Here is a 110,543-nt window from a genome sequence, read left to right on the forward strand (position 1 = left end):
GCGGTAGGGACGGCCGATGAACGTGCGGTTCCTGGGCGGCGCCCGCGAGGTCGGTCGGAGCGCGATACTGATCGACGACCGCCTCCTGCTGGACTACGGGCTGTTGACCGGCAATCCGCCGCGGTTCCCGGTCGACTCGGTCGACCCGGAGGCGGTCGTGGTCAGCCACGGCCACCTCGACCACGTCGGCGCCGTCCCGTCGCTGTGTTCGGGCGACCGCCGGCCGCCGATCCACTGGACGCCGCCGACGCGGGAACTCGCGCTGACGCTCGCCCGCGACACGCTCAAACTGCACGGCGGGACCTACGACTGCCCGTTCACCGAGACGGAGGTCCGCAGAGTCACCCAGGTCTCCGAGACCCACGGCTACCGGGAGCCCTTCGAGGCCGCCGGCTACGAGGTCACCTTCTACGAGGCCGGCCACATCCCCGGTAGCGCCCACGTCGTCGTCGACGACGGTGAGACGCGACTGCTGTACACCTCCGACTTCCACACCGGCGACCAGCGCCTGGTCGCGGGCACCACCGCCCGCCCGGACGCCGACGTGGTCCTCTGCGAGTCGACCTACTCCGACGTGACACACGAGGACCGCGGGGCCGTCGAGGAGCGGTTCGCCGAGAGCCTCCGCACCACGGTCTGGGAGGGCGGCACCGTCGTCGTCCCCGCGTTCGCCATCGGGCGCACCCAGGAGGTCCTCCTCATCTGCGAGGCCCACGACATCGACTGCTACGTCGACGGGATGGGCAAGCGCGTGACGGAGATGCTCCGGCGCCACCCCGAGTTCGTCCGCGACGCCGACGCGCTCCGGCGAGCGAAGTCAGCGGCCCGCTTCGTCGACGGCCGCGACGGGCAACGCCGGCGCATCGCCGACGACAACACCGTCATCGTCACCACCAGCGGGATGCTCTCGGGCGGGCCGGCGATGACCTACATCCCCGCGATCCGCGGCTCGCCGACGAACAAGATCGCGATGACGGGCTACCAGGTCGAGGGGACGCCCGGCCGGGAGCTGCTGGAGACCGGGAGCGCCGAGATCGACGGGCGGCGGATGCCCGTCGCCGCGGGGGTCGAGGCCTACGACTTCTCCGCCCACGCCGACCGCGAGGGGCTGCTCGCCTTCCTCGAGGAGTACCGCGACGCCGAGGTGCTGGTCAACCACGGCGACCGCTGCGAGGCCTTCGCCGCGGAGCTCCGCGAGGACGGCTTCTCGGCCACAGCGCCCGCGGTCGGCGACGCGGTCGAGGTGTAACCGATCGCAGTCGCTGGTCAGCCCAGCACGCCCAGCTCGGCGAGCAGCACGAGCCCGGTGACCACGGGGAGGCTCCCGAGGATCGTGAGGAAGACGACGGTGCCGACGTAGTCGGCGGTCGAGACGGCCGCCGGCGCGCCCTCCGTCGGCCCGGCCCCGTCCTCGCCCGGGTCGCTCGCGCCGTCGCCGAACTCGATGGAGAGCACGAGCGGGATGACCGCCGAGGGGCCGGCCGCGAGGACGACGAACGCGGCGGTCACGGCCGGGTCGCCGATGTCGACGAGCAGCGCGACCGCGACGGCGACGAGGGGCGCGACGAGCAGTTTCAGCCCGACGGTCGGCAGCGTCTCCCGGACGGTGGCGGCGAGATCCATGGATTCGACCTGCAGGCCGAGCACGACGAGGAAGACGGGGATCGAGGCGTCGCCGACCAGCCGGAGGGTGTCCATCGCCGTGCCGCCCTCGGGCGGGACGACGCCGAGCGTGACCGCCGCGCCCGCCGCCAGGAGCGCGTAGACCACGGGCTGGCGGGCGACGCGGCCGAGCGCGGCCCGGTCGCTGCCCTCGCCGCCCCGGGTGAGGAGGTAGACGCCGACGGTGTACAGGAGCAGGTTCTGGACGAGGACAAAGAGGACGGCCGTCGACCGACCGGCGGCGCCGAACGCGAACGTGGCGACGGGGATGCCGAAGTTGCCGGTGTTGGGGAAGGCGGCGGCCATCGCGGCGCCGACGACGGTCCCCTCCCGCCCGCGCGCCCGGCTGACCGCCCACGAGAGCGCGCCCATGACGGCCGTGAACCCGACCATCGCGCCGACCGCGGCGGTGACGGTCCCGACGCCGACTTCGAGGGTGACGAGCGTCTCGAAGACCAGCGCCGGCAGGAGGACGTAGACGGTGACCGTGCTCAGCGGCTCGGTGTCGACCTCGCGGACGCGTCCGAGGAGATAGCCCGCGAGAGCGATGGCGAGCGGCGGCGCGACCGACGAGAGGAAGACCGAGGGGATCGACCCGAGCGCGTCGAGTACCTGCACGGGTTGGCCGCCCGGTCGGTATCGCCGCCGATAACGCTGTCGACTCGTCGCCGGACCGCGGCGGTCTCGGCGGGCCGCTCCCGTTTCTAAACCGTTTTCACCGTCGAGTCGAAACCCGGGTCGTGGTGTCCTGGTCCCGGTACAACCCCGTCCGCGCGCTCCTCCTCACCGTCGGGTCCGTCGTCGCCCGCGCCGGCGTCATCGACCGCGAGCGCGTCGAGCGGACGACGGACCTGGCGTGGCCCCGCATCGTCACCGGCCTCGCGCGGATGTCCCGCTCGACGGCCGACGTGGCGATGGTCGGCATCGCGCTCGGGTCCAACGCCATCGCCGGCGTCGGCTACGCCAGCCCCTTCTGGGGGCTGGCCTTCGCGCTGGGCGGCGGCGTCGCCGGCGGGACCATCGGCCTCGTCTCCCAGCGGTTCGGCGCCGACGCCCACGGGGAACTCGCGCTCTCGGTGAAGGTCAGCGTCCTGCTCACCGTCGCGATCACCCTTCCGCTCGTGGCCGTCTACTGGACGCTCGCGGAGCCGCTGGTCGCGCTCATCGGCTCCGGCGACGCGGCCGTCGGCTTCGGCGCCGACTACCTCGCGGTCGTCGGCTTCGGCGTCCCGTTCGCGGCGCTGAACCTCATCGGCAGCCGCACGCTCGTCGGCGCCGACGACGCCTGGACTCCGATGGTCCTCCGCGGGGGCGGCGCCGCCCTCAACATCCTCGTCAACGCCGTGCTCATCTTCGGCCTCGGCTGGGGCGTCGTCGGCGCCGCCGTCGGGACCGCCCTCTCCAACGCCGTCGTCACGGTCGCGTTCGCGGTCGGCCTCGCCCGCGGCGGACTGCCCGGTATCGGCGAGTTCCCGGTGCAGATCCCGTTGTCGGGACCGCATCTCGACCGCTCGCTGCTGGGCGACCTCGTCGAGATGGCGACGCCGCTGATCGGGACCAACCTCGCCCGCAGCGGCGGCCAGTTCCCCAAGCTGTTCATCGTCGGGCTGTTCGGGTCGAACGTCGTCGCCGCCTACGTCGTCGCGATGCGGGTCCGCGCGCTGATGGACACGCCCAACTGGGGGTTCAGCATGGCCTCCTCCAGCCTGGTCGGCCAGGCGCTCGGCCAGGACGACGAGGACGACGCCGGCGCGTGGGCCCACGACATCATCCGCTTCTCGCTGGCCTGCTACGCCGTCATCGCCGTCGGCGTGTTCGTCTTCGCCCGCCCCATCGGCCGCGTGTTCGTCGACGACCCCGCGATCCTCCCGACGGTCGTCACGTTCATCCGCGTCGCCTGCTTCGGCGTCCTCTTCAGCGGCGTCTACGGCGGCTCGACCGGCCCCCTCAGGGCGAGCGGCGACACCCGCTGGCCGTTCTACGCCCAGCTCGCGGGACTGTACCTGTTCGCGCTCCCGATCGCCTACCTCGGCGTCGCCGTCCCGGCGGTCGGTCAGACCGCGCTGTACGCCGCCATCTTCGCCGAGATGGCCGTCCCGGCCTGCATCACCTACTACCGCTACCGCTCGGGCACCTGGAAGGTGGTCAGCCGCGACTACCGCCCCGACGCCGCCGCGGGCGACTGAGCGGGACCTGGCGTCTGCTCCCGCCCCGCACGCCCGTCGGTCAGACGCGAGAGTCCCGGAACGCCGGGCCGCGAGGGCCAGCCTTTTGCGTAGCTACTCCCGAGATCCAGGTATGGAGTACACCACACTCGGCTCGACCGGGATGGAGGTCTCGAAGGTCTGTCTCGGCTGTATGAGCTTCGGCAGCGAGGAGCCCTGGATGCTGGACGAGGACGACGGCCGGGAGGTCATCGAACGCGCCATCGATCTGGGCGTCAACTTCTTCGACACCGCCAACGCCTACTCCGACGGCGAGAGCGAGGAGATCCTCGGCGACGCCATCTCCGGCTACGACACCGACGAACTCGTCGTCGCCACCAAGGTCCGGTTCCCCGTCGGCGAGGATTCGCCCAACGCCTCCGGCCTGTCCCGCAAGACTATCGAGCAGGAACTCGACGCCTCGCTCGACCGCCTCGGCCTCGACACGATCGACCTGTACCAGACCCACCGCGTCGACCCGTCGACGCCCCCGGAGACGACGCTCCGGGCGCTGACCGACGCCCGCCGCCGCGGGAAGATCCGCCACGCCGGCACCTCCTCGATGTGGACCCACCAGCTCGTCGACCAGCTCCGGACGAGCGAGCGCGAGGACCTCATCGGCTACGAGACGATGCAGAACCACTACCACGTCGCCTACCGCGAGGAGGAACGGGACATGCTCCCCCTGTGCGACAAGGAGGACATCGGCGTCGTCCCGTGGGGCCCGCTCGGCCAGGGCTTCCTCGCGCGGCCGTTCGACGAACTGGAGCGGACCAACCGGGGCGACCCCGAGAACTTCCACAACCCGACGCCGGAGTACGAACGGGGCGGCGGCAAGGAGATCAACGAGCGGGTCCAGGAACTGGCGGCCGACCACGGCGTGACGATGGCCCAGATAGCTCTGGCCTGGCAGTTCCAGAACGACTACGTCGACGCCCCCATCGTCGGGACGACCAGCGTCGAACACCTCGAACAGGCCGTCGAAGCGCTGGAGATCGACCTCTCGGCCTCCGACGTGGCGTACCTCGAAGAGCCCTACGAGCCCCAGCCGGTCATCGGCCACGAGTAGGCGGAGCCGAGTTCGGTTCGCCGACCGGCCCGGTCGACCTGTCGGCTGTCCGGTACTACTTTCTGTCACCTTGGCGATGTGGCGGTCATGGATCGACGCGCGTTTCTGGTGGGTTCGGGGACGACGGCGCTGGGGGCGCTCTCGGGGCTGGGTCGGGCGGACGGCGCTGGCGGCGAGGGTCGCCGGGACGCCACCAGCGTGGGGGACGCGGCCCGAACCGCTCCGGACTGGGCGGTCAACTGGCGCTCGCGGTGGCCATACTACGGCGGAGTGACATCGGAAGTCCAGGCCGTCGTCGGTGGCGGCCGACTGTTCCTCACGCCCCGGGTCGCCGGGTTACCCGAACGGACGGACGAGTTCGAGGGCGAGGACCTCCTCGCGGTCGGACTGGACACGACCGACGGGTCCTACAAGTCCGGGAACACGGTCGAGATGAGCGTCCGTTCGTCGCGGCCAGCGGGCGCGGTGCGGGCGGACGGACAGTTCGTCGTGACCGTGCTGGCCGACGAGGGCGAGCAGACCTTCGCGGCGGTCGTCTCGGCGGGCGAGGACCGGGACGGCTGGGCGACGAGGGTCGACGGCGTCCCGGCGGGGCCGCCGGCCGCGGCCGAGGACACAGTGCTGGTCCCGGCGGGGGCGTCGGTCGCCGCGCTCACCACGACCGACGGGCGCGTCGCGTGGACGGCCCCGTTCGACTCGCCGGTGAGCGGCGTCACCGCGGCCGACGGGACGGTCTACGCGACGACCGAAGAGGGAGTGCTGTCGGCACTCGACGCCGCGACGGGCGACCCCCGGTGGACGGCCAGCCCGCTCGCGACCCTCGGGCTCGGGGGGCCGGCGGTCGTTGGCGACCGCGTCCTCTCCGTCGACGGGTGGGGCGGCGTCCACGCCGTCGGGACGGACGGGTCGGAGGCCTGGTCGACGGTCCCGGAGGGCGTCGTGACCGCCCCGGACGACGGGCGCGGCGCGACCGGGCCACCGGGGACGGTCGGCCGGGTCGCTGCCGACGGCGAGCGCTGTTACGTCGCCGCCGTCTTCGGGACCGAGGAGCGCGAGCGGACGGCCGTGACGGCGCTCTCGCTGGCCGACGGGAGCGAGGCGTGGACCCACGAGTTCGCGAGCGCGCCCCACGACGACGTTCACAGCGTCCGGAACGGACCGACGTTCCAGCCGCGGGTCGTCGAGGGGAGCGTCTGGGCGGCCGGCAACCGGACCGCGGTGGCGCTGGACGCGGCGAGCGGCGACCTGCGGCGGCGCTGGGGGTTCGGCCACCCGCTCAGGGCGACCCCGCTCCCGACGCCGTCGGCCGTCTACTTCCTCGACGGGTTCGGCGTCTATCGCCTCGACCGCTCCGGGAGCGACTGCGGCCCCTACGAGGTCTCCACGGCGGGCGTGAGCTACGAACGCGGGATGGACGGCGAGGAGTTGAGCGTCGACGGAGGGGTGACCGCCGACGGCTGTCCGGTCGTCGGGACCGTGGACCTGCTGGTCGACGGCGAGTACCTGGCCTCGGCCGGCGGCTACGTCGCCGCCGACGAGGGGACGACGCCGTATCTCGACTACGGCTGGGAGGACCTCCCGGGATCGCTCGACCGCGCGACCCTGCGGTTCAGGGGGACTGACGGCACCGTCGTCGACACCCGGCGCGTGGCCATCGACGACTACCGCGAGGAACCCCCCGATTTCAGTATCCGCTGTCCGTCGATGGCGACCACCAACCTCGGGGTCGGCACGGGCGTGACCGTGACCGCCGAGGTGTCCAACTCCGGGTCCGACCCCGGCTACGTGGCGACGCTCGAAGCCGACGGCTCGGTCGTCGCCCGGCGGACCGGCGAGATCCCCCGGGAGTTCCACGACGACCTCGAGCCCTGCGACGGGACGCCGCTCGCTCTCTCGACGCTGTTGACCGGGTTCGAGGGCCGCGAGATCACGGTGCGGGTCGAACCGACCGCCGACGAGGGCAGCGGCGACGCCGAGCGGTTCGGGACGGTCCGGTCGGGCGACCCCTACGCGCTGGGCGGCGGGCTCGCCGGGCTAACGTTGCTCGGAACCTACGTCCGCAGAAGACTCCGCGGCGACGGGTCGGACTAAACCGCCGACCGGTACTTCGAGACCGCGGGACCGACCTTCTTCGCGACGCGCTTGCTCGCGATTCCCGAGACGACCGAGCAGGCGATGTACCAGACCGTCCAGACCTGCAGCGGGCCGACCAGCCTGGCCGTCCAGACGACCCGGCCGGCGATCGGTAACACCTGTGCGGCCGGCGTGATCGCGGCGGCGGGGTTGACGGTCAGCCACGAGATCCACAGGAACACGGGGATCGTGACCAGCATCGCGTAGACCATCGGCCGGACCATCTGCTTCATCGCACCGACCTGCTCCAGCATGAGTTCCTGCTGGCGCGACTGGAGTCGCTCGACGGCCTCGTCATCGCCGCGCTCGCGGGCCGCGTCGAGGCGCTCTTTGACCGTCTCCAGCCGCTCTTTCGCGACTTCCTGGGGGTTCCCGTCGGTCAGTCGGCGCCGCAGCGCCGTCGAGACGAGCGTCGTCGCGACCGCCAGTAGCGCGACGGTCACGCCGAAGGGCAGGGCGGCCTCGACCGGCCCGAGCAGGAGGTGGGCGGTGCTGCCGACCGTATCCCGGGCCACCGGCACCTGGTAGCTGGCCATCAGCCCGACGGCGGCGACGCCGGCGAGTTTGTCGGCCGCCGACCAGCCGCCAGTGTCGGCGTCGTCGCCGTCGGCGGGTCGGTCGCCCTCAGCGGGCCTGGCGTCGGCGTCGCCGCCGGCGTCGGACGCTTCGACGACCGCCCGGACGGCGTCGGGGTCGTCGACGACGAACCCGGCGTCGGTCCCGACCAGGACCTCGGATTCGAGCAGCCGACCCCACTGTTCGGCGGGGACCGCGTCGCTCACGTCCGCCCAGGCGACGGTGCCGTCGCCCGATTCCGCGCGGTCGAGGACGACGGCCGCGGCGTCGGCGAGCGCCTCGTCGCCGTCGAGCCGCTCGCGGAGGGTTTCGTTCATACGTGAACCCCTCAGCGCGCCTTTGTCAATCTTGCTCTCCGCTGTCACGAGGTGTCGGGGGTGGCCCGCTCGCGCTCGCTCCCCTCCGGGACGGCTCTGACGGCGAACGCGTGGGCGCCGACGAGCACGCAGACGGCGACGGTGATCAGCAGCCCCTCGCGGAGCGTCGGCAACAGCCCGAGCGCGACGATGAGCGTCGTCGCGCAGGCCGGCGGGTGGATGGCCCCCGTCGCGACCATCCCCGCGCTGGCCAGCGCGAGCGCGAGGACGCCGCTGGCGACGACGGCCGCGAGCGCCGGCGACCGCGGCGCCAGGTCCGCGGTGACGACGACGCCGTCGGCGAGTAGCCGGTAGGCGACCAGGCCGGCGCCCACGCCGACGACGTGGGCCGCGACGACCCGGGTGAGCCCCGAACGGTCGGCGGTCCGGCGGGTCGCGAGGACGTACGCCGTCGGCCCGAGACTCGGGAAGACGAACGGGGTCCCCGTGAGCCAGGCGACGACGCCCGTCACCGCGAGCAGGGCACCGGCGTGGAGCGCGGTCCGGACGGCGAGACGGGACACGTCCGCCCGTCCTCGTCGCCGCAAAAGAGGGTGACGTTTCGTGGACGTTCGATCAGTTATCGGGAACCACGCGGTCGGTGCAGCCGCTGGTCCCCCTCCCCCATCGCTCCGGTAACGCCAGCGACTATGGCCCCGGGGAGCGAACCGTCGGGCATGTCCGAGTTCACCATCCGCTACACGGTCGACGGCGAGTTCGACGACGTGGTCGACGCGACCGTCGACGCGCTAGGCGAGGAGGGGTTCGGCGTCCTCTGTGACATCGACGTGCAGGCGACGCTGAAGGAGAAACTCGACGCGGACTTCCGACAGTACCGCATCCTCGGGGCCTGCAACCCGCCGCTGGCCCACGAGGCGCTGCGCGAGGAACTGGAACTGGGAGCACTGCTCCCCTGCAACGTCGTCGTCTACGAGCGCGACGACGGGTCCGTGGGGGTGAGCGCCGTCGACCCGGGCGTGATGCTGTCCGTCGTCGACAACCCCCAGCTGGACCCGGTCGCCGACGAGGTGGCCGACCGGCTCTCGGCGGCCGTCGAACGGCTGCCCGGCGCGACCCGCGCCCCGGCCAGCGGGGACGACTGACGCGAGCGGCGACGGGAACGGCGCTCCCCCGTTCGCTCGCGTCGCCGTCGTCCGTTCACTCCGCACCCTCGTCGCCGCGCAACTCGCGTATCGCGACGAGCGCGAGCGCCCCGACGACGAACGCGAGCGTCCCCATCGCGAGCGCGGAGACGGCCGTCAGCAGGACCGACGACCCCTCGGCGAGCGTGATCGCGTCCGGGCCGAGCACGACGGCGACGACGGCGGCGGCCGCGAGCAGTCCCGCGGTCTCCTCGCGGGACAGCGGCTCGCGGAAGGCCGATAGTTCCATGTCCGGGTGTTCGGCGACAGGGCTGAAAACGGTTGGGACCGGGCGGACGGGCGGTCCACGAGCGGACGGGACAGCGGCTCGCGACACGCGGGACCAGCGGCTACCGGCTGCGGCGTCGAAAAAATCGGATCGTGAGCGACCTTACTCGCCCTTCTCGATGGGGGCGCCGACGAGGTTGCCCCACTCCGTCCAGGAGCCGTCGTAGTTGATGGCGTCGTCGTAGCCGGCCAGTTCGTGCAGCGCGAACCACGCCACGGAGGAACGCTCGCCGATGCGGCAGTAGGCGACGGTCGTCTCGTCGCCGTCGATGCCCTCCTCGGCGTAGAGCTCCTCGATCTCCTCGCGGCTCTTGAAGGTGCCGTCGTCGTTGGTGACGGCGGCCCACGAGATGTTGCTCGCGCCCGGGATGTGGCCGCCGCGCTGGGCGGTCTCCTGGAGTCCCGGCGGCGCCAGGACCTCGCCGGAGAACTCCTCGGGCGAGCGTACGTCGACCAGCGGCAGGCCGCGCTCGATGGCGTTCTCGACGTCCTCGCGGTAGGCGCGGATGGACTCGCGCGGACCCGACGCCTCGTAGTCGACCTCGGGGAACTCGGGGACCTCGTCCGTGAGCGGGTAGTCGTTCTCGACCCAGTAGTCGCGGCCGCCGTCGAGCAGCTTCACGTCGTCGTGGCCGTAGTACTTGAACTGCCAGTAGGTGTAGGCCGCGAACCAGTTGGCGTTGTCGCCGTAGAGGACGACCGTCGTGTCCTCGCTGATGCCGTGACTGCCCAGCAGGGCCTCGAAGTCCTCCTTGTCGAGGATGTCGCGCTCGACCTGGTCCTGGAGGTCGGTCTCCCAGTTCCAGCCGATCGCACCCGGCGCGTGGCTCTCGTCGTACAGCTCCGTGTCGACGTCGACCTCGACCAGCCGATAGTCGTCGTCGTCGCTCTCGAAGTCGTCGAGGTGGTCTTCGACCCAGTCCGCCGAGACGAGCACGTCTTTCGCGTATTCGCTCATGGTCATCGAACCATTGGTCTACCGACTATATACAGCTAGGACCTTCGGCATGTCCCGCCCCTTGACGACTATGTCGGAAACTGTTGCCGGTTCTGGCCGTGTCTATAGTTCTCACGGCCTCTGTCTCGCTCTCTCGCCGGCCGGTCCGGACCGGGGGACGGGTGCGACCGCCGGACGAGCCCGCGGGCCGACCCCCCCTTTATGCCGCGGGGCGGCCGCCGCCGTCCCGGTCAAAATTGCCACTACCTCCGACCGGGCCGGAAGGACATCTTCAAGCGTCCGCTCTCCCGACCCGGGGACATGAGCGAGATCGTCGTCCCGGCCGACTGGGTGGCCGACCGCCTCGACGGACTCCGTGTCGTCGACGTGCGCGACGCCTGGGAGTTCGACGGCATCGGCCACGTCCCCGGGGCGGTCAATATCCCGTTCGACTCGTTCCGCGCGGACGACCACGCCGCCGAGGGGGACTCCGCCGGGGACAGTTCGGGCGACGGCCAGGGGATGCTCCCCGGCGCCGACGCCTTCGCCGACCTGCTGTCCGAGGCGGGGATCGCCAACGGCGACCGGATCGTCGCCTACGACGACACCCACGGCGTCTTCGCCGCGCGCTTTCTCGTGACCGCCGAGCTGTACGGCCACGACCCCGACCGGCTCCACCTGCTCGACGGCGATTTCTCCGCCTGGCGGCTCGACCACGAGACGACGAGCGAGGCCGCCGCCTTCGAACGCTCGGAGTACGTCGTCGATCCGCCCGCGGAGACGCCGCTCGTGGACATCGACGAGGTCGCGGCGGCCACCGACGACCCCGACACCGTCGTCGTCGACACCCGCGAAGACTGGGAGTTCGAGGAGGGCCACATCCCCGGTGCGGTCCGGCTGGACTGGCGGGAACTCGTCGACGACGAGACGCGCGGGCTCAAGCCCCGCGGGGAGATCGAGTCGATCCTCGACGAGCGGGGGATCGACCCCGACAGGCGGGTCCTGCTGTACTGTAACACCGCCCGGCGGATCAGTCACACCTACACCGTCCTCCGTCACCTGGGCTACCCCGACCTGGCGTTCTACGAGGGGAGCCTCACCGAGTGGGAGGCCGCCGGGCGCGAACTGGAGACCGGCGCGTAGGCCGCCACGACGGTACCCGCCCCGGTCAGTCGTCGGCGCCGTCGGCCGTCGGGTCGTCGCCGACGGCGCCGTCGCCGGGCGAGTCCTCACCCACGGCGCCGTCGGTCGCCGGCTCGTCCGCGGCGTCCGCCGCGGAGTTACCGTCCGCCAGGGACCCGGTCAGTCGCCCCGACCGGTCGCGGTCCGGGTCGGCGTCGGGGTCGAGCGCGGCCCCGTCGAAGGTCTGCTGGACGCTCGTGCGCTCGTCCGTGATGAGCTCGACCACCTCGACGAGCAGCGCGACGACCAGCGGGCCGGCGATGACGCCGACGACGCCCAGGCTGAGGGTGCCGCCGGTGAACCCGACGAAGTAGAGGCTCGCGGGCATCCCGGTCGTCAGCGAGGCCAGCCGCGGGCGGATGAGCGCGTCCGGCAGGAACCCGATCAGGACAAGCCCCGTGCTCGCAACCAGGAGGGCGGCGGTGATCTCGCCGGCCAGCACCTCCGTCAGGGCGAGCGCGACGATCAGCAGGCTCGGACCGATGACCGGGATGAACTGCAGGAGCCCGGAGAAGAGCGCGAGCGAGAACACCGCGTCGTAGCCCAGGATCGTGAAGACGACGTAGGCGACGGCGAACGTGCCCAGCGCCGTCGCGGCCTGGAGCACGTACAGCGCGTACAGCGTGTCCCGGACACAGCGGTGTAGCGACAGTACCACGTCGTGGTACTCGCCGGGGACCAGCCGCAGCGTCGCCCGGTGGACGCTCCCCGGGCGGAGGAGCAGCCCGTAGACCAGGAAGGCGAACAGGAAGCCCTTGAGCGCGATGACCGGGGTCGTGCTCGCGAAGTCGATCGCGATGTCGCTCACGACCGCCCGCGCCTGCGCGAACAGGTCGCTGACGTCAACCACGAACTCCATCCCGAAGACCGGGACGGTGAGTTCGCTCGGGATCTCCCGCAGGAACCCCAGCAGCAGCTGCTGGCGGTTGTAGAGCGCGTAGACGATGGGCGTGAGGACCGCCAGGACGAACAGGAACCCGACCGCCGTCGCCGCCGCCGCGGCGATGCGCCGGTGGACGCCACGGGCGACGAGCTCGCGCCGGACGGGATAGAGCACGTACGCGACCGTGATGGCGAAGAAGACCGTCCCGAGCACCCGCGAGAGGATCGCCAGCGTCAGCGCCGCCGTCCCGGCGAACAGCACGCCGAGCACCTGCTGTCGCCGTGTCAGCGCCATACAGCCCCGTGCACGTCAAGCCTACAAAACGTTTGGCACCGCCCGGGTGACACCGCGTAGCGGCGAATTCCACGACAGCGCCCGTCGAGCCGGGTGAGACGGGGCGGCTACGGAACCACGCCGACGGTCAGCAGCGTACCGTGCTCGCGGTAGCGCTCGACCATCGCCTCTCGCCGCTCGAAGTCCTCGGTCGGGAACGCCTCGGCCGGGGGGATCTCCGTCTCGGTGTCGGGGATGCGGTCCTGTGCGGCGACGTGCAGTCCCGCCTCGCGGAAGTGTTCGCGGTACTCGGCCTCCGTCCAGCGGACCATCGGCACGTCCACCAGGTCGTCCCACCTGTGCGTGTGGACGCTCTCCTCCCAGTAGTTGACCGCGCAGTAGAACGTGCCGCCGGGCCGCAGGACCCGCCGCAGTTCAGCCAGCACGGCGTCGGGGTCGCGGGCGTAGAAGAATGCCTCCATCGACCAGCAGTGGTCGATACTGTCGTCCGCGAACGGGAGGTGTTCGAAGTCGCCGTTCAGGAAGCCCGACCGGCGGTCGTCGGTGTACGCGCGAGCGTTGCGGGCCATCTCGGGCGAGGCGTCGACGCCGTAGGTGCGCGCCGCGCCCTTGGTCTCCCGGAGCGCGCGCCCGGCGTAGCCGCTGCCCGAGCCCAGGTCCAGCACGGTGTCGCCGTCCTCGACCGGCATCCGCGCCAGGGCGTGTTTGGCGGTGTGCCAGTGGCGCTCCTCCATGCCCTCGTCGCGGCCGTCGCGGGCCCAGTCGTCGAACTCCTCGCTGACGCTCATGGGCGAGGGGTGGGCGCCCGCGAGGAAAACGGTTCTGTGTCGCTGTCGCCTCACCGGGTCGGGACAGCGATCCGACAAGACCTATGTCGGCGTGGGGCTACCACCGAACGTGCAACTCCCCGCTCTCCCGCCGTTTCTGTTCGAACAGCCGTACCTCACGGTGGCGTTCGGGCTGACGGTGGCCCTTCTGGTCGGGAACGTAGTCGCGATGGCCTGCTGGGCGCGCCTGGAGGCAGCGCGCCGCGAGGTGTCGACGCTTCGCGTGTTCGTCTACCTCGTCACGTTCTACGGCCTGATACACTACCTCTACGCGCGTCTCGTGCGGGATTCGGACGCGGAACGGACGTTCCCGACCACGCCGCGCGAGCGCCTCGTCGCGATGTACGCGGCGGCGGTCTCCGTCGGCGTCCCCGTCGCCGTCTTCCTCGCACCGCCGGACCCGCTCACACAGGTCGCCTACGTTCCGCCGTCGGTCGCGACCGTGTTCGTGGCGACGTACCTGTGGCTCACCTGGCGTCGGTCCGGTGGGTCCCGGGTCGAAGCCTGACTCGACCCGGTGTCCGCCAGCGTTTTCTCGGTGCCCGGAATACCCCGGTGCATGGCTCGGACCCCGAAGTACAGGCTCGCCGACACCGCCCAGCAGGTCGTCGGCGGGTTCCTGCTCGCGGGGCCGTTCGTCGTCACCGAGGAGGTGTGGACGCTCGCGGTGAACATGACCTGGGGCCACACCGCCGTCACGGTCGCTATCGTCTTCGCCATCGGCTACGGCGCCCTCTACGAGGCCGACGACGACCGCGACCCCGACCGCGAGGCCGAGGTGGCCGGCGTCCCCGTCCGGTTCGTCTCCCTGATGCTCGTCTCCTTCGGCTCGGTCGCCGTCCTCGCGCTGACGCTGACCGCACCGAGCACCTTCCTCGACGGCTCGACGGCCGAACGCGCCGCGGTCACCGCCCGCGCCGTCAGCGTCGGCGCCATCTTCAGCGTCGTCGGCGCCGCCACCGCCGACAGCGTGTTCTGACGACCGGTTCGGTCTGTTCGCTGAGTGGGCGTTTCTGTTGGGTTTGTCGTGGAAGGAAGTTGTTCGAGAGCGACCGCAGGAGACAGCAGGCGATGAAAGCCCTCGGCGCGCTCGCTAGCAGTCGACTCGACCGCAGGTGACAGCGAGCGCTGAAAGCCCTCGGCGCGCTCGCTAGCAGTCGACTCGACCGCAGGTGACAGCGAGCGCTGAAAGCCCTCGGCGCGCTCGCGGTCGCTGTCTCCGAAAATCGGAGATTTCCGAGATCGGGCGAGAGCACAGCTCTCGCAGACCTCGCGAATCTTCGATTCGCTCAGTGACGAGAGAGCTTCGCTCTCTCGAACCAAGCGGGATATCCGCGCTCTCCGCACCGCCCGCGCGGATAGTGGCCCGCTCAGGCGACTATCGGCGCGAGCGCGCCTCGCCCTTTCAGTCCGCCAGGAACAGCAGCGCCACTGCACCGCCCCGCACAGCACCGCAGACGGCCACAGACCTCCCCAGCCGATTGCGCTGTCTGCGGGCGACCCGAGCGTCGCCCGCATGGCCCGAGGGACCTCCGGTCCCTCGCTGCTCGCAGGCTGCGATGCTCATCCACCGTCAGAGACAAGCTCTGACGAGCCTTCTCTCACGAGTTCGAGAAGACCTCGCGCGGCTATTTCGAGCGGCCCGCCAGGAGGCGGGCACGCTCGACAGCGCACGCCGACCGCACCGCGACCGCTCACTGCAGCAGCTACTCCCTGTACTGAGCGTCCGTGCGTCGAAAAAGTCGGTCCGCGAGAATGGTCCGAAACCGGTCGGCGTTACATGTAGCCGAGGTCGCGCAGGCGCTCCATCAGGTCTTCCTTGTCCTGGGCGCGGCCGGCGCGCTCGGTCGTCGAGTCCAGATCCTGCTGCCAGGCGGGCTCCTCGGCGGCCTTGTCGGTACTGACCTCGCTACCGAGCGAGCGGAAGCCGGCGAAGTACTTCGGCGAGACGGGGATGTCCTCCTGGGAGACGCCCTCGGGGAGGTCGTCGTCGGTCTCGGGGACGTAACCCTCGTCCGGGAACTCGTCGACGGTGTCGGGGACCACGAAGTTCCAGAACGCCTCCCAGACGGCGGCCTCGTCGAACTGGAGGATGGTCTGGACCCGGTCGTGGGGCGGATAGATGTCCGGGTCGTGGCGCGGCGAGAAGAACGTCTCGTCGGCGCGGGACTCCTGCTCGTCCCAGCGGATGCCCGAGATGATGCCGTCCACGTCGTGTTCCTCGATGGCGTCGTTGAGCGCGACGGTCTTGAGGAGGTGGTTGCCGACGTAGGTGTCCAGCAGGAACGGGAACGTGTCTTCCTCGTACTCCAGAATCTCCCGGACGTGGTGCTGGTTGTGCTCGGAGAGCTCGTCGATGGGGATGTCGTCGCCGGGTTCGAGGCCGTGCTCGTCGACGTACTCGCCCACGTCCTCGTTGCGGGCCCAGATCACGTCGAGGTCCCACTCGTCGGCCCAGTGCTCGACGAAGTCGATCAGCTCGTCGAAGTGCTGGTAGTGGTCGATGAACACGACCGGCGGGACTTCGAGGTCGAACTGGTCGGCCACCTCCTTGACGAAGTAGAGGGTGAGCGTCGAGTCCTTGCCGCCCGTCCACATCACGACCGGGTTCTCGTACTCCTCGAGGCCCTGCCGCGTGACCTCGATGGCCTTCTCGATCTTGTCGTTGACGTGCGGGTAGTCGGCCGGGTCCTCGCCCTCGCCCGCGCTGTAGTCGACGTCCAGGTAATCGGGGAACTCGTCTGACATCGGTAATGAGATGTAATTAGTCCGGCGGTTAAGTTCTTTTTGGAGGACCAGTCGTTCGCCGTATGTGATCGTGTGGCAGGGTCGCCGGCGGGCGCGACGGGCGGCCAGCTGTCGTGTCGGCCGGAGGACAGAAGAGGGCGGGGGTCGAACGGCGTGGTAATGAGCGGAGACAGCGGCCGCCGGGACACGGAGGGGAGCGCGGACCGGAACGGGGATCCGGACCCGGCCCCGGATCCGGACCCGACCCGGGGCCCGGACGGGGGACCCGAATCGAACGACGGGACGAGCGGGGGGTCGATCCGGGCGCTGCACCGGGAGGCGCGGTTCACGCGGTGGTTCCGGTGGCACCTGGTCGCGGCGCTTTTCGTCTTCTTCGGGAGCGCGTTCGCGGCCTACGCCCTGGTCGGGTCGATCCCCATCGCCCAGCTGGAGGCGCTGATCGAACAGCTCCAGGCGGAGGCGCCGGCCGACAGCCCCCTCCCCGAGCTGGCGTTCGTGCCGCTGCTGGTCAACAACCTCCGGGCGCTCCTGCTGATCGCCCTCGGGGCGATCACCGGCGGGCTGCTCTCGCTGTTCGGGCTGGTCGTCAACGGAGTCATCGTCGGTGCGGTGGTCTCGGTCGTCGTCCGCCAGACCTCCTGGGCGGTGATCCTCGCCCTGCTGCTCCCCCACGGGGTGATCGAACTCTCCGCCTTCTTCGTCGCGGCGGCGGTCGGGCTGCGAGTCCCCCACCGGGTCGTCCGGTACCTGCTCGGCTGGGACGAGACGCCGCTGAGTCGGGTCGAGCTGTACGAACTCGCGGTCATCGCCGTCGTTCTCGTCGTCATGATCGTCGTCGCCGCATGGATCGAGGTGTATCTGACCCGCGACGTGGCCGAGTGGCTCCTCGGGCCCGGCGCCCTCCCGGAGTGACCGCCCTCCGACGGCCTTCAAGTTCGTCGAACGTCGAATGAACCTTCGGTGGAGTTTTACGTGGGACTGGAGAACCCGCGCTCAATGAGTACGACCGCACCAGGTCACGGCGACGACCACCAGGAGCCGAGCGAGACAGTCGTCTCGTCGGTCGCCGCCCACAAGGGCGTCGACGAGGTGGCGCTACCGCCGCTGTACGAGGCGCTCGACCCGGACGCGCTCGACGCGCTGTTCACGACCGCGGGCGGGCGGGTCCGGTTCGACTACGCGGGCTGTACGGTCGAGTACGCCAGCGACGGCGGCGTCGACGTTCGCGACGCGTAGGTCCGACAGTTCCGCGGCTGGCGAGCACGGCCGCGGAAAAAGGTGGGAGAGCGGGGACGGCGCGGAGACGGCAGGGGACGGTCAGCCGGAGATGAACTCGTTGTCGCGCCAGTTGACGCCTTCGGAGTCCTCGTCCTCGCGGGGGTCCTCGACGACGTTGATCGAGGCCGGACGGTCCTCGCCGTCGACGATGCGAACCGCCTCGAGGTCGTCGTCGGGGCAGGTGATCGCGGTGAGCGTCCCCTTCTCGGCCTGGCGGGCGATCTCACAGAGGACGAGGAACATCTCGTACTGGAGGGTGCTGTTCTGCAGGACCGTCTCGCGGTCGCCCTTGAAGCAGGCGTACTCGACGAGTTCGGAGGGCGGTTCCTCCTCTTCCTCCTCGAGGGCGCCCCACTGCGGGCCGCCCGCGGTGTCGGTCGTGTGGACGGGGGAGCTGTCGTCGTCCTCGTCCTCCTCGATCTCCTCGTAGACGCGGTTCTCCGTGACGCTTGCCTTCAGCTGGGCCGTGGGCGTGTACTTGCTGATGCTCTCGTCGGCGGAGACAGCGCTGATAATGAGCGTGTTGTTCCGGCGTGTGATGTCGACGTCCTCGATGTCCTCGGGCAGGTCCGGGTCATCGAAGAAGTCGTACACGTCCTCCAGGGGCAGTTCCAGTGTCGAGTGGAGTCTGTATACGCGGGACATAGTTGGGTGAATCGCCGGCCGTCCGCTGACGACGGTGCTACACCCTCGTAGGACGCCCACCCATATAGGGCCTACCCTTCCGATCCGACGGTGACTCGTCCGTCGCCGGCGAACATCCACCGGATTCCATCCCGCGAATCCACCGCGGACGCAACCACCGCGTGGGTTTTTCACCGTCGAGACCGGACTGGCGACCGTGCAAGAGTACGAGCGCAAACAGCTCCTGGAACGCATCGGCCGGGAGGGAGCCACCGTGGGCGCGACGATCCCCGAGCGCATCGAGATCCAGGGGGAGACGATCGACCTGCGGGAGTTCGTCTTCGAGATCAAGCGCCGCGACACCGTCCCCGCGGGCGAGCGCGAGCGCGTCGAGCAGGCGAAGACGAACCTCCGCCGCGAGCGCAAGGAGCGCAAGGAGCGCATCGAGGACGGCGACATCTCGCGCGAGGAGGGCGAGCGGCTGGCCGAGGCGATCGTCGGCATCGACCGCGCGCTCAACGCCCTGGAGAACCTCGGCCCGACGAACCTCGAAGCGGAGATCGAGGCCCAGGAGACAGCCGACAAGAAGCGCTGGATGAACTTCCTCAAGAAGGCGCTGGGCAACGACCAGGACAGCCAGGGGAGCCACCGGTCGGGGTCGCCATGAGCCGCAACGACGAGATCGCCGACCGCCTCGAGGAGTTCGCCGACCGCCTCGAGGCGAAGGGCGTCGAGTACAAGCCCCGCGCCTACCGACGCGCCGCCGAGAACGTCCGGGCGTTCCCCGGCGACGTGGCCGGCCTCGCCGAGGACGACGGGGAGGCCGCCGTCGGCGAGATCGAGGGCGTCGGCGACGCCATCTCCGCGAAGGTCGTCGAGTACGTCGAAACCGGCGAGATCGAGGAGCTGGAGGAACTGCGGGCGGAGATGCCGGTCGACGTCGAGGCGCTCACCCGCGTCGAGGGCGTCGGCCCGAAGACCGTCGGGAGCCTCTACGAGGCGCTGGGCGTCGAGACGCTCGACGACCTGGAGGCCGCCGCCGAGGCCGGCGAGATCCGCGATGTCAGCGGGTTCGGCGCGAAGACGGAGGAGAACATCCTGGAGAACGTCCAGTTCGCCCGCGAGGCGACCGAGCGCGAGTCGCTGGGCGAGGCGCGCCCCCGCGGCGAGAGCGTCGTCTCGTACCTCGACGGGCAGCCGGGCGTCGAGCGGGTCGACCTCGCGGGGTCGCTGCGCCGCTGGAAGGAGACCATCGGCGACGTGGACGTGCTCGTGGGGAGCGCCGAGCCAGAGCGGGTCGTCGAGGCGTTCACCGACTGGCCCGAGGCCGACACCGTCATCGAGGCGGGCGACCAGAAGGCCAGCGTCCGCTCGGACGAGCTTCGCGTCGACCTCCGGGTGGTCGACCCCGGCGAGTTCGGGAGCGCCCTGCAGTACTTCACCGGGAGCAAGGACCACAACGTCAAGCTCCGGAACGTCGCCATCGAGGCCGACCTGAAGATGAACGAGTACGGCGTCTTCGACGTGAGTGGCGTCGAGGACCCCGACGCCGACCAGCGGGCGGGCGAACGCGTCGCCGGGGAGACCGAGGAGGGGATGTACGAGGCGCTGGATCTACCGTGGATGCCTCCCGAACTCCGCGAGAACTGGGGGGAGATCGAGGCCGCACGGGAGGGCGACCTGCCGGATCTGGTCACCGTCGAGGACGTGTGCGGGGACCTGCACACCCACACGGGCTGGTCGGACGGCGACCACACGGTCGGGGAGATGGCCGCGGGCGCCGCCGAGTTCGGCCACGACTACGTCGCGATCACCGACCACGCCACCGGACCCGGGATGGTCGGCGGCGTCGGCGTCCCCGACGACGAACTCCGCGAGCAACTCGACGAGGTGCGAGCGGTCGCCGACGAGGCCGACATCGCGGTGTTCTCCGGCGTCGAGGCCAACATCGGGGCGGACGGGTCGGTCTCGGTGGCCGACGACCTGCTCGCGGACCTGGACGTGGTCGTCGCCTCCCCCCACTCCGGGCTGGACGGCGACGGCACCGACCGGCTGATCGCGGCGGCCGAACATCCCGAGGTCGACATCATCGGCCACCCGACCGGCCGGTACATCAACCAGCGGTCGGGGCTGGACCTGGACGTCGAGCGGCTGGCGTCGGCCGCGGCCGAGCACGACACCGCGCTGGAGGTCAACGCGAACCCGGCGCGGCTGGACCTGGGCGGCGGCGCGGTGAAAGCCGCCGTCGAGGCGGGGGCGACTATCGCGGTCGACACCGACGCACACCGGCCGGAGAGCTACGGACTCGTCCGCTACGGCGTCCACACGGCCCGCCGGGGCTGGGCCGAACAGACCGACGTACTCAATACGCGAGGCGTCGAAGGCCTGCGCGAGTTCCTCGAATGACCGGCGACGACTCCGACACCGACCGCGGGGCCGAGGGCACAACGGGCGCCGTCGTTGCGGGCGACGGCGGGACCGACGAGGCGACCGACGGCGGCGGAATCGACGGCGCGGCCGACGATGAGACGATCCCGCCGGAGCCGGCGGTGGAGACGGCGCTGTTGCTCGACACCATGCTCGGCAAGCTGGCGACGTACCTGCGGATGTGCGGGTACGACGCCGCCTACGCGGGCGAGCGCGGCATCGAGGCCGACGACGACGTGCTGGCGCTGGCCCACACCGAGGGCCGGGTGCTGGTCACCCGCGACCGCGAGCTAGCGGCCCGCGCCGAGCGGTCGCAACTGCTCTCCACGCGGGAGGTCACCGAGCAGTTGCGCGAGCTCCGGCGCTCGGGGTTCGACCTCGAACTGTCCGACGAGCCCGCGCGCTGTTCGGCGTGCAACGGCCCGCTCGAACGCGTCGACCGGACCGAGCCGACGCCCGACTACGCGCCCGAGACCCACGAGGAGACCGTCTGGCGCTGTCGAAACTGCGGCCAGCACTTCTGGAAGGGCAGCCACTGGGACGACGTGGCCGGCACGCTCGACGACCTCTGAGCGGTCGGGGTCGGGCCGCGTCCGGCAAGCAACACGGATTAATAACCCGGTGAACTACCCTCGGGCGAATGACGCTATCGGACGAGGCCCGCGAGCGACTCGCGGACGTGGTGGCGCTCCAGCCGACGAAAAACGCCGAGCTGCAGGCCCAGTGGGACATGGACAGCGGGAGCGACGTCCACCAGTACCTCGAATCCGAGCTGAAAGACTACTACTACCGCAACGAGGACAGCCTCATCTGCGCGACGCCCGAGGCCAACCGCCTCGTCGGCGACGACGTGGAGGGCGAGATCGACGAACAGGTCGTCACGGTCCCCGCGCTGCAGGCGGCGACCATCGACGTACTCCCCGACCACGACGACGAGCCCCAGAGCGTCGTCGCGACGCTGCACGACCTCCGGGCGGCCGGCCGCGACCCCGAGGTCGACGAGGTGCGCTCGGCGCTGCGGTCGCTCGCCGAGAAGGGCGTCGTCGAGCGCGTCCAGAAGACCGTCCCGACCTACCGGCTGGCCGTCGAGCGCGACGCGCTGGAGGTCCAGCGGCTCGACGACGACTGACTGACTCTAGAACCAGCTTTCGCCGACCGTCAGGAAGCCGCGGAGATCGCCCTCCGCGTAGTAGGAGGCGATCTCGTCGAGGGCGCCGGCGATCCGCTTCGCCGAGTGAGTCTGGTCCGGCAGGTACAACACCGCATGGTAGTCGTCGTCCGCGAAGTCGTCCCGGAAGTCGTCGTCGTAGGTGACGACCACGAACTCGCGTTCGCGCGAGAACGCCGCGAGGTCGCTGTCGGGATCCCCCTTGCTCAGTTCGCCGCTCAGGTCGACGTGTACCACCTCGTGGTCGCGGTTCCGGAGCCGATGGACCACCTCGTGTTCGAGGTTCTCGTCGAGGAGGTATCTCGTTCCGGCTTTTCGAGGGTCTCGGACTCCGCGGCGACCGTCTCCCTGTGGTCCTCGACCGCCTGCATCTCCTCGGGGTTCCGGTGGTAGTACGCGAGCGCCTCGTACACGTCCGCGAGGTCGAGATTCAACCGCTCCGCGACGGTCTCGGGGCGGAGTCCGCGCCCCTCGACCCGCTCGTGAACGTGGAGGACCGTCACCCGGCTCCCCTCGATGTGGGGTTCGTCGTGGATCTCCGAGTCGTCGCCGGAGACGATCCGATGCTTCGTCACTGCCATACCAACCCTTGGAGCAGCGACCGCAAAAAACCCGCGCCGGCCGGGCCAGGTACCCCCTCGAATCGACCGCTCACCGGCGCAAACCTCGGGATCACCGTTCGATAGGTCATGGCCTCTCGTCAAGCTCGGGCCGCTGTCGCCGCCGCTGGCGGTCCAATAGCCGCTTGATCCCCTTGCCGGGACCGCCGGAGACGGGCCAGCCCTTCGAGCGCCACGCCGGCGGTTCCGGTTCGAACTCCGGACAGGAGCCCGAGCACTCGCCGGCCGTCGGGTGACACTCCTTCGCGCCACAGCGGGGCAGAAAGCCCGCATCGGTGTCGGTCAGCCGGAAGTGTCGGCAGTCGGGGCGCATCGTGTCGGCGTAGGCCCGCCACCCGCGGCCGTAGGCCCGCTCGGCGAGTTCGAGCCGCTTGTCGGCCTTCCACTCGGAGTCGGCGTACTCGAAGCGGGCGGCGGAGGCGTCGCGGTCGCCGCCCGACGGCCGTTCGAGAATTCTGGTCCCGGGCTCGTCGACCGCCAGCGTCCGGGGATGCCACGAGACTTCGGCGTCGCCCGTCGCGTCGACCGTGAGGACGCCGGCCTCGACGGGCACGTCCTCGACCAGCGCCGGCTCGACGGTTTCGCCCGTCTCGGTCGTCGCCACCCACACCTCGTCGGCCAGGGCGAGCGCCACGTCGCGTTCGAGCTGCGGCCCGAGTTCGCGGGCGGCGCTGGCGTCGAGATCCGGCTTGTTCTCGACGGCGACGACCTGTTCGACCCAGTCGGGGTAGGCCCACCTGCGGCGGATCTCGACGCGGTTGTTCGACCGGCGGCGACGCTCGATCACCCCCCGGTCGGCCGCCCGGTGGACCGCCTCGCGGACGTACCGCCAGGGGTACCCGGGATCCGGCAGCGCGTCGCGGTACCAGGCCCACTCGGCGGGGGCGTTACGCACGACGTGCAACAGGTCCGAGTCGAGTTCCCCGAGCCCGAAGTTCGCCCGCCGGGCCAGTCCCTCCGGGTCGCACTCGACGACGACGGTGTCCCAGCGGCGTCGCTTGGTCCCGATCTGTCGGGCGACGATCGTCGGCCGGTCGTTCCCGTTCCCGGCCCCGGTTCCGGTCGCACTCCCCGCGGGCGGCCACTCCCGTTCGGCCCACTGACAGACCGCCAGCTCGAAGACGAACTCGGACTGGCCGGGCACGCCGTCGTCGACCCCACTCACAGTTGCCACAGACGGATCGGACGTATAAATGCCCCGTGAACGGGTGCAGCACTCTCGGACGCCGAGGAAGACGTATCGTCCCAAAGTAATTTATACTCTGTCATTCTGTAAGGGCCTGTATGTCGACACAGATCGTAGACAGGTCCGCATTCAATACGGGATCGCTCGGCAAACAGGTGGCGCTTGCGGTCGTCACGCTGGGGCTGTACATGGTCTACTGGATGTACAGCACGGCCAAACAGCTGGACCAGGGGACGGACGCGAGTTTCTCGCCCATCCTCGCGATCGTTCCCTTCTACGGCCAGTGGAAGGTCGCCGACGCGGCCGAGGCGGTGACCGACCAGAGCGGCGGCCTGCTGTTCGTCCTGTTCCTGTTTCTCGGTCCGGCGGCCTGGTACCTGATCCAGACCGGTATCAACGACGTCGCATCCGGTGCCTGAACGGTCGCGCCGCTTGACGGCGACCGAGCGACGGGCGGACACCGCCCGATGCGACTGTCGGCCTGTCGGCAGGCCCGCGACCGGGCCACGCGGTCGCCGGTCGCTACTCCTCGTCGTCGTCCTCCTCTAACTTCTCGTCGAGGAACTCGTGGGCCTCCTCGAGGATCTCGCGGGGGCCGTCCTGGGTGACGGTGTTGATGGCCTGTTCGTAGTCGCGCCACTGGAGGTCACGGTGCTCGTGGGAGAGCTCCGCCGACGCCTCGAACGACCGGGCGATGAACAGGTGTACGGTCTTGTGGATGGTGTTGCCGTTGGCTTCGAACACGTAGTCGTAGTCCTCTCGGAAGCCGTCCAAGAGCCGGAAGTCGCCGATCCCGGCCTCCTCTTTCACTTCGCGGATGGCGGTCTGCTGGAGCTCCTCGTCGCCCTCGACGCCCCCTTTCGGGAACTCCCAGTCGCCCGGGCGACTCTTCAGGAGGAGGTACTCCCGCCGGCCACGCGTGTCGCGAAAGAGGATGGCTCCCGCGCTCGTGGCCTCTATCATTGCCAGTAGGTACTCTATCACTCCTTAAGTGAATATCGGAGCATCGCCGCGGTGACCACTCGCCGACTCGACACGACGCGGCGGCAAGCGCATGGCTTATCCCGACTCCCGGCGACCGAGTGGGTATGCCCTTCGTCACGAAGCTCACGTTCACGAGCGGGGACCGCCGGCTCCTCGACGACGTCGTCGACGGGGTCAAGGCCGCCGCCGAGCGCAAGGGCGTCGAGCTGAAAGGGCCCCATCCCCAGCCGCCGACCGACCACCGCGTGCCCCAGAGCAAGCGGCTGGCCGCCGACGGCGGCGAGTTCGAGCCCTGGCAGTACACCGCCTACACCCGGACCGTCGAGATCCATGGCCACGACGAGTTCGCCCGCTCGGTCGCCGGCGACGACTACCCCGACCGCATCCACGTCGAAGCCGAGATCGAACAGGTCCGCTGAGTTCGAGATGGTCGGATCGATTCTCCGAGAGTCGCGATTACAGTGACTCTCACCGCCGCGGGGGTCACCATCGACCGTACTGGCGTCACAAGCAGCGTGAAAGCCCCGGCCGTCTGCACTCCCACGGCTCGCTGCGCGCTTCCCTCGCTCCGCTCGGTCCAGTGCTTGCGTCGCCGGGGTTCGTGCAGACGGCCGCCCCTTTCATTCCCACCCGCACAGACCGTCGAACCGGCCGAAACGGGTTGGGACTTCCACGCTGTTCGCGGCGGCGGACCGAGTCGAGCCGGTACTGATCTCGATTTTCACGCCTGATCGCCGAAACCCACACCTTCCCGGGGCGCCCACAGTCGCCCATGAGTCAGCCGAGTCGCGAGCGCCTGGTCGAGCTACGCCGGGAGTTCCACCGCAAACCCGAACCCGCCTGGCGGGAGTTCTGGACGACCGCGCGGATCGTCGACGAACTCGAATCGCTGGACACCGACGAGATACTAGTCGGTCCCGAGGTGCTCGCGGACGGTGAACGCATTGCCGTCCCCGACGACGAAGAGCTCCAGCGGTGGTACCGGCAGGCCGAAGAAGCGGGCGCGAACCCCGAGACGCTGGAGCGACTGCGCGGCGGCTACACGGGCGCCGCGGCGACACTCGAACGCGGGGACGGCCCGACGGTCGCCCTGCGGGTTGACATCGACGGGCTGCCCCGGGAAGAGTCGACCGACGACGAGCACCTCCCCGCCCGCGAGGGATTCCGCTCGGAACACGAGGGCGCGATGCACGCCTGTGGCCACGACGCCCACGCGACCATCGGGCTCGGCGTCCTGGAGGCGGTCGCCGAGAGTGACTTCGAGGGGACGTTGAAGGTCCTCTTCCAGCCCGCCGAGGAGTCCATCGGCGGCGGGAAGCCGATGGCCGAGAGCGGCCTGCTCGACGACGTCGACTACCTGCTCGCCGTCCACATCGGGCTCGACCACCCGACCGGCGAGGTGGTCGCGGGCATCGGAGGGTTCCTGGCGGTCCACCAGTTCCGTGCCGACTTCGCGGGCGAGTCGGCCCACGCCGGTGGAGAGCCGGGCGCGGGGCGCAACGCCGTCCAGGCGATGGCCGCCGCGGTCGGGAATCTCTACGCGATCCCGCGCCACGGGGACGGCGTCACCCGGGTCAACGCCGGGAAGGTCGGCGGCGGGACCGCGACGAACGTGATCCCCGAGGAAGCCCACATCGAGGGCGAAGTCCGCGGCGAGACGACGGAACTCATGGAGTACATGCGCGAGCGCGCCCGCTCGGTCCTCGAGGGTGCGGCGACGATGCACGACTGCGAGGTCGACGTGACCCGGGAAGGCGAGGCACCGGGCGCCGAGAGCGACCCCGCCGTCGTCGACGTGGTCGAGACGGTCGCGGGCCGGACCGACGGCGTCGACTCGGTGGTGCGGAACGACGACCTCGGCGGGAGCGAGGACGCGACCGTCCTGATGAACCGCGTCCAGGAGCGGGGCGGGCGGGCCGCGTACGTCGGCGTCGGCACCGACCACCCCGGCGGCCACCACACCGCCACCTTCGACGTGGACGAGGACTCGCTGGTCGTCGGCGTCGACGTGCTGTCCGAGACGATCCGGGCGCTGGCGCGCGACCGTCCCTGAGCGGCTACCGTCTCCACGGGAAGCCCTCTCGGACGGACCGTCCCCCCGATCGGAGGCTCACGTGAGTACCTGGCTGGCTGTCGCCGGCGCGACCGACAGCGACCGGTCAGGCCGCGGGTCCGCGCCAGCGGTAGAGGACGGTACCGCTCCCGCTTCCGGACTCGACCCACGAGACGGTCACCGCTGTCCGCGAGAGGTCGAGCTGGCTCGCGGCCGGCGGGCAGACTGTCCCGACGGTGACCTGCGCCTGCGAGCCGGCGGCGACCGTCGACCCGGAGACGCCCAGCTCCGACAGGCCGTAGCGGTCGGTGACCGAGCCGGCGCCCCGACAGCCCGCGCTCGCGACGTGGACTTTCACGTTCTCCCGGGCCAGCACGTCGCCGCCGGTGAACTCGACGGTGAGTTCGTGACCGCCGCTGTCGACGGCGAACTCCCCCTCTATCGCGACGGTCGGCGTCCCCGACAGCGACCCCTCGAACCCCATGAAGAACGTCGCCGCCGTCGCCGCCAGCAACACGGTGATCGCGACCATCAGGATGACCCCGATGACCGGCGAAACAGCTCTCGACGAGTCGAAGCCTGTCATGGTTTCCTTCCCCACGCGCGCCTGAACGCTACCCGGACGCCCCTTCGGGACGGCGCCCCAGCCGCCGCCCACTCTCCGTCCGGACCGGTCCCCACCGCGCGTACCGACCAATATATCGGCGAATACATATAAATATTTGTCAAGATCTGTCCGGTACTCACCGACTCCCCTCGGGTCGCGCGGCTCGCCGGTCGACAGTTCCGTCGGCAGCGTACGGGGAAGCGGATGAGGCGAACGGGGGCGAGGATACGACGGTGCGAATTTGCGGGCGGAGGTGCGATGGTGCGAACGCGGCGGCGCGGCCGCTCAGTACTTGGGGTCGGCGCCGGTCGTCTCGTACACGTCGTCGAGGATCTCGTCGCGGCGGATCTGCCAGTCGGCGAAGCCCTCGCGGCTGTCGGGGTAGTCCTCGTAGTGGTCGAGGACCCGCTCGGCCAGCTGTTTCGTCTCGTAGAGGTCGTAGATGGTGCCCCAGTGGCCGACCGACTTGACCGCGGTCTTGAGCTTGAGCCAGAGGCCGATGTCGGTCTCGCCGGCGTAGAGCCCCTCGGCGATCTTCTCGGCGGGCAGGGCCGCCAGCATCCCCATCAGGTCGTCGATGTCGTATGCGGTCACGAAGATGTTGTACACGTCCAGCGTGGCGAAGCGGGCGCCGAAGTGGTCCATCACCCGCTTGTTGTACTCCCAGAGGCTGTCCTCGCCCACGTCGCCGTCCTCGATGGCGGCGACCGCCTGCTCGCCGGCGTACTGCCCGGAGTAGGCGGCGCCGCCGATGCCGCCGCCGGTCGTCGGGTTCACGAGCCCGGCGGCGTCACCGGCCGCAATAAAGCCCGGCGCGACCGCCGAGTCGTAGGGCCGTCGCGTCGGCAGGGCGGCGCCGAGCTTGTCCTCGACGGTGGCGCCGTCGAACTCCTCGCGGTTCCGCAGGTCCCGTTTGAGGTCCTCGACGAGGTGCATCGGCTCCTCGTTCATCTGGAAGCCCAGCCCGGCGTTGATCTCGGTGTCGGTCCGCGGGAAGTACCACAGGTACCCCGCCGCGCGCTCGGTCGGCTTGAAGACGAGGGCGTCGTCCCACTCGACGGGCTCGTCGACCGTCACGACCTCGCGGTACGCCGAGCAGAACTGGCTGTAGCTGACGTTCGTATCGAAGGTCGTCCCGTCGAAGTCGACGTTGTCCTGGAGGATCGACAGCGCGCCCGCGCCGTCGATGACCATCTCGGCCTCGTAGTCGACGGGGTCGCCCTCCCGCATCGCGCGGACGCCCGTGACCGTCCCGTCGTCGGCCTGGGTCACGTCCTTGACGAGCGTGTCGAAGTGGATCTCGGCGCCGGCGTCGCGCGCGCCCTCGATGACCGCCTTGCCGTACTCCCAGCGGTCGATGACGGCGAGCTCCCCGGGGACGGGAATCTCCAGCACGGTGTCCTCCTGTGGGATCTCGAAGCGGCCGTGGTCGACGCCGGTGTTTGTCATCGCGGGTTCGATCTGCGATTTCGGGATCGCGTCGGGGAAGGAGCTGGCCCCCTTGAGAGCGTCGCCACAGGCGATGTGCCCCCCCTCCTCCTCCGGTTTGCGCTCGAGGAGCGCGACGTCGTAGCCCTCACGGGCGACGGTCGCCGCGGCGTAACAGCCGGCGGTCCCCGCCCCGACGACGACGACATCGTACTCGCGTGTAGTCATGGTCCATCTTTCGCGGGGCGGGGGAGAAAACTCTTTACCAACCGTCTTTTTGCCACCGGGGTCCCTCGGTGGCTGCGCCCCCTGCAGAAACCCGGGTGGCAACGACGTGGACGAAACCACCCTCAGAGTGATCGCTGACGGCCCCTCGGTCGCGGACCGTCGTCGCGGAATCGCTAGCGGGCGTCGGGGAACCGGAGCGAGACGGTGCTGCCGTCCTCGTCGACGTCGAACAACAGGTCGGCCCCGCAGCGGTCGGCGACCCAGGAGACGATCCACAGGCCGATGCCGCTGCTGTGGGACAGCGGGGTCTCCTCCCGGCGACGGATCACCGACCGCTCGTGCTCTGAGATGCCGGGGCCGTCGTCGCTGACGCGGATCTCCGCGCCGTCGGCGCCACGGGCGACGGTCACGCGGACGGAGGGTTCAGCGGCGTCGTTGTGTTCGACGGCGTTCTCGACGAGGCACTCGACGGCCGACTCGACGCCCGACCCCGTCTCGACGGTGCAGGCCTCGGCGCCGTCGACGGTGTAGGTCGCGTCGGGGTAGCGGTCGCGGACCCGCTCGACGACCCGCTCGGCGACGACACGCAGGTCGTAGGTGGCTGTCTCGTCCGTCCGGTCGACCAGATCCTCGATGGTCCGGGCCTTCTCGCTGAGTCCGATCAGTTCGTCGCTGGCCTCGACGATGCGGTCGACGCGGGCGGCGTCGTCGCCCGTCGCCGACTCGGCGATCAGGTCGGCGTTGCCGCGGATCGTCGTCAGCTTGTTGCGGATGTTGTGCCGCAGCACCCGTGAGAGGATCTGCCGGAGCAGGTCAAGCTCGGCCTCCCGCTCCTCCAGCTCGCGCTCGCGGCGCTTGATCGGCGTGATGTCCCTGAGGACGACCACTCGGGCGACGGTGCGGCCGCCCTCGACGACCGGCGACACCGTCACCGAAAACGAGTGGGTCTCGCCGTCGACCGCCTCGCTGACGACCGCCGACCCCGACGACCGGGCGGCGGTCGCGGCCCCGTCGCCGGCAGTCGTCGATAGCCCGTCACCGGTCGGTGGGCCGTCGGTGTCCGGTTGGCCGTCGCCAGCCGGTGGGCCGTCGTCGGCCACCGGTCCGGCGCTGTCGGCCGCGGTCGTCCCGCCGTCGGGCGCGGACACCCCGGCCAGCGACGGGAGGTACCGGTCGACGGGGTCGCCGGCGTACGAGCGGGGGATGTCGAACTGCGTGCGGGCGGCCCGGTTGCAGTCGACGACGCGGTCCTCGTCGTCGAGCGTCACGACGGCGTCCTGCATCTCGGCCATCGCGACCTGGCGGGCGACGGGGACGATGTCGAGAAACTCCGCGCGGTACAGCGCCCACGACAGCAGGAGGCCGCTGCCGACGAGGCCGAACGGCGTCAGGTCGTGGACCGTCGGGACCGGGCCGAACAGCGTGGCGAGGTTCGCGACCACGGGCGGGAGCACCGCGACCGAGAGCACGGCGGTCTGGCGGCGCCGGAGCCCGCTCGACCGCGACCACTCGACGACGAGCAACCCGGTCCCGACGACGATCAGCCCGTAGTTGACGGCGGTCTGGACCCAGAACCACGGCCCGTACGCGACGACCGGGACCGTCCCCCGGACGGTCGTCGCCGGCCCGAAGACGAGGCCGTGGGTGCCGTTGGTCACCACCAGCAGGAGTTCGATCAGCACGTACGCGACGGCGGTGGCCGCGACGGTCCGCGACAGCGACAGCCGGCCGGTCACCTCCGCGGCGACGAGGAACCAGCCGACCGAGATGATCGACGCCGCCGAGAGCCTGAGCGTCCACAGCCCCATCGACGGGGCGAACCCGGTCACGAAGTAGTTGACCCCCTGGCTCAGCGGCCACAGCGAGATTCCCAGGACGGCCAGCGCGAACCCCGTGCTCCCCGGCTTGTCCGGGCGTCGGATCGGCTCGCGCAACAGGACGAGTAGCCCGACCCCCGTCAGGAGGTACGCGACTCCCACGACGGCCGTCACCGACACCATTCCCCGACCGTTGTACGGGCGGCTACAAAACTCGTCCGGTCAGTTCAACGGCTACGGGGCGTCTGGCCGCGGATCGCGGGACCGCCTGACTGCGGCGGGACCGCTCGCCCGTTCACCAGTCGACCGAGAGAGTGCCGTCGCCGTTCGGGTCGGGCGCGATCTCCTCGTCGGTACGGCGGTCGACGACGTGGATGACCCCGCGGTCCTTCTTCGCGGGGCAGGCCTCCGCCGCGCGGACGTTCTCGTCGAGGTCGTCCTCGCCGATGAAGTACGCCCGCGGTTTGGCGATCCCCGTCGATATGTCCAGCTTCCAGTTGTCCGAGACCTCCGCGCACTTCCCGGCGCCGAAGCACTTGTTCGCCTCGAAGATGATCTTGTACGGCTTCTCCTCGACGGGGGGCGCGTCGCGCTCGCCGATCGTGGCCGGGTCGACGGGACCGTCCTCTGCCATACGGTCCGATCGGCGGCGACGGACCTTTCGTCTGTCGCTTCGGGCGAGTCTTCGACCGGCCGCCGGACGCCGGCTGCCGGGCGGCGCCCGGATACGGAGCCGACTCCCGGGACGGGTCCCCCACCGGCTATAAGACGCGGGCGGACCCACCACGAGACATGACGTACCTGGTGCCCTTCGACGGGTCGGCGCTGGCCGAGGCGGCCCTGGGGCGGGCGGCGGAGTTCGCCGAACTCACCGACGAGGAGGTCGTCGCGCTGATCGTGATCCCGCTCGACGAACGGGAGTTCGCCGTCGAGCGCGGCTGGATCGACGAGAGCGAGCGCTACGACCCCGACGAGATCGAGTCGGCGCTGGAGGCGAAGATCCGCGCCGTCGCCCCCGACGCGACCGTCCGCTGCGAGCGCCCCGAGGACGTGAGTTCGGTCGCCTCGGTCACGACCGACGTGGTCCGGACGATCCGCTCGGTCGCGCAGGAGGTCGACGCCGAGATCGTCTTCATCGGCAGCGAGAACGCCGGCCGCGTCTCGACGCCCGTCTCCAGCGTCGGCGCGCCGGTCTCCGAGGACCCCCGCTACGACGTGCACATCGTCCGCCACGTCGACGACGCCGACACGGACTGACCGACAGCGCGGCCCGGCCCGTTACGGCCGCCTCAGCGCACGACGGTCACGGGGACGGGCGAGCGCCGGACGACCGCCTCGGCGACGCTGCCCAGGAGGATGCGGGTGACGCCCGAGCGGCCGTGGCTCCCCATGACGATCTGGTCGACCGCCTCGTCCTCGGCGAACTCGACGATGACGCGGATCGGCTTGCCGACCTCGATCTCCCGTTCGATCGAGAGGTCGGTCCCGTCGGCGAGGTCGGCGATCTCGTCGAACAGCTCCTCGGCGGCAGCCCGCTCGCTCTCGTACCACTCCTCGGAGAAACTCGGGATGGAGGCCTGGGCGCTGTAGCCGGCCTCCGCGGGGTTGACGACGTGCAACAGCACCACCTCCGCGCCGCCGAACTCCTCGGCGACGAACTCGAACGCCCTGTGTGCCTGCTCGGACCCGTCGACCGGGACCAGAATGCGCTTGCCCATGCCCCACGTACGACCCGGCCGGGGCTTCAATCTTCGGCGGTCGGCGGCCTCGGGAGGGCGGACCTCCGCCCGGTCCGCCCGGGCTACCCGGTCCACCCCGCGAGTCCGACGCGGCGACCGCACGACCGGCCCGGACCGACAACGCTTAGGGTCGCTCCCGGTCTATGCGGCGACATGTTCGACACGCTCGCCGCGGTCGCGCCGCTGCAGTCGACCGGAGCGGTGGTCGCGGCGGCGTTCCCCGCGCTGACCTGGGTCACGCTGGTCGCCTGGGTCTACCTGGACGCCGTCGCCCGCGAGGCCGACCACCCGGTCGGCTCGACGCTCGCGGTCGCCGCGTTCCCGCCCGCGCTGGTCGGGTACGTCGCCTACCGGCCCGAGCGGACCGCGCCGCAGTCCGACCGCGAGCGGCTGGCGCTGACCGTCCTGCTGGCGCTGCTGGCGGCGATGATGGCCGGCACCGTCTTCTCGCCGCCGGACGTGTTCGCCCAGCCGCGCAACACCTTCGGCGCCCTGCTGGCGCTGCTGCCGCTGTTCTACCTGATCGTCTACCGGGAGGGGCCGGACGCCGCGGACGCCGACCCGTCCTCCTGAGCGCCGGCTGCCGCGAAAACCGGTCAGTCGTCGCCGTTGACTTCCTCGCGCAGGGTCGCCACCTCGGCGACCCGCTCGGCGTGGGCGTTGTGCTGGTGGATGGACTCGTCGTTGGACTGCTCCATGCGGACGACGGCGTCGTCGTCGAGCTCGGGGAACTCGTCGATCACGCCCTCGGCCATCGCGCGGACGCAGTCCTCGACGAACTTCGCGTCGAGGTGGGACTGGTAGGTCATGTGGTCCTCGTCGGGCCGTTTCGCGAGGTTGTAGATGCGCGCGCTCATCGAGTCGCGGGCCACCTCGATCAGTTCGACCAGGTCCACGTCCGGGCCGCTCTCGCTCTCGACGGTCAGGGTGGCGTGGCCGCGCTGGGAGTGGCCCGGCTGGGGGACCTCCTCGAGGAACTCCTCGATGGTGCGGTCGTCGACGCCCTGCTCGCGGAGTTTCTCGCGGGCGCGGGCGGCGGACATTCCCTGCGAGCAGGGACAGACCGTCATGCCGGTGACCTCGGCGCCGATCTCCTCGCGGATGTCGCCGTCCTCGGTGGCCGTCGCCGAGGCGATCACGTCGGCGGTCGACTGAGTGGGCAGGTCGCTGGCGGGCGTCCGCTCGCGCGTGACGAACTCCGCCTCCATGCGGACTTCCGCCTGCTCGGTGTAGTCGTGCTTGTCGAGCAGGCGCTCGGCGGCGTGGCCGCAGATGTCCTCGATGCGCAGGTCGCCCTGGCTGACCGCCTCCTCCAGGGTCTCGTCGACGACCTCCATGTTGCGGCTCATGTCGGCGCCCTTCCGCCAGGACGGCAGGTCGACGAACACCTCGAACTCGGCCATCAGGACGTAGGGGCGTTTCTCCTCGCGGCTGATCTCGACTAACTTCTCGACGCCGGTGACGCCGACGCGGTTGAGGCCGACGGTCACGTCCGGGCTCGACGCCTGGACGTCCGGCAGTTGCGGAGTCATTGCGCCCGGCTTAGGACTTTCCCCGAATAGTGTTTTCGAAAGGGTCGGTATCCGCCTGACTCGGTGACGACGCGTCGCTATCGCGGGGGTGCGCCGACCCGGGCGACCGCCTCGACGGCGGCCGTCCGCGTCGACCGCGGTCGCTCGCGCCGTCGCCGTCACCGCGGGGCGTCGGCCCTCACCGCTCCGATCACTCGTCCAGGTCGCGGAACAGCGCCTCGAAGTCGTCGTCGGCGAGCCGCTCGGCGGCGTCCGACAGCGAGTCGCGCAGCTCCGCCCGGCGTTCCTCCAGTCGACTGAACTCGTCGCTGTCTGCCAGTTCCCCGGCGCCTTTCGCCGACTGGAGCGCGACCTGGGTGCGGGTGACCCGGTAGTACTCACGCAGCGCCCGCTCGTAGTCGGCACAGCGCAGGAGCCGGTCGACGGTGTCGAGCAGCTCATCGCCGCTGACCGGTTTGACGACGTAGTCGTCGAACTCCATGTCGACGATGTCGAAGTCGGCGTCGACGGCCGTGACCATCGCCACCCGGCAGTCCAGCCCCCGGTCGCGGACCGTCTCCAGGACCTCGTCGCCGACCATGTCCGGCATCCGCCGGTCCAGCAACACCACGTCCACGTCCTCGTCGAGTTTCGCGAGCGCCTCCTCTCCCCCGTAGGCCGTCCGCACCTCGTGTGCGTCGCGGACGTGTGCTGCGTAGGCGTCGGCGACTTCCTGCTCGTCGTCGACGATCAGCACGACCCCCCGCTTCGGACCCGTCATACGAACGTGGGTGTATGGACCGAGCGTGCGCAAAAAGCTTCCGTCGGTTCACGGAGGCTGGGGATTCCGCTTCCCGAACTCGACAGTCTCGGCGGTTATCGACAGTCTCGGCGGTTATCGACAGTCTCGGCGGTTATCGACAGTCTCGGCGGTTACCGGCAGTCTCGGCGGTCACCGGCAGTCTCGGCGGTTATCGACAGTCTCGGCGGTTACCGGCAGTCTCGGCGGTCACCGGCAGTCTCGGCGGTCACTCGTCGGCGTGTTCGTCGACGAGGTCCTCGTAGCGGGCGCCCGTCTGTTTCAGCGTCTCCGTCGAGTAGAGCCGCTCGTGGGTGACGGGCAGGTACTCGGCGGCCAGCTCGTCGATCTTCGCGTCGACGGCGTCCTGCTCGCGCCCGTGGATCATCGTGAAGAGGTTGTAGGGCCACTCCTGGTCCGGCCGGCGCGGCCGGTGGTAACACAGCGTCACGTACGGGAGTTTGCCCACCTCGACGCCCCGCTCGTCGAGCTCGTCGTCGGGTACGTCCCAGACAACCATGCAGTTGGCGTCGAACCCCGTCACGAGGTGGTTGACGACGCAGCCGATCCGCTTGATACAGCCGTCGGCGAGCAGCTTCTCGACGCTCGCGAGCACGTCCGCGACCGGCGCGTCGACCGCCGCGGCCACGTCCCGATAGGGGGTCGCCGACAGCGGGAACCCGCCCTGCACTTCGAGCAGGACGCGCCGGTCCAGCGCCGACAGGTCCGCGGCCGCCCGCTCGCTGATGGTCGTCGCCGACACGTCGGTCTCCGACAGACTCTCCCGGGCGAAGCGGTCGCCGTTGACCACCGGGAACTCCAGGTCGATGTAGAAGTCCGTCAGCATCGGGAGGACGAGGACCTCGCAGCCGGTCCGTTCCTCGATCTCGGCGAGGATGGCGTCGCGGCGCTCCTTCGAGGCGGCGGTCACGACGAACCACATGTTCCACTCGTGGTCCCGTGCGTAGTTGTGGTTGACCTGCTCGTAGCCGTTGATCACGGCGGCGACCTCGTCGAAGCGGTCGGCCGGCGCCCGCACCGCCGCCAGCGTCGAACTGCCGATCACCGGCGGGTTCAACACGGGCCCGAACCGCCGGAAGATCCCCTCGTCGTAGAGCCGCCGGACCCGGTCGAGCGCCTCGCTCTCCGCGACGCCCACGTCCGCCGCGACGGCCTCGAAGGGCCGCTCCCGGACCGGGAACCCGCTCTGCCACCCGTCGACGAGGGCCGCGTCGACGGCGTCCACCTGCGCCCGCCAGTCGGCCGTCCCCTGACTCATTCGACGGGACTAGGGAACAGAAGCGTATCAAACCATCTCTTTCGACGGGCGACGACGACCGTCCGAGCGAACGGCGAGTACGAGCGAACGGCGAAGTCGACGTGGACACGGCCCTCCACTGACTCGCCCGGACCACGCTTAAGTTCACACGGCCCCCACAGGCGAGGAATGCCAACCAGACGGTCGGTGATCGCCGCTCTGCTGGGCGGTGGCGTCGGCGCCGCGACGCTCACGGACGCCCGGGGCTACCTCGACCGGTTCGCGCCGCTGTCGGGGGCGGCCTGGGGCGCCGCGACCGCGGGCTCCCGCGAGCGGGTCGCCACGCCGTACGGCCGCGCGACCGTCCGCTACGACGACGCCGGCGTGCCGACGGTCCGGGGGGACGACGAGCCGTCGCTGTACTTCGCGGTCGGGTACGTCCACGCGGCCGACCGGCTGTTCGAGATGGACCTGATCCGCCGGCGGATGCGGGGCCGGCTCTCGGCGGCGGTCGGCGAGCGCACCGTCGAGTCCGACCGCTTTCACACGAAGATGGACTTCGCGGCCGCCGCCGAGGCGAGCTGGCGAGCCGTCCGCGACACGCCGACCGGCGACGCGATGCGGGCCTACGCCGCCGGCGTCGAGGCCCAGCGGACGAGCGAGCCGCTCCCGCTCGAATTCCGCCTGCTCGACTACGAACCCGCCGCGTGGACGCCCGTCGACTCGATGCTCGTCGAGAAGCAGATCAGCTGGGGTCTGACCGGGAGCTTCCGGTCGCTCCGCCGGTCGGTCGCCGCCGACGCGCTGGGGGCATCGGCCGCGGCGACGCTGTACCCCGATCGTCTGGACCACGACGTTCCGATTCTGCGGGACGGTGGGGCCGGCGAGGGTGGGAAGGCGGCCGACTCGTCCACCGCCACGGCCGCCGACGCGCCGAACGGGGACGACCTCGCGTCGCTGTCGGCGTGGCTGGCCGACTTCGAGTCCGAGCCCGGGGTCGGCTCCAACAGCTGGCTCGTCTCGGGCGAGCACACCGCGAGCGGCCAGCCGCTGGTCGCCAACGACCCGCACCTGACCCTGATGGCGCCGCCGGTGTGGTACCAGATGCACCAGCGCCGGCCGGGGATGCGGGTCCGGGGCGTCACCTTCCCGGGCGTCCCGTTCGTCGTCATCGGCGAGAACGACGCTGGCGCCTGGGGGTTCACCAACGCCGGCGCCGACGTGCTCGACACCTACACCTACGAGACCCGCGGCGGCGAGTACCGCGACGGCGACGAGTGGCGCGCGTTCGAGACCGAGGAGCGAACTATCGAGGTCGCCGGCGGCGACGACCGTTCCGTCACGGTCCGCAAGTCGGTCCACGGCCCGGTGCTCGAACGCCAGGGCCGGCGCGTCGGCGTCGCCTGGACCGGCCTCCAGGCCTCCCGGACCGCGGTCGCGGTCCACGAACTCGACCGCAGCGACGGCCGCGAGGCGGCGCTCGCGGCGCTCCGGAAGTTCGACACGCCCACGCAGAACGCCGTCTACGCCGACCGCGACGGCAACACCGCCTACTGGATGACGGGGCTGGTCCCGGTCCGCGAGTCCGGCGGGGGTGACACCGGCAACGGCGGACCCGGCGACGACGGGGACGCTGTCCGCGGCGACCGCGTCTTCGACGGCTCCGCCCGGGAGGGCGAGTGGCCGGGGTACGAGCCGTACGGCCAGCCCGACCTCGACACGGGGTGGATCCCCTTCGCGGAGAAGCCGGGCGTCCGGGACCCCGACTACCTCGCGACGGCGAACCAGCGGATCGCCGACGACCCCGACTACTATCTCGGCGAGGGGTACGCCGCGCCGTTCCGCGCCCGCAGGATCTACGACCTGCTCGATCGGCGGGCCGCGAGCGACGGTCCCTTCGACTTCGCGTACATGCGGCGCGTCCAGCGCGACGTGGTCGACGAGCGGGCCCGGCTGTTCGTCCCCACCATACTCGAGGCTCGCGACGCGATGGGCGAACCGGCCCGGGCGGCCGCCGACCGCCTCGACGGCTGGGACTACCGCATGGACCGCGACTCGCGCGCCGCGCTCGCCTTCGAACTGTTCGTCGGCCACTACCGCGAGCGGGTCTTCGACCCCGTCCTCGACACCGCCAGCCTCGGCGAGGAGCACTACCCCAACGACTTGGTGCTGTTCGCGCTCGACCCCGAGAGTCGGTGGTTCGCCGACCCCCCGGCGGAGGGGGTCGACCCGCGCACCCGCCGCGACGTGATCGCTGCCGCGATGGCCGACGCGGCCGCCGAGATCGACGACGAGGGCTACGAGACCTACGGCGACTACAACCGGACTGCGATCGACCACCCCTTCGACTTGGGCTTCCTGAACTACCCGCGGCTCCCGACCGACGGCTCGCCCGCCACCGTCCGCAACTTCCGCAAGGAGTCGGCCGTCGGGAGCAGTTTCCGCCTGCTCGCGCGGTTCGACGGCGAGCCCTCCCTCGGCATGATCCCCGGGGGCAACGACGGCGAGTACTTCTCCGACCACTACAGCGACCTCCTCGAACCGTGGGCCGACGCCGAGTACCGCCCGCTGGTCGAGACGACCGACGGCGACCCGGAGGTGCGGTTCGACCCCGGGAACGCCGACGCGGCGGGAGGTGTCGGCGATGAGTGAGTCGCTGGCGGACGTGTTCGGGACTGACGACGACTCCCCGGAGGGGCTCCGCGCCCGGCTGTACGACGCGCAGACGAGCCCGCGCGAGCGGTGGGCGTTGACGGTCACGGCGACTGCGCTGGGGCTCGCGCTGGCGACTGTCCACTGGGCCGGCCTGCTGGTCGGCGGCGCGCTGGTCGGGTTCGCCCAGCCGACGCTCCGCCGGGCGCTCGTCGCCGGGTTCGCGTTCGGAGGGGTCGTCCTGCTCGCCGCCGGAGTTCAGTTCGCGCTCGCCGGGACGCTCGACGCGTCCCTCGCGATGGGGCAGCTGCTGGCGGTGGGCGTCGCTATCCCGTTCGTCGCGGGGCCGCTCGGTGCGACAGCGCGCGGGCTCGTCCCGGACGCGTCGCTATCGGACGATTCGTGACCGCGCGGAACTGACCGGCGCTCCGCACTCGCGGACTCACTCCAGATCCTCGATCAGCGCTTCGAGCGTCCCGATATGTTCCTCGAACTTCTCGCGACCCAGGTCGGTGAGTTCGTAGGTTGTCTGCGGTTTGCGGTCGACGAACTGCTTCTCGACGGCGACGCAGTCGGCCTCCTCCATCTTCCCGATGTGGCTGGCGAGGTTGCCCTCGGTCACGTCCAGCGCCTCCTTGAGGTCGGGGAAACTCGTCTCGCCGTGCTGGTAGAGGTAGGCGAAGATCTGGAGCCGCGTCGGCTGGTGGACGAGTTTGTCGAAGTCCATGGGTCAGGCCCGCGTCAGGTACACGTAGGCGGCTATCGCGTACACGATGAAGAGGATGCCGAAGAGGCCGACGCCGACCCACCGGAGGACCTGGACGTAGGGGAGCCACGAGGCGTAGACGAGGACCCACGCGCCGCCGGCGTAGAACACCAGCCGGTCGCGCCGGCGGACCCGGTAGGCCGACAGCACGGCGCCGGTCAGCAGGAGTCCGAGCCCGACCGCAGCGATGACGAGCCCGAAATACAGCAGCGCGCGGTCGAGGCCGGGGATCTGACCGGCCGCGTCGCCGGTGACGCCGGTCGCGGCGACGACGAAGGCCCCGAGCGACCCGTAGATGGCTCGCCAGCTCGGCCCCCCCTCGGGAGCCTCGCTGCTCGGGAGTCGCACGGAGACGAGCCACAGCGTCGCGACCGCGACGACGCTGAATCCGCCCCAGATCGCGACGTAGGCGGCCGCGTCGAGCGTCTCGTAGAAGAAGAACGTCGCCTGGACCAGCAGCGCGGCGACGCCGATGAGCAGGCCCGCGACCAGCCACAGCCGGGCGCGGCCGGGGTACTGCTCGGCCAGCCCCATTGCCCCCTTGATGTCCGACAGCTGGCGCTGCAACTCCTCGGGGTCGACGCTCTCGGAGGCGTCGCTCACGGCGACCACCTCGCGGTCGCCGCGGCGGGGGGCTGTGCGTCCGTCGGTCGAGCGCCGGTGTCGTGGGTTCGCGTCATGCGTTCGTGGGGCGGTCGTTGCCGCCGTGTTGTCGGAGAGGCGGTAAGTCGATTCCGGAAGCGTCGGCGGGGACCACCGCCGAAGGGTGGCTACCCCAGCTCCGCCGAGCGGAACCGGAGGTAGCCGACGAGCGGCGCGCCGACCGTCCAGACCGCGAGGACGGCGGCGTTGAACCACACTTCGTACCCCAGGAAGTCGGGGAGGTCGGCGAACTGCTGGAGGGCGGCGTACTCGCCGGGCGCGTCGGCCCAGACGAGTTCGGGGAGGAGGTTGAAGTACGCGCCGGCGGGCGAGAGAGCGCCGACCAGCGCCCGCGTCGACTCGGGGATCGCGACGCCCGTGAGGGCGGCGACGGCGTCGAGCGCGGTGTCGAGGTTCAGGGCGGGGAGGGGACCGATCCAGAACGCCGACAGGAGGAAGTACGCGCCGACCACGCCGACCATCGCGCGCGACCGCGAGGCGGCCGACGCCGAGACGGCGACGAACACGCCCACCATCGCGAGGGCGAACGCCGTCGAGAGGACGCCGAGCGCGAGGAAACGACCGGGGTCGGGGGCGTGCTCGTAGGTCGCGAGGGCGACGGCGAAGGCGACGGCGACGCCCAGCAGCGTCGTCCCGGCGGCGACGGCCGCCCGCGTGACGTACTTCCCGCGGAAGTACGCCGCCCGCGAGTTCGGCAGGCCGAGGTAGTAGGTTATCGTCCCGCGTGCGCGGTCGCCCGCGACGGCGAGGTAGGCGAGCGGCGCGAGGAGGAGCGGGAGCGCCCACGCCACCAGCGCGGCGAGGCCGAACGTCGTCCGCACGGGGTGGGGATGGACCTCGCTCGACCCGAGGAAGGCCAGCCCGACCAGCGCCGCGAACGTCGCGACGACACCGACCACGACGTACGAGCGTCTGACGCTGCGGAAGTCCACGCCGGCGACGGTCCGCGTGCTCACGCCCGCTCACCTCCCGCGGTCGCCGCCGGGGTATCGCCGCCGCCCGCCGTGTCCGCTCCGTCGACGGCCACTACGTCGCCGGCATCGCCGTCGGCCTCCGGCCGGTCGGTCGTGTAGGCCTCGAAGAGGTCCTCCAGCGACGACTCCTCGATGGTCACGTCCTCGACCGTCGCGCGGTCGTCGAGCCGGCGGAGCGACGCCATCTTCGCCCGGGGCGCCGCGCAGGACACCTGGACCGTCGAGCCGTCGACGGACACGTCGGTGACGCCGTCCACAGCGGCGACGGGATCGAGGTCCGGCACCGCGTCGACGGTCGCCGAGACGACGCTTCCCATCCCCAGGTCCGCGCGGAGGTTCTCGACGGAGTTGACGGCCGTCAGCTCGCCGTCCTGGAGGATCCCCACGCGGTCGGAGACGCGCTCGACCTCGTCGAGGATGTGGCTGGAGAAGAACACGGCGGCGCCGCGGTCGGCCTCCTCGCGGACGATCTCGCGGACCAGCCGGACGCCGTTGGGGTCCAGTCCCGCGGACGGCTCGTCGAGCACCAGCAGGTCGGGCTCGCCGACGAGCGCGACCGCCAGCGCCATCCGCTGGAACATGCCGGTCGAGTAGTCGTCGGCTGGCCGGCGGGCGTCCTCGGGGTCCAGTCCCACGCGGTCGAGGAGGGCGTCCGGGTCGTCGTCGGCTCCCTTGGTCTCGACCGCCGCCGCGACGTGCTCGCGGCCGGTGAGGTTCGGGACCGGCTCGAACGCCTCCGGGAGCAGTCCCACCCGGGACTTCACCGACTGCGGGTCCGTCGTCACGTCGGTGCCCAGCACGGACACGCCACCCGCGGTCGGGTCGAGAAAGCCCAGGAGGACGTTGATCGTCGTCGACTTCCCCGCGCCGTTGGGACCGAGGAAGCCGAACACCTCGCCGCGGTCGACCGACAGCGACAGCTCCGACACCGCGGTCACGTCGCCGAACCGCTTCGTGAGGCCGTCTATCTCGACCGCGCTCATCCCACCCGCACCTCCGGTGGGTGAGCGGCGGTGGGCGGGCTGTACTCCTCGGCCGGAACGGGGACCATCTCCGTCATGCCTCGATCCGAAAACTAGTTTCCGGGTCAATAAAGTTTGCGTAGCAAATTGACTTTGTGATTCAAAGTAGAGTTTGCGACGGAATGTAGAGCCCGGTGGGGTAGTTCCGGCGGCGCTCGCCGGGTCGACCATCCACCCGGCGATGGGGAGTCATCGGCCAGTACCGAACCGACGGGAGACTTTTGAGCCCGGGCGACGGAGTGTGTGGTATGACAACTTGGACCGATGACCCGTTCATGCGGCGGAGCGTGCTCATCACGCTCCTGTGGCTGCTCGCGATGCTCGTCGGGGGGGTCGTGCTGATACGGTTCGGCGACGTGATCCGGAGCGTCTTCGCGTAGGGTCGTCGGGGTAGCGAGCCGCAACGAGCGGGGAGGGGAGTGACGACTTCCGGGGGAGCAAGTGGCAGCGACCGGGTCGGAGAAAAACACATACGGGACGAGAGCGAGGGGACGAACGATGGTAGACATCGCGACCGACGTCAACCGGCCGTACGTGCCCGCCGACGGGGCGACGCTGACGGCGACGGTCGACGTCGAACCGGGGACGGGGAGCGGGTCCCACGAGCGACACATCCTCCTCTGTCTGGACACGAGCGGCTCGATGGACGGGGCGAAACTCGACCAGGCGCGGGAGGGCGCCTCGTGGGTGTTCGGCCTCCTCGAACCCGACGACTACGTCGGCATCGTCGCCTTCGACTCCGACGCGGAGGTCGTCATGCGCCCCCAGCGGTGGGGCGACACCAGCCGCGAGGAGGCGATGCACCGCGTCGACCAGTTGGGCGCGGGCGGCGGCACCGACATGTACGACGGACTCGACTCGGCCCGGACCGCGCTGGACTCGCTTTCCTACCGCCCGGAGACCGACGACGCCGTCCGTCGGGTCCTGCTGCTGTCGGACGGCAAGGACAACTCCCACGAGCCCGCGGAGTTCCGCGACCTCGCGAAGGACATCGACGGCTCGGGCATCCGGATCCTCTCGGCGGGGATCGGCACCGACTACGACGAGGAGACGATCCGCACGCTCGGGACGACCGCCCGCGGCGAGTGGACTCACCTCGAGTCGCCCGGCGACATCGAGTCCTTTTTCGGCGACGCCGTCGAGCAGGCCCAGTCGGTCGTCGCGACGGAGGCCAGCCTCGAACTCGACGCCGCCGCGGGCGTCGAGGTGGGCGAGGTCTACCGCGCCCTCCCACAGGCCCAGGAGGTCGACGTGAACTGGTCGGGGAACACGGCGACGGTTCCGCTGCCGGACCTGGCCGAGCGCGAGGACCAGCGCGTGGTCCTGAAGGTTCACGCGCCCGCGAGCGACGACCTCGGCGAGCAGTCGCTGGTCGACGTGACGCTGACGGCGTCGGGCCGGCGGGCGGGCGACCGGGTCGCCGTCGAGTACACCGACGACAACGCGAAACTCGCCGAGCACAACGAGGACGTGTCGCTCGACCACCGCCAGACGGTCGTGCGCACGGAACTCGGGAAGGGCAACGTCGAGGCCGCCGAGACGGAGGTCGAGAAGATGACCCGGATCCACGGCGAGGACACGGCCGTCGTCGAGGAGGCGAAGCGACAGACCCGTCTCGTCGATGAGGGCGGACGCAACGAACGCGAGAACGCGACGAGGATCGTCGACGACTCCCGGCTAGAATGACTGCCGCGCCGGCAGAGGGCGACCTGGTCGTCGGCCGCTACGAGCTCGGCGAGGTGGTCGGCGAGGGCGGGTTCGCGAAGGTGTACGACGCCGTCGACACCGAGACCGGCGAGGCCGTCGCGCTCAAGTACCCCAACTACGAGGGGAGCCAGAACGACCGCGACATCGTCCGGACCTACTTCGAGAAGGAGGCCGAGACGCTGGCGGCGATCCGCGCGGCGGGCGGCCACCCCAACATCATGTCGCTGCGCGAGGTCGCCGAGGACGACGACGGCACGTCGGTCCTCGTCGTGGAACTCGTCGACGGCTACGAGCTCGACGACGCCATCCGGCGAACGGGGCCGCTCGACGACATCGACGAGGTCCGCCAGATCGGGATCGACCTGTGCGACGCGATGAGCTTCCTCCACGAGAACGAGATCGTCTACCGCGACCTGAAGCCGGACAACGTGATGATCACCCACCGCGGGGGGACGGTGACGCCGGTGCTCATCGACTTCAACACGGCGACGGGCTTCGACTCGGGGGCCGAGGCGGCCGACCAGACGACCATCGTCGGCCCGTACAAGCCCCGGGAGGTCGCCGAGGCCGACGCGACCGAGACCCGCCAGGGGCCGTGGTCGGACGTCTACTCCGTCGGGAAGATCCTGCTGTACCTGCTCAAGGGGACGGTCCCGCGCAAGGACGGCGTCGACCCGCGCGACTTCGGCGCCGAGTGCGAGCCGTACCTCGCCGAGATCGTCGAGAAGGCGACCGCGGCCGACTACGAGGACCGCTACCGCAACGCGACGGCGATGAAGCGGGTCCTCGAGGCGCGCGACCCGAGCCCGCCGCCGTCGGCGACGGTCCGCTACATCCAGGAGGGGGAGAGCTACACCGTCTACCCCGGCGACACCATCGGCCGCCGCTATGCCGACGGGCCGCGCTCGTCGGTCGTGATCGAGGACGAGGAGGAGTACATCTCGACGGTGCAGGTGCAGTTCGACACCGACGACGACGGGGAGTGGTTCATCCGCGACCGGAGCCTCAACGGGACCTACGTCCAGACGGGCGGGGGCTGGCAGCGCGTGCTCAGCGAGGCCGGCCGCGAGCGGCTGGAGCAGTCGGGGGAGGACGCGACCGACGCGGACGGGAACGTGCCGCCGGAGCTGTACGGGCTGCGCGAGGGCGACCTGATCGCGCTCGTCCACCCGAGCTACGGCGTCACCTTCGAGTTCAGCACAGCATGACCATGGACTACGCCACACACTACGACGTGGGGGACCGCAAGCGCGACGGGGGGATCAACGAGGACAGCGTCGCGGTCTCCGTGTTCGAACAGGGCCACCGCGAGGGGTTCCGCGGCTACGACCGCGAGGACGCCGACGGTGCGGAATCGAACGACGATCAGGCCGGGGCGGGTTCGACCGGCGAGGATCCCACCGGCGAAGACTCGACCGGAGACCGTCCGGGCGACGCCGACGACGGGGGCGACGACGACCCGTCCGGGTCGGACCGCGACCCCGACAACCGGAGCGCGGCGGTGTTCGCGCTGGCCGACGGGGCCGGCGGCCACGACGCCGGCGACGCCGCCTCCTACATCGCGACGACGGCCGTCTGCGAGCACCTCGCGGGCACCGCCGTGGAGGCCGCCCGCAGCGACCCGGCGGGGTTCGGCGTGGCCGTCGACGAGCCGCTGGCGCCCCCCCCGCGGGACGAGGACCTGGAGTCGGCTGTCGCCGAGGCGGTCGTCGCGGCCCACCGGGAGGTGCTCGAGTACGCCGCCGAAGCGGGCGAGCAGGCCCACGCGACCGTCGTCGCTGGCGTCGTCGTCGGCGGCTACTGTCACTACGGATGGGTCGGCGACAGCCGCGCGTACGTCGTCAACGCCGCCCGCGAGGAGATCCTGCCGCTCACGACCGACCACGCCGTCGTCCAGCGGCTCCGCGAGGCCGGCGAGATCGACGACGTGGAGGCGCTGGTCCACCCGCGGGGCAACGAGATCACCCGCGCACTCGGCGGGAGCGGCCGCGCGGACCCCGGGACCGCCACCGTCGACGTGGAGACGGCGACGGTCCCGCTGTACCGCGAGGACGTGCTGCTGGTGACCAGCGACGGCCTGCTGGACGCCCAGACCGAAGCCGCGAAGCTCTACGAGTGGTACGTCGACGCCGACCGCGACGAGGAGATGGCCGCCGTGGTCCGCGACCGGGCGGTCACCGACGACGAGGTCCGCGAGGCGGTGCTGTCGGCGCCGTCACTCGCCGACGCGGCCGAGCGGCTGGTCGACCTCGCCAACGACCGCGGCGGCAAGGACAACCTCTCGACGATCCTGCTGCACGACGGGACGCTCCCGGCGACGCCGGCGGACCCGCCCGCGCGGGCCGCGGGCGCCCGCCGGGCGGTCGAGGACCGCGAGACGCTCGTCGAACAGGACTGACGCGGCGGCGCGGTCGGCGGCGCCGGCGGAGTCGGCGCGCGATCGCCCGGTTCCCGACCGTCCGCCGCGTCGACAGGACGGGACAACTGTTTTGATGACCCGCCCGCATATCCCGACAGCTATGTCGCACAGCACGAGCGGGACGGTCGAGTGCCCCCTCTGCGGGGAGGAGTTCGACCCGACCGCCGCGGGGGGCTGGTGTACGAACTCCGAGTGCGGGGAATGGCAACACGAGGCGGCCGCGCCCGACGGGACGGGCGAGGACGCCGAAGCGACTGACGACCGAGCGGACGCCGCGGCGCCCGACGGTGCGGGGGACGCCGTGGAACCCGATAGTTCGGCGGACGCCGACCAGGCGGAAGCGGACGACCCGCTGGCCGACCCGGGCGCCGGGGCCGACGAACCGGTCCCGGACGCCGAGGCCGACGAACAGAACGCCGGGGCCGCCGACCCGGTCCCGGACGCCAAGTCCGACGAACAGAACGCCGGGGCCGCCGACCCGGTCCCGGACGCCAAGTCCGACGAACAGCACGCCGGGGCCGCCGACCCGGTCCCGGACGCCAAGGCCGACACGAGCGACCGGAAGACCGACGCGCCCGCGGCTACGGACGACGAAACCGACGCGAGCGCTGGACCGGGCGGCGACCGCGGGACCGACCCGGCGGACGCGACGGCCGACACGGACGCGACGGCCGACACGGACGCGACGGCCGACACGGACGCGACGGCCGACACGGACTCGGCAGTGGCAGACACGACATCGGGTCCGGCCGCCGATCCGGCGGATACGGCCGACAGCGTCGCGGCCGCCGAAGCAGGCGCCGGCGTCGACGCGTCGGACACCGGGGGAGCGGAACCGGCCGACGCCGCGGCAGTGGACGACGGATCCGGTGGAGGGGACCACGAGCCGGCCGACGCGGGGGACGACGCGCCCGCCGAAGTGGCGGACGACGAGTCCGAAGGCGCGACCGAGGAGGGGACCGACCTCGCCTGTCCGAACTGCGGCGAGGCGGTGGGCGCCGAGGACAACTTCTGCGCCAACTGCGGCGAGGACGTGTCGGCGCTGGAGCCGGGGCCGCTGACGGAGTGCCCGGCCTGCGAGGCCGAGGTCGACCCGGAGGACAACTTCTGTGCCACCTGCGGCGAGGACCTCGACGCCCACCGCTCGGGCGGCACGACCGGAGCCGAGTCGGCCGGCGACGGCGCCACGACCGCCGACTCCGCGGCCGGTACGGCCCGGAGCGACACCGGTGACGACCGGCCAGTCGAGCGAGCCGACGATGCGGGGGCGGACGCGGCGGCGCCGGCCGGAACGGACGAGGCGTCGGCGGGAGCGAACGGGGCGTCGACCCGGGCCGACGAGGGGCCCGCGGGAGCCGGCGACGCGGCGGCCGAAGCGCCGGAATCGCTGGTGCTGGTCGTGCGCAACCGCGAGATTCAAGTGTGGGACGGGGATACCGTCGGGCGAACCATCCGCAGCATCGTGGTGAACACGGGCGGCGACGAGGAGGAGGCGCGGCAGATCCACCGCGAACACGTCAGGTTCGTCCGCGAGGACGGACGGTTCCACGTCGTCGCGCTCGGGCGGAACCCGACGGTCGTCGACGGGGAGTCGCTCGACGAGGGCGAGCGCGCCCCCGTCTCGCCGGGCGACCGGATCGAGCTCTCCGGCGTCGCGACGCTGCGCGTCCAGTCCCCCTGACCCCGCGGCACGGTCCGACGAGCGAGCATGGATACCAGAGACACGCGCCGTGAACTCGGCAGGTCGGTCCGCCTCCTCGCGGACGAGGAGCGGTGGCTGTTCGTCGGCCTCGTCGCCGGCGCCGCCGGCTACCTCATCTGGCTGGCCGGCACCGGCGTCGCCGTCTCGCAGGTCGCCGAGCTGGCCGTCGGCGCCTACAGCGTCGACCCCTGGTCGACCGAGGCGGCCGGCCTCCTCGTCGCCCTGGCCGTCCTCTGGGTGCTCGTCCCGTCGGCAGTCGCCGTCCGCTACGTCGTCGGCAGGCTCACGAACCTGCGGGGCAACGTCGAGCAGTGTTACCGCTTCGACCGGCCGCTGGTCGCGCTGGCCCCGCCGCTGGTCCTGCTGGCCGTCGCCGTCGGCGCCGGCGCCGCCCGCGGGAGCGCGACGGTGCCCGTCCTGGGCCTGCTGGCGGTCGCGAACACGCTGTTGCTCGTCAGGACCGTCGCCTACGGCTACCGGGTCTACTCCTTCTCGGCGCCGCGGCTGCTGCAGGCGCTCGTCTTTCTCTCGGCGGTCGTCGCGACGACGGCGGCGGCCACGCGGGCCGCCTCGCTGGGCGGCCAGACCGCGCTGGTCGAGGCGGCCGCCGCCCGCTACGGGGTCGCCGACCTGGTCTTCGGCGCGGTGAGCCGCGCCGGCCTCACCGCGCCGCTGCTGCCGCTAGTCGCTGTCGCCACCCCCGCCGCGCTCGCGCTCGCGTACGTCTGGATCCAGCTGTTCGCCAGCCTGCTCGTCCGGATCCGCCGGCCGGACGTGCCCCGCTCGGCGATCCGCGCCGGCCAGCGCTACCCGCAGGTCGTCCAGCCCGGCACGACCGACCGCCTGGCGATGGGCACCGCGCCCGACGACGGCGCTGACGAAGGCTCGGCCGACGGGGCGTCGGAGTCGAACGACGCCGTCGACAGCTCCGGCGGCGGTGGTCCGGCCGCGGACGGTTCGACCGCCGACGCCGGGGCGGACGACGGCGGGGAGAGCGACGAGTCCGGGTCGGCCGATCCGGGCGAGGACGCCGTCGAACCCCCCGGACAGACGCGCGTGTTCACGCCGCCGGAAGACGCCGACGAGGTGAGCCCCGAGGCCGTCTCGGAGGGGACGAGCGAGCGATCGGTGAAAAACGAGTTCTGTCCCATCTGCGGGGAGACCTACGCCGCCGAACCCGACCGGACGAACTGCCCGAACTGCAACGCCGTCCTCGACCGGGACTGAGCCGCGGCCGCCGGGGGTCGACCGGCTGTCGTTTTACTCGGCGGGTCGCCGGTCGCGGGCGGTCATCGCGCGTCCGCGACCTCGTCGAGCGCCCCGGGGTTCTCGATGGAGGACATGTCGCCGAGGTTCTCGCCGGTGTAGGTCCCCTCGATGGCCCGGCGGATGATCTTCCCGCTCTGGGTCTTGGGGAACTCGTCGACGAACAGCACCTCCCGCGGGCGGAACGGCTTGCCGAGTTCCTCGCCGACCAGCTCGCGGATCTCCGCCCGCAGCTCGTCGGACTCCGCGACCCCGTCCTCGACGACGACGTAGAGGACGACCGCCGTGCCGGTGGTGTCGTCGGGGACGCCGACGGCGGCCGCCTGGTTGACCGCCTCGTGTTCGATGGCGGCGCCCTCGACCTCGGCGGGGCCGACCTTCCGGCCGGCGACGTTCAGTGCGTCGTCGGCCCGCCCGTGGAGGAACCAGAAGCCCTCGGCGTCCTTCTGTGCCCAGTCGCCGTGGTCCCACAGGTTCTCCCAGGTCGACCAGTACTCCCGGAGGTACCGCTCGTCGCCCGACCACAGCGACTTTGTCATCGACGGACAGGAGTCGCGGGCGACCAGATACCCCCGCTCGCCCGTGTCGGCGATGCTCTCGCCGTGCTCGTCGACGATGTCGATGTCCATGCCGAGACCCGGGCCGCCGAGCGTGCAGGGCTTCAGCTCCTGAATGGGCATCGGCATGAGGAAACAGCCGCAGATCTCCGTGCCCCCTGAGATGTTGATGATCGGTGTCACCCCGTTGCCCACGTGCTCGTAGAACCACAGCCACGACTCGGGGTCCCAGGGCTCGCCCGTCGAGCCGAGGATCCGGAGGCTGGACAGGTCGTGGCCCTCCAGCCACTCGTCGCCGTGTTTGCGCAAGGCTCGAATGGCCGTCGGCGAGATGCCGAACTGCGTGATCCCGTGGCGGTCGATCATCGCCCAGTAGCGGTCGGGGTCGGGGTAGTCCGGCGCCCCTTCGTACATGAAGACGGTGTTGCCGAAGTGGTGGTTGCCGATCAGGGTCCACGGGCCCATCATCCAGCCGATGTCGGACACCCAGAAGAACCGGTCGGCAGGCTTCAGGTCGAACCCGAAGTACAGCTCCTTGGCGCACTGGACGTTCACGCCGGCGTGGGTGTGGACGATCCCCTTCGGCTCCCCGGTGGTCCCCGACGAATAGAGGAGCATCGACTCCTGGTCGGCGTCGAGTTCGCGCGTCTCGAAGGCGTCGTCCCGTGTCTCGACCGCGTCGGTCCACCAGCGGTCCCGGCTCCCGGTCCAGGGAATGTCGTGGTCGCCCGGGTCCGCGTCGGCCGCAGCTTCGCAGTCCGCGGATCCGGTCCCCGCGTCGCCGCCGCGGGTTCCGAGCCGGTCGTAGACGACGACCTCCTCGACGTGGCCGGCCTCCGCGATAGCGTCGTCTGCGGTTCCTTTCAGGCGGACCTCGTCCCCGCGGCGATAGAAGCCGTCGCCGGTGAACAGGACGGACGGTTCGGCGTCGTCGATGCGGGTGGCGGTGGCGTCGACGCCGAACCCCGAGAAGATCGGGACGGCGATCGCTCCGACCTTGAAACAGCCGTAGAGGATCGAGACGACCTCGGGGACCATCGGCATGTAGAGTCCGACGGTGTCGCCGACGCCGACGCCCCGCGAGTCGAGGTAGTTCGCCACCCTGTCGGACTGGCGGCGGAGTTCGTGGAAGGTCACCTCCCGTATCTCGGCGGCTTCGCCGTCCGGACCGACGGGTTCGCCCTCCCAGATGCAGGCCACCTTGTTCCGCGTCTCGGCGTCGGGGTCGGCGTGGCGGTCCAGCACGTTGTGGGCGATGTTCGTCGTCCCGCCGGGGTACCAGTCGGTGAACTGCGGGCCGTCGCTGTCGTCCCGGACGCGGTCGTACGGCTCGAAAAAGTCCACGTCGAGGTACTCGGTCATCGTGTCCCAGAACCAGTCGACGCCCGAGGCCGGTTCGCCGAGGTCGGCCTCCGTCGTCCGGGCGATCAGTTCGTCGTAGTCGTCGATGTCGTAGGTCCGCATGAACTCCCGGACGTTCGTCGACTCGACGAACTCCCGGTCCGGTCGGTGGACCACCTCGTCGATGTCTCCGAGTGAGTCGGACGCCATACCGGACGTTGGCCCGGCGCTCCCAAAGTATTTGCCCGGTCGATCGTGAACGACGGCTCCGTCGAGCGGTGGCTCGCTCGTCCGTCGCGTCGAGCCGCGCGTCTCCCGCAGGTCGACGCGGCGGGTGCCCGCAAGTTCTTTTCGCGTGGCCGTCCGAGGGTCGGGTATGTACGTTCGGGACGCCAAGAACCGCGACGAGGCCTGGTTGCTGGACCACATCGAGGCGATGGGGTTAGACGAGACAGCGTTCCGTTCGCGCGACTACGTGATCGCCGTCGACGAGGTCGACAACGTCAGGGCGGGGTTCGGCCGCTACCGCGTCCACAAGACCGACGACGGCGAGCACTGCGAGCTCACGAGCATCGGCGTCCTCGACGGCTGGCGCGGCCAGGGCGTCGGCGCCCACGTCGTCGAGCGGCTCGTCCGCACGGCCGCCGACGAGGGGTTCGAGACCGTCTACTCGCTGACCGACGAACCGGACTACCTCGCGCAGTTCGGCTTCGACCCCATCGAGGAGTCGGCCCTGCCCGACCGGCTCCGCGAGCGCCTCTCGGAGAAGCGCGACGGGGTCGCGCCCGAGGCGGTCCCGATGCGCGTCGACCCCGAGCGGTTCCGCGTGCCCGACCGCCTCCGCGAGGCGTTCAAGGGCGCGGCCGCCGCGGAGGCCGACGACGAGCCCGAGGAGGGTCCCGAGGACTTCGGGATCGACCCCGACGAGGCGACCTACAAGTACGACACAGGCAGCTGACCCCGCCGTCGCTGCCGGCAGTCCCGTCGCGTCGGGACCGCGCTCCCCGGACCCCGCGGCGCCGGGGCGGCGCGCAGGGAGCGGCGCCCGCCGCGGGAACGGAAGTTTAAAGATTGTATCACGGCCAGTTTCGGGACAAGAATGCTCCCGATCCCGCTCCAGCTGATCGACGGGTTCCTGCTGAAGGTCAACTTCGGCGACGCGCTCATCGTCGGGTTCGTCCTGGGACTGTTCGCCGTGGCGACCCAGCGCTCGCGGAAGCTGCTGACGCTGCATCTCATCGCGTTCGGCGCTCTGTTTCTCCTCGCGCCCGGCAGCATGTACGAGCCCGCGGAGCTGAGCCTCCTCAGCGGCATCCTGCAGTACAAGATGATCGGTCTCGTCCTGCTGGTCGTCTCGCCCGTCCTCTACACGACCGCCCAGAAGTAACCCCGTCCCCGTTCTCGTCGAGTCCTCGCCCGCGACGCGCCGACGTCGAGCGGCGGGTCACTCGATCTTGCCGAGTGCGGTGAAGAAATCGAGCGGCGGGCCGGCGATCCGGACCGGACGGGCCGCGCGTTCGAGCGTCACCTCCGCGGGCGCGTCGAGCTCCCGGCGGGCGCGGCCGTCGCTGACGACGAACCCGCCGTCGGCGTCGTCGACCCGGACCGTGACCGTGCTGTCGATGTCGACCGCCAGCGGCGGCATCGACTCCGCGCCGCACATCTCCGTGAGCACGAGCGTCGACACGCCCGGGTGGACCAGCGGGCCGCCCTCGCTGAGATTGTACGCGGTCGAGCCGGTCGGCGTCGCCAGCAGGATCCCGTCGGCGTGGCCGCTGGTGTACAGCGAGCCGTCGACGCGCACCTCCAGGGCGGCGCCGCCGCCGTGGCCCCTGCGCGGTCCCTGGACGACGACCTCGTTGAGCGCCGGCGGCAGCGACCACCCGTCGCCGCTCGCCTCGACCCGCGGCATATCCCGCGTCTCGATTGCGCCCCGGTCCTGGTACTGCTCGACTTCCGCCGTGACGGCGTCGACGGCCTCCTCCGGCGGGACGGCGTTGAGAAAGCCCACCTCGCCGAGGTTGACGCCCATGATCGGCGTCGCCCCGGCGGCGCGGGCGGCGAACAGGAAGGTGCCGTCGCCGCCGATGCTCACCACCAGGTCGCAGTCGGCCAGTTCGTCGACGGGGACGCCCAGCTGCGCCGGGTCCGGGTGGTCGCTCGGCCACGCCGCGGGGTCCTCGGCGGACTCCTCGTCGACCGCGACGGCCACGCCCATGTCGACCAGCCGCTCGTACAGGTCGGCCACGATGCCCGCGGCGCGGCGGTTGCCCCGCTGGCCGACGATTCCGACTCGCATTGGCGTCCGGTTCGCGTTCCTCCCCAATAAACGACCCCGTCGGCGTCCGGCGACCGCCGGGACCGGCGACCGCTCTCGTCTCTGTCCCCATACCCGTCCCCGTTCCGCGTCCCGGCCCCCTCGAATCAACTCCGATAGCCGGCGGGCAAGTTTAATGGCGGGGGAGACGCACCTTCGCCCATGAGTACCCCGGAATCCGGGGAGGCGAACGGATGAGCGACGACGCGGACGACGACTGGTTCGAGGACGCGCTCCGCGACGAGGAGACCGAGGAGACGACTGACTCCGCCGCGGAATCCGAGGGCGAGGGCGACGACGACGCCTTCGACGACTGGAGCGAGGGCGACGGGCCGGACGACGGCGAACCCTTCGACGGGTCGGGAAATGACACGGGGTTCGACGACTCGACCGACGCCGAGGAGTTCGGGGCCACCAGCGGAACCGACGCCGACGCCGACGAGGAGTCTGGCGGTGAGAGCGCGTTCGGCGACACCGGGAGCGGCGACGACAGCCCGTTCGGTGACACTGGGAACAGCAGTGGAAGCGCGTTCGGTGACGTGGGGACCGGCGACGACAGCCCGTTCGGCGACGCCGGAGACGGCGACGGCGGCGGGTTCGGTGACGGCGACGGTGGGGAACTCTTCGACGACGACTTCTCCGACGCCATGGGTGGAATGGGCGGCGACACCGACTTCGAGGACGACGACTTCGAGTCGGACATCCCCCGCCTCGACCTGGGTATCGAGGGACTCGACAACATGGTCCAGGGCGGGATCCCGCTGCGCCACCTCATCGTCATCGTCGGCGGCGCCGGCACCGGCAAGACGACCTTCGGCCTCCAGTTCCTCCAGCACGGCCTGGAGAAGGAGGACACCGACTGCGGCGTCTTCATCACCCTCGAACAGACCCACGAGGACATCATGGCCACCGCCCGCGAACGTGGCTGGGAGTTCGAGCGCCACGAGGCCGAGGGGAACCTCGCGGTCGTCGACCTCGACCCCGTCGAGATGGCCAACAGCCTCGACAACATCCGCGGCGAACTCCCCGAGCTCATCGAGGACTTCGGCGCCGACCGGTTCGTCCTCGATTCGGTCTCGCTGCTGGAGATGATGTACGACGACGTCTCCCGCCGGCGCACCGAGGTGTTCGACTTCACCCAGAGCCTGAAGGACGCCGGCGTCACCACCGTCCTCACCAGCGAGGCCAACGAGGACAACCCCTACGCCTCCCGCCACGGCATCATCGAGTACCTCACCGACGCCGTCTTCCTGCTGCGGTACGTCCGCTCTGAGACCCAGGAGACCCGCCTCGCCGTCGAGATCCAGAAGATACGCAACGCCAACCACTCCCGGGAGACCAAACCCTACGAGATCACCATGGACGGTATCTCGGTGTACGAGCAGGCCAATATCTTCTGACCATCTTTTTGACGGAGGGGCGGGCAAACCGCGCCCACCCCTCCGCGAAAAATTCGGGAAAAGGCCGAACTCGCCCAGAGCGCGAGTTCGGTGAACCGGCGTCTGCGGCGCCGGATGCTACCTGCAGGTGGCGGTTGTTGCGATGAGCGGGCCCGGTGCAGTTGGCGCGCGCTGGAGCGCGCGTTCATGCGCGCGACGGAAATCGCGCGAGGTCTTCGCGAGCCTGCGAGCGAAGGCTCGTCAGAGCTTGCTCTGACGGTGGATGAGCGACGCCAGGAGCGAATCGGCTGGGGAGGTTTGTGGCCGTCTGCGGTGCTGTGCGGGGCGGTGCTGTCCTGGCGGACTGAAAGGGCGAGGCGCGCTCGCGCCGATAGTCGCCTGAGCGACCCCTACCCGAGTGACCGGAGGGAACGAGGGTATGTCGCTCAGCGACCGCGAGCGCGCCGGGGGCTTTCATCGCCCGTTGCGCAGTGCGGTGGTGACGACTGCTAGCGAGCGCGCCGGGGGCTTTCATCGCCCGGTGTGCAGTGCGGTGGTGACGACTGCTAGCGAGCGCGTCGAGGACTTTCAATCTCTGCTGTCTCCTGCGATCGCAATGACTGCTAGCGAGCGCGCCGAGGGCGTTCAGTGCTCACCGGCGAGTGCGGTCTCCCCGACACGACTTCGTTTCACGACACCACAAACAGAAACAACCGATACACTCGCCACTCGAACCGAACACGACCCGGAGTCCGAACCGGTAGTACGGTCCGTTCGCCGACCAGCCAGCCCGAGAACCCGACGGAATTTCCATATCTCCACCGCCCCCGCGGAAACGCGCCCGATCGGACAAAAAACGCGGCGGCGACTCCCGGCGGAGTGGAAGAAACGGGGCGTTTTAGAGTCGCCAGTCCGAACCGGTTCGTATGGCTCAAGCGACACAGGAGTTCGGCGACTGGCCGCTCAGGCGGCTGATGACCGAGGTCGTCGGCTCGGGACACAAGTCCGCGGACGACATGACCCGCGACCAGGCCCGCGAGGCGTTCCAGCGGATACTCGCCGGCGAACCGGACCACACCACCCTCGGCGCCTTCTGGCTCGCCAACCGCTGGAAGCGCAACAACGCCGAGGAGCTTGGCGCCTACGTCGACGTGATGCGCGAGGAGTCGGTCGTCACCGCGGAACCGGACGCCGACCCGGTCGACTGCGGGGCCAACTACGACGGCAAGGGCCGCTCGGCCATCCTCGGCGTCGCGGCGGGCGTCGTCGCCGCCGCGGCCGGAACCCCCATCGTCGTCCACAGCGGCGACCGCGTGCCGACGCAGAAGCAGGACAGCTACAAGCACGTGCTCGACGAACTCGGCGTCCGGACCGAGATCGGACCGGGCGAGAGCGCCGACATGGTCGACGAGGTCGGCTTCGGCTACTACTACCAGCCCGAATTCAACCCCGGGATCCACGCGCTGTGGGACCGCCGTGACAACATGGGCGTCCGGACGTTCGTCAACACCGTCGAGACGCTCGCCAACCCCGCGAACGCCGACGTGCACCTCGGATCCTTCTACCACCTGCCGTTCGCGGTGAAGATGACCGACACGCTCCAGGCCGCCGAGAGCCAGGACGTGTCCCGCACCCTGTTCTTCCAGGGCATGGAGGGGTACGACGACGTGCGCCCCGGGACGACGGTCGTCGGCGAGTGGTCGGAGGGCGACGAGGAACTCGCCGACTTCGAGATCAAGACAGCGAACTACGGCATGGACTTCGAGAGCGAGGACCTGGAAGTCGAGGACGTGGCCGCCGACTCCGCGGCGATCACCGAGGAAGTGCTGGCCGGCGACCGCGACGACCAGTTCGCCGACGCCGTGGCGCTGAACGCCGCGCTGCGGATCTACGCCCGCGAGGACGCCGACTCGATCGACGAGGGGCTGGAGACGGCCCGCGACGTGCTGGCGAGCGGCGAGGCCGAGGCGGTGCTGGACGACCTGCAGGACTTCTGAGCGGCGGCTACTCGCCGCGCTCGATGGCATACACCGACTGGTCGTTGCTGCCGACGTAGATGGTGTCGTCGGTGACGAACGGTTTCGACTGCACGGCGTTGCCGGTCTTGTATCGCCAGCGGTACTCGCCGGTTTCGGCGTCCAGCGAGAACAGGTACCCCCAGCGGTCGCCGAAGTAGAGGGTGCCGTCGCTGAGGGTCAGGTCGCTCTGGACGTTGCCGGTGGGTGATTCGTTCCGCCACCGTTCGCTCCCGTCCTCGGTGGCCAGCGCGTAGACGCTGTCGCTCCAGTTACCCACGTACAGCGTTGCGTCTCCGAGGACCGGGGTCGCGCTTATCGGTCCGACCGTGTCGTGCGTCCAGACAGCGTCGCCGGTCTCCGGATCGAGGGCGTGGACGATCCCTTCCTGATCTGCGGCGAAGACCACGCCGTCGCCCACGACCGGTCCGGCCCAGATTTGGTCTTCGGCTTCGTACGACCACTGCATCTCCCCTGTCTCGCTGTCGAGAGCGTACAGCCTCTGTTCTCTGCATCCAGCGTACACTACTCCTTCAGACACAGTCGGATCGCCGGTGACTTCTCCTTCGGCGCGGAACGCCCACCGCTCGTCGCCCGATCGTCCATCTACGGCGCGAACTCGTTTGTCCGCGCCTCCCATGTAGACGGTATCGGAAGCCGAGTCGTATGCACCGCCGTTGACAATCTCGCCGGTCTCTAAACGCCACTGTTCGCGCCCTTGCTCGTCGACCGCGACAAGCGATCCGCCGCTGGTCCCGGCGTAGATCCGCGTGTCAGCTACGTACGGTCCACTCCAGACCTTTTCGCCGACCGTTCGGTTCCAGTCGGACGACCCCGTCGCGGTATCGAGTGCTCTCAGCGACCCGTCCATACTTCCGACGTAAAGCGTCCCATCACGAACTACCGGAGATGAGGTCACCCGGCCGCCGGTCTCGTGGCTCCAGCGCACGCGCTCGGATCCGATCTCTCTGGGCGTCGGCGTCTCGGCCGGGTCTCCGGAGCAGCCGGCGCTCGCCGCGAGGGCTGCGGGGAGTGCGCGAAGGAGCGTCCGGCGGTTCACATGCTGATCGGCGTGTAGTGTCACAAAAACGTTCGCTCATCCGAACGCTCGGCGGGAACGGACGCCTGGTGTCCCCCGAGCGCGAAGGATTCTTGCCGAGGGCCGCGGAGTAACTGGCATGGACACCTTCGAGGGATACCGGAGACCGGACGGCCGGATCGGCGTCCGGAACCACGTCGCCGTGTTGCCCACGTCGGTCGCGGCCAGCCCGGTGGCCGACCGGATCGCCGACGACGCCGGTCGGTGGGCGCGCGCGACGCCCCACCAGATGGGAACGAGCCAGCCCGACGAGGGCCGCGAACGCACCCGGTCGGTCCTCGCGGGGATCGGGCGGAACCCGAACGTCGGCGCGGCGCTCGTCGTCGAACTCGGGACCGAAGACATCGGCGCCGACGAGGTCGCCGACGACATCGCCCGGTCGGGCAAGCCCGTCGAGACGCTGACGATCCGGGAAGCGGGCGGGACCGCGGGCGCGCTCGACGCCGGCGCCGAGACCCTCGCCGACCTGTGGACGGAAGTCGGCGACCGGCGCCGGGAGGAGGCCGACGCGAGCGAACTCGTCTTCGCGGTGGAGTGTGGCGGCAGCGACGCGACCAGCGGGATCGCGGCCAACCCGGCGCTGGGCGACGCATCCGACCGGCTGGTCGATGCCGGCGGCGCGGTCTGCATCTCCGAGACGCCGGAGTTCATCGGCGCCGAGCACGTCGCCGCCGAGCGCTGCGTCGACGAGGAAACCCGCGAGAAACTGCTGGACCGCGTCGACCGCCGCGAACGGCTGGCGGACCTGATGGGCGTGGACATGCGCGGCGCCCAGCCCTCGCCGGGCAACCAGGAGGGCGGGCTGACCACCATCGAGGAGAAGAGCCTCGGCGCGCTCGCCAAGTGCGGCACGCGGCCGATTCGTCACGTCGTCGACTACGGCGAAGAAATCCCCGTGGGCGGCGGGGTGACGGTGATGGACTCGCCGGGCTACGACGTGGAGAGCGTCGTCGGCAAGGTCGCGGGCGGCGCGCAGGTCGTCGCGTTCACCACCGGGCGCGGGTCGACCACCGGCAATCCCATCGCGCCGGTGATCAAGGTGACCGGCAACCCGCGGACCGCGGAGCGGCTGGCGTCGAACATGGACGTTGACGCCAGTACGGTCATCGACGGCGAACCGCTCGGCGAGGCCGGCGAGCGGATCTACCGGACGCTACTCTCTGTGGCGGACGGCGCGGAGACGGCCGCCGAAGCCCGCCGGCTGGAGGAGTTCGCGATCAACGAGCGCCAGCCGCGGGAACTCGCGGCGGAGGGATCATGAAGGGCGAAGTGCTTGACGGGACGGCGCTGGTGATGGCCGACGACGACACCGTCGCGACCGCGCTGGAGGACCTCGACGAGGGCGACCGGTTAGCCGACGCCGACCCGCCGGTGACCGTCGCCGAGGAAGTCCCGTTCGGCCACAAGGTCGCGCTCGCGGACATCGCGGCCGGCGAGCCGGTCCGGAAGTACGGCGAGGTGGTCGGCGAGGCCTCGGAGCCGATAGCGCGCGGCGAGTGGGTCCACACCCACAACTGCGAGAGCACGCGCGGGCGGGGCGACCGGGCGGCCGCTGCCGATATCACTGGGTCTCCGGGGGAGGACCGATGAGTCTGCGACAGGGCTTCGAGGCGGTCGACCGGGGCGACCGCGGCGTCGGCGTCCGCGAGAAGGTCCTCGTGCTCCCGTCGGTCATCTGCTCGCGGGAGGTCGCCGACCGGATCGCCGACCGGGTCCCGGGAGCGGTCAGCGCGCCCCACGACCACGGCTGTGCGCAGATCGGCGACGACAAGGCACAGACCCTGCGGGCCTTCCTCGGCGTCGGCTCGAACCCCAACGTCGCCGGGACGGTCGTCGTCGGCCTCGGTTGCGAGTCGATCCAGAGCGACGACGTGGCCGCCGACCTCGCCGATCTGTGCGTGCCCGTCCGCGAGGTCGCGATCCAGGACGCCGGCGGCACCGACGCGACGGTCGAGGCCGGGGTCGAAGCCGTCGAGGAACTCCGCGGGCAGTCTACCGGCGACGGCCGGGGGACATCGGACGACGACGGGGAGTCCACCGCGGCGGACCTCTCGGATCTCACGGTCGGCGTCGTCTCGGGCGACCTCGCCGAGTCGACCCGCGAGACGGCGGACCCGCTGGTCGGCGCGGTGGTCGACGAACTGGTCGACGCGGGCGCGCGGGTGGTCGCCGCTGGCAGCGAGCGCGTCGTCGCCCACCCCGGGGCTGCGGCCGCGCGGGCGGACGACGAGGCGGCGGCCGCGGGCCTCCGCGACCTGGCCGAGCGCCACCGCGGCCAGCCCGCGCGGGCCTCGCGGGTCGGGCGCGAGGCGGGGGACCACGGGTTCGAGGCGGTGACGCGAGCGTGGGGCGACCGGCCGGTCCGGGCGACCCTGGAGTACGGCGAGCGGGCGACCCACGAGGAAGGGCTGGCGGTCGTCGACGCGCCCTCGCGGTTCGCCGAGGCGGCCACCGGCCTCGTCGCGGCCGGGGCGCAGGTCGTCGTCCACGTCACCGGCGAGGGCGTGGCGACCGGCCACCCGGTCGCGCCGGTGCTGAAGGTCTCGGGCGACCCGGAGACGCTGGCGGCCGTGGGCGACGACATCGACGTGGACGCGACGGCGACCGACCCCGCGGACCTGCTCGGGCGCCTGCGGGCGGTCGCGGGCGGCGAGCGCGTGCGCGCGGAGGAACACCAGCTCGTCTCCTCGGCGATCACGCGGGTCGGTCCGTCTATGTGAGCGGGGCCGGACGCGGGGACTGGGCAGTCCGTCAGGGACCGTCGCCGTCGGTCGAGACCCGTCCGCGCGGACGGTACCACCAGCGTTTTCTCCGCGGCGGGCTTCCGACCGGGTATGAGTGACGACCTGACAGCGACGCTCCACACCTCCGAGGGCGACATCGAGGTGCGACTGTTCGAGGACAGGGTTCCCAACACCGTCGAGGCGTTTGTCGACCACGCGACCGAGTCCGACTACGAGTCGGCCGACGTGGGGCCGGGCGAGGGCGCCTGGGAGGACCCCGAGAGCGGCGAGAAACGGGTCGACCCGCTGTACGACGACATCGAGTTCCACCGCGTCATCGAGGACTTCATGATCCAGACCGGTGACCCGACCGGTACCGGCCGGGGCGGCCCGGGCTACACCTTCGACGACGAGTTCCACGAGGATCTACGCCACGACGAACCGGGCAAGCTCTCGATGGCCAACCGCGGCCCCGACACCAACGGCTCGCAGTTTTTCATCACGCTGGACGCCCAGCCCCACCTCGACGACAAACACGCCGTCTTCGGCGAGGTCGTCGACGGGATGACCGTGGTCGAGACCATCGGCTCGGTCGACACCGACCCGAGCGATCGCCCGATCGACACGGTCGTGCTCGAATCGGTCGAAATTCACCGGTAATACCGGACGTTCATCGCAGTGTTTGCCCGGTACGCTTTTATTTCCTTAAGCCGTTAGTCAGTCCCGGACATTCACCGGTGGTCCTGTAATTCCCCGTTATAATACAAGGGGGTAGAATATAATTTAAGATAATTTTCGACCGCCGGTGTACTGCGATTCTGGCAACAACTAACGGCAAGTTCCACCGCAATTTAAGTAGCAAGGTCGGTAATGGGGACGTATGCCTCGCGACACTGACGGCTCGGACACCAGCCGACGACGATTTCTGAAAGCGACCGGTGCGGCCGCGCTCACCTCGGCAGTTGCGGGCTGTGGGAGCGACGGCGGCGACACTGCCACGCCGGGCGACGGCGGTGACGGTGGCGGCGACGGCGGTGACGGCGGTGACGGTGGGGACGGCGGGATGGGCACCGAAACGACGACCGACACGAGCCCGATCACGATCGACGGGTATCCGTACGGCGTAGGTGAGACGAAGATCGGCGAAGCCAAACGGGTGATGGAAGAAGCCGGGTACGGCCCGGACAACCGGTTCGAACTCGACTGGCTCCAGTACTCCAGCCCGACCTGGTCGGAGATGGCCTCGACCATCGCGTCGCGACTCGAGGCGGCCTACATCGACATGAACCAGAGCTCGGCGGCGTTCTCGCCGCTGCTGGAGGCCACCCGGAACGGTAACCACGAGGCGTACACCCTCGGGTGGATCGCCGACTACCCCGGCGCGCAGAACTTCGTCCAGCTGATCGACCCGCCGAACACGATGTACGCGGACAACCAGGCGGCAAACGGCGCCCGGATCTTCTGGTCCGAAGACGCCAACGCGGACCCCGCGGTCCGGGAGTACATGATCGAGCAGTTCGACCGGATCGAGTCGAATCCGCAGGACACCGAGGAGGCCGCCCAGATCCGCGGCGACGCCGCGGTGAAGATGGAGGAGGGCATGTGGCAGGAAGCGGCCCTGCTCCCCATCTTCCAGTCGGTCACCGAGGGCATGTGGTACGACTACGTCGACTACAACCCGCCCGGTCCGATGGGTCCCTCGCGAGCGAAAGCGAGTAACTCCGTCTCGAGCATCGAGGGCAAGGACCGTCTCAGTGGGATCTCCTCGACGTTCAGCAGCCTCGACCCGATCGCCTCCGGGAACACGGCCTCCGGGGGCAAGATCATGGACATGTTCGACGCGCTGACGAACTACCAGAACGGGACCACGGAGGTCGAGAACCTGCTGGCGACCGACTACGAGATCAGCGAGGACTTCCGCACCTACACGTTCACGCTGAAGGAGGGCGCCACCTTCCACAACGGCGAGGAGGTCACCGCGCAGGACTTCGAGTACTCCATCAAGCGGCTGATGGTCTCGAACAACTCCACGAACGCGCGGTTCCCGGTCAGCGTCATGGGGATCGAACACGAGACCGAGGAGGTCACGGTGACCGACGACGAGGGCGACACCGTCACGGACACCGCCTCCGGCGAGCCCGAGACGACCACCCGGATCGTCCCCGACTCGATCGGCGTCAACGCCGTCGACGACTACACGCTGGAGATCACGACCAGCGAGCCGTTCGCGTTCTCGCTGTCCGTGCTGGCCTACTCCGCGTTCTCGGCGGTGCCCGAGGGCATCGTCGGCGACCTCGAGGGCTACGAGGGCGAGATGGAGTGGTCGGAGTTCTCCCAGAACCCCGTCGGCGCGGGTCCCTTCGAGTTCGTCAACTGGGAGTCCGGCAACGGCGGCGAGTTCGTCATGGACGCCTACGACGACTACCACGGCGAGGGCGCTTCCTTCGACGGTATCGACCAGGCGATCCTCACCGAAACGCAGGCCAGGTACAACTACTTCCTCAACGGGAACGCCGACATCGGCGGCGTCCCGACCTCGCAGTACACGGCCGACAGCGTGAACATCGAGTCCACTAACGACCTCGGGCAGGACCTGGGCACCTACGACCTCGAGAACGGCGAGACGGTCAACTACGCGAGAACGCCGGAGATCGGGACCTTCTACGTCGGCTTCAACATGGAAGCAGTCCCCAAGGCCGTCCGCCAGGCGATGGCCTACGTCATCAACCGGCCGGAGTTCATGGCGAACGTGTTCAAGGACCGCTTCGAGCCGGCCTACCACCTGACGCCGCCGCAGATCTTCCCCGGCGGGATCGAGGCCTACGACGAGCACGTCGGCGGCTCCGAGTAAGCGAGCGGGTCCCCGGCCGCTCCCGATGAACTCCCCGCTCAGACGACGAACGTATTACGTTGCGGCCCACAGAGAGAGACAACTACACGCATAACGGAGACACGCCATGAACAAACTCCTGTATATCGCGAAACGGCTCGTCCTCGGGGTGCCGGTGGTCCTGTTCGGGCTCACGATGACGTTCGTCATCCTCTACCTGTCGCCGTTCGACCCGATGACCGCGATCCTGGGTCGCGACGCGGACCCCCAGACCGCCCGACAGCTCGCCATCTCGCTCGGCCTCCGGTACCCGAACGGCGAGCCGGTTCCCCTGTGGATACAGTACAGGGACTTCCTGATCGAGACGATAACGTTCAACTTCGGCCAGTCGTGGGTCGTCACGCGCGGCCAGTCGGCCGCCCAGCTCATCTGGGAACGGATGCCCGCGACCATCTGGCTGGGCGCCTGGTCGGTCGTCATCGCGCTGGCGCTGGGGATCCCGCTGGGGCTGTACGCCGGCCTCCGGGCCAACACCTGGGGCGACTACACCGCCTCGTTCGGCGGGATCGTCTGGCGCGCCATGCCGAACTTCTGGCTGGCCGTGATGCTCGCCGGCCTGCTGTCGGCCGGCGGCCTGCTGTCCTTTTACCGGGGGTTCCTGATACCGACCGACGTGATCGGCACCCCGGACGCGCTGGGCCACCTGTTCGGGAGCTACTCGCTGGGGCCGGTCGGGATCCCGGTCCCCAACCCCTACAACTGGGCGGTCGCGTTCAAGTGGATCCTGCCGGCCGCGCTCGTGCTCGGCTCCTCCTCGATGGGCAACGAGGTCCGCATCGGGCGGACCGCGGTGCTGGAGAGCCTCAACGCCCCCTACATCGACACGGCCAAGGCCAAGGGCGTCTCCGAGCGGGTGATCGTCGGGAAACACGTCGCGCGCAACGCGATGATCCCGCTGCTGCCGGTGATCATGGGCGAGTTCTACCTGCTCATCGGCGGGTCCGTGCTCGTGGAGCTCATCTTCGGGATCCGCGGGCTCGGGAACCTCTTCCTCTCGGCGGTCCTCGCGTCGGACGTACCGATCATCGGCGCGCTCACCTACGTGTTCATCCTCATACTCGTGTTCTTCAACATCGCACAGGACGTGGCGTACACCATCATCGACCCGCGGATCGGCCTGGAGGGCCGGGAGGACTGAGACGATGTGTGCAACGATGACCGACTCGGCGCGCGACCGGGACCGCCTCGACGAGACGCGGCTTCGCGACCGGGTGCTGGCCAACCCCGAACCGGCGCTGCGGTGGGGGGCGGTCGCCTTCGTGCTGGTCGCCGTCGAGTTCGGCGCGCTCGCCGGCGGGCTCCTGTTGTTGCTCGACGCGACGGTCATCGGGGTCACGGCGCTGGTCGAGGTGATACTCGGCGCCTTCTCCCCGAGCGCTGGCGAGGCGGTCTACGCCGCCCAGCAGGCGGCCAGCGGCTTCCTCGATGGGCTGCGGTCCGCCGCCGGGAACGTCCCGACGCTGCTGTCCCGGGAGACGATCCCCAACGAGGGGTACAAGACGGGGCCGAACGGGCCCTGGGAGGGCACGTTCCTCGGGCTCCAGCCGGCGGCCGCATGGGCGATCCGGCTGGTGCTCGTCTACCTGTACGCCGCGGTCGTGTTCTACTGGCTCTACCGCGGCTGGCTCGTCTTCCGCGACCACTACCGCCAGGTCGACTGGACGCCTCGCGACGACGTGGTCGACCGCCTGCGCGACCACCGCTGGGGTCAGTTCGGTATCGTCGTCGTCCTCGTGTTCGTGACGATGGCGCTGTTCGCCCCGGCGCTCGGACCGACCACCGTCGAGCAGAACATCCAGTCGCCGTACAGCCACGAGATCCAGTACTACGACGCCGAGAGCGGGAGCGTCGAGACGGTGTACGTCGGCGACGCCAACTTCAACTCGAAGTCGAAGGGGCAGGGCGACCAGAACGTCGGGCCGATGACCTACGACGACTACGGCCGGTTCCACCCGTTCGGGACCCTGACCAACGGCCGCGACCTGTTCACGTTCTCGGTGGCCGGCGCCCGGATCTCGATGATGATCGGGGGGCTGTCCATCGTGCTGGCGTCGCTGCTCGCGGTCATCGCGTCGATGACCTCGGCGTACTACAAGGGACTGGTCGACCTGGTGACGATCCTCCTCGCGGACGGGATCACCTCCATACCGGGGCTGCTCCTGCTGTTGATGGTCGGGATGGCGTTCCAGGGCCACTGGCTCACGGGGGTGCTCCACGGCGGGTTCCTCTACGCGGTGACCTTCGGGATCATCCTCTTCCCGGGCCTGTGGCGGTCGGTGCGCGGCCCCGCCTTGCAGGTCTCCGAAGAGGAGTGGATCGACGCCGCCAAGAGCTTCGGCCAGCGCCCGCGGACGACCATGCGCAAACACATGCTCCCGTACGTGCTGCCGTACCTGCTCGTCTACGGCTCGATGACCGTCGGCGGCGTCATCATCTCGATGGCGGCGCTGTCGTTCATCGGGAGCGGGCTCGGCATCAACCCGCCGACTCCCGCCTGGGGACGCGCCATCGACATGGGGCGCAACTACGTCTCCACCCAGTCGTGGCACATCGCCCTGATCCCGGGGATACTGATCGTCGTGCTCGTGACCGGGCTCAACGCCTTCGGTGACGGCATCCGCGACGCCATCGACCCCGAGAGCGAGGGCGGCGGTGAAGAGGAGGCGGCCGCAGGGGGTGCCGCCGGATGAGCGCCCCCTACTCGGACGACGCCGTGGAGTCGGCCCGCGACCGGGACGGCGAGGAACCGGTCCTCTCGGTGCGTGACCTCCGGACGGTCTTCAGGACCGACCGCGAGACCATCCACGCCGTCGACGGCATCGACCTGGATCTGTACGAGGGCGAGACGGTCGGGCTCGTCGGCGAGTCCGGCTCGGGCAAGTCCGTCACCGCCCGGTCGATCATGGGGCTGGTCGAGGAGCCCGGGGAGGTCCTCCCCGAGTCGTCGATCAGGTTCAATGGCGAGGAGATCACCGGCTACGACACCGCCCAGTACCAGGAGCTGCGCGGCAGCGGCATCGGGATGATCTTCCAGGACCCGCTGTCGTCGCTCAACCCCGTGTTCACTGTCGGCAACCAGATCAGGGAGGCGCTGAAGGTCAACCGCGGGATCACCGGCGAGGCGGCCCGCGAGGAAGCGATCGAGCTGCTCGAGGCGGTCCAGATCCCCGACGCGGCACGCCGGCTGGGGGAGTACCCCCACGAGTTCTCCGGCGGGATGCGCCAGCGGGCGGTCATCGCGATGATGCTCGCCTGCGAACCCGAGGTGTTGATCTGCGACGAACCGACGACCGCGCTGGACGTGACCATCCAGGCGCAGATCCTGGAGCTCCTCCGGGACCTGCAGGAGGAACGCGGCCTGTCGATCCTGTTCATCACCCACGACATGGGCGTCATCGCCGACGTCACCGACCGCGTGAACGTGATGTACGCCGGCGAGATCGTCGAGAAGGCCCCGACCGAGGAGCTGTTCGCGAACCCGCGCCACCCATACACGGAGGGGCTGCTCGAGGCGATCCCCGGCCAGCACGCCGACGAGGACCGCCTGCGGACCATCGAGGGCGAGGTGCCGACGCCCAACGAGGCGGCGACACAGTGCCGGTTCGCGCCGCGGTGCCCGAAGGCCTTCGAGGAGTGCGAGGCGGTCCATCCCGAGCTCGTCGAGGTCGACGAGAGTACGGCCGACCACACCGCGGCCTGCCTGCTCTACCCCGAACACATGACGACGCCGGAGGCCGTCGCCCACCACGAGCGACTGGGCGGGACCGACGACGAGGAGCTGGGCGGGGACGACGGGGCGGGCCCGGCGGAGACCGGCGACGACGTCGCGGCCGACGGAGGTGACCGACGATGAGCGAGATGACCCAGCAACGCGGCCGAACCGAACCGAGGGGAACCGGCGAGACGCTCGTCGAGGTCGAGGGGCTCAAGAAGTACTACGGCGGCGACGGCGTCTTCGCCGACCCGCCGGTCAAGGCCGTCGACGGCGTGAGCTTCCAGATCCAGCGCGGCGAGACGCTCGGGCTGGTCGGCGAGTCCGGCTGCGGGAAGACGACGCTCGGTCGCACGCTCGTGCAGCTGGAGACGGCCACCGAGGGCACCGTCGAGTTCGACGGCACCGACGTGACCGAGCTGACCGGCAAGCGGCTCAAGCAGTGGCGGCGCAACGCCCAGATCGTCTTCCAGGACCCCGAGTCCAGCCTCAACGACCGGATGACCATCGGCGAGATCGTCCGCGAGCCGCTGGACGTCCACGAGGAGGGCACGCCCGCCGAGCGCCGCGAGAAGGTCAAGGACCTGCTGGCCCAGGTCGGGCTCCAGCCCGAGCACTACTACCGCTACCCCCACCAGTTCTCCGGCGGCCAGCGCCAGCGGATCGGGATCGCCCGCGCGCTGGCGCTGGAACCGGAGTTCGTCGTCCTCGACGAGCCCGTCAGCGCCCTGGACACCTCCGTCCAGGCGAAGATCCTCAACCTGCTGGAGGACCTGCAGGACGAGTTCGACCTGACCTACCTGTTTATCGCCCACGACCTCTCCGTGGTGCGACACATCTGCGACCGCGTCGCGGTGATGTACCTCGGGAAGATCATGGAGATGGGGGCGACCGAGGAGCTGTACACCGACCCGGCCAACCCCTACACCCACTCGCTGCTGTCGGCGATCCCCGAACCCGACCCGACCGCCCAGAAGGAGCGGATCACGCTCCCGGGGACGCCGCCGAGCCCGCGGGACCCGCCGACGGGGTGTCAGCTGACGACCCGCTGTCCCGCGAAGATCCACCCCGAGGAGTACGACCACGTCGACGCCGAGACGTGGAACAACATCGAGCGGTTCCGCGAGGTGATCCGCGAGCGCACCCGGATCGACCTGACGGTCCGCGACCGGATCCGCCGGTCGCTCGGCGCTTTCCATCGGTTCGACGACATCGACGAGACGGTCGCCGACATGTTCGGCGACGAGGTCCCCGACGAGGTCTACGAGCACGTCGAGCAGGCCGCCGAGCACGTCAAGGAGGGGTACCCCGACCGGGCGCGCGAGTACATGAGCAAGCAGTTCGACGGCGTCTGCGACACCGAGCGGCCGGAGCTGTACCCGGTGGGCGAGACCGACCGGCTGAGCTACTGCCACCGCCACTCCGGGGAGTACGAGAGCGTCGAGTCGGTGCTCGGTCGCGGGTCCGATGGCGAGTAAGCGACTCCTGTTCGCGGAGTTCGCCGTCTGGGTGCTCGCCGTCGGCGGGCTCGTCGCCGGGGGCGCCGTCCTCGTCGGGTACCTCGTCGGCGGGACGCTCGTGGCCGCCAAGTACGCCGTGTTCGTCGTCGGCGTCCTCCTGTTCGGCGTCGGGAGCCTCGGCATCCAGCCGACCCCCTCCTACAAGGACGAGAAGCGGGTGACCCTGGAGTCGAAGCGCCAGACCGGCTTCGAGGCCCGGCTGCAGGAACTCCCGCCGCTGCGGGGCGAACGGCTCCCGTTCGACCAGCGGGTCAGCCGCGACAAGAAGATCTTCGCCGCCAGCCTGGTCGTCCTCGGCGTCTCGCTCGTCATGGAGTTCGGCTTCGGGGTCCACCCCTGACCGCCCACCGGCCTCGGCGGCCGGACGCGTGACGGCGCCCCACCCCGTGCTCGGCGGTCGGACGCGGAACAGCGCCCCGGCCCGCCCGGCGACCGACCGCACAGTGCACCACCCTTTACTGTGTGAACGGCGTTGACTGGAGTATGCCCCACCACGCCGACGGCCCGGACGACGTCGACCGGAAGGAGGTCGTCGCCGACCACAGCGAGGAGCTCAAGACCAACTGGCAGCGGGCGCTCGAGGACATGCAGGCGATGGCCGACGACCGCGAGGACCAGGGCTACGAGACGCTCGCCGTCCCCGCGGGGGACACGACGACGCTCTCGCCGTCGATGGGCGACGACGACACGTGGGGGCTCTCCCACGTCGTCCCGGACAACTTCGCCGAGGACGTCGAGGCGTACGTCGAGCGGTCGACGTTCGAGGAGACGGGCGTCTACCAGCTGGAGAGCGGCGGGTTCGTCTTCGTCGTGACCGAGTGCATCGACCACGACGAGGAACGCGTCCTGTTCGTCGCCGGCTCCTACGACATGCGGTTCTCGGCCGGCCTCGTCCGCACCGCCGTCGAGCGCGACGAGATGTACACCCACCTCAGGACCCTCGACGGGACGGAACTGGGCACCGTCCACCACGACGACCCCGCCGACTTCTTCCCCGAACCCGAGCAGTTCTACGCCTACGACATCACCGAAACCACCGAACACGCCCGGGACTGATACGGTTTATTGGGAGCGTTTACCGGGTCGACCGCACGCAGTCGTGCGGTCGATCCCGGAATATATAATCCGTATGACAGGTCGTTCGGCCGGTCGACCCGACGGCGGTCGCGTCCCCCGGGCGATCCACCCGACAGCTCCTGTGACCGCCCGGACGCGCTGTGGACCGACCGTGTCAACCCCTCTCGTGAAACTGAGTTCAGTAGCCTCGCCTACAGAAATGTATTTCAGATTACCATTAAGGGGACGGCCGGCGTAGCATCGGACGCGATGAGACGAACTGGTCCCCTGGTCGCTTCGGCCGGCCTGCCGACGCAGTACAGTCTGGCGCGCACCCTCCTGGTCTCGCTGGCGATGTCGCTCGCGGTCGCCGTCGGCGCGCTCGTGGTCATGTACCCAGGCGTCGCGGCGCTGGCGGCCGCGCTCGCGGCGGTCTCGTGGGCGCTGACGGCCGTGATCGTCCGGGTCCGCCTGCGCCGCCGCCCGGTGACCCGCGTCCTGATGGTCCGGGTCCCGTTCACCGACATCCACGTCGAGGTCTGAGACCCCGCTGGCGCGCCCTCCGAACAGTTCTCTTCCGCTCGACGGCCGCAATTCGCAAGCGGCGCGACCGGACCGTAACCGCTATTCCGCCGGAGGGGCGACGGACGAACGCGCGAGGGTGGCTGAGCTAGGCCAAAGGCGGCGGGCTTAAGACCCGCTCCCGAAGGGGTCCGTGGGTTCGAATCCCACCCCTCGCATGAACCGGCCCGAGCGGACGCGAGGGCCGTGTGAATCCGCGTGGGATTCGAAGCCTATCAGTCGCGCGCAGCGAACGGCGTGAGCGAGCACGTCTGATTTCGGTTCGAATCCCACCCCTCGCACTCTGTCGCTCGCAAACCGCGAGCGGCGAGTGCATCGTGGATTCGAACCCTGCGAGTCGCAGCCCGCGCAGCGACGCGAGCAGGAACGTCTCGCTCCGGTTCGAATCCCACCCCTTGCACTCTCTTCCCGGCGTACTCGAGTGGTTTTCCTGGCCGAGACACCCATGAATCAGGGTCGACCACAGCCCGCTCGCATTCGATTGGATCGAGAAACTGCACGGCGTGTACCGGTTCCAGCTATCTACGCGTCCGCCCTCATCGAGCGGTCTCGCTCCTTTCGGATGCCTCGTCGAGCAGCCAGCGCCTTCACTCGATGATCTCGACGGGGCCGGATTCTTCGACTGTCACTCCAGATCGACTCCAACGGTCCGAGCTAGCGACCGCGCAGCTTCGTCGACAATATCCGGGGTCAGCGCACCGACCGTCTGGGCGGTGTTCCGTTCGGAAATAACTGTCGGGTATCTGGGAAGGATATAGCTCTCCTTGCTGAGACTCCCGACTTGCCAGTCGTTCTCGCCGATCGGTATACTGTCCGTGGCGTCGTTCGTAGAGATCCCGACCGCGATGTGTTGGTCCGGATACTCGGGATTCGGCGTTTCGCTCACGATCACGTAGGGGCGGTTGTACGGTTCGAAGATCGCCGGGTGAGTGACGACTTCGCGCCGAAGGTGCGTGCTACTCATCGGAGCGCTGTGACGCTCTCCAGGATTCGATCTCGGATTCGTCGACCGCTTCCTCTTCCCAGTCGACGTCGCCCCACTCGTCGTCTACGTCAGCGATCGCTTCGAGACTCCGCTGCGTCGCCTCGAAGCCCCCGATGCGGTCGTCGCGAGCGATGGCCCAGTACGGTCCCTTATGTCGAACGAGCTCGCGCTCTTCGAGACGCTGGAGCGTCGGCCCGATGCTCCCCATCGGGATATCGACGTGTTCGTGGATCTCGGTCGGAGTGAACCCCTGTTTCGGATGCTCCGCTAGAAACGAGAGGATCTCGTAGCTGTTCGACCCTGGCTCGATCGAACCCGCGTAGCCATCGGATTCGGAGTACTCGTCGAACTCGACCGGCATTGTATATGCGTGTATATTGGATATCTGCTTGTATAAGTGTTCGCTGTGCCTCGCGGACACGGGCGACGCGACACAACGGTCTTTTGTCGGCGAGCGCCCAACCCTGGGTGATGACCGACGACACGCCGGCCGAGGCGCGCGAGGCCTTCGAGGCCCACGACGCGTTCGCGGCCGCCAACGGGGGCTACCGCGTGACGACGACCGTCTTCGACACCGAGGTGACGGCGAGCGGGCGCGACGACTACGCGACCGACTTCCGGGTGCGCGTCGACGTGCCGACGCTCCGGGCCGCCACCGAGGACGGCGAGGTGGGCGAGGCCGTCCAGTCGGGGTGGCTCGACACGCTCGAACGCCGACTCGAAGACGCACCGATGGCCACGCGCGCCTCCGTCGAACTCGACGGGTTCGACGTGGCGACCGCCGACGGGACCGTCACCGTCACCTACGAGTTCGGCTACGGCGACGCCGCCCGCGGGGTCAAGATCGCGAAGACGTTCGTCGAGTACGTCGAGGGGACCTACGTCGAGGGCGTCGTCCCCGGCTACGAGTACGGCGAACCCGTCGCCGACCTCCTGGGCGCCGCGGCGACCGGCGACGACGGCGAGCGCGGCGGGACGCCGCTGTAGTCCGGTTCTGACCGCAGTCTGCGCCGCGCCGCCCGCGACGCCCCGCCGCGCCCGCGCGGTGTCGCTACTGGTCGCCGATCACGTCGCTGGCGATGTTGCGCCCGCGGGCCTTCAGGCGCACGTCGCGGCGGACGCGTTTCTCGCGGAGGATGCCCTCCTCGACGAGCCGGTCGAAGACGGCCTCGACCTCCTCGACCTCCATGCCGACGAACTCCGGGATCTCGAACGGCGAGACGCCCGAGTAGAGGGCCATCAGGACCTCCATCTCCGTCTGGTCGAGGTCGGCGTCCGTCGCGTTCTGGAGCTCCCCCTGGCGGACGAGCGATTCGAGGATGGCGACGTGGCGGGTCGTCCCGGAGACGTACGTCTGGACGCTGGTGTCCGCCTCGTCGGTGTGTTCGACTTCCAGGACGCGGCGCTCGTCGCCGCGGACCGTCCCGTCCCTGACGGTGACCCCGCCCACGTCGACGAGTTCGACCTCGACGAACTGGCCGCTGGCGACGCCCAGCCCCACCGTGTCGGACTCGACGTTGATCCGTCCTTTCTCCCACTCCGTGTCCTGCACGACGCCGCCCTCGACCGCCGGGTGTTTGACGAGGACGACCTCGCCGTCCAGCAGCGCCGTGTAGAGGTGCTCCTCGAAGGTGTCGGCGTCCGCCGGCGCGACCAGGAACACGTCCGCGCCGGTCTGGATCGAGAAGTAGCCCGAGACGGCGGCCATCGCCCCCTCGGCGTTCTTGCGGTTCTTGACCGTGCTGACCTTCCCCAGGGCGATCTGCCGTTTGCCCTCGTTGCTGGCGAGGACGAGCCGCCGGTTCGAGAGGAGGATGCGCCCGCTCAGCCACTCCAGGTCGTTGACCTTCCGCCCGTCCCTGACGACTTGCACGAACCGACCCTGGGTGTCCGCCAGCGGGCGCTCGTCGCTCACGGGGGGACACCTCCCGCGGCGGACGCGTCAGAGCCGGACCGGACGGCGGGCGGGGCGCGTCGACGGGTGCCGTTCATCCGCGACCACCCAGCTTCGAGATGGCCGAGAAGGCCCGCTTGCGGATCTCCTCGGACTCCGTCTCGTCGAGCAACGCGTCGATGCGCTGGCGCGCGCGCTCGCCGCCGACCTTGCCGAGGGTGAACACGGCCTGGGCGCGCGCCTCCTCCGGGGCGTCGCTGTCGTCGACCAGATCGAGCAGGCGGTCCTCGACGGCTTCGCCGCCGAGTTCGGCGAGGCTGGTGGCCGCGAACTGGCCCGTCATCCGGTCGTCGGCGGCCAGCGCCTCGACCAGCGCGTCGACGACCCGCTCGCGCTCCTCGGCCTCGGTGACCCGGCCCAGCAGCCACGCCGTGTTGCGCTGCTGGGCGGCCTGCTGGCTCTCCTCCAGTATCTCGACGAGCGGGACGACGACGTTGCGGTCGTCGGTCTCGCTCAGCTGCTCGACGACGGTCTCGCGGATCTCGTGGCTCTGATCCGTGGGCACGTTGGCGAGCAACTCGACCAGCGAGTAGACGGCGGTGCGTCGCACCGCGGGGGCGTCGTCGGTCAGCGAGGCGACGAGGTACTCGACGGGCTGGGCGTTCGGGAAGTTGCCGAACGCGCCGACGGCCACCCGGCGGACCCGCTCGTCGCCGTCCTCGTACAGCGGGAGCAGCGCCGAGAGCGCCTGTCGGTTGCCGACGTTGCCGAGCGCCTCGGCGGCCTCCCGGCGGACCTTCGAGTTCGAGTCCGTCAGCAGCCCCTCCAGCCCGTCGGTCGCACGGGAGTCGGCGATCTGTCCACAGGCGCGGGCGGCCCGCGCCCGGACCCGCGGGTCGGGGTCGTCGAACCGCTCGACGAGCTTCGGGACGGCGTCGGCCTGTTCGAGCGCGCCCAGCCCGTTGGCGGCGGCCATCCGCAGCTCCGGGACGGCGGCGTCCAGCGCCTTCGCGAACGCCTGGGCCTTCATCCAGTCGGCCCCCTCGCCCATGTCGATCCCGGCCATCTCCGCGATCAGCCGCTCGATGGCGTCGCCGCCCAGCTGGTCGAGCGAGTCGACCGCGGCGGCGGTCACCGCGGCGCTGTCGTCGGCCTCGGCGACGCTCACCAGGGCGTTGACCACGTCCGCGCGGTCGTCGTGGTCGTCGAAGTTGCCCAGCAGCTCGGCGGCGCGGGCGCGCAGCTCCGGGTTGTCGCTGCGGCGCATCACGCCGATGAGCTCCTGCACGTCGCCGTTCCGTTCGAGCTGGTAGAGTGACATCAGGCGCGTCTGTAGATGCGGTGTTTCTTCTCGACCGGGTCGTAGCGGTCGCGGAACTCCGCGGGCAGGGTCTCGGTCATCCCGATCATCAGGTAGCCCGCCTCGGAGAGCGACCCGGTGATCGTCTCGAAGATGGGGACCTTGTAGTCGGCATCGATGTAGATGAGCAGGTTCCGGCAGCAGACGAGGTCGAACTCGCCTTTCTCAGGGCCGCGGATGAGGTCGTGGCGCTCGAACTCCACGAGGTCGGCCACGCGGTCGGTGACGGTGAACACGTCGCCCTCTCGGTCGACGTACGGCTCGTAGGCCGAGAGCGGTTCGAGTTCCGCCTCGATGTCCGTCGTCTGGGAGGTCTCGTAGCGGCCCCGGCGGGCGGTCCGGAGGATCTCGCGGTTGATGTCCGTGCCGAGGATCTCGACCCGGCGGGCGTCGATCTCGTCGTCGTCGAGCGCGAGCATCGCGATCGAGTACGGCTCGCGGCCGTCCGCGCAGGGGGCGCTCCAGACCGAGACGCGGCGCTGTTCGGCGGTGAGGTCGCGCAGCACCGCCCGCAGCGACTCCCAGGCCTCGGGGTTGCGGAAGAAGCCGGTGACGTTGATCGACAGCGAGTCGAGCAACTGCTCGCGCTCGCCGTCGTCGTCCTCCAGTAGCCGCTGGTAGGCGCGATAGTCGTCGGCGTCGGTGCGGCGCATCCGTGCGTTGATCCGCCGGTCGAGGTAGGCGTCGTTGTAGAAGCCCGACTCGAAGTCGAGTTCGCGCTCGATGTAGCTCAGCAGCTCGTCGAACGCCTGGTCGCGCTCCTGTCTCATGGTCGCCCCCCGCCGGTCAGCGTCGTCCGCCGGTCGGTTGTCGCCGTCCGTCGGTCGGTCGGCGTTCGCCGTCGGCTTCGCATCGTCGGTCCGGCGTCCCCCGTGCGTTCGGTCATGTCGGTTCCTGCGTGTCCCAGTAGCATCAAAGCGTCACCACGTCGAGGATGTGGACGATGTTCCCGTCGCCCAGCACCGCGGTCCCGCTGAGGCCGGGCGTCCCGCTGAGGATCCCTTCCAGCGGCTTGACGACGACCTCCTCCTGGCTATTCACGGCGTCGCAGCGCAGCGCGACCTGGCGCTCGGACTCCCGAATGCGGACGAGCATCCCCTCGTCCCCGCCCGTGCCGACGGCCCCCGCCATCGCGTCGCTGCCGGCACCCGCGGCCGCCGCGGCGGCTCCGTCGCCGGGTGCCGTCGACTCCTCGCTCCCGCCGGACGCGTGGGCGCCCCCATCGGCTTCTTCGGTCGGCTCGCCGCCGTCGGTGGCGGCCGTCTCGGTCCCGTCGGTCTCGGCGGTCGCGTGCGTCCCGGGCACGTCGAAGCGCTCGGCGAGGTCGATCACGGGGTAGATGTCGTCGTTGTGTTTGATGACGTCGTTGCCGTTGATCTGTTTGACCTCTGTCGTTCGGGTGATCTCGTCGACGTTCTTCAGCGGGACGCCGTACTCCTCGTCGCCGACCTCGACGAACAGCACCTTGACGATGGCCATCGTCACCGGCAGGCGCAGGGAGACGGTCGTCCCCTCGCCCGGTTCGGAGTCGACGCTGACCGAGCCGTCCAGTTGCGTGACCGTGTCGTGGACCACGTCCATGCCGACGCCGCGGCCGCTGGTGTCGGTCACCTCGTCGGCCGTCGAGAAGCCGGGGTGGAAGATCAGGTCGTACACCGCCGAGTCGCTCATCGCCTCGATCTCGTCGGAGGAGCGCACGCCCTTCTCGATGGCCTTGCGCTTGATGCCCTCCACGTCGAGGCCGGCGCCGTCGTCCTCGACCTCGATGATGACGTGGTCGCGTTCCCGGGAGGCGCGCAGCTCGACCTGGCCCGTCCGGGGCTTGCCCTTCCGCTCGCGCTCCTCGGGCGGTTCGATCCCGTGGTCCAGCGAGTTGCGGATGATGTGCATCAGGGGGTCGGAGATCTCGGTGAGGATCGTCCGGTCGAGCTCGATGTCCTCGCCCTCGATGGTAAACTCCACGTCCTTGTCGAGCTCCCGGGAGAGGTCCCGGACCATCCGCGGGAACTTGCCGACGACCTTCTTCAGCGGGATGAGCCGCATGTCCATCACCGTGTTCTGGAGGTTCGCGGTGATCTTGTCGAGCTCGTTGAGGTTCTCGGAGGCGCCCGCCAGGTCGTCGGTCTCGACGGCCCGCCGGAGCTTGATGCGGCTGGTGACCAGCTGCTCGACCAGCCCGTGCAGGTCGTCCAGCTGGTCCACGTCGACCCGGACGGACTTGATCTCGTCGACGGAGGCTCCCTCGTCGCCACCCGAGGCCGCCTGCGGCGCGTCACCGGCGGGTCCGGCCTCGCCGGCCTCGGCGTCCCCCGCGGTTCCGGAACCGGCGGCGCCCGCGTCGGAGCCGGCGTCGCTCAGGGCGTCGGTCACGTCGGTCACGTCGGCGTCGTCGACGGCACCGATGGCGTCCAGTTCGGCCGCGGCGGCGTCGGCGTCGGGCGCGTCGAGCGCGAGCGCGAAGGTCTCCTCGAACTCGCCGTCCTCGATGGCCTCGCAGTCGGGGTCGGCGTCGAGCAGGTCGAACGCGTCGGTGATCCGGTCGACGGCGAGCATCGCGTCGACGCCGAGCATGTCGCCCTCGCCGACCGACACGTCCGCGCGGACGACACGCCCCTCGGCGTCGTCGGCCGACACGTCGAAGTTCTCGACGGCGGCCCCGTCGGCCCCCTCGGTGGCTGTCCCGTCGTCGCCCGCGGCAGTCCCGGCGGCACCGCCTGCGGCGCCACCGGCCGCAGCGTCGGGCGCCTCGCCGGACTCGGCGTCGAAGTCGCTCTCCTCGAGGACGGCCCGGAGTTGCGCGACCATCTCCGTCGTGTCTGTCGTCGACTCGCCCTCGGCCTCGATCTCGCGCACGATGGCCTCGATCATGTCCACGCCGGCGAAGATGAGGTCCATCCGCTCGGGGGTGACCGCCATCTCGTCCTGGCGCATCGCGTCGAGCAGGTCCTCGATGGCGTGGGCCAGGTCGCTGGCGTCCTCGAAGCCCATGGCGCCGAAGTTGCCCTTCAGCGTGTGGGCCGTCCGGAAGATCTGGTCCATCGCGGCCTGGTCGTCCGGGTCGGACTCCAGGTCGAGCAACGAGTTGTTCAGGTCGGTGATCGCTTCCTCACTCTCGCGGATAAACGCGTCAAGATACTGGTCGTCCATTTAGGTCACCTCGAATGCGTCGAGTACCGCCGCCGCAACGTCGTTGACCGGCGCCACGCCGTCCACGCAGCCGGTCTCGATCGCCCGCTTGGGCATCCCGAAGACGGCCGACGTGGCCTCGTCCTGGGCGACGGTGTAACCGCCCGCCTCGTGGATGGCGCGGATGCCGGCCGCGCCGTCCTCGCCCATCCCGGTCAGGATGACGCCGGCGAGGGGGTCCGTGATCCGCTCGGCCGCCGTCTCCATGGTCACGTCGACCGCCGGCCTGACGTTGTTGACCGGCGGGTCCTGCGTGAGCCCGACCCGGACGCGACCGCGCCGGTAACCGGTCACTTCCATGTGGTAGTCGCCGGCGGCGATGAGCGCCTCGCCGCCGCCGATCCGGGCGCCGTCCGCCGCCTCCTGCACGTCGTACTCGCTGCGGGCGTCCAGGCGCTCGGCGAACCGGCCGGTGAACCCGCTCGGCATGTGCTGGACCACCAGCACGCGCAGGTCCGCCGCCAGTGGCAGGTCCGAGAGGACCTGCTCGACGACGGTCGGCCCGCCGGTCGAGGAGCCGACGACGACGGTCGGGTTGTCGACGTACTCCGTCGTCGCGGTCCCCGTATCGGGGCCGGTCGTCCCCGTCCCGGCCGCTCCGTCGGGGTCGACGCCGCCGGTATCCACCCCCGACCCGGCGGTCCGGGCCGAGGCCACGTCCGAGGAGTCGGTCGGGTCGACGGCCGCGACGGACTCGACGACCTCGACAAGCTGGTCCTGCAGGCGGGACATCTCCATCGACACCTCGCCGCCGGGTTTGCGGAAGAAGTCGACGGCGCCCTTCTCCAGGGCCTCGAAGGTCACGTCGGCGTTCTCGTCGGTGTGAGCCGAGAGCATCAGGATCGGGGTCGGCCTGGTCGACATGATGCGCTCGGTCGCCTCGATGCCGTTCATCTCGGGCATCTCCACGTCCATCGTCACCACGTCGGGGTCGGTTTCGACGACCGCCTCGACGGCCTCCCGGCCGTGTTTCGCCTGAGCCACCACGTCGATGCCGCCCTCCTCAAGGATGTCGGAGATGACGCTCCGCATGAAATGCGAGTCGTCGGCGACTACCGCGCGTGGCGAACCTACCATGTCGAGCCCCCGGTGACGGCTCGGGCGCGGCCCGAACGGCGTCGCCGGAACCCAGCCGGAGCCGGCACCATACCTACTCACGTGTGGCGGTAGCGCCGGGATAAAGACTCCGCCCGCCGTATCAGCGATGATAACCCGGGAGACACCCTTAAGTCGCCGTCGCGGGCTCTTTCGGGCAACGGGTACACATGGCATCAGGCACTCAGGGCGCGGCCCCGGCGGCGACGGACGGACAGGTGCTGGAGTTCTCGCTGGGCGCGGAGACCTACTGCGTGAGCATCGACTACGTCACCGAGATCGTCGACGCCGGCGAGGTGACGACGGTCCCGAACTCGCCGCCGCACGTCCGCGGCGTGATGGACCTGCGCGGGCGCACGACGTCGATCGTCGACCCGAAGGTCGTCTTCGGCATCGACGGCGACGGGGCCGAGCGACGGATCATCGTCTTCGACCCCGCGATCGTCGACGACGGGGGCGCTGCCGGCTGGCTGGTCGACGAGGTCTACCAGGTCGTCCGGGTCGACGGCTCGGACGTCGACGACTCCCCCTCGCGGGACACCGACGCCATCCGCGGCGTCGTCAAGCGCGACGACGGGTTCGTCATCTGGGTCGACCCGAAGGCCGTCCACTCGGGCTGACGGGGGCGGCGCCCGCGTCGTCAGCCCCGGCGCTCCGGTAAGCGGACCGTACTGGTCCCGCCCGACCGGCCCTGTCTGCCCCGCCCGCCAACTGATCGCATGAACAAGACTTTTTACCACAGACACCGGATGCTCCACCAGCCGAGCGCCGCGAGGATCCACGGAAGACATGATCGAACTAACGAAAACCGGAATCGACGGGTTGGACGAGATCCTGAACGGTGGTATTGTCAAGAATTCGACGACCCTGGTGAGCGGGAACCCCGGGGCGGGCAAGAGCATCCTCTGTCTGCAGTTCATTTACAACGGCGTCGAAAAGTTCGACGAGAAGGGCATCTACCTGACCTTCGAGGAGGACGAGGAGGACCTGCGGGAGGCCGCCGAGTCGATCGGTTTCGAGAACTGGAGCGAACACGTCGAGAACGGCGACATCAAGATCTACGACAAGAAGGTGCTGCTGCGCGAGAACGACTTCTCGTCGTCGCTGGAACTACTGCTCGACGACTTCGAGGACAACGACTACGACCGGGTCGTCCTCGACTCGCTGGCGATGTTCGAGCTGTTCTTCGAGACCGAACAGGAGAAACGCACCTACCTCCTGAAGTTCACGGACATCCTGAGCCAGAACGACCTGACGACGCTGATGACCAACGAGCAGGGCGCGGTCTTCCCGGAGACGGAGATCGGGCTGGAGAACTACCTCACCGACGGGAACATCTACCTGATCCAGACGCCGACGGAGTCGGGCGTCAACCGCTACGTCTGGGTGGCGAAGATGCGCAAACAGGACATCGAGACCGACATCTTCCCGATGGAGATCTCCCAGGGCGGGATCCGCGTCCACCAGAACGCCAGCGCGTTCTCGATGATGAGCGAGGACGACAACCCGCTCTGAACCGCCCCGTTCTCACGAGCGTAATCGGTTATTACTTCCGAAAACGCGCCCGATGAACAGTCTCGCAGCCGTTCGGGCCGGATCCGCCCTCCCGCTTACGCTCCGGTAAGCGGCTGGTACTGGCAGCGATAGATTTATACTCCGGTGAATATACGTTTTGATAACGGATGGCTTCAGCCGAGATCCTCCAGACCCTGGGGAACAAATACAGCGCAGAGATCCTGGACGCGACCGACGAGCCCCAGTCCGCCCAGGAACTGAGCGACGAGCTCGGGATCCCGATCGCCACCTGTTATCGCCGGATCGACGAGTTGACCGAGCACGACCTGCTCGAACTCCACGACAACATCCTCTCGGACGACCGGCGACGCATCAAGGTGTACCGTCGCAACGTCGATCAGGTCCACATCGACTTCGAGGAGTCGCTGACCGTCGAGGTCGAGGAGCGGACCGAGGTCACGAACAAGCTCGACGAGGCCTGGCGCACGCTCTCAGAGGGCTAGTCCGCGCGTACGCGCGACCCGGGGGCGCCCCTGCCCGCGTGTCGTCGCCCGGTCGGCTGGGGTCTGCGACCGCGGGGCCCCTCCCTTCACCCCTGTTATCACGAGGGATATTTTCGAGAGTGGATTTAATACGGGGTGTCGAGAACCCCGAGTCAACGTGGTCACAGTGATCGAACTACTCTACGCCGTGTCGACGCTCGTCTTCGTCGTCGCCGGGCTGACGATGGTGGGCATGGCGATGCGCGCGTACGTGCAGACGTCCCGACAGGCGATGCTCCACCTCTCGCTGGGGTTCTCGCTGGCGGTGGCCGGCGCCGCCGCGACGATGATCAGCGCCTTCCTGACCGGCTTCGCGGGCCCGCGGTCGCTGTTGCTCGTCAACAGCGGGCTGACGACCTTCGGGTACCTCTTCGTCATGTACAGTCTGGTCACCTACGAGTGAGGGGACGGCGGTAGCGTTATCATATTTTCAAGTAATACTAGATTTCACTTCGCCTGGTGAAATGCTCCACGATGTCCGTAAAACACCGGTTTTAAACTATCTGTGTCGTGTTTTTCCTCGCTGAAAACGACCCTCGTTCCGGTAGCCTCCGATTTTAATATCGATAATTGGGTAGACACCCTTAATATGGAAGCGTAGAATCCTCGGAGTAGAGTCCGGGGCGGCGAACGGCTCCCGGGCGGAGAATCCCATGCTAGACAACGAACGCAACGAACGAGACCGCGGGCAGGTCGGTATCGGGACCCTCATCGTGTTCATCGCGATGGTCCTGGTGGCGGCGATCGCGGCGGGCGTACTGATCAACACTGCGGGCTTCCTGCAGACGAAATCCGAAGAGACGGGCCAGCAGTCCGGACAGCAGGTCACCAACCGGCTGCAGGTCTCGGCGGCGACGGGGTCGAACCTCAGTGACGCGTCGGTCGGTATCGTGAACCTCACGGTCAAGAAGTCCCCGGGAGCGAGTAACATCGACCTCGAGAACGCGACCGTCCAGTGGGTCGGCCCCTCGGGCACGTACAATCTGGTCAACTCCAGCGTCGACGCGGCCGGTGCGGACGGCCACTTCGGGATCGTCCCCTTCAAGGACGCCGACAGTTCCCACCCCGTCCTCAACGACCCTGACGACCGGATGGTGATGGTCTTCGACATCGGCCACGACGACGTGGCGGTCGACGACGACATGTCGCTGGACGACGCGACCCGTATGAAGTCCACGTCCGGTGCGGCCAGTGGTGACGGCGAGACGTTCTTCGGCGACCAGGTCCCCGAAGGCGCGTCCATCAACGTCAAGATCACCACCAAGTCCGGTGCGACCACGAGCGAACAGCTGACCGTCCCCGAGACGATCTCGGGCGCCGAAGCTGTCCAGCTCTAAACCTGTCGAATAGCGGATATTCGACGGAACTAAACCCTTTTATCGCGGACAGTAGCGTATGGCCAAGGGCGACGACGAACCGATCGACGGGGACGACGGTCCCATCCTCTCGCCCGACGAGCTCGACATCACCGACGACGAGCACGTCGCCGAGATCGACGACGGCCGCTACGTCGTCTCCCCGGGCGACCCCATCGGGGACGTACCGTCGGTCGACGAGGGGTCGTCGACCGAGTCGAGCCCCGAACCGGCACCGGAACCGGCCGCCGAGCCGACGCCGGAGCTGACCGAGGAGGCCGTCCACGAGTTCCTCGCGACCCGGTTCGACGACTCCGGGTCGCGGTACGGCTTCGACATCACGGCGACGTTCGACGGGGCGACCCGCCAGCGACAGATGGTCTCGAACGACGTGGTGACGATCTTCGAGAGCCTCGTCCTGTGGTACGCCCAGCAGATCGACGGCAAGACACCCGTCGAGGAGGTGCTGGGGATCCTGCTCATGGAGGCCAACGTCCCCGTCCGCTACCCGCCGAGCAGCCTCCGGCGGCTGCTCGAATCGACCGAGCTCTCCCCGGACGACTCGATCGCGGACCTCATCGCCGCCGTCGGTGACGAGGACGGATTCCGGATCTGAACGGCCCCCCACCGGGTGCCCGCCGGGGTCGGACCGCCCGACCGCCGTCGGGTCGACCGTCGCCGGGTGCTATCAATCCCGATAATTTACGGGAAGCCTTTATCTCCCGTTTCACAGTACACGTGGAGTGTTAGGCCCATGTCAGACGTATTGATAGCCGACGACTCGGAGTTCATGCGAAACCTGCTGCGGGAGATTCTGGAGGAGGACCACAACATCGTCGGGGAGGTGGAGAACGGCGTCGAGGCGGTCGAGACGTACAAGGAAGCGAAGCCGGACCTCGTGATGATGGACATCGTGATGCCGATCCGCGACGGGATCGAGGCGACCGACGAGATCAAGTCCGCCAACCCCGAGGCGAACGTCATCATGTGTACCAGCGTCGGCCAGGAGGAGAAGATGAAGGAGGCGGTCAGAGCCGGCGCGGACGGCTACATCACGAAGCCGTTCCAGAAACCGAGCGTCATGGAAGCCATCGAGGACGTCGTCCCGTCATGAAGGTCGACGTCCAGTCGCTCGGGACGTTCAACCGCCTCGCTCACGAGGGCGCCGAACAGGCGACCGCCTCGCTGTGCCAGATGACCGGTCTCGACGCCGTCGTCGACGTGACGAAGATCACGCTGGTCGACCGCGCGGACGTGGGCGAGCAACTGTCCGACGGCGAGTACGTCGGCGTCCAGTTCACCTTCGACGGGGAACTCGCGGGCGACACGGCGCTCGTGTTCGACCGTGCCGGCAGCGAGACGATCGTCGAGTCGCTGGTGCCCGGCGGTGCAGACGACGAAGCGATGGCCCGCTCCAGCGTCGAGGAGATCGGCAACATCATGATGAGCGGGTTCATCGACGGCTGGGCTGACTTCCTGGAGACGACCATCGAGCACTCCCCGCCCGAGTACGTGACCGGCGACGGGTCGGCGATGCTGCCCGAATCGCCGGAGGGCGCCGAGCGCGACCAGGTGTTCGTCTTCAAGAGCGAGATCGAGTGGGTCGACGAGTCGGTGAGCTTCTACATCTACATGTTCCCCGAGTACGACCCGCTCGCGGACGTGATGGCCCGGACCGCCGACACCGAGGACGACGCCATCCCGGTCGACAAGCTCGAGGTCTTCAACGAGATGACCAAGGACGGCACCCGGCAGGCCGCCGAGAACGTCGAGATGATGACCGGCATCGAGACCGAGGCGGAGGTCACCCGGCTCAGCTTCGCGCCCATCGAGGACGTGCCCAAGCAGATCGGCACGGACACCTACGTCGGGACCGTCGTCGAGTTCACGGGCGTCCCGAGCGGCTTCCTCCTCGTGCTGTTCGACGAGGCGTCGGCGGTCCACATCGCCGAGGCGATGATGCCGGTCGAGATGGACGCCGACGAGCTGACCGACCAGCACAAGGCCGCCATCGAGGAGCTGGGCAACATCATGACCTCGGGGTTCGTCGACGGCTGGGCGAACGTGCTCCAGACCTCGGTCGACCACACGCCCCCGCGGCTGGTCCACGACATGGGCCGGGCGATCGTCGACCCGCTGGCCGCCCAGGTCGGCCAGCACCAGGAGCACGCGTTCATCATCGACTCGGAGATGCGCACCGACGACATCGCCTTCGGCGCCGAGATCCACGCCCTCCCGAACGAAACGGAGTTACGGCAGGCGCTCGACGAGCTACTCGTCGAACGAGCGGACGAGACCGAAGCCGACGTGGAAACGATCTTCTGACACATGAAAGTCTACGATGGGACGACGACCGAGAGCGAGCCCGCGACCCGGCCCGAGCGGGTGAAAGTCGGGATCGCCGAGTCGAAGGTCGCCGACGGGGAGGCACACCTCACGACGAGCGGACTCGGGTCGTGCCTCGGCGTGGCGGTGTACGACCCGGCGGCGGGCGTCGCCGGCCTCGTCCACGCCATGCTCCCCTCGATCGACGAGATGGAGGGCGACAACGAGGCGAAGTTCGCCGACTCCGGGATCCGCGCGCTCGTCGCCGACATGGAGCGGCGGGGCGCCGACCGCGAGCGTATGACGGCGAAGCTCGCCGGCGGCAGCGACATGCTCGACTTCTCCGAGAACGGCTCGGGGATCGGCGCCCGCAACGTCGAGCGGGGCCGGCGGACCCTCGCCGAGTTCGACATCCCCGTCGTCGGCGAGGACGTCGGCGGCGACCACGGCCGCTCGCTGCGACTCGAGACCGGGTCCGGCGACCTCGTCGTCAAGAGCGCGAACCGCGACCCGATCACGCTGTGAGACGGGAACGACCACGCGATAGGATGGGAGAACGTCCGACGCGCGTCCGACGGGGGCGCGCCCGGGGCTTCAGGGAACACGCTCGTTTCTCGCTTTCTTTCTCGAAATTTACGTCCGACGTTTCTTTCCGCCTCTCCGGCGTTGATTCAACGCTATTAGGCCGGAATTAACTCCTCTGTTATCAGTAATGATATCAGAAACGGTACATTGAAGGGCGTTAGAGCGGAGTTACGTACGTAATGAGTCCCGTCGCTCAGTCGCTGGGCCCGGCCCTGCCGGGCGCGTCGGACGCCCTACCCGGACTGCTGGTCGTGTTGACCAGCGGCCTCGTCGGGATGAGTATCCGGCAGATGATCGACATCTTCGGCGACGGCGACGGGAGCGACGAGGACGACGAGAGCATGGCCGACGGCGGGCTGATGGCCGACGAGGGTGACGACGAGGAGCTGGGCGGCTTCGGCGGTCTCGAGGACGACGGCGACGACGAGTTCGGCGAGTTCGGCGACGACGAGTTCGGCGACATGGACGAGGGCGGCGCCGACACCGACGAGCTCGAACACCGCCTCGACGAGCTGGAGACGGAGGTGGGCAGCCTCTCCTCGACGGTCAACACCGTCCGCAACGAGAACGAGCAGATCGCCGAGACGGTCGACGACGTCGAGGAGAACGTCCGGAAGCTGCTGGACATCTACGAGATGGTCACCCGCGGGGTCAACCCCTTCGCCGACGACATGGAGCCCGGGGGGATGGGCGGCGCGGGCGCCGGTGGCGGCAACTTCGGGCTGTTCGACGACGGCGACGACGGCGACGACGAGGAGGACCTGGACGACGAGATCGCCAACGCCGACGCCGAGGGCTTCTTCGACGAGGACCTGGTCGAGGACGACGGCGCCCCGGAGGACGGGGTCGACGACGTGATGGGCGGCGGTGGCGGCGACGACCTCGGCGGGTTCGAGGACGACGGCGGCACGTTCGACGACGGCGCGCTCGACGAGGGCGACGACCTCGGCGGGATGGACGACTTCGACGACGACCTGGACGGCGAGTTCGACGCGGACGACGACGGAGGGAGCGACGACATGAGCGACGCATCCGACGGGGAGGGCGGCAAGTCCTTCGCGGAACTGAAAGACGAGTACGAGTCCGGTGACGCCGAGTGGGCCGACGAACTCGAGGAGGGAGACGACGAGGCGGACGCGGAGGACGGCGACGAGGAACTCGCCGACGACCTCGGCGACGCCGACGACCTCCTCGAGGAGTCGGGCGACGACATGGCCGACGACGACCTCTTCGACGAGGTCATCGAGGACGACGGGATGGACGGGGTCGACGACGCCGTCGAGACCGACGGCGAATCGGCCGACGAGGCGGATACGACGGCGTCTGAACCGGCCGAGGCCGGATCGGACCCGGAACCGGAGTCCGATCCGGACCCGGAACCCGCGACGGACACGGAACCCGCGACGGACCCGGAACCCGCGACGGACCCGGAACCCGCGACGGACACGGAACCGGAATCGGCGGCGGACTCGGGCACCCGGCCGGGGAGCGACGCGGCGGACGCGGCCGCCGGAGCGGCGGCCGATTCCGACGGCAAGCCGTACCTGGCGACGATGCCCGAGGGGCTGGCGGCCGAGCTCGTCGTCGTCGAGTGGCTGGAGTACCTCGTCGACCGGGTGGGCGTCCGCGAGACGGCGCGGGCCATCGACTACTACGAGCGGATCGACTGGGTGGCCGAGCCGGTCGCCGAGGACCTGCAGGCGTACCTGCGCGGGTTCGACGGCTCGGGTGGCGAGGGCGGACTCACGATCGACCACCACACCCGGAGCCTGCGATACATCAGCCAGCTCGACGGCGACGCCGCCGAGTCCGTCGCGCTCTCGAAACTCGCGGGGTCCCGGGGAGGTGGTACCGATGGGCTTCAGCGTTAGCGGCTCGGCGGCGCTGGTGTTCGCCGGCCTGCTCATCGCCTTCGGCATGTGGCACGGCGCCGCCTCCGACAGCTTCGAGCGGGTCTCGGAGGCCCGGAGCGACCGGGCGGACCGCCTGCTCGACCAGCAGAACACGGCGATCACCCTCGCCGCGACGTACGTCGACGGGACGCTCACCGTCGAGGCCACCAACGACGGCTCGACGGCGCTGTCGCTCAACCGGACGGACATCCTGGTCGACAACGAATACGAGACCGACTGGCGGGCGAACGCCACGGTCGACGGCGACGAGGAGACGTACCTCTGGTTGCCGGGCGAACAGCTCACCGTCGAGATCACCACGGGCAGCACGCCCAGCCGCGTCAAGCTCGCCACCGAGGACGGCGTCTCGGGCACGGAGGTGGTCGCCTGATGGGCTTCTCCGTCAGCGGCTCGCTGGTCGTGGTCCTGCTGGGGCTGTTCGTCGCCCTGTCGGCGTTCTACGGCAGCGTCTCCAACGCCGGCGAGCGGGTCGCCGAGGCCCGGGACGCCGCGGCCGACCGCGCCGACCGGATCGCCGGGGCCGACATCGCGATCACGGGCGTAGACGTGCTCTCGGACCCCTGCGGTGTCCGCGTCGCGGTCAACAACACCGGGTCGACGAAACTCCTGCTGAGCGACACGGACCTGCTGCTGGACAACGGCTACCGGACCGGCTGGGCGGGCGCGGCCGTCGTCGACGGCACCGCCAACGGGTCGGAGCCGGGGACGGACCTGTGGCTCCCCGGCGAGCGCCTCACGGTCGAGGAGACGGGCCTCGACGCGGCACCCCGGTCGGTCAAGGTCGTCTCCGGGCCCGGCGTCGCCGCCACGCGGGAGGTGACCGCCGCGTGCTAGCGAGTCGACGCGCTGCAGCGCGTCTCGCGCGACGGCCGGCTCGTCCGGCCGGCACGGAGGTGGTCCGCCGTGGCTAGCGTCTCGGTCTCCCACATGATCCTGTTCATCGCGTCGATGCTGGTCGCGGCCAGCGTCGCGGGCGTGTTCACCGACACGGTCGGCCAGCTGAGCAACGCCATCGACGACCAGGGGCTGCAGGTGAGCCAGGACGTGCGCACCGACGTGGAGATCATCAGCGACAGCGGCTCGTCGAACGTCTACGACGGGACCACGGACAACATCACGCTCCACGTCAAGAACACGGGGTCGGAGACGTTACCGGCCGATCCGGGCGCGGTCAACGTCTTCGTCAACGGCCAGTTCGAGACGGACGTGACCGTGTCGCTGTACGGCGAGGGGCCGTCCTGGCGCCCCGGGTCGGTCCTGAAACTGGAGATCGACCGCTCCGACAGCCCGCTGGCGGTCAACGAGGACCACCGCGTGAAGGTGGTCGTCAACGGCGACGAGGAGGTGTTCGAGTTCCGCACATGAGCATCGCGACAAACGACCTGTTCTCGCTGGGACTGAAGGAGCGCGACCGGATCAACAAGGAACTGGGCGGCGGGATCCCGCCGGGCAGCATCGTCCTCGTCGAGGGCGACTACGGCGCCGGCAAGTCCGCCATCAGCCAGCGGTTCGCCTACGGCCTCTGCGAGGAGGGCCACTCCGTGACGATGCTCTCGACCGAACTGACGGTCGGGAGCTTCCTCGACCAGATGCACTCGCTGGACTACGGCATGGTCGAGCACCTGCTCGACGAGAACTGCCTGTTCCTCCACGCCGACATCGGCGACGGGAACACCTTCTCCGGCCAGGAGGAGGAGGGCGACCGCAAGGAGCTGCTCAAGCGGCTGATGGACGCCGAGGTGATGTGGGACTCGGAGGTGATCATCATCGACACGTTCGACGCCATCCTCCGCAACGACCCCAAGTTCGAGGCGCTGGTCCGCCAGAACGAGGAGCGCCAGGCTGCCCTGGAGATTATCTCGTTCTTCCGCGACGTTATCTCCCAGGGGAAGGTCATCATGCTGACCGTCGACCCCTCGACGCTGGACGAGGAGGCCATCGGCCCCTTCCGGGCGATCGCCGACGTGTTCCTCGAACTGGAGATGATCGAGGTCGGCAACGACGTGCGCCGGCAGATCAGCGTCCTCCGGTTCGCCGGCATGGGCGAGCAGGTCGGCGACACCATCGGCTACTCCGTCCGCTCGGGGACCGGCATCGTGATCGAATCGCGCAGCGTCGCATAACACACCAGAGAGGAGTACAGCATGACAGACCACGGACGACCCAAACCCTCGGACGAACTCAGGCAGGTAGCGTCGCGCCGGCCGCACCTGATGGACCACCTGAAGAAGTTCAAGCAGATCACCGGGGAGTTCCCCACGTTCATCGAGGAGGCCGACGACGACTACGAGTCCGACCGGCCGAACGTCCTCTACCCCGTCGGCGGGCCGATCTTCTGTCACATCTACGGCGACATCGGCCAGGACATGAAATATTACGCCATCGAGCCGGAACTCGACGAGGAGGAGTCGGTCGTCTTCGAGGAGGTCCGGAACAAACTCCTCCAGAAGAGCGTCAACAAGCCCGCCCCCACCAGCGACACGGAGTACGACGACCGCATCGAGGAACTGCTCCAGGAGTCGACCGCGGTCAAGAGCGGCGCCAGCGACGAGAACGGGGTCCTCTCGCGGTTCAACAAGCTCTCGAACCTCGGCAAGGTCGAGGTCACCGAGTCGACCTACGAGAACATCCTCTACCGACTGAACCGGGACATCGTCGGGCTCGGCCCCCTCGAGCCGGTGATGCGCGACCCGGCCAACGAGGACATCCACGTCATCGGCCCCCACGAGTGCCACGTCGACCACTCCGTCTACGGGATGCTTTCCACCACCGTCGACTTCGGCACCCCCGAGGAGTACGACAAGTGGCTCAAGAACATGGGCGAGCGCATCGGCGACCCCGTCTCCGACAGCGACCCCATCGTCGACTCCACGCTGCCGGACGGGTCGCGTCTCAACCTCATCTACTCCGACGACGTCTCCGTCAAGGGCCCCTCGCTGACCATCCGCCAGGGCGACGAGGTGCCCCTCTCGATCTTCCAGATCACCAAGTGGGGCACGCTGTCGCCGCAGCTGGCGGCGTACCTCTGGCTCTGCCTGGAGAACGAACAGACCGTCTTCGTCGTCGGGGAGACGGCGTCGGGGAAGACGACGACGCTCAACTCCATCATGGCGTTCATCCCCCGCGACGCGAAGATCTACACCGCAGAGGACACCGCCGAGGTGCTGCCGCCACACGACACCTGGCAGAAGCTCCTGACTCGGGAAGGTGAAGACGAAGGGTCGAGCGTCGACATGTTCGACCTCGTCGCGGCCGCGCTGCGGTCGCGGCCCGACTACATCATCGTCGGTGAGGTCCGTGGCGAGGAGGGGCGCATGGCGTTCCAGGCCGCCCAGACCGGCCACCCGGTCATGCTGACGTTCCACGCCTCCGACATCGTCTCGATGATCCAGCGATTCACCGGCGAACCGATCAACGTCCCGGAGACGTTCATGGACGTGGCCGACGTGGCGCTGTTCCAGAACCGGGTCAAGCAGGGCGACGACGTGCTTCGTCGGGTGACCTCCGTCCAGGAGATCGAGGGCTACTCCAAGGAGATGGACGGGGTCGTCACCCGCCAGTCGTTCTACTGGGACCCCGTCGAGGACGAGATCGTCTTCCAGGGCATGAACAACTCCTTCGTCCTCGAGGAGCAGATCGCGACCCTCCTCGGGTACGAGGACACCCGCGACATCTACGACGACCTGAACTTCCGGGCGAGCGTCATCGAGCGCGCCATTCAGGAGGGTATCCTGGGGTACCACGAGGTCAACGAACTGATCGAGGACTTCCAGCGCGACGGCGTGGAGGGCCTCCCCTTCGACATCCACAGGACCGAGTGATGGCGTCCGCAGACGAATCCGCCGGGACCGTCGAACTCACGCTCACGTCGATGCTCTCGGGGCTGATAGACGCCTACGAGCAGATGCCGATGCCGCTGAAGCGGTATCTCGGCGTCATCCTCGCTCCCTCCGCGGTCTTCTTCGTCGCGACCGTCGCCGCCGGGCTCGTGCTGGACCTCCCGCTGTTGATCCGCGGGCCGATCCCCCTGCTCGGCTTCCTGATGCTCGCCTCCGCGGTCTTCTACCCGAAAATACTGCTCTCCCAGCGGCGGGCGGAGCTCAACAACCAGTTCCACCTCGTCGTCACGCACATGACGGTCCTCTCGACGACGAACATCGACCGCATGGAGGTGTTCCGCCAGCTCTCGAAACAGGACCAGTACGGCGAGATGGCCGCCGAGATCGGTCGCGTCGTGGAACTCGTCGACACGTGGAACCAGAGCCTCGACGACGCCTGCCGCCGCCGCGCCAAGCAGGTCCCCAGCGAGGCCGTCTCCGACTTCTTCGACCGCCTGGGCTACACGCTCGGGGCCGGCCAGGCGCTGGACGACTACCTCGTCTCCGAGCAGGACCAGATCATCGCCAACTACAAGACCGTCTACCAGGGCACGCTGGACAACCTGGAGGTCATGAAGGACCTCTACCTCTCGATGATCCTCTCGATGACCTTCGCGCTCGTCTTCGCGGTCGTCCTCCCGGTCCTGACGGGTACGAACCCGACGGTGACCGTCAGCGCCGTCATCGTCCTCTACGTGTTCGTCCAGTCGGGGTTCTACCTCGCCATCCGCTCGATGGCCCCCCACGACCCGCTGTGGTACCACCCCGATGACAAACCCTCCCCCGTCGAGTCGAAGATCCGCAACGCCACGGTCGCGGGGACCGCCCTCTCGGTCGGCCTGCTGGCGTTCTCGCTTCTCGGCATGCTCGGGGTCTCGCCGGTCACGCTGGACGACGCCGTCTTCTTCCTCGACCCGCTCCCGCTGCCGTTCTACGCGGCGATCCCCACGCTCCCCTTGCTCATCCCCGGGCTCGTCGTCAACGCCGAGGAGAAGAAGATCAAGGCCAGAGACGAGGAGTTCCCCAGCTTCATCCGTGCGCTCGGGGCCACCGAGGGCGCCAAGCAGTCGACCACCTCGACGGTGCTCGAGACCCTCCGCAAGAAGGACTTCGGCCCGCTCTCGGACAACGTCGACAACCTCTACAAGCGGCTGAACATGCGCATCGAGACGACCGAGGCCTGGCGCCACTTCACCGCGGAGTGTCGCTCCTCGCTCATCCAGAAGTTCTCCGAGATGTACCTCATCGGCCGCGAGATGGGCGGGGACCCGAAACTCCTGGGCGAGCTCATCTCGGAGAACATGATGGAGGTCCAGCAGCTGCGCCAGCGCCGGGAGCAGGCCACCACCACGCTGATCGGCCTCCTCTACGGGATCACTGCCGCCTCCACGTTCGCCTTCTTCATCGGTCTCCAGGTCGTCAACATCCTCGCCTCGATGAGCCTCGACCTCCAGTCGGGCACCAGCAACTTCGACGTCGGCAGCCTCATCAACACCGAAGTCTACAACATCCCGCTCATCGAGTTCCTGCTGATCGTCATCATCATGTTCGGCGCGATGCTGTCGGCGCTGATGGTCCGCACCGTCGACGGCGGCCACAAGATCAACACCTACGTCCACTTCGTCGCCCTGACCTGGGTCGGCTCGATCACCGCCGTCGTCACCAAGTGGCTCGTCACGCAGTTCCTGGCAATATAAGCCCACTTTCGCACCCACTTTTTGCGGCGGAGAGATCCTCGCGCGCCTTCGGCGCGCTGCGGGGATCCTCCGCCGAAAAACTTGGGGAAAAAAGCCGGACGACTCGGTCGCTGCGCTCCCTCGCGTCCGGTGAACCGGCGCTCCGCGCCGGATGCACGCTGGCGAACCTGCCTTTCCCCGGGTCGGCCGACGAGACGGCCTCCCGGCCACCGCACCGTACCGCGACCATCCCGCGACTGCACCGCGGCCACCCCGCGACCGCTCTGCACCGCGGCCACCCCGCGACCGCTCTGCACCGGGACCGCCGCCACCGCCCCGCACCGCGACTGCACCGCCTGAACGGCCCCCTACAACTATCCGGGTCCCGGTCGACCACCGGGCCATGGCAGAACCGGAAGACACGCTCGCGCGCTCGCCCGTCGACTTCGACTCCGCAGTGGCCTACGCGCTCCACCCGGAGATGCGTCGGCTGATCATCCTCTATCTCGTCGGGACGCTCCTGTTGCCGATCGGCCTCTCGATGTTCCTCGATCCGTTCACGTTCGGCGGGCTGGCGCGACTGATCCGCCGGGTCATCGGACTCGGGATCATGCTCGTCGGCGCGACCTTCTTCTTCGGTGGCGTCGTCGGCGCGGCGTTCAAACTCGTGGCGGACGCCAACATCCTCGCCGCCGCGCTCTTCGAGGACTGACCGGCGGACTGTGCCGTTATTGCGGTGGCGCTCGTAGCGGTAGCCATGTGTGGCCGCTACAGCCTGTTCGCCCCGCCCGACGACATCGAGGACCGCTTCGACGCGACCTTCGAGTACGAGTTCGAACCCCGCTACAACGCCGCACCGAGCCAGCAACTCCCGGTCGTCACCGGCGACGAGCCCGGGACGATCCAGCGGATGGAGTGGGGGCTGGTCCCTTCCTGGGCGGACGACCGCTCGGCGTTCGAGTTCATCAACGCACGCGCGGAGACAGTCCGGGAGAAGCGTAGCTTCGCCGACGCCTACGAGTCGCGGCGCTGTCTCGTCCCCGCGGACGGCTTCTACGAATGGACCGAGACGGGCGGCGACGGGGACGACAAACAGCCCTATCGCGTCACCGTCGGCGACCACGACCTGTTCGCGATGGCGGGGCTGTACGAGCGGTGGACGCCTCCCCAGACGCAGACCGGCCTCGGCGACTTCGGCGGCGGCTCTAACCCCGACGGCGACCCCGACCCTGTCGAGACGTTCACGATCCTCACGACCGAACCGAACGACACTATCGCGGACCTGCACCACCGGATGGCCGTGATCCTCGACCGCGACGAGGAGGAGACGTGGCTCGCCGGCGACCCCGACGAGGTCGAGTCGCTGCTGGACCCCTACCCCGCCGAGCCGATGCGGACCTATCCGGTGTCGACGGCCGTCAACGACCCCGGCAACGACACGCCGGCGGTGCTCGAAGCGGTGGAGGTGGGCGGCTGAACCGCCCCGGCTCGCCGCAGTGCCTGGCGTGGCGCCGATTCGAATCCTTTTAGGGCGCGAGCGGTCAACGGGTCGGTATGGCTATCAAACCCGCCTACGTCAAGAAAACGGCGACGCTGCTGATGGAGCGGTATCCGAACGCCTTCGGCCAGGACTTCGAGCACAACAAGGAGGTCGTCACCGAACTCACGAACGTCGAGTCGAAGGGCGTCCGGAACCGCATCGCCGGCTACGTCACCCGCAAGCAGGGTCAGACCGTCGAGGCGTAAGCGGCGCACCGTTCTCCCTCTGTTCTGTCTTCGACCGCCCCGAGCGCCGGCCGCGCGGTCCCCGGGATTGCGGATGATAGACCCTGACCGTGGTAGACGTATCCAAACAGTTTTGAATGGCGGTGACTCTATCCCGGAACAATGACTGTCAGCGTAGGCATCCTCGGTGCGACCGGCGCCGTGGGGCAGCGACTCATCCAGCTGATCGACCCGAACCCGGACTTCGAGATCGCGGCGCTCACCGCCAGCGAGTCGAGCGTCGGCAAGAGCTACCGCGAGGCCAGCAAGTGGCGCATCGACACGCCGATCCCCGACGACGTGGCCGAGACGGAGGTCGTCGCCACCGATCCCGACGCGGTCCCGGACGACGTGGACCTCATCTTCTCGTCGCTGCCGTCCAGCGTCGGCGAGCGTGTCGAACCCGACTTTTGCGAGGCGGGCTACGTCGTCTCCTCGAACTCCTCGAACGCGCGGGCCGACGACGACGTGCCGCTGGTCATCCCGGAGGTCAACGCCGACCACATGGACCTCATCGAGGTCCAGCGCGACCGACGCGGCTGGGACGGCGCGCTCATCAAGAACCCCAACTGCTCGACGATCACGATGGTCCCCCCGCTGGCCGCCCTCGACGAGGCCGCCGGCCTCGAACGCATCGAAGTCGCCACGCTGCAGGCCGTCTCCGGCGCCGGGTACTCGGGCGTCTCCTCGATGGAGATCATCGACAACGCCATCCCCCACATCGGCAAGGAGGAAAGGAAGATGGAGACCGAGTCCCGGAAACTGCTCGGCGAGTTCGACGGCGCCGAGGTCCACTGGCACGACGCCGACGTGGCCGCCTCCTGCAACCGCATCCCGACTATCGACGGCCACCTGGAGAACGTCTGGGCCGACACCGCCGAGGATCTGTCGCCCTCGGCGGCCGAGGACGCGATGACCGGGTACCCCGCGATGGACCTGCCGTCCTCGCCGGACCAGCTCATCGAGGTGTTCGACGAGCCCGACCGCCCACAGCCCCGCATGGACCGCAACCTCGGCGACGGCATGACCGTCTCCGTCGGCGGCGTCCAGGAGACCTCTCACGGACTGCAGTTCAACTGCCTCGCGCACAACACCCTGCGCGGCGCGGCCGGGGCGAGCGTGCTCAACGGCGAACTGCTGGTCGACAGCGGCTACCTGTAAGCCACGCAGTCTGAGTCGTCGGTCCGTCTTTTATACGCGGAGCAGGCGCAATACCACGGCCTTCAGGGTGGATACGCGCCGTCAACTTGGGAGAGAATCCACGTTCGACGCCCCTTGAGTTTCAGAATACCGGCGTTTAACTGACGGGCCGCCGTACAGGGGTGTAGGAACCGGTCGGAACGGAGCGGATTCCGAACCGTCCTCCGGAGGCGGCCTGTCCGCCCACCTAACGAGGCAGTATCCGAAAGAACAGTCGGTGAACGCCACATCCTCGAAGGGTGTGCCGACGTGCCGACTGCTCAAAGCACGCGACACGATACCCCCAACTCCGCTGACGCCTGCTGGCGTCCCCGTGGCCAAAACAACACTGGGACGCCAAACACGGTTGAGGAGAGGGGTAACGGCGGCTTGGCACCGCCAGCAGTCTACCACATCGATGCCGTGGGACTACCGCGACCGAAAGGTGTGGTAATCCGGTGACCGGACTGCAGACCTGAAACTCCCACCGCTCGGGATTCTTCCGCGTTTACGCGGAGGAGGATGTCAACGATACTTTCCGGCCAGGGTAGCGCTCATGAGGCTGGAGTCGTACTACCTCAGCGGACAGCTACCATGGAATCCGTCGAACTCAACAACGGCGTGGAGATGCCGCTGCTCGGCTTCGGGACGTATCAGATCGAGGACCCAGAGGAGTGCGAACGGAGCGTCAGGGAGGCGCTCCGCACGGGCTATCGACTGATCGACACCGCGGCCGCCTACGGGAACGAGGAAGCGGTCGGGCGGGCGATCGAGAACAGCGACGTACCCCGAAACGAGGTGTTCGTCACCAGCAAACTCTGGATCCAGGACGCAGGCTACGAGCCGACGAAAGACGCTTTCGAGCGCTCGCTGGACCGACTCGGGCTCGACTACCTCGACCTCTATCTGATCCATCAACCCTACGGTGACGTTCATGGGTCGTGGCGGGCCATGGAGGAGCTGTACCACGAGGACAGGATCAGGGCCATCGGGGTCAGCAACTTCCACCCCGACCGGTTGATGGACCTGATGGTGCACAACGAGGTCGTCCCGGCGGTCAACCAGATCGAGACGCACCCCTTCTACCAGCGGACCGACGACGCGGCGTTCCTCGCCGAGCACGGCGTCCAGCACCAGTCGTGGGGCCCCTTCGCCGAGGGCCAGCACGACATCTTCGACCACGACGTGCTGACCGACATCGGCGACCGGTACGGCAAATCACCCGCACAGGTCACCCTCCGGTGGCTCGTCCAGCGCGAGGTCGTCGCCATCCCGAAGTCCGTCCACGACGAGCGGATCGCCGAGAACTTCGACGTGTTCGACTTCGAACTCACGGGCGAGGAGATGGCCCGGATCGGCGATCTGGACACGGGCGAGAGCCTCTTTTTCGACCACCGCGACCCCGAGATGGTGAAGCGACTGGGGACGGCCGAGCGCGAGACCTGAGCGCCGCCGGGCTGGATCGGCGATGGACGACGTTTTCAGGCCGCTCCACCTACCACCGGTATGGACGAGGGGACCTATCGTGTGTTGCCCGGCGGCGGCGATGAGACGTGGCGCTTTCTCGCCCGAGATACGATGGAGACCGTCGCCGTCGCCCGCGAGGGCCACGACGCGCCGGTCGCCGACCTGCGACCGGGATACCTGGTCGACGCCACGCTGGACTGGGGCTCGGAGGAGCCGACGGTCCGCACACTCTCGGTACAGCGACCGACCCTCTACACGTTCGTCCCGGGGGCCGACCCGGTCTTCGAGGTCGCCGAGAGCCTCTGGGAGGAGACTCGCGCCGCGGGCGACGGCATGAACGCCACCCAGACCTACAACACGGACAACGCGGTCAACGGCGTCTGCTACGTCTTCGCCGACCCCGGCCAGCCGTCGGTGTTCGACGAGTTCCGGTCGGGCGCCCGCCCGGTCGAGCCGCTGGTCGACCGGGTCAACGACGGCCCCGACGAACCCGAACCCCGCGAGGTGTTCGTCCTCGACCCCGCCGACGGCGAGTTCACGGTCGTCACGATCACCCTCTCGAAAGGCGGCCGCTTCGCCGAGACGATGCGGGAGACCTACGAGCGCGACCACCCCGACGAACCGCTGGTCTGAGCACCGCGGAGACGGATCCGCCCCGCGCCGTCCCCGCGGCCGCTCCGGTCCCCTTGCCCCGAACGTCCGTCGGTGCGACACCTTATCTGTCTGTAACGCACTAGCATACGTATGAGTATCCCGTCCGCCGGAGCCGCCCTCGCTGGCTCCGCCACACCCCTCCAGTTGCTGCCCAGTATCTCGCCGCTGACGGTGGTCGGAGGGCTGCTCCTCCTGCTCGCCGTCGCCGCCGTCTACTCGGCGGTCGAGATCGTCGAGGCCTACGAGAAGGAGGCGCTGACCGTCTTCGGCGAGTACCGCAGGCTGCTGGAGCCCGGGATCCACCTGATCCCGCCGTTCGTCAACCGGACCTACCCCTTCGACCTGCGCACGCAGACGATCGACGTGCCCCAGCAGGAGGCGATCACCCGCGACAACTCCCCCGTCACGGCCGACGCGGTCATCTACGTCCGCGTCATGGACGCCAAGAAGGCGTTCCTCGAGGTCGAGGAGTACAAACGGGCCGTCTCGAACCTCGCCCAGACGACGCTGCGGGCCGTCCTGGGGGACATGGAACTCGACGACACGCTCTCACGGCGGGAGATGATAAACGAGCGGATCCGCGAGGAACTGGACGAGCCCACCGACGAGTGGGGGATCCGCGTCGAGAGCGTCGAGGTCCGCGAGGTCAACCCCGCCGCGGGCGTCAAGCAGGCGATGGAGCAGCAGACCTCCGCCGAGCGCAAGCGCCGCGCCATGATCCTCGAAGCGCAGGGCGAACGGCGCTCGGCCATCGAGCAGGCCCAGGGCGCGAAACAGTCCGACATCGTCCGCGCCCAGGGGAAGAAGCAGTCGCAGATCCTCGAAGCGCAGGGTGACGCCATCTCGACCGTGCTGCGCGCGAAATCCGCCGAGTCGATGGGCGAACGGGCCATCGTCGACAAGGGGATGGAGACGCTGGAAAACATCGGCCAGGGCGAGTCGACGACCTTCGTCATGCCCCAGGAGCTCACCTCGCTGGTCGGTCGCTACGGCAAGCACCTCTCCGGCAGCGACGTGAGCGACGCGGCCGGCGCCGACGGGCAGGGAAGTCTCGACAGCCTCGACTTCGACAGCGAGACGCGCGAACTGCTCGGCCTCGACGACATCGCAGAGATCATCGGGGAGATCGACGAGGAGGCGCAGGTCGACATCGACGCGATGGAGGAGGAGGCGCGGGCGATCAAGGAGGGCGACGACACGCGGGCGAGCCGGTCCGAACCGGTCGAGGAACGCGAGTAGGGGTCGGTCGAGGAACGCGTGTAGCGGTGGAGGCCGGCCGCCGGTACCGACCGGACCATCACCTGAAGGCATATATTATCTGGCGGTGACAGTTCCGGCATGGTCTCCAGAGACACGACCGTCCACCTGACGGTCGTCGCGCTCGCGCTCGCCGGGCTCGCGGTAGTGACGCAGTTCCCCTCCGACCCGGCGGTGACGGCCCTGATCCTCGTCGGCTACAACGGCGCGGTCCTGGCGGGGGCACACCTGTATCTCGCCTGGCGCGGCGAGGACGGCCTCGTCCCCGTCGCCTCGCGGTGGCGGTTCGTCGCCGCCGTCGCGGCCGTCCTGTCGCTGGCCGCACTGACTGTCCTCACCGACCCCGTCTCGATCGGGCCGCTCACGTCCGATTCGCTGCTCGGGCTCGCCGCCGCCGTCGTCGCGGTCGGCTACCTGTTCGTCGAGGCCCGGGACGGCTACCGCGAGTCGAGGGGCGAGAACGGCGTTTGACCGGCACTCCCCGGCCCGGAGTCGCGGGTCCGGCTCGGACCACCTCAGACCACCTGGTTCGGCAGGTCTTGCCACTCGCCGGACTCCTCGGCGGTGGCGACGGCCTCGGCGACGATGTCGGCGAGGCGTTCGAAGTACTCGGGGGTGTGGCCGGCGTTGTGCGGCGTGAGCAGGACGTTCTCGAAGGTCCACAGCTCGTGGTCCTCGGGGAGCGGCTCGGGGTCGGTCACGTCCAGGGCGGCGCCGCGGATCGAGTTCCACCGGAGCGCGTCGACCAGGGCGTCCGTGTCGACCACGCCCCCGCGGGCGACGTTCACGAGCACGGCCTCGGGCGGCATCGTCAGGAACACCGCCTCGTCGACCAGGTTCTCGGTCTCGTCGGTCAGCGGGCAGGCGAGGACGACGTAGGCGGCGTCGGCGACGGCCTCGGCGATCTCGTCGTAGCCGTACACCTCGTCGGTCGGCCCGCCCTTCTCGGGGGAGTAGCGCACCCCGACGGTGTCGACCTCGAACCCCCGGAGGCGCTGGACGACCGACTGCCCGATCGAGCCCATGCCGACGACGGCGACGGTGCTGCCGGCGAGTTCGTGGCCCTGGTGGGAGCGCCACTCGCGGCGGCGCTGGCGACGCCGGGATTCGAGGAAGTCGCGGGTAAAGGAGAGGATCGCACCGAGGGCGTACTCGCCGATGTTGGGGCCGTGGACGCCGGAGGCGTTCGTGACGGCGACGCCGCGCTCGCGGAACGCGTCGAGGGGGAGGTGGTCGACCCCGGCGTACGAGCAGGCGAACAGGTCGAGGTTCGCGGCCCGGTCGAGGCGCTGTTCGTCGAGTTCGAACCCCGCGAGGACCTGCGCCTCCGGGAGCAGTTCGCGTTCCTCGTCGGGGGTGGCGGCGTAGCCCACTTCGCGGTCGGGGATCCGGTCGCGCAGGGCCGCGACGTACGACTCGGGCGGGATGCCGTGGATGTTCTGTCGCAGGACCAGCACGTCGGGCGCGTCGGCGGTCGCCTCGTCGGTCATGCTGGTCGTGTTCGACCGCTCCGGGCAAAAAACCGGCCGCTGGCCGGCGGGCGCCGTCTCAGATCCCGAGGAGTTCGAGCACGTCGTAGCGGAGGACGTACCGGGCGAACCCGGCGCCGTAGGCGAGAATCCAGAAGAAGACATAGCCGAACACGCCGATCCGGAGACGGCTCCGCCAGTGGTCCATCTGGTCGCCGCCGATCTCGTCGAGGAGCACGTCCTCGTCGTAGTCGTTGTAGAGGTCGTGGCGCCGCTTGGCAGTGAAGATGCGGACGATCCCGGTGAAGCCGAACGTGAGCATGGCGTACGCTTGCGCGCCGAGGAAGGCGTGGACCATCGCGAAGCCGCCGAACTGGCTCAGCAGGCGCGGGGCCATCCAGACGAGCATCGGCACGGTCGTCAGGATTAGCCCCGTCACCACGAACTTCAGGTGGTGCATCAATACCGACCAGGTGACCGGCTCGGTCTCGATGATGTACCAGGCGCCGTAGACGAAACAGGGGAAACTCGCCGTCACGGCCACCAGCACGACCGTCGCGACCACCCTGTCCGTGACCATGATCGGTGCTTTCGGCCAGTCGCGCTAAAACGTGCCGAAAGCCCACTCGCTCCCCGCACCAGGGGCCGACCGCCGGATCACGTCCGCGGCCGAACGGGTTCGCCTCGCTCGTCCGGAACAGTTATCTGAACAGTTGTTCATCCAATCAGCCATGGCGACCGACTCGACGCGCCTGCGGCGCTTGCTCGCCGAGGAGCTGGGGGAGTGTTGCGACGCCGACGTGGAAGCGCGCATCGACGAACTGGAGGAGCTGGCCGCGACGACGCCGTCCGACCGGGAGCGGGACCTGTCGGCGCTGTCGGCGCTCTCGGACGGGACGCGCCACGACATCGTCCGCTACCTCGCGGCGGCCGACGGGGAGCTGTGCGTCTGCGAGCTGTCGCCGCTGGTGGACGTGAGCGACAGCGCCGTCAGCCACGCGCTCTCGGACCTGCACGACGCCGGGCTCGTCACCCGCCGAAAGGAGGGGACCTGGCGCCACTACGACGCGACCGCCCGAGCCGACCGGCTGCTCGACGCGCTCGACGACACGCGAGGTGAGCGATGAGCGACGGGTCCGCCGGGGACGGGGCCGACGGGGGCGGGGCCGACGGGGGCGGCGCCGTCGGTGGCGGTTCCGCCGGCGACGGGACCGTCCGGATCGCGCTGATGTGCGTCCAGAACGCGGGTCGCAGCCAGATGGCGACGGCGTTCGCCGAGCGCGAGCGCGACCGCCGGGGGCTGGGCGACCGGGTCGAGGTCCTGACCGGCGGCACCGACCCCGCCGACGAAGTCCACCCGGTCGTCGTCGACGCGATGGCCGAGGTCGGGATCGACATCGCCGACCGCGAGCCGAAGGCGATCACGACCGAGGAGCTAGCGACCTGCGACTACGTGGCGACGATGGGCTGCTCGACGCTGGAACTCGACCCCGCGGTGGGCGTGGACGTGCGCGACTGGGCGCTGGACGACCCCCACGGCCGGGACCTGGCGGCGGTCCGGGAGATCCGCGAGACCGTCGAGTCGAACGTCGTCGCGCTGTTCGACGAGTTCTCCGAGCCGGCCGAGGACCAGCGCCAGGGATGACGCTGGCGGACCTGGTCGCCGTCGAGCTACTGGTGGCGGCGTTCGCGGGCGGCGCATTCGGCGCGGCGGTCGGCGCGCTGCCGTCGTTCTCGCTGGCGGGGCTGGTCGTGGTCGTCGGCGAACTGTACGCGATAGGCGTCCGGTCGGTCGGCGAGACAGTGGCGGTCGACGTGACCGGCGGCGTCGCGTTCGGCCCAGTGCTCGGTCCGCACGTCGCCTTCGGCGGCGGCGCCGCGGCGGTGGCCTACGCCGCCCGGCGCGGATACCTCGATTCGGCCGGCGAGGCCTACGACCCGAAGGACGTGACCCGCGGGCTCGGCAGCCGGCCGGACGTGCTGGCGGTCGGCGGCGCGTTCGGCGTCGTCGGCTACTGGGTGGCGACGCTGGCCGGGTCGCTGTCGGTCCCGGTCGACCCGGTGGCGCTCGGCGTCGTCGGTTCGGCGCTCGCCCACCGGGTCGCTCTCGGCTACAGCGTGGTCGGCGCGCCCGCGGGTCGACTGCTGGACATGTCGCCGTTCGAGCGCGAGCGCGACGAGACAGCGGTCGAGACGGACGGCGGCCGACCGACCACCGACTCGACGGCGGCCGACGACGGCGCGGGTCGCGCAGACGCGCGAGCGGACGGACGCGGGAACGCCGCCGTCGATCCGTGGCTCCCCCACCAGTACCGCTGGGAGGAAGTCGCGGCGCTCGGTGCGGTCGTCGGCGTCCTCTCGGCGTACACCGCCTACCTGACCGGGAGCGCGTTCCTCGCGTTCGGGATCACGGTGGCGGTGCTGTTCCTTCTCTGCGCCGGCGTCGCGGAGATCCCGGTCACGCACCACATGGCGCTCCCGGCGAGCACCGTCGTGGTCGCGCTGGCGGGCGTCTCCGGCGGCGCGCCCGCACCCGGCGCCGTCGCCGGGTCCGTCCCGCTCGGTGTCGCCCTCGTCGCCGGCGGCGCGTTCGGTGTCGTCGGTGGGCTGCTCGGCGAAGTCGCCCAGCGAATCTTCTACGCGCACGCGGCGACGCACCTTGACCCGCCGGCGGCGAGCATCGTCGTCACGTCCGGCGTCGTCGCCGCGCTGGCGATGGCGGGCGTCCTGCCGGCCGCGGCCTGGGTGCCGACGCCCTAAGTCGCGCTCGTGCGGCGGTCGACCGTCTCGGGGGTGGATCGACCGGGTTCGGGCCGCGGGTCGGGGCGCTTTTACCCCTCGGGGCCGGAGTTCCGACAATGAGCGACGCCGCCGACGAACGGGTCGACGGGGCCGAGGAGGCGTCGGAGGCCGACGGCGCCGGGGCCGAGGAGGGGACCGGCGAGGACGCCGAGTCCATCGAGGCGCTGCGCGAGCAGGTCGAGGCCGAGTACGACTTCGACGACTTCGGCCCGAACGAGATGGCGTCGATGTCCTCCGAGGAGTGGGAGGCGGTCTTCGACCCGGAGTCGTGGATCACGGGCGAGGAGCTGCTCGACCGCGTGGAGGCCGACCTCAAGCGGCGGGTCGCCGAGCGGGAGGTGTTCGCCCGCGTCGAGCGCCACGACGACCGCATCGTGGCCTACTCCGACGAGGGGTACGCCACCGTCTACGCCGACGGCTCCGTCGAGGGCCACGGCACCGTCCTCCGGGACGTGAAGCCGACGGTCGCGCTCGCGTCGATGGAGTCGTACGACGTGCCCGACGCGCCGCCCGAGGAGCTGCTCCCCGAGCCACAGGAGGTCCCCGAGGGCAGCGGCGAGTTCGGCAACACGGTCCTGCAGGTCGTCGCCGGGATCCAGGTGCTCGCCGGCCTCGTGCTGATCGGCGGGTGGTTCGTGTTCTTCCTCGGGATCGTCTCGCCGCCGGGCGGCGGGTCGGTGCGCTCGCTGAACGTCGTCGCGATGTTGCTCGGCGGCGTCGTGTTCCTCGCGATCGGGCTGTTGCTGTTCGGCGTCGTCGCCAACGCCCGCCTGTCGGACAAGTTCCGGGCCGAGGAGTACCGCAACCGCCTGCGCGCGGTCGAACTCGAACCGGGCGAGCGGCCGGACTTCCTCCCCGACGAGGAGTCACCCGAGGACGCGCCGGGGATCCCGGGGGAGCCCTCGGAGCGAGAGCCGGGCGAGGATGCGGCCGGCCGGCCCTCCGGAGGCGGCGACGGCGGGCCGGACGAAGTCTGAGCGGGCCAGCGGTCGGCCGGCGAGGCGTGACCGCCAGCCGTGTAGGGCGCGTCGGGCGGTCGCGAGCCGAGTGAGAGCGGTTCGCACGGACCGGCCCCGTCGGGGCGACGACGACCCGAATATCTCCGGCCGGCGCGGGGCTAATCGCGCGCCTGCGTGCGTATTCGGTGGGTTTATACAAATTCGGTACCGACCACCCTTTGTATGAACAGACGGGACTTTCTGCGGACCGCCGGCGGCGCCGCGGGCGGCGCGTCCGCGGTCGCCGCGGGCGCCGGCACGGCCGCCGCACAGGAGGGCGGTGGCGGGAGCGTACAGCCCGTGTGGCCCTCCTACGTGAGCGACGCGAACAACGGCAGCTACGAGGACTTGCGGGGCCAGTCGGAAGTGACCGTTCAGGTGGGCCCGGACGGGAACTTCTCGTTCGCACCGACGAAGATCTGGATCGAGTCGGGGACGACGGTCGTCTTCGAGTTCGTCTCACCCGGTCACAACGTCAAGCCGACCGAACAGCCCGACGGCGGCAGTCTCGACGGCACGGAAGGCGGCCAGTTCGCCACGATCGCCGAGGGCGAGACCTACGAGGCCACGCTGGAGACCGGCGGTATGTACACGTACAACTGCGCCCCCCACGAGGGCCAGGGCATGAAAGGTGCCATCGCCGTCGGCGAAGACGTCGAGACCGAGGAGGTCGGCGGCGGCGGACAGACGCCGCTCAACCCCGAGCACATGGGCGTGCCCTTCCACCCCCACTACGTCGGCATCTCGACCATCGTGATGATGGTCGTCTCGCTTTTGTTCACCTTCTTCCTGCTGAAGTACGGTGAATCACCCAACGCCAAGGGAGGGAACAACTGATGTCATCGTCAGGGAGCACGTACGGCGACATCCACCGGTACGAACCGGCCCGCGAGAGCACGGCCGCTGCGGTCGCGCTGGTCCTGTTGACCATCGTCGAGGTCGTGTTCGTGGGCCTGTTCACGTTCGGCCTCGTGAACGGCTGGGGGTACAGTCCGCTGGGTAACATGTATCTGGGCGGTATCCTCGCCATCATCTTCGTCGACCTGGCCTTCATCCTGATGGTCTACCGCAAGGAGTTCCTGCCGGACGTGATGATCGTCAAGAAACGGCGCCGCAAGTGGGAGGACCTGTACATCCGCGAGGAGGACGTCGACGGGACGTCGTTCGCGGACGGGAACCCTCTCGAGAGCGTGAAACGAGCTGTCTACCCCTACTACAAACGATAACAATGCCACTGGACGAAGACAAGTATCCGGGCGAGACGGGCCGACGCCGCTTCGTGAAGGGCGTCGTCGGCAGCGCCGCGCTGGCCAGCGTGGGCACGGGCGGCGCGGCCGCCGTGAACACGGTCACGTCCGCGGCGGGCGGCGGCGGCGGCCCGACACAGTACATCGCGATCGAGAACACGGACGGGCCCGCGCCGCGCGGGATGCCCATCGTCCCGCTGGAGGTGACCGACGCGGGCGAGCTGCGGGGGCTGTTCCCCGAGGCGAGCACGGAGACGGTCGCCGGGGTCGAGCGGACCGTCGCCGAGATGGACCTGGGCGGGACGACCTACTCCTCGCAGTGGTTCCAGTACTGCGGGCTCGAGCAGTACCAGGGTGTCCAGCCGGAGGCCGACGCGGACAACATGCTCCGCGCGTCGGCGAGCCCGCCGCCCGCCTACGACTGGCAGCAGGACGTCGAGGGCGACACCGTCCTCACAGTCGACATGTTCGAGGACTACGAGACGTGGGGCAACGGCATCGGCAACGAGGGCATCGGCAAGCCCGCCAGCGCCACGTGGCGCTCGCAGGGCGAGGACGCCAAGACCATCCCGGTGCAGGTGCTCCGTTCGCCGAAGGTCTCGCAGATGGCCAACGGCGAGGGGGAGTTCAGCGACCTCCCGAGTTCGATCCGGAACTTCATCGACGCGGCGACCGAGCAGGACTTCATGGCCTGGATCAACAAGTGTACGCACTTCTGCTGCGTGCCGGGGTACAAGCAACTGGAGGGCAGCGCGAACTTCAACGCCGCCGACGAGGTGTACTGCCAGTGTCACCAGTCGGTCTACGACCCGTTCAGCCCGACGCAGGTACAGTTCGTGGCCCGCCCGCGGCCGGATGAGTAACAATGAGCATTGAACGCAAGGACGAACACGACCACGAATCGTGGATGGAGAGCCGTGAACTGACGGCCATCGAGGAGATCTACCTGACCGTGCTGCTGTGGCTCGACAGGCGCCTGCGCATCGTCGACTATCTGGAGATCCTCGAGAACATGTACTACAAGGTTAACTTCCAGATGCCCAAGAGCCACACCGAGCAGTACAACCTGGACAACAAGTTCTGGTACTGGTACCCGCTGTACGCGCTCGGGTCGTTCTCGACGATCGCGTACGTCGTCGCGGCCATCTCGGGCGCCCTGCTCGGGTTCTACTACGCGCCCGGCGCCGGCGCCTCCAACGGGACGCCGGACCTCGCGTACAACTCCATCACCTTCATCATGACCGACCTGAACTTCGGCTTTTTCCTCCGGAGTCTCCACCGCTGGTCGGCGCAGGTGATGGTCGCGGCCGTGTTCCTGCACATGCTGCGGGTGTACTTCACGGGCGCGTACAAGGAGCCGCGCGAACTCAACTGGATCATCGGCATCGTGCTCATCTCGCTGACGATGGTCTTCGGGTACACGGGCTACCTGCTCCCGTGGGACCAGCTGGCCTTCTGGGCCGGCCAGATCGGCGTCGAGATGAGCCTGTCGATACCACTGATCGGCGAGTGGGTGGCCCAGCTGTTGTTCGGCGGGTTCACCCTCAGCCAGTCGACGGTCCAGCGGATGTACATCCTGCACGTGTTCGTGCTCCCGTTCGTCACGACGGGGCTGATCGCCGTGCACATCGGCATCGTCTGGATGCAGGGCATCGCGGAACCCCACTGATACAATGAGCGAGAACAACGACGACAGCGAGGAAGTTCGCACCGACGGCACGGGCATCGTCCCGCCGGACGACGAGACCCCGACCTGGAGCGAGCGCAAGGCTCGCAAGCAGGGGCTCGCCCGGCTGACCTACGAGTACTTCGAGCGCTCCCGCCGCGAGGACCAGGACCTGCGCCAGCAGTCCAGCTACGTCGAACGCGACGTGCTCGCGTTCCCGACCTGGCCCCACGAGATGATCCGCAACCTCGCGCTGACGAGTTTCTTCGTCGGCATGATCATCTTCCTCTCGGCGGCGCTGCCGCCCCACATCGGCCCGCCGGCCGACTCCTCGTCGACGCCGGCGATCATCCTGCCCGACTGGTACCTCTACTGGTCGTTCGGCCTGCTGAAGCTCGGCCCGCTCAACCCCGAGATCAGCCTGCTCGGCGGCCAGAAGCTGATGGCCGACCGCACGTACGGCGTCATCGCCAACCTGGTCGTCGTCGGGTTCGTCGCCATCGTCCCGTTCCTCAACAAGGGGAGCGCCCGCCGCCCGGTCGAGCAGCCGTTCTGGGCCGCCGTCGGGGTCAGCGGCGTGGTCTTCGCCTTCACCATCGCCGCGCTGTCGGTCAAGAACCTCATCCCGATGGACTCCCATCTCATCTTCGACCTGACCTTCCTGCTCCCGGTCCTCGCGGCGTTCCTCAGCTACGCCGTCCTCCGGACGATGCGGGAGGGGTACATGTTCAACCTCAACCGCCGGTACTACCGCCTGCGGCCACCGAAGTAGATGGCCGACCCGTCCCGCCCCGGCGACTCGCCCGACGCGGCCGCCGACGGGACGGACGACCCAGCCGTCGCCGACGCCGATTCTGTCGCCGACTCCCCGTCCCCCACCGACAGGTCCGCCACTGACGGGTCCGCCGGTGCCAACTCCGCCGCTGCCGACTCCGGCGGGAGCGACGACCCGGCGGGTGCGCGCGGTCGCGAAGTGGTCGTCCCCGACGCGGTGTACAAGCGCGTGACCGTCTTCTCGACGCTGTTCGCCGTAGCGGCGGTCGTCGGCGGGTTCCTGGTGCTCGACGTGGCGACCGACCGGGCGACGGCGGAGCTGTCGGAAGTCGACCCGCTGGTCGCGCTGGCCGGCGTGGGGTTGATCGTCGCCGGCGCGGTCACGTACGCGTTCTCGACGCGGTTCAGGGCCGACGGAATGGGAAACGCTAAAGAAGAAACCGACGAAAGATCCGACAATGGCTGACGAATTCGCGAAGGGAATGGCGATCTTCTCGGCCGCGGGGCTCGCGTGGCTGACCCTCGCCGGCTGGTATCGCACGCCCAGTTTCGAGGGGAGCGGCGTCCAGCTGGTCGCCCCGGTGGAAGGGGTCAACACCGTCTACGGGCAGCTCGGCGTCGCGATTATGGACGTGATGGCCTGGTTCGCCGTCTTCGGCGCGCTCACCTTCTGGGTCGTCATCCCCGCCGTCGAGGAACTCCGCGACGCCTACGCCGAGCGCTCGAACTGAACGCGGTCGGAATTCTTCGGGTCGTCGTTGCACAGAGGGTGGTCCGTTTCCCGCGGGTTCCGGACCCCCGTGGTTCCGGCGAACTCGGTTCGACTCGCTCTCTCGCAGTGACTGTGACTGCAACTGACAGCAGGCAGTGAAAGCCCTCGGCGCGCTCGCTAGCTGGAGTCAGTACCGCAGGCGACAGCAGGCGTTGAACGCCCTCGCCGCGCTCGCTCGGAGTTGGATCGACCGCATTCGACGGTGAACGATGAAAGCCCTCGCCGCGCTCGCGGTCGCTGAGCGGGATATCCGCGCTCTCCGCACCGCCCGCGCGGATAGTGCCCGCTCAGGCGACTATCGGCGCGAGCGCGCCTCGCCCTTTCAGTCCACCGGGAGAGCACGCTCTCCCGAGCCCGCGCTCACACGTTCGCGCGGACGCCAGGACCGCAACCCGCACCGCAACCGCACCGCAGACGGCCACGAGCCTCCCCAGCCGATTCGCTCCGTCACTCCGTTCCTCCGCTCATCCCTCGCGCGGCTACGGTCGCGCGCACGAGAGCGCGCTCCAGCGCGCGCCGACTGCACTGCGACCTGTCGCTTCGGTAGCTGTCGGCGACTGTCGCGAGCGAGAAAGCGGCGGAGAGCGGGCCTACAGGAACTGCCCGAGGGGGCCGTAGAAGAACGTGACGTAGGCGACGTACAGCAGGGCGACGACGGAGGCGCCGATGGCGGCCTTGGGGCGTTCGACGTCGATCTCGCGGCGGACCTCGACCTTGCGGGACTCGAACTCGAAGATGTCCGTCAGGAGGACGAAGATGGCGATGACGGAGAAGACCATCCCGGGGTGGTGGGCGACTGTGAGGTAGTAGAAGCCACCGAGCACCAGGGCGACGTTGGTGAGGACGTGGAAGGGGTGCCGGGAGAGTTCGTCGGCGTCGCCGCTCTCGGCCTGGGAGAGGTGGCGTCGGTGCGCCAGCGCGCGCGCCGCGATGTTCAGGACCACCAGACCGAGGAGGACCGCCTCGATCACGAGGACCTCCTCGGTGATGTGGCTGTCGAGGACCGCGTCGACCGGTCCGAACAGCTCGTATGCAACCATACCCGGAAGATCCGTCCGTCGCCCATTAGAGTTTTTCCAATCCAGCGCGGTCTCGCCGCCGCTCGCGGGCCGAACGTGTGCGAGACGGGGCGCGGCCACCGTGACGACCCCGCGGCGAAGGGCGGTCGCGCTCAGGCCGGTGGGAACGGCGACCGGCCGGCGGCGACGACGGCGACCGAGATCGCTCCCGCGGGGACCACACTGACGGGTTCGTCGGGTTCGACCGGGCCGACGACCCTGTCGTCGGCGAGGAGGTGGACGGCGGTCTCGTCGCGTTCGACGGTGACACCGAGCCCGTCCGGCGGGAGGACCCAGTGGTCGATGTCCGTCTCGAAGGGCGCGACGGGGACGACGGTGACGGCGTCGGTGTCGGGGGCCAGGACGGGGCCCCCGGCGTCGCTGGCGTAGCCGGACGAGCCCGCGGGGGTGGCGACGACGACGCCGTCGGCGCGGAACCGGGCTACGCGGTCGTCGCCGCGCTCGACCGTGTACTCGGATATCTGCGCGGGTTCGGCGCTGACGAGCATCAGGTCCAGCAGCGCCGTGGCGCGGGTCCGGTCGGCGACGCGCACGTCGACCAGCGGGTGCGAGGCGCGCTCGTAGTCGCCGGCCACGAGGTCCGCGATACCGTCGGCGACCGCCGCCCGGGGCACCGAGCAGACGCCGGCGCCGGCGTCGACCGGGAGGACGGGGGCGTCCGTGCCGGCGCGGGCGACCGCGAGCAGCGCGGGCTCGCCGACGGCGACGACGGCGTC

At 69.6% G+C, this 110,543-nt stretch carries 118 protein-coding genes and 1 tRNA gene; 80 read left to right on the forward strand and 39 right to left on the reverse strand.

Going from position 1 to position 110,543, the window contains the following annotated elements; all coding sequences use genetic code 11:
* Window positions 1-16 precede the first annotated feature (16 nt).
* Window positions 17-1,249: an MBL fold metallo-hydrolase gene (locus tag ACMGFG_RS07380; RefSeq protein ID WP_436929692.1), complete on the forward strand. Its 1,233-nt coding sequence runs from the start codon at window positions 17-19 to the stop codon at window positions 1,247-1,249.
* Between the two features lie 17 nt (window positions 1,250-1,266).
* Here ACMGFG_RS07380 and ACMGFG_RS07385 read toward each other — a convergent pair whose 3' ends face one another.
* On the reverse strand, window positions 1,267-2,280 hold the full coding sequence (locus ACMGFG_RS07385; protein ID WP_436929693.1) for an AEC family transporter: 1,014 nt from the start codon (window positions 2,278-2,280) through the stop codon (window positions 1,267-1,269).
* 125 nt (window positions 2,281-2,405) lie between these two features.
* Between ACMGFG_RS07385 and ACMGFG_RS07390 the strand changes: the two genes are divergently transcribed.
* The 3 genes from ACMGFG_RS07390 (at window position 2,406) to ACMGFG_RS07400 (ending at window position 7,026) form a co-directional block, all read left to right on the forward strand.
* The gene (locus ACMGFG_RS07390) at window positions 2,406-3,848 is read left to right on the forward strand and encodes an MATE family efflux transporter (protein WP_436929694.1); all 1,443 of its coding nucleotides are present in this window, start codon (window positions 2,406-2,408) and stop codon (window positions 3,846-3,848) included.
* Between the two features lie 112 nt (window positions 3,849-3,960).
* Window positions 3,961-4,935 (forward strand): aldo/keto reductase, encoded by a 975-nt coding sequence (locus ACMGFG_RS07395; RefSeq protein ID WP_436929695.1) that lies wholly within the window; start codon window positions 3,961-3,963, stop codon window positions 4,933-4,935.
* 87 nt (window positions 4,936-5,022) lie between these two features.
* Window positions 5,023-7,026, forward strand: coding sequence for an outer membrane protein assembly factor BamB family protein (locus tag ACMGFG_RS07400; RefSeq protein WP_436929696.1), 2,004 nt, complete (start codon window positions 5,023-5,025; stop codon window positions 7,024-7,026).
* Here the strand turns inward: ACMGFG_RS07400 and ACMGFG_RS07405 are convergent.
* Window positions 7,023-7,961 (reverse strand): DUF106 domain-containing protein, encoded by a 939-nt coding sequence (locus ACMGFG_RS07405; protein ID WP_436929697.1) that lies wholly within the window; start codon window positions 7,959-7,961, stop codon window positions 7,023-7,025. The genes ACMGFG_RS07400 and ACMGFG_RS07405 overlap by 4 nt on opposite strands.
* A 44-nt stretch (window positions 7,962-8,005) precedes the next feature.
* Window positions 8,006-8,524, reverse strand: coding sequence for an HPP family protein (locus tag ACMGFG_RS07410; RefSeq protein ID WP_436929698.1), 519 nt, complete (start codon window positions 8,522-8,524; stop codon window positions 8,006-8,008).
* Window positions 8,525-8,677: 153 nt separating this feature from the next.
* Between ACMGFG_RS07410 and ACMGFG_RS07415 the strand changes: the two genes are divergently transcribed.
* Entirely contained in the window at window positions 8,678-9,103 is a 426-nt protein-coding gene (locus ACMGFG_RS07415; RefSeq protein WP_436929699.1) for a DUF302 domain-containing protein, read from the forward strand.
* 55 nt (window positions 9,104-9,158) lie between these two features.
* On the opposite strand, the gene ACMGFG_RS07420 is transcribed toward ACMGFG_RS07415, so the two are convergent.
* The gene (locus ACMGFG_RS07420) at window positions 9,159-9,392 is read right to left on the reverse strand and encodes a hypothetical protein (RefSeq protein ID WP_436929700.1); all 234 of its coding nucleotides are present in this window, start codon (window positions 9,390-9,392) and stop codon (window positions 9,159-9,161) included.
* Window positions 9,393-9,533: 141 nt separating this feature from the next.
* Window positions 9,534-10,388, reverse strand: a complete 855-nt coding sequence (locus tag ACMGFG_RS07425; protein WP_436929701.1) for a sulfurtransferase — start codon at window positions 10,386-10,388, stop codon at window positions 9,534-9,536.
* A 300-nt stretch (window positions 10,389-10,688) separates the two neighbouring features.
* Here ACMGFG_RS07425 and ACMGFG_RS07430 point away from each other — a divergent pair, with 300 nt between their 5' ends.
* On the forward strand, window positions 10,689-11,510 hold the full coding sequence (locus tag ACMGFG_RS07430) for a sulfurtransferase (protein ID WP_436929702.1): 822 nt from the start codon (window positions 10,689-10,691) through the stop codon (window positions 11,508-11,510).
* A gap of 25 nt (window positions 11,511-11,535) precedes the next feature.
* On the opposite strand, the gene ACMGFG_RS07435 is transcribed toward ACMGFG_RS07430, so the two are convergent.
* Both ACMGFG_RS07435 and ACMGFG_RS07440 read right to left on the reverse strand, forming a co-directional pair.
* Window positions 11,536-12,726 carry an AI-2E family transporter gene (locus ACMGFG_RS07435; protein WP_436929703.1) on the reverse strand — a complete coding sequence of 397 codons (1,191 nt, stop codon included), beginning with the start codon at window positions 12,724-12,726 and terminating at the stop codon, window positions 11,536-11,538.
* Between the two features lie 107 nt (window positions 12,727-12,833).
* Complete coding sequence (locus ACMGFG_RS07440) at window positions 12,834-13,514, reverse strand: class I SAM-dependent methyltransferase (RefSeq protein WP_436929704.1); 681 nt, start codon at window positions 13,512-13,514, stop codon at window positions 12,834-12,836.
* A gap of 109 nt (window positions 13,515-13,623) precedes the next feature.
* Here ACMGFG_RS07440 and ACMGFG_RS07445 point away from each other — a divergent pair, with 109 nt between their 5' ends.
* Complete coding sequence (locus ACMGFG_RS07445; RefSeq protein ID WP_436929705.1) at window positions 13,624-14,061, forward strand: DUF7534 family protein; 438 nt, start codon at window positions 13,624-13,626, stop codon at window positions 14,059-14,061.
* 51 nt (window positions 14,062-14,112) lie between these two features.
* The gene (locus ACMGFG_RS07450) at window positions 14,113-14,532 is read left to right on the forward strand and encodes a DUF2391 domain-containing protein (protein WP_436929706.1); all 420 of its coding nucleotides are present in this window, start codon (window positions 14,113-14,115) and stop codon (window positions 14,530-14,532) included.
* A 797-nt stretch (window positions 14,533-15,329) separates the two neighbouring features.
* Here ACMGFG_RS07450 and ACMGFG_RS07455 read toward each other — a convergent pair.
* Window positions 15,330-16,301 (reverse strand): phosphoadenosine phosphosulfate reductase family protein, encoded by a 972-nt coding sequence (locus tag ACMGFG_RS07455; protein WP_436929707.1) that lies wholly within the window; start codon window positions 16,299-16,301, stop codon window positions 15,330-15,332.
* Window positions 16,302-16,460: 159 nt separating this feature from the next.
* Between ACMGFG_RS07455 and ACMGFG_RS07460 the strand changes: the two genes are divergently transcribed.
* Together ACMGFG_RS07460 and ddfA are read left to right on the forward strand one after the other, a co-directional pair.
* Window positions 16,461-17,213 (forward strand): stage II sporulation protein M, encoded by a 753-nt coding sequence (locus ACMGFG_RS07460; protein WP_436929708.1) that lies wholly within the window; start codon window positions 16,461-16,463, stop codon window positions 17,211-17,213.
* Window positions 17,214-17,297: 84 nt separating this feature from the next.
* Window positions 17,298-17,537, forward strand: coding sequence for a DdfA family disk-determining factor (gene ddfA, locus ACMGFG_RS07465; RefSeq protein WP_436929709.1), 240 nt, complete (start codon window positions 17,298-17,300; stop codon window positions 17,535-17,537).
* 81 nt (window positions 17,538-17,618) lie between these two features.
* Here ddfA and ACMGFG_RS07470 read toward each other — a convergent pair whose 3' ends face one another.
* Window positions 17,619-18,224 (reverse strand): DUF7110 family protein, encoded by a 606-nt coding sequence (locus tag ACMGFG_RS07470; protein ID WP_436929710.1) that lies wholly within the window; start codon window positions 18,222-18,224, stop codon window positions 17,619-17,621.
* Between the two features lie 196 nt (window positions 18,225-18,420).
* Between ACMGFG_RS07470 and ACMGFG_RS07475 the strand changes: the two genes are divergently transcribed.
* The 4 genes from ACMGFG_RS07475 (at window position 18,421) to ACMGFG_RS07490 (ending at window position 21,759) form a co-directional block, all read left to right on the forward strand.
* Window positions 18,421-18,870, forward strand: coding sequence for a DUF5788 family protein (locus ACMGFG_RS07475; RefSeq protein WP_436929711.1), 450 nt, complete (start codon window positions 18,421-18,423; stop codon window positions 18,868-18,870).
* Window positions 18,867-20,609 (forward strand): DNA polymerase/3'-5' exonuclease PolX, encoded by a 1,743-nt coding sequence (polX, locus tag ACMGFG_RS07480; protein ID WP_436929712.1) that lies wholly within the window; start codon window positions 18,867-18,869, stop codon window positions 20,607-20,609. Before ACMGFG_RS07475 ends, polX begins: the two co-directional genes overlap by 4 nt.
* Window positions 20,606-21,202: a Mut7-C RNAse domain-containing protein gene (locus tag ACMGFG_RS07485; protein ID WP_436929713.1), complete on the forward strand. Its 597-nt coding sequence runs from the start codon at window positions 20,606-20,608 to the stop codon at window positions 21,200-21,202. The genes polX and ACMGFG_RS07485 overlap by 4 nt, the downstream gene beginning before the upstream one ends.
* A gap of 68 nt (window positions 21,203-21,270) precedes the next feature.
* On the forward strand, window positions 21,271-21,759 hold the full coding sequence (locus ACMGFG_RS07490; protein WP_436929714.1) for a DUF5797 family protein: 489 nt from the start codon (window positions 21,271-21,273) through the stop codon (window positions 21,757-21,759).
* A 6-nt stretch (window positions 21,760-21,765) separates the two neighbouring features.
* On the opposite strand, the gene ACMGFG_RS07495 is transcribed toward ACMGFG_RS07490, so the two are convergent.
* The 3 genes from ACMGFG_RS07495 to ACMGFG_RS07505 form a co-directional block, all read right to left on the reverse strand.
* The gene (locus ACMGFG_RS07495; RefSeq protein WP_436929715.1) at window positions 21,766-22,068 is read right to left on the reverse strand and encodes a DUF5615 family PIN-like protein; all 303 of its coding nucleotides are present in this window, start codon (window positions 22,066-22,068) and stop codon (window positions 21,766-21,768) included.
* A complete protein-coding gene (locus tag ACMGFG_RS07500) occupies window positions 22,017-22,379 on the reverse strand; it encodes a DUF433 domain-containing protein (RefSeq protein ID WP_436929716.1) in 363 nt (120 codons plus the stop codon). Before ACMGFG_RS07500 ends, ACMGFG_RS07495 begins: the two co-directional genes overlap by 52 nt.
* A 106-nt stretch (window positions 22,380-22,485) precedes the next feature.
* Window positions 22,486-23,583 (reverse strand): DUF5787 family protein, encoded by a 1,098-nt coding sequence (locus ACMGFG_RS07505; protein ID WP_436929717.1) that lies wholly within the window; start codon window positions 23,581-23,583, stop codon window positions 22,486-22,488.
* Between the two features lie 119 nt (window positions 23,584-23,702).
* On the opposite strand from ACMGFG_RS07505, the gene ACMGFG_RS07510 reads away from it, so the two are divergent.
* Window positions 23,703-24,023: a DUF4234 domain-containing protein gene (locus ACMGFG_RS07510; protein WP_436929718.1), complete on the forward strand. Its 321-nt coding sequence runs from the start codon at window positions 23,703-23,705 to the stop codon at window positions 24,021-24,023.
* 103 nt (window positions 24,024-24,126) lie between these two features.
* On the opposite strand, the gene ACMGFG_RS07515 is transcribed toward ACMGFG_RS07510, so the two are convergent.
* Complete coding sequence (locus tag ACMGFG_RS07515) at window positions 24,127-24,567, reverse strand: bis(5'-nucleosyl)-tetraphosphatase (protein WP_436929719.1); 441 nt, start codon at window positions 24,565-24,567, stop codon at window positions 24,127-24,129.
* Window positions 24,568-24,692: 125 nt separating this feature from the next.
* On the opposite strand from ACMGFG_RS07515, the gene ACMGFG_RS07520 reads away from it, so the two are divergent.
* Together ACMGFG_RS07520 and ACMGFG_RS07525 are read left to right on the forward strand one after the other, a co-directional pair.
* Window positions 24,693-25,007 (forward strand): uS10/mL48 family ribosomal protein, encoded by a 315-nt coding sequence (locus tag ACMGFG_RS07520; protein WP_135362846.1) that lies wholly within the window; start codon window positions 24,693-24,695, stop codon window positions 25,005-25,007.
* A 353-nt stretch (window positions 25,008-25,360) separates the two neighbouring features.
* Complete coding sequence (locus ACMGFG_RS07525; protein ID WP_436929720.1) at window positions 25,361-26,641, forward strand: amidohydrolase; 1,281 nt, start codon at window positions 25,361-25,363, stop codon at window positions 26,639-26,641.
* A gap of 106 nt (window positions 26,642-26,747) precedes the next feature.
* On the opposite strand, the gene ACMGFG_RS07530 is transcribed toward ACMGFG_RS07525, so the two are convergent.
* From ACMGFG_RS07530 to ACMGFG_RS07545, 4 genes are all read right to left on the reverse strand, one after another.
* Entirely contained in the window at window positions 26,748-27,227 is a 480-nt protein-coding gene (locus ACMGFG_RS07530) for an archaellin/type IV pilin N-terminal domain-containing protein (RefSeq protein ID WP_436929721.1), read from the reverse strand.
* Window positions 27,228-27,533: 306 nt separating this feature from the next.
* Entirely contained in the window at window positions 27,534-28,904 is a 1,371-nt protein-coding gene (locus tag ACMGFG_RS07535; protein WP_436929722.1) for a geranylgeranyl reductase family protein, read from the reverse strand.
* 173 nt (window positions 28,905-29,077) lie between these two features.
* Window positions 29,078-30,904, reverse strand: coding sequence for a sensor histidine kinase (locus tag ACMGFG_RS07540; protein ID WP_436929723.1), 1,827 nt, complete (start codon window positions 30,902-30,904; stop codon window positions 29,078-29,080).
* A 112-nt stretch (window positions 30,905-31,016) separates the two neighbouring features.
* Window positions 31,017-31,355, reverse strand: coding sequence for a ferredoxin (locus ACMGFG_RS07545; RefSeq protein ID WP_436929724.1), 339 nt, complete (start codon window positions 31,353-31,355; stop codon window positions 31,017-31,019).
* A gap of 158 nt (window positions 31,356-31,513) precedes the next feature.
* Between ACMGFG_RS07545 and ACMGFG_RS07550 the strand changes: the two genes are divergently transcribed.
* The gene (locus ACMGFG_RS07550) at window positions 31,514-31,978 is read left to right on the forward strand and encodes a universal stress protein (protein WP_436929725.1); all 465 of its coding nucleotides are present in this window, start codon (window positions 31,514-31,516) and stop codon (window positions 31,976-31,978) included.
* Between the two features lie 32 nt (window positions 31,979-32,010).
* Here ACMGFG_RS07550 and ACMGFG_RS07555 read toward each other — a convergent pair whose 3' ends face one another.
* The gene (locus ACMGFG_RS07555; RefSeq protein WP_436929726.1) at window positions 32,011-32,439 is read right to left on the reverse strand and encodes a universal stress protein; all 429 of its coding nucleotides are present in this window, start codon (window positions 32,437-32,439) and stop codon (window positions 32,011-32,013) included.
* Between the two features lie 174 nt (window positions 32,440-32,613).
* Here ACMGFG_RS07555 and ACMGFG_RS07560 point away from each other — a divergent pair, with 174 nt between their 5' ends.
* A complete protein-coding gene (locus ACMGFG_RS07560) occupies window positions 32,614-33,033 on the forward strand; it encodes a hypothetical protein (protein ID WP_436929727.1) in 420 nt (139 codons plus the stop codon).
* Between the two features lie 23 nt (window positions 33,034-33,056).
* Here ACMGFG_RS07560 and mptA read toward each other — a convergent pair whose 3' ends face one another.
* From mptA to ahbB, 3 genes are all read right to left on the reverse strand, one after another.
* Window positions 33,057-33,992, reverse strand: a complete 936-nt coding sequence (gene mptA, locus ACMGFG_RS07565) for a GTP cyclohydrolase MptA (protein ID WP_436929728.1) — start codon at window positions 33,990-33,992, stop codon at window positions 33,057-33,059.
* A 190-nt stretch (window positions 33,993-34,182) separates the two neighbouring features.
* On the reverse strand, window positions 34,183-34,752 hold the full coding sequence (locus tag ACMGFG_RS07570; RefSeq protein WP_436929729.1) for a response regulator: 570 nt from the start codon (window positions 34,750-34,752) through the stop codon (window positions 34,183-34,185).
* A 247-nt stretch (window positions 34,753-34,999) separates the two neighbouring features.
* The gene (ahbB, locus tag ACMGFG_RS07575; protein ID WP_436929730.1) at window positions 35,000-36,049 is read right to left on the reverse strand and encodes a siroheme decarboxylase subunit beta; all 1,050 of its coding nucleotides are present in this window, start codon (window positions 36,047-36,049) and stop codon (window positions 35,000-35,002) included.
* Between the two features lie 168 nt (window positions 36,050-36,217).
* Here ahbB and ACMGFG_RS07580 point away from each other — a divergent pair, with 168 nt between their 5' ends.
* A complete protein-coding gene (locus ACMGFG_RS07580) occupies window positions 36,218-38,680 on the forward strand; it encodes a penicillin acylase family protein (RefSeq protein WP_436929731.1) in 2,463 nt (820 codons plus the stop codon).
* Entirely contained in the window at window positions 38,673-39,086 is a 414-nt protein-coding gene (locus ACMGFG_RS07585) for a hypothetical protein (RefSeq protein ID WP_436929732.1), read from the forward strand. The genes ACMGFG_RS07580 and ACMGFG_RS07585 overlap by 8 nt, the downstream gene beginning before the upstream one ends.
* A 36-nt stretch (window positions 39,087-39,122) precedes the next feature.
* Here ACMGFG_RS07585 and ACMGFG_RS07590 read toward each other — a convergent pair whose 3' ends face one another.
* The 4 genes from ACMGFG_RS07590 to ACMGFG_RS07605 form a co-directional block, all read right to left on the reverse strand.
* Window positions 39,123-39,407: a winged helix-turn-helix domain-containing protein gene (locus ACMGFG_RS07590; protein WP_436929733.1), complete on the reverse strand. Its 285-nt coding sequence runs from the start codon at window positions 39,405-39,407 to the stop codon at window positions 39,123-39,125.
* 3 nt (window positions 39,408-39,410) lie between these two features.
* Complete coding sequence (locus ACMGFG_RS07595) at window positions 39,411-40,049, reverse strand: hypothetical protein (RefSeq protein WP_436929734.1); 639 nt, start codon at window positions 40,047-40,049, stop codon at window positions 39,411-39,413.
* Between the two features lie 167 nt (window positions 40,050-40,216).
* Window positions 40,217-41,065, reverse strand: coding sequence for an ABC transporter permease subunit (locus ACMGFG_RS07600; protein ID WP_436929735.1), 849 nt, complete (start codon window positions 41,063-41,065; stop codon window positions 40,217-40,219).
* Window positions 41,062-42,066 (reverse strand): ABC transporter ATP-binding protein, encoded by a 1,005-nt coding sequence (locus tag ACMGFG_RS07605; RefSeq protein ID WP_436929736.1) that lies wholly within the window; start codon window positions 42,064-42,066, stop codon window positions 41,062-41,064. Before ACMGFG_RS07605 ends, ACMGFG_RS07600 begins: the two co-directional genes overlap by 4 nt.
* A gap of 287 nt (window positions 42,067-42,353) precedes the next feature.
* Between ACMGFG_RS07605 and ACMGFG_RS07610 the strand changes: the two genes are divergently transcribed.
* From ACMGFG_RS07610 to ACMGFG_RS07635, 6 genes are all read left to right on the forward strand, one after another.
* A complete protein-coding gene (locus ACMGFG_RS07610; RefSeq protein ID WP_436929737.1) occupies window positions 42,354-42,485 on the forward strand; it encodes a hypothetical protein in 132 nt (43 codons plus the stop codon).
* Window positions 42,486-42,603: 118 nt separating this feature from the next.
* Entirely contained in the window at window positions 42,604-43,791 is a 1,188-nt protein-coding gene (locus ACMGFG_RS07615) for a vWA domain-containing protein (protein ID WP_436929738.1), read from the forward strand.
* Window positions 43,788-45,020, forward strand: coding sequence for a serine/threonine protein kinase (locus tag ACMGFG_RS07620; RefSeq protein ID WP_436929739.1), 1,233 nt, complete (start codon window positions 43,788-43,790; stop codon window positions 45,018-45,020). The genes ACMGFG_RS07615 and ACMGFG_RS07620 overlap by 4 nt, the downstream gene beginning before the upstream one ends.
* Window positions 45,021-45,022: 2 nt before the next feature.
* Entirely contained in the window at window positions 45,023-46,210 is a 1,188-nt protein-coding gene (locus tag ACMGFG_RS07625) for a PP2C family protein-serine/threonine phosphatase (RefSeq protein WP_436929804.1), read from the forward strand.
* A gap of 121 nt (window positions 46,211-46,331) precedes the next feature.
* Window positions 46,332-47,912, forward strand: a complete 1,581-nt coding sequence (locus tag ACMGFG_RS07630) for a double zinc ribbon and FHA domain-containing protein (RefSeq protein WP_436929740.1) — start codon at window positions 46,332-46,334, stop codon at window positions 47,910-47,912.
* A gap of 27 nt (window positions 47,913-47,939) precedes the next feature.
* Window positions 47,940-49,160 carry a hypothetical protein gene (locus tag ACMGFG_RS07635; protein WP_436929741.1) on the forward strand — a complete coding sequence of 407 codons (1,221 nt, stop codon included), beginning with the start codon at window positions 47,940-47,942 and terminating at the stop codon, window positions 49,158-49,160.
* A gap of 62 nt (window positions 49,161-49,222) precedes the next feature.
* Here ACMGFG_RS07635 and ACMGFG_RS07640 read toward each other — a convergent pair whose 3' ends face one another.
* Window positions 49,223-51,307, reverse strand: coding sequence for an AMP-binding protein (locus ACMGFG_RS07640; protein WP_436929742.1), 2,085 nt, complete (start codon window positions 51,305-51,307; stop codon window positions 49,223-49,225).
* Window positions 51,308-51,473: 166 nt separating this feature from the next.
* On the opposite strand from ACMGFG_RS07640, the gene ACMGFG_RS07645 reads away from it, so the two are divergent.
* Window positions 51,474-52,055: a GNAT family N-acetyltransferase gene (locus ACMGFG_RS07645; protein WP_436929743.1), complete on the forward strand. Its 582-nt coding sequence runs from the start codon at window positions 51,474-51,476 to the stop codon at window positions 52,053-52,055.
* Window positions 52,056-52,196: 141 nt separating this feature from the next.
* Window positions 52,197-52,484, forward strand: coding sequence for a DUF8006 family protein (locus ACMGFG_RS07650; protein ID WP_436929744.1), 288 nt, complete (start codon window positions 52,197-52,199; stop codon window positions 52,482-52,484).
* A 57-nt stretch (window positions 52,485-52,541) separates the two neighbouring features.
* Here ACMGFG_RS07650 and ACMGFG_RS07655 read toward each other — a convergent pair whose 3' ends face one another.
* A complete protein-coding gene (locus ACMGFG_RS07655; protein WP_436929745.1) occupies window positions 52,542-53,396 on the reverse strand; it encodes an NAD(+)/NADH kinase in 855 nt (284 codons plus the stop codon).
* Window positions 53,397-53,608: 212 nt separating this feature from the next.
* Here ACMGFG_RS07655 and ACMGFG_RS07660 point away from each other — a divergent pair, with 212 nt between their 5' ends.
* Together ACMGFG_RS07660 and ACMGFG_RS07665 are read left to right on the forward strand one after the other, a co-directional pair.
* Entirely contained in the window at window positions 53,609-54,814 is a 1,206-nt protein-coding gene (locus tag ACMGFG_RS07660; RefSeq protein ID WP_436929746.1) for a KaiC domain-containing protein, read from the forward strand.
* A 905-nt stretch (window positions 54,815-55,719) separates the two neighbouring features.
* On the forward strand, window positions 55,720-56,790 hold the full coding sequence (locus ACMGFG_RS07665; RefSeq protein WP_436929747.1) for an anthranilate phosphoribosyltransferase: 1,071 nt from the start codon (window positions 55,720-55,722) through the stop codon (window positions 56,788-56,790).
* 7 nt (window positions 56,791-56,797) lie between these two features.
* Here ACMGFG_RS07665 and ACMGFG_RS07670 read toward each other — a convergent pair whose 3' ends face one another.
* On the reverse strand, window positions 56,798-57,868 hold the full coding sequence (locus ACMGFG_RS07670; RefSeq protein ID WP_436929748.1) for an outer membrane protein assembly factor BamB family protein: 1,071 nt from the start codon (window positions 57,866-57,868) through the stop codon (window positions 56,798-56,800).
* Between the two features lie 118 nt (window positions 57,869-57,986).
* On the opposite strand from ACMGFG_RS07670, the gene ACMGFG_RS07675 reads away from it, so the two are divergent.
* The 13 genes from ACMGFG_RS07675 to ACMGFG_RS07735 all read left to right on the forward strand — a co-directional run bounded on the left by ACMGFG_RS07675 (window position 57,987) and on the right by ACMGFG_RS07735 (window position 70,548).
* Window positions 57,987-59,168: a UxaA family hydrolase gene (locus tag ACMGFG_RS07675; RefSeq protein WP_436929749.1), complete on the forward strand. Its 1,182-nt coding sequence runs from the start codon at window positions 57,987-57,989 to the stop codon at window positions 59,166-59,168.
* Window positions 59,165-59,497, forward strand: coding sequence for a UxaA family hydrolase (locus ACMGFG_RS07680; protein ID WP_436929750.1), 333 nt, complete (start codon window positions 59,165-59,167; stop codon window positions 59,495-59,497). Before ACMGFG_RS07675 ends, ACMGFG_RS07680 begins: the two co-directional genes overlap by 4 nt.
* Window positions 59,494-60,627, forward strand: a complete 1,134-nt coding sequence (locus tag ACMGFG_RS07685) for a UxaA family hydrolase (RefSeq protein WP_436929751.1) — start codon at window positions 59,494-59,496, stop codon at window positions 60,625-60,627. The genes ACMGFG_RS07680 and ACMGFG_RS07685 overlap by 4 nt, the downstream gene beginning before the upstream one ends.
* A 114-nt stretch (window positions 60,628-60,741) precedes the next feature.
* Window positions 60,742-61,290 carry a peptidylprolyl isomerase gene (locus tag ACMGFG_RS07690; RefSeq protein ID WP_436929752.1) on the forward strand — a complete coding sequence of 183 codons (549 nt, stop codon included), beginning with the start codon at window positions 60,742-60,744 and terminating at the stop codon, window positions 61,288-61,290.
* Between the two features lie 220 nt (window positions 61,291-61,510).
* Window positions 61,511-63,481 carry an ABC transporter substrate-binding protein gene (locus ACMGFG_RS07695; protein ID WP_436929753.1) on the forward strand — a complete coding sequence of 657 codons (1,971 nt, stop codon included), beginning with the start codon at window positions 61,511-61,513 and terminating at the stop codon, window positions 63,479-63,481.
* A gap of 106 nt (window positions 63,482-63,587) precedes the next feature.
* Window positions 63,588-64,658: an ABC transporter permease gene (locus ACMGFG_RS07700; protein ID WP_436929754.1), complete on the forward strand. Its 1,071-nt coding sequence runs from the start codon at window positions 63,588-63,590 to the stop codon at window positions 64,656-64,658.
* 4 nt (window positions 64,659-64,662) lie between these two features.
* Window positions 64,663-66,210 (forward strand): ABC transporter permease, encoded by a 1,548-nt coding sequence (locus tag ACMGFG_RS07705; protein ID WP_436929755.1) that lies wholly within the window; start codon window positions 64,663-64,665, stop codon window positions 66,208-66,210.
* Window positions 66,207-67,373 (forward strand): ABC transporter ATP-binding protein, encoded by a 1,167-nt coding sequence (locus tag ACMGFG_RS07710; RefSeq protein WP_436929756.1) that lies wholly within the window; start codon window positions 66,207-66,209, stop codon window positions 67,371-67,373. Before ACMGFG_RS07705 ends, ACMGFG_RS07710 begins: the two co-directional genes overlap by 4 nt.
* Window positions 67,370-68,710 carry an ABC transporter ATP-binding protein gene (locus ACMGFG_RS07715; protein WP_436929757.1) on the forward strand — a complete coding sequence of 447 codons (1,341 nt, stop codon included), beginning with the start codon at window positions 67,370-67,372 and terminating at the stop codon, window positions 68,708-68,710. Before ACMGFG_RS07710 ends, ACMGFG_RS07715 begins: the two co-directional genes overlap by 4 nt.
* Window positions 68,700-69,092: a DUF7555 family protein gene (locus ACMGFG_RS07720; RefSeq protein WP_436929758.1), complete on the forward strand. Its 393-nt coding sequence runs from the start codon at window positions 68,700-68,702 to the stop codon at window positions 69,090-69,092. Before ACMGFG_RS07715 ends, ACMGFG_RS07720 begins: the two co-directional genes overlap by 11 nt.
* Window positions 69,093-69,235: 143 nt before the next feature.
* Window positions 69,236-69,808, forward strand: a complete 573-nt coding sequence (locus tag ACMGFG_RS07725) for a DUF7529 family protein (RefSeq protein WP_436929759.1) — start codon at window positions 69,236-69,238, stop codon at window positions 69,806-69,808.
* A 270-nt stretch (window positions 69,809-70,078) separates the two neighbouring features.
* Complete coding sequence (locus tag ACMGFG_RS07730; RefSeq protein ID WP_436929760.1) at window positions 70,079-70,351, forward strand: hypothetical protein; 273 nt, start codon at window positions 70,079-70,081, stop codon at window positions 70,349-70,351.
* A gap of 112 nt (window positions 70,352-70,463) precedes the next feature.
* Window positions 70,464-70,548 (forward strand) — tRNA-Leu (locus ACMGFG_RS07735).
* A gap of 467 nt (window positions 70,549-71,015) precedes the next feature.
* Here the strand turns inward: ACMGFG_RS07735 and ACMGFG_RS07740 are convergent.
* Window positions 71,016-71,354 carry a hypothetical protein gene (locus ACMGFG_RS07740; RefSeq protein WP_436929761.1) on the reverse strand — a complete coding sequence of 113 codons (339 nt, stop codon included), beginning with the start codon at window positions 71,352-71,354 and terminating at the stop codon, window positions 71,016-71,018.
* A complete protein-coding gene (locus ACMGFG_RS07745) occupies window positions 71,347-71,736 on the reverse strand; it encodes a winged helix DNA-binding protein (RefSeq protein ID WP_436929762.1) in 390 nt (129 codons plus the stop codon). The genes ACMGFG_RS07740 and ACMGFG_RS07745 overlap by 8 nt, the downstream gene beginning before the upstream one ends.
* A gap of 110 nt (window positions 71,737-71,846) precedes the next feature.
* Between ACMGFG_RS07745 and ACMGFG_RS07750 the strand changes: the two genes are divergently transcribed.
* On the forward strand, window positions 71,847-72,362 hold the full coding sequence (locus ACMGFG_RS07750; RefSeq protein WP_436929763.1) for a DUF5813 family protein: 516 nt from the start codon (window positions 71,847-71,849) through the stop codon (window positions 72,360-72,362).
* Window positions 72,363-72,426: 64 nt separating this feature from the next.
* On the opposite strand, the gene ACMGFG_RS07755 is transcribed toward ACMGFG_RS07750, so the two are convergent.
* The 5 genes from ACMGFG_RS07755 to cheB all read right to left on the reverse strand — a co-directional run bounded on the left by ACMGFG_RS07755 (window position 72,427) and on the right by cheB (window position 78,892).
* A complete protein-coding gene (locus ACMGFG_RS07755) occupies window positions 72,427-73,290 on the reverse strand; it encodes a CheF family chemotaxis protein (protein WP_436929764.1) in 864 nt (287 codons plus the stop codon).
* 73 nt (window positions 73,291-73,363) lie between these two features.
* Window positions 73,364-74,590: a HEAT repeat domain-containing protein gene (locus ACMGFG_RS07760; RefSeq protein ID WP_436929765.1), complete on the reverse strand. Its 1,227-nt coding sequence runs from the start codon at window positions 74,588-74,590 to the stop codon at window positions 73,364-73,366.
* The gene (locus ACMGFG_RS07765; RefSeq protein WP_436929766.1) at window positions 74,590-75,399 is read right to left on the reverse strand and encodes a CheR family methyltransferase; all 810 of its coding nucleotides are present in this window, start codon (window positions 75,397-75,399) and stop codon (window positions 74,590-74,592) included. Before ACMGFG_RS07765 ends, ACMGFG_RS07760 begins: the two co-directional genes overlap by 1 nt.
* A gap of 142 nt (window positions 75,400-75,541) precedes the next feature.
* Window positions 75,542-77,776, reverse strand: a complete 2,235-nt coding sequence (locus tag ACMGFG_RS07775) for an ATP-binding protein (RefSeq protein ID WP_495849349.1) — start codon at window positions 77,774-77,776, stop codon at window positions 75,542-75,544.
* Window positions 77,777-78,892 (reverse strand): chemotaxis-specific protein-glutamate methyltransferase CheB, encoded by a 1,116-nt coding sequence (gene cheB / locus ACMGFG_RS07780; protein WP_436929767.1) that lies wholly within the window; start codon window positions 78,890-78,892, stop codon window positions 77,777-77,779. It abuts the gene before it with no gap.
* Between the two features lie 188 nt (window positions 78,893-79,080).
* Between cheB and ACMGFG_RS07785 the strand changes: the two genes are divergently transcribed.
* The 24 genes from ACMGFG_RS07785 to ACMGFG_RS07900 all read left to right on the forward strand — a co-directional run bounded on the left by ACMGFG_RS07785 (window position 79,081) and on the right by ACMGFG_RS07900 (window position 99,491).
* Window positions 79,081-79,530 (forward strand): chemotaxis protein CheW, encoded by a 450-nt coding sequence (locus ACMGFG_RS07785; protein WP_436929768.1) that lies wholly within the window; start codon window positions 79,081-79,083, stop codon window positions 79,528-79,530.
* A 169-nt stretch (window positions 79,531-79,699) separates the two neighbouring features.
* A complete protein-coding gene (locus ACMGFG_RS07790; RefSeq protein ID WP_436929769.1) occupies window positions 79,700-80,425 on the forward strand; it encodes an RAD55 family ATPase in 726 nt (241 codons plus the stop codon).
* A 167-nt stretch (window positions 80,426-80,592) separates the two neighbouring features.
* Complete coding sequence (locus tag ACMGFG_RS07795; RefSeq protein WP_135362731.1) at window positions 80,593-80,928, forward strand: ArsR/SmtB family transcription factor; 336 nt, start codon at window positions 80,593-80,595, stop codon at window positions 80,926-80,928.
* Window positions 80,929-81,094: 166 nt separating this feature from the next.
* A complete protein-coding gene (locus ACMGFG_RS07800) occupies window positions 81,095-81,370 on the forward strand; it encodes a DUF7521 family protein (protein ID WP_436929805.1) in 276 nt (91 codons plus the stop codon).
* A 250-nt stretch (window positions 81,371-81,620) separates the two neighbouring features.
* Entirely contained in the window at window positions 81,621-82,304 is a 684-nt protein-coding gene (locus ACMGFG_RS07805; RefSeq protein ID WP_436929770.1) for a flagellin, read from the forward strand.
* Window positions 82,305-82,362: 58 nt separating this feature from the next.
* Window positions 82,363-82,938, forward strand: coding sequence for a DUF7500 family protein (locus ACMGFG_RS07810; RefSeq protein WP_436929771.1), 576 nt, complete (start codon window positions 82,363-82,365; stop codon window positions 82,936-82,938).
* A gap of 138 nt (window positions 82,939-83,076) precedes the next feature.
* Window positions 83,077-83,436 (forward strand): chemotaxis protein CheY, encoded by a 360-nt coding sequence (gene cheY / locus ACMGFG_RS07815; RefSeq protein ID WP_436929772.1) that lies wholly within the window; start codon window positions 83,077-83,079, stop codon window positions 83,434-83,436.
* Window positions 83,433-84,647 (forward strand): chemotaxis protein CheC, encoded by a 1,215-nt coding sequence (locus tag ACMGFG_RS07820; protein ID WP_436929773.1) that lies wholly within the window; start codon window positions 83,433-83,435, stop codon window positions 84,645-84,647. Before cheY ends, ACMGFG_RS07820 begins: the two co-directional genes overlap by 4 nt.
* Before the next feature lie 3 nt (window positions 84,648-84,650).
* Complete coding sequence (locus ACMGFG_RS07825) at window positions 84,651-85,172, forward strand: chemotaxis protein CheD (protein ID WP_436929774.1); 522 nt, start codon at window positions 84,651-84,653, stop codon at window positions 85,170-85,172.
* Window positions 85,173-85,411: 239 nt separating this feature from the next.
* Window positions 85,412-87,103, forward strand: coding sequence for a FlaD/FlaE family flagellar protein (locus tag ACMGFG_RS07830; RefSeq protein WP_436929775.1), 1,692 nt, complete (start codon window positions 85,412-85,414; stop codon window positions 87,101-87,103).
* Complete coding sequence (gene arlF / locus ACMGFG_RS07835) at window positions 87,087-87,515, forward strand: archaellum stator protein ArlF (protein WP_436929776.1); 429 nt, start codon at window positions 87,087-87,089, stop codon at window positions 87,513-87,515. The genes ACMGFG_RS07830 and arlF (ACMGFG_RS07835) overlap by 17 nt, the downstream gene beginning before the upstream one ends.
* Entirely contained in the window at window positions 87,515-87,979 is a 465-nt protein-coding gene (arlF, locus tag ACMGFG_RS07840) for an archaellum stator protein ArlF (protein WP_436929777.1), read from the forward strand. The genes arlF (ACMGFG_RS07835) and arlF (ACMGFG_RS07840) overlap by 1 nt, the downstream gene beginning before the upstream one ends.
* A 69-nt stretch (window positions 87,980-88,048) precedes the next feature.
* Window positions 88,049-88,510, forward strand: coding sequence for an archaellum stator protein ArlG (gene arlG, locus ACMGFG_RS07845; RefSeq protein WP_436929778.1), 462 nt, complete (start codon window positions 88,049-88,051; stop codon window positions 88,508-88,510).
* Window positions 88,507-89,268: an archaellum protein ArlH gene (arlH, locus tag ACMGFG_RS07850; protein WP_436929779.1), complete on the forward strand. Its 762-nt coding sequence runs from the start codon at window positions 88,507-88,509 to the stop codon at window positions 89,266-89,268. Before arlG ends, arlH begins: the two co-directional genes overlap by 4 nt.
* A gap of 21 nt (window positions 89,269-89,289) precedes the next feature.
* Entirely contained in the window at window positions 89,290-90,966 is a 1,677-nt protein-coding gene (gene flaI, locus ACMGFG_RS07855) for an archaellum flagellar ATPase motor FlaI (protein ID WP_436929780.1), read from the forward strand.
* Between the two features lie 50 nt (window positions 90,967-91,016).
* Complete coding sequence (gene arlJ, locus ACMGFG_RS07860; protein WP_436929806.1) at window positions 91,017-92,720, forward strand: archaellar assembly protein ArlJ/FlaJ; 1,704 nt, start codon at window positions 91,017-91,019, stop codon at window positions 92,718-92,720.
* A 382-nt stretch (window positions 92,721-93,102) separates the two neighbouring features.
* Window positions 93,103-93,411, forward strand: a complete 309-nt coding sequence (locus tag ACMGFG_RS07865; RefSeq protein ID WP_436929781.1) for a hypothetical protein — start codon at window positions 93,103-93,105, stop codon at window positions 93,409-93,411.
* Window positions 93,412-93,456: 45 nt separating this feature from the next.
* Window positions 93,457-94,176: an SOS response-associated peptidase gene (locus ACMGFG_RS07870; protein WP_436929782.1), complete on the forward strand. Its 720-nt coding sequence runs from the start codon at window positions 93,457-93,459 to the stop codon at window positions 94,174-94,176.
* Between the two features lie 77 nt (window positions 94,177-94,253).
* A complete protein-coding gene (locus ACMGFG_RS07875) occupies window positions 94,254-94,445 on the forward strand; it encodes a 30S ribosomal protein S17e (RefSeq protein ID WP_436929783.1) in 192 nt (63 codons plus the stop codon).
* A 141-nt stretch (window positions 94,446-94,586) separates the two neighbouring features.
* The gene (gene asd, locus ACMGFG_RS07880; RefSeq protein WP_436929784.1) at window positions 94,587-95,624 is read left to right on the forward strand and encodes an aspartate-semialdehyde dehydrogenase; all 1,038 of its coding nucleotides are present in this window, start codon (window positions 94,587-94,589) and stop codon (window positions 95,622-95,624) included.
* A 612-nt stretch (window positions 95,625-96,236) separates the two neighbouring features.
* A complete protein-coding gene (locus tag ACMGFG_RS07885) occupies window positions 96,237-97,088 on the forward strand; it encodes an aldo/keto reductase (RefSeq protein ID WP_436929785.1) in 852 nt (283 codons plus the stop codon).
* 60 nt (window positions 97,089-97,148) lie between these two features.
* A complete protein-coding gene (locus tag ACMGFG_RS07890) occupies window positions 97,149-97,742 on the forward strand; it encodes a DUF6663 family protein (protein WP_436929786.1) in 594 nt (197 codons plus the stop codon).
* Between the two features lie 111 nt (window positions 97,743-97,853).
* Window positions 97,854-99,002 carry an SPFH domain-containing protein gene (locus ACMGFG_RS07895; RefSeq protein WP_436929787.1) on the forward strand — a complete coding sequence of 383 codons (1,149 nt, stop codon included), beginning with the start codon at window positions 97,854-97,856 and terminating at the stop codon, window positions 99,000-99,002.
* Between the two features lie 99 nt (window positions 99,003-99,101).
* Window positions 99,102-99,491: a hypothetical protein gene (locus ACMGFG_RS07900; protein ID WP_436929788.1), complete on the forward strand. Its 390-nt coding sequence runs from the start codon at window positions 99,102-99,104 to the stop codon at window positions 99,489-99,491.
* 44 nt (window positions 99,492-99,535) lie between these two features.
* Here ACMGFG_RS07900 and ACMGFG_RS07905 read toward each other — a convergent pair whose 3' ends face one another.
* Both ACMGFG_RS07905 and ACMGFG_RS07910 read right to left on the reverse strand, forming a co-directional pair.
* On the reverse strand, window positions 99,536-100,510 hold the full coding sequence (locus tag ACMGFG_RS07905) for a D-2-hydroxyacid dehydrogenase (RefSeq protein WP_436929789.1): 975 nt from the start codon (window positions 100,508-100,510) through the stop codon (window positions 99,536-99,538).
* A gap of 58 nt (window positions 100,511-100,568) precedes the next feature.
* A complete protein-coding gene (locus ACMGFG_RS07910; RefSeq protein ID WP_436929790.1) occupies window positions 100,569-101,069 on the reverse strand; it encodes a DUF7321 family protein in 501 nt (166 codons plus the stop codon).
* A gap of 151 nt (window positions 101,070-101,220) precedes the next feature.
* On the opposite strand from ACMGFG_RS07910, the gene ACMGFG_RS07915 reads away from it, so the two are divergent.
* From ACMGFG_RS07915 to ACMGFG_RS07965, 11 genes are all read left to right on the forward strand, one after another.
* Window positions 101,221-101,616 (forward strand): ArsR/SmtB family transcription factor, encoded by a 396-nt coding sequence (locus tag ACMGFG_RS07915; protein WP_436929791.1) that lies wholly within the window; start codon window positions 101,221-101,223, stop codon window positions 101,614-101,616.
* Window positions 101,617-101,717: 101 nt separating this feature from the next.
* On the forward strand, window positions 101,718-102,134 hold the full coding sequence (locus ACMGFG_RS07920) for an arsenate-mycothiol transferase ArsC (RefSeq protein ID WP_436929807.1): 417 nt from the start codon (window positions 101,718-101,720) through the stop codon (window positions 102,132-102,134).
* Window positions 102,131-103,249 (forward strand): DUF7973 family transport facilitator, encoded by a 1,119-nt coding sequence (locus ACMGFG_RS07925; RefSeq protein ID WP_436929792.1) that lies wholly within the window; start codon window positions 102,131-102,133, stop codon window positions 103,247-103,249. The genes ACMGFG_RS07920 and ACMGFG_RS07925 overlap by 4 nt, the downstream gene beginning before the upstream one ends.
* A 98-nt stretch (window positions 103,250-103,347) precedes the next feature.
* Window positions 103,348-104,268 carry a DUF7319 domain-containing protein gene (locus ACMGFG_RS07930; RefSeq protein WP_436929793.1) on the forward strand — a complete coding sequence of 307 codons (921 nt, stop codon included), beginning with the start codon at window positions 103,348-103,350 and terminating at the stop codon, window positions 104,266-104,268.
* Window positions 104,269-104,472: 204 nt separating this feature from the next.
* Window positions 104,473-105,126 (forward strand): plastocyanin/azurin family copper-binding protein, encoded by a 654-nt coding sequence (locus ACMGFG_RS07935; RefSeq protein WP_436929794.1) that lies wholly within the window; start codon window positions 104,473-104,475, stop codon window positions 105,124-105,126.
* Entirely contained in the window at window positions 105,126-105,515 is a 390-nt protein-coding gene (locus tag ACMGFG_RS07940) for a DUF7318 family protein (RefSeq protein ID WP_436929795.1), read from the forward strand. The genes ACMGFG_RS07935 and ACMGFG_RS07940 overlap by 1 nt, the downstream gene beginning before the upstream one ends.
* 2 nt (window positions 105,516-105,517) lie before the next feature.
* Entirely contained in the window at window positions 105,518-106,399 is an 882-nt protein-coding gene (locus ACMGFG_RS07945; RefSeq protein ID WP_436929796.1) for a ubiquinol-cytochrome c reductase iron-sulfur subunit, read from the forward strand.
* A 2-nt stretch (window positions 106,400-106,401) separates the two neighbouring features.
* Entirely contained in the window at window positions 106,402-107,205 is an 804-nt protein-coding gene (locus ACMGFG_RS07950) for a cytochrome b (RefSeq protein WP_436929797.1), read from the forward strand.
* A 4-nt stretch (window positions 107,206-107,209) separates the two neighbouring features.
* On the forward strand, window positions 107,210-107,974 hold the full coding sequence (locus ACMGFG_RS07955) for a cytochrome b family protein (RefSeq protein ID WP_436929798.1): 765 nt from the start codon (window positions 107,210-107,212) through the stop codon (window positions 107,972-107,974).
* A gap of 201 nt (window positions 107,975-108,175) precedes the next feature.
* Window positions 108,176-108,442, forward strand: coding sequence for a DUF7315 family membrane protein (locus ACMGFG_RS07960; protein WP_436929808.1), 267 nt, complete (start codon window positions 108,176-108,178; stop codon window positions 108,440-108,442).
* The gene (locus ACMGFG_RS07965; RefSeq protein ID WP_135362762.1) at window positions 108,435-108,707 is read left to right on the forward strand and encodes a DUF7314 family protein; all 273 of its coding nucleotides are present in this window, start codon (window positions 108,435-108,437) and stop codon (window positions 108,705-108,707) included. Before ACMGFG_RS07960 ends, ACMGFG_RS07965 begins: the two co-directional genes overlap by 8 nt.
* 631 nt (window positions 108,708-109,338) lie before the next feature.
* Here the strand turns inward: ACMGFG_RS07965 and ACMGFG_RS07970 are convergent.
* Both ACMGFG_RS07970 and ACMGFG_RS07975 read right to left on the reverse strand, forming a co-directional pair.
* Window positions 109,339-109,788, reverse strand: a complete 450-nt coding sequence (locus tag ACMGFG_RS07970; RefSeq protein WP_436929799.1) for a DUF7313 family protein — start codon at window positions 109,786-109,788, stop codon at window positions 109,339-109,341.
* A 131-nt stretch (window positions 109,789-109,919) separates the two neighbouring features.
* The coding region (locus tag ACMGFG_RS07975) for an NAD(+)/NADH kinase (protein WP_436929800.1) at window positions 109,920-110,543 on the reverse strand (624 nt) is incomplete at its 5' end.

Origin of the sequence: Halosimplex halobium, from assembly GCF_051414055.1 — an archaeon.
In the GTDB taxonomy this organism is placed as follows: Archaea; Halobacteriota; Halobacteria; order Halobacteriales; family Haloarculaceae; genus Halosimplex; species Halosimplex halobium.

Coding starts and splice junctions, on each gene's coding strand:
- ACMGFG_RS07625 (WP_436929804.1), top strand. CDS start 45,023: ATGGACTACGCCACACACTACGACGTGGGGGACCGCAAGCGCGACGGG.
- ACMGFG_RS07520 (WP_135362846.1), top strand. CDS start 24,693: ATGCCCTTCGTCACGAAGCTCACGTTCACGAGCGGGGACCGCCGGCTC.
- ACMGFG_RS07945 (WP_436929796.1), top strand. CDS start 105,518: ATGCCACTGGACGAAGACAAGTATCCGGGCGAGACGGGCCGACGCCGC.
- ACMGFG_RS07405 (WP_436929697.1), bottom strand. CDS start 7,961: ATGAACGAAACCCTCCGCGAGCGGCTCGACGGCGACGAGGCGCTCGCC.
- ACMGFG_RS07865 (WP_436929781.1), top strand. CDS start 93,103: ATGGCAGAACCGGAAGACACGCTCGCGCGCTCGCCCGTCGACTTCGAC.
- ACMGFG_RS07395 (WP_436929695.1), top strand. CDS start 3,961: ATGGAGTACACCACACTCGGCTCGACCGGGATGGAGGTCTCGAAGGTC.
- ACMGFG_RS07535 (WP_436929722.1), bottom strand. CDS start 28,904: ATGACTACACGCGAGTACGATGTCGTCGTCGTCGGGGCGGGGACCGCC.
- ACMGFG_RS07890 (WP_436929786.1), top strand. CDS start 97,149: ATGGACGAGGGGACCTATCGTGTGTTGCCCGGCGGCGGCGATGAGACG.
- ACMGFG_RS07885 (WP_436929785.1), top strand. CDS start 96,237: ATGGAATCCGTCGAACTCAACAACGGCGTGGAGATGCCGCTGCTCGGC.
- ACMGFG_RS07610 (WP_436929737.1), top strand. CDS start 42,354: ATGACAACTTGGACCGATGACCCGTTCATGCGGCGGAGCGTGCTCATC.
- ACMGFG_RS07640 (WP_436929742.1), bottom strand. CDS start 51,307: ATGGCGTCCGACTCACTCGGAGACATCGACGAGGTGGTCCACCGACCG.
- ACMGFG_RS07660 (WP_436929746.1), top strand. CDS start 53,609: ATGAGCGACGACGCGGACGACGACTGGTTCGAGGACGCGCTCCGCGAC.
- ACMGFG_RS07545 (WP_436929724.1), bottom strand. CDS start 31,355: ATGGCAGAGGACGGTCCCGTCGACCCGGCCACGATCGGCGAGCGCGAC.
- arlH (WP_436929779.1), top strand. CDS start 88,507: ATGAGCATCGCGACAAACGACCTGTTCTCGCTGGGACTGAAGGAGCGC.
- ACMGFG_RS07705 (WP_436929755.1), top strand. CDS start 64,663: ATGTGTGCAACGATGACCGACTCGGCGCGCGACCGGGACCGCCTCGAC.
- ACMGFG_RS07875 (WP_436929783.1), top strand. CDS start 94,254: ATGGCTATCAAACCCGCCTACGTCAAGAAAACGGCGACGCTGCTGATG.
- ACMGFG_RS07490 (WP_436929714.1), top strand. CDS start 21,271: ATGACGCTATCGGACGAGGCCCGCGAGCGACTCGCGGACGTGGTGGCG.
- ACMGFG_RS07795 (WP_135362731.1), top strand. CDS start 80,593: ATGGCTTCAGCCGAGATCCTCCAGACCCTGGGGAACAAATACAGCGCA.
- ACMGFG_RS07555 (WP_436929726.1), bottom strand. CDS start 32,439: ATGGGCAAGCGCATTCTGGTCCCGGTCGACGGGTCCGAGCAGGCACAC.
- ACMGFG_RS07935 (WP_436929794.1), top strand. CDS start 104,473: ATGAACAGACGGGACTTTCTGCGGACCGCCGGCGGCGCCGCGGGCGGC.
- ACMGFG_RS07765 (WP_436929766.1), bottom strand. CDS start 75,399: ATGAGACAGGAGCGCGACCAGGCGTTCGACGAGCTGCTGAGCTACATC.
- ACMGFG_RS07455 (WP_436929707.1), bottom strand. CDS start 16,301: ATGTCAGACGAGTTCCCCGATTACCTGGACGTCGACTACAGCGCGGGC.
- ACMGFG_RS07700 (WP_436929754.1), top strand. CDS start 63,588: ATGAACAAACTCCTGTATATCGCGAAACGGCTCGTCCTCGGGGTGCCG.
- ACMGFG_RS07630 (WP_436929740.1), top strand. CDS start 46,332: ATGTCGCACAGCACGAGCGGGACGGTCGAGTGCCCCCTCTGCGGGGAG.
- ACMGFG_RS07515 (WP_436929719.1), bottom strand. CDS start 24,567: ATGATAGAGGCCACGAGCGCGGGAGCCATCCTCTTTCGCGACACGCGT.
- ACMGFG_RS07500 (WP_436929716.1), bottom strand. CDS start 22,379: ATGGCAGTGACGAAGCATCGGATCGTCTCCGGCGACGACTCGGAGATC.
- ACMGFG_RS07775 (WP_495849349.1), bottom strand. CDS start 77,776: ATGGACGACCAGTATCTTGACGCGTTTATCCGCGAGAGTGAGGAAGCG.
- ACMGFG_RS07460 (WP_436929708.1), top strand. CDS start 16,461: ATGAGCGGAGACAGCGGCCGCCGGGACACGGAGGGGAGCGCGGACCGG.
- ACMGFG_RS07820 (WP_436929773.1), top strand. CDS start 83,433: ATGAAGGTCGACGTCCAGTCGCTCGGGACGTTCAACCGCCTCGCTCAC.
- asd (WP_436929784.1), top strand. CDS start 94,587: ATGACTGTCAGCGTAGGCATCCTCGGTGCGACCGGCGCCGTGGGGCAG.
- ACMGFG_RS07400 (WP_436929696.1), top strand. CDS start 5,023: ATGGATCGACGCGCGTTTCTGGTGGGTTCGGGGACGACGGCGCTGGGG.
- ACMGFG_RS07440 (WP_436929704.1), bottom strand. CDS start 13,514: ATGAGCGTCAGCGAGGAGTTCGACGACTGGGCCCGCGACGGCCGCGAC.
- ACMGFG_RS07415 (WP_436929699.1), top strand. CDS start 8,678: ATGTCCGAGTTCACCATCCGCTACACGGTCGACGGCGAGTTCGACGAC.
- ACMGFG_RS07605 (WP_436929736.1), bottom strand. CDS start 42,066: ATGAGCGCGGTCGAGATAGACGGCCTCACGAAGCGGTTCGGCGACGTG.
- ACMGFG_RS07725 (WP_436929759.1), top strand. CDS start 69,236: ATGCCCCACCACGCCGACGGCCCGGACGACGTCGACCGGAAGGAGGTC.
- ACMGFG_RS07720 (WP_436929758.1), top strand. CDS start 68,700: ATGGCGAGTAAGCGACTCCTGTTCGCGGAGTTCGCCGTCTGGGTGCTC.
- ACMGFG_RS07715 (WP_436929757.1), top strand. CDS start 67,370: ATGAGCGAGATGACCCAGCAACGCGGCCGAACCGAACCGAGGGGAACC.
- ACMGFG_RS07900 (WP_436929788.1), top strand. CDS start 99,102: ATGGTCTCCAGAGACACGACCGTCCACCTGACGGTCGTCGCGCTCGCG.
- ACMGFG_RS07470 (WP_436929710.1), bottom strand. CDS start 18,224: ATGTCCCGCGTATACAGACTCCACTCGACACTGGAACTGCCCCTGGAG.
- ACMGFG_RS07530 (WP_436929721.1), bottom strand. CDS start 27,227: ATGACAGGCTTCGACTCGTCGAGAGCTGTTTCGCCGGTCATCGGGGTC.
- ACMGFG_RS07925 (WP_436929792.1), top strand. CDS start 102,131: ATGACGCTGGCGGACCTGGTCGCCGTCGAGCTACTGGTGGCGGCGTTC.
- ACMGFG_RS07940 (WP_436929795.1), top strand. CDS start 105,126: ATGTCATCGTCAGGGAGCACGTACGGCGACATCCACCGGTACGAACCG.
- ACMGFG_RS07425 (WP_436929701.1), bottom strand. CDS start 10,388: ATGAGCGAATACGCGAAAGACGTGCTCGTCTCGGCGGACTGGGTCGAA.
- ACMGFG_RS07510 (WP_436929718.1), top strand. CDS start 23,703: ATGTCGACACAGATCGTAGACAGGTCCGCATTCAATACGGGATCGCTC.
- ACMGFG_RS07745 (WP_436929762.1), bottom strand. CDS start 71,736: ATGCCGGTCGAGTTCGACGAGTACTCCGAATCCGATGGCTACGCGGGT.
- ACMGFG_RS07620 (WP_436929739.1), top strand. CDS start 43,788: ATGACTGCCGCGCCGGCAGAGGGCGACCTGGTCGTCGGCCGCTACGAG.
- ACMGFG_RS07825 (WP_436929774.1), top strand. CDS start 84,651: ATGAAAGTCTACGATGGGACGACGACCGAGAGCGAGCCCGCGACCCGG.
- ACMGFG_RS07570 (WP_436929729.1), bottom strand. CDS start 34,752: ATGACGGGTCCGAAGCGGGGGGTCGTGCTGATCGTCGACGACGAGCAG.
- ACMGFG_RS07645 (WP_436929743.1), top strand. CDS start 51,474: ATGTACGTTCGGGACGCCAAGAACCGCGACGAGGCCTGGTTGCTGGAC.
- ACMGFG_RS07905 (WP_436929789.1), bottom strand. CDS start 100,510: ATGACCGACGAGGCGACCGCCGACGCGCCCGACGTGCTGGTCCTGCGA.
- ACMGFG_RS07420 (WP_436929700.1), bottom strand. CDS start 9,392: ATGGAACTATCGGCCTTCCGCGAGCCGCTGTCCCGCGAGGAGACCGCG.
- arlJ (WP_436929806.1), top strand. CDS start 91,017: ATGCTCTCGGGGCTGATAGACGCCTACGAGCAGATGCCGATGCCGCTG.
- ACMGFG_RS07485 (WP_436929713.1), top strand. CDS start 20,606: ATGACCGGCGACGACTCCGACACCGACCGCGGGGCCGAGGGCACAACG.
- polX (WP_436929712.1), top strand. CDS start 18,867: ATGAGCCGCAACGACGAGATCGCCGACCGCCTCGAGGAGTTCGCCGAC.
- ACMGFG_RS07965 (WP_135362762.1), top strand. CDS start 108,435: ATGGCTGACGAATTCGCGAAGGGAATGGCGATCTTCTCGGCCGCGGGG.
- ACMGFG_RS07810 (WP_436929771.1), top strand. CDS start 82,363: ATGGCCAAGGGCGACGACGAACCGATCGACGGGGACGACGGTCCCATC.
- ACMGFG_RS07580 (WP_436929731.1), top strand. CDS start 36,218: ATGCCAACCAGACGGTCGGTGATCGCCGCTCTGCTGGGCGGTGGCGTC.
- ACMGFG_RS07970 (WP_436929799.1), bottom strand. CDS start 109,788: ATGGTTGCATACGAGCTGTTCGGACCGGTCGACGCGGTCCTCGACAGC.
- ACMGFG_RS07450 (WP_436929706.1), top strand. CDS start 14,113: ATGGCTCGGACCCCGAAGTACAGGCTCGCCGACACCGCCCAGCAGGTC.
- ACMGFG_RS07680 (WP_436929750.1), top strand. CDS start 59,165: ATGAAGGGCGAAGTGCTTGACGGGACGGCGCTGGTGATGGCCGACGAC.
- ACMGFG_RS07615 (WP_436929738.1), top strand. CDS start 42,604: ATGGTAGACATCGCGACCGACGTCAACCGGCCGTACGTGCCCGCCGAC.
- ACMGFG_RS07585 (WP_436929732.1), top strand. CDS start 38,673: ATGAGTGAGTCGCTGGCGGACGTGTTCGGGACTGACGACGACTCCCCG.
- ACMGFG_RS07760 (WP_436929765.1), bottom strand. CDS start 74,590: ATGTCACTCTACCAGCTCGAACGGAACGGCGACGTGCAGGAGCTCATC.
- ACMGFG_RS07525 (WP_436929720.1), top strand. CDS start 25,361: ATGAGTCAGCCGAGTCGCGAGCGCCTGGTCGAGCTACGCCGGGAGTTC.
- ACMGFG_RS07590 (WP_436929733.1), bottom strand. CDS start 39,407: ATGGACTTCGACAAACTCGTCCACCAGCCGACGCGGCTCCAGATCTTC.
- arlF (WP_436929776.1), top strand. CDS start 87,087: ATGGGCTTCAGCGTTAGCGGCTCGGCGGCGCTGGTGTTCGCCGGCCTG.
- ACMGFG_RS07895 (WP_436929787.1), top strand. CDS start 97,854: ATGAGTATCCCGTCCGCCGGAGCCGCCCTCGCTGGCTCCGCCACACCC.
- ACMGFG_RS07650 (WP_436929744.1), top strand. CDS start 52,197: ATGCTCCCGATCCCGCTCCAGCTGATCGACGGGTTCCTGCTGAAGGTC.
- ACMGFG_RS07560 (WP_436929727.1), top strand. CDS start 32,614: ATGTTCGACACGCTCGCCGCGGTCGCGCCGCTGCAGTCGACCGGAGCG.
- ACMGFG_RS07950 (WP_436929797.1), top strand. CDS start 106,402: ATGAGCATTGAACGCAAGGACGAACACGACCACGAATCGTGGATGGAG.
- flaI (WP_436929780.1), top strand. CDS start 89,290: ATGACAGACCACGGACGACCCAAACCCTCGGACGAACTCAGGCAGGTA.
- ACMGFG_RS07695 (WP_436929753.1), top strand. CDS start 61,511: ATGCCTCGCGACACTGACGGCTCGGACACCAGCCGACGACGATTTCTG.
- arlF (WP_436929777.1), top strand. CDS start 87,515: ATGGGCTTCTCCGTCAGCGGCTCGCTGGTCGTGGTCCTGCTGGGGCTG.
- ACMGFG_RS07830 (WP_436929775.1), top strand. CDS start 85,412: ATGAGTCCCGTCGCTCAGTCGCTGGGCCCGGCCCTGCCGGGCGCGTCG.
- ACMGFG_RS07380 (WP_436929692.1), top strand. CDS start 17: ATGAACGTGCGGTTCCTGGGCGGCGCCCGCGAGGTCGGTCGGAGCGCG.
- ACMGFG_RS07690 (WP_436929752.1), top strand. CDS start 60,742: ATGAGTGACGACCTGACAGCGACGCTCCACACCTCCGAGGGCGACATC.
- ACMGFG_RS07435 (WP_436929703.1), bottom strand. CDS start 12,726: ATGGCGCTGACACGGCGACAGCAGGTGCTCGGCGTGCTGTTCGCCGGG.
- ACMGFG_RS07635 (WP_436929741.1), top strand. CDS start 47,940: ATGGATACCAGAGACACGCGCCGTGAACTCGGCAGGTCGGTCCGCCTC.
- ACMGFG_RS07955 (WP_436929798.1), top strand. CDS start 107,210: ATGAGCGAGAACAACGACGACAGCGAGGAAGTTCGCACCGACGGCACG.
- ACMGFG_RS07685 (WP_436929751.1), top strand. CDS start 59,494: ATGAGTCTGCGACAGGGCTTCGAGGCGGTCGACCGGGGCGACCGCGGC.
- cheB (WP_436929767.1), bottom strand. CDS start 78,892: ATGGTAGGTTCGCCACGCGCGGTAGTCGCCGACGACTCGCATTTCATG.
- ACMGFG_RS07710 (WP_436929756.1), top strand. CDS start 66,207: ATGAGCGCCCCCTACTCGGACGACGCCGTGGAGTCGGCCCGCGACCGG.
- ACMGFG_RS07430 (WP_436929702.1), top strand. CDS start 10,689: ATGAGCGAGATCGTCGTCCCGGCCGACTGGGTGGCCGACCGCCTCGAC.
- ACMGFG_RS07550 (WP_436929725.1), top strand. CDS start 31,514: ATGACGTACCTGGTGCCCTTCGACGGGTCGGCGCTGGCCGAGGCGGCC.
- ACMGFG_RS07930 (WP_436929793.1), top strand. CDS start 103,348: ATGAGCGACGCCGCCGACGAACGGGTCGACGGGGCCGAGGAGGCGTCG.
- mptA (WP_436929728.1), bottom strand. CDS start 33,992: ATGACTCCGCAACTGCCGGACGTCCAGGCGTCGAGCCCGGACGTGACC.
- ACMGFG_RS07750 (WP_436929763.1), top strand. CDS start 71,847: ATGACCGACGACACGCCGGCCGAGGCGCGCGAGGCCTTCGAGGCCCAC.
- ACMGFG_RS07920 (WP_436929807.1), top strand. CDS start 101,718: ATGTGCGTCCAGAACGCGGGTCGCAGCCAGATGGCGACGGCGTTCGCC.
- ACMGFG_RS07790 (WP_436929769.1), top strand. CDS start 79,700: ATGATCGAACTAACGAAAACCGGAATCGACGGGTTGGACGAGATCCTG.
- ACMGFG_RS07540 (WP_436929723.1), bottom strand. CDS start 30,904: ATGGTGTCGGTGACGGCCGTCGTGGGAGTCGCGTACCTCCTGACGGGG.
- ACMGFG_RS07785 (WP_436929768.1), top strand. CDS start 79,081: ATGGCATCAGGCACTCAGGGCGCGGCCCCGGCGGCGACGGACGGACAG.
- ACMGFG_RS07730 (WP_436929760.1), top strand. CDS start 70,079: ATGAGACGAACTGGTCCCCTGGTCGCTTCGGCCGGCCTGCCGACGCAG.
- ACMGFG_RS07675 (WP_436929749.1), top strand. CDS start 57,987: ATGGACACCTTCGAGGGATACCGGAGACCGGACGGCCGGATCGGCGTC.
- ddfA (WP_436929709.1), top strand. CDS start 17,298: ATGAGTACGACCGCACCAGGTCACGGCGACGACCACCAGGAGCCGAGC.
- ACMGFG_RS07655 (WP_436929745.1), bottom strand. CDS start 53,396: ATGCGAGTCGGAATCGTCGGCCAGCGGGGCAACCGCCGCGCCGCGGGC.
- cheY (WP_436929772.1), top strand. CDS start 83,077: ATGTCAGACGTATTGATAGCCGACGACTCGGAGTTCATGCGAAACCTG.
- ACMGFG_RS07665 (WP_436929747.1), top strand. CDS start 55,720: ATGGCTCAAGCGACACAGGAGTTCGGCGACTGGCCGCTCAGGCGGCTG.
- ACMGFG_RS07910 (WP_436929790.1), bottom strand. CDS start 101,069: ATGGTCACGGACAGGGTGGTCGCGACGGTCGTGCTGGTGGCCGTGACG.
- ACMGFG_RS07805 (WP_436929770.1), top strand. CDS start 81,621: ATGCTAGACAACGAACGCAACGAACGAGACCGCGGGCAGGTCGGTATC.
- ahbB (WP_436929730.1), bottom strand. CDS start 36,049: ATGAGTCAGGGGACGGCCGACTGGCGGGCGCAGGTGGACGCCGTCGAC.
- ACMGFG_RS07740 (WP_436929761.1), bottom strand. CDS start 71,354: ATGAGTAGCACGCACCTTCGGCGCGAAGTCGTCACTCACCCGGCGATC.
- ACMGFG_RS07870 (WP_436929782.1), top strand. CDS start 93,457: ATGTGTGGCCGCTACAGCCTGTTCGCCCCGCCCGACGACATCGAGGAC.
- ACMGFG_RS07915 (WP_436929791.1), top strand. CDS start 101,221: ATGGCGACCGACTCGACGCGCCTGCGGCGCTTGCTCGCCGAGGAGCTG.